Source organism: Arthrobacter sp. TJ-178, from assembly GCF_058269275.1.
The window spans coordinates 284,587-399,929 of sequence record NZ_JBZCNK010000003.1 but is presented as its reverse complement, the minus strand read 5'-3'; the positions used below and the strand labels follow the sequence as shown (position 1 = coordinate 399,929).

Annotated in this window: 91 protein-coding genes and 1 pseudogene (2 of these 92 only partly in view); 53 read left to right on the top strand and 39 right to left on the bottom strand. The window is 65.2% G+C overall.

Annotation, left to right across the window (positions count from 1 at the left end):
- The 3 genes from polA to rpsA form a co-directional block, all read left to right on the top strand.
- Nucleotides 1–1,977 carry the 3' portion of a DNA polymerase I gene (gene polA, locus AC4D2Q_RS11275; protein WP_490946596.1) on the top strand. It extends 657 nt beyond the left edge of the window, so 1,977 of the gene's 2,634 nt are visible here — the last part of the coding sequence; its start codon lies beyond the left edge, outside the window; the stop codon is at nucleotides 1,975–1,977.
- A 4-nt stretch (nucleotides 1,978–1,981) separates the two neighbouring features.
- Nucleotides 1,982–3,310, top strand: coding sequence for a GNAT family N-acetyltransferase (locus AC4D2Q_RS11270; protein WP_490946539.1), 1,329 nt, complete (start codon nucleotides 1,982–1,984; stop codon nucleotides 3,308–3,310).
- 219 nt (nucleotides 3,311–3,529) lie between these two features.
- Nucleotides 3,530–5,002, top strand: coding sequence for a 30S ribosomal protein S1 (gene rpsA, locus AC4D2Q_RS11265; protein ID WP_400928981.1), 1,473 nt, complete (start codon nucleotides 3,530–3,532; stop codon nucleotides 5,000–5,002).
- Between the two features lie 127 nt (nucleotides 5,003–5,129).
- Here rpsA and AC4D2Q_RS11260 read toward each other — a convergent pair whose 3' ends face one another.
- The 6 genes from AC4D2Q_RS11260 to AC4D2Q_RS11235 form a co-directional block, all read right to left on the bottom strand.
- Nucleotides 5,130–6,218, bottom strand: coding sequence for a Gfo/Idh/MocA family protein (locus AC4D2Q_RS11260; RefSeq protein WP_490946538.1), 1,089 nt, complete (start codon nucleotides 6,216–6,218; stop codon nucleotides 5,130–5,132).
- A 14-nt stretch (nucleotides 6,219–6,232) separates the two neighbouring features.
- The gene (locus AC4D2Q_RS11255; protein ID WP_490946595.1) at nucleotides 6,233–7,207 is read right to left on the bottom strand and encodes a LacI family DNA-binding transcriptional regulator; all 975 of its coding nucleotides are present in this window, start codon (nucleotides 7,205–7,207) and stop codon (nucleotides 6,233–6,235) included.
- Between the two features lie 123 nt (nucleotides 7,208–7,330).
- Nucleotides 7,331–8,788: a GH1 family beta-glucosidase gene (locus tag AC4D2Q_RS11250; RefSeq protein WP_490946537.1), complete on the bottom strand. Its 1,458-nt coding sequence runs from the start codon at nucleotides 8,786–8,788 to the stop codon at nucleotides 7,331–7,333.
- A complete protein-coding gene (locus tag AC4D2Q_RS11245; RefSeq protein WP_490946535.1) occupies nucleotides 8,788–9,705 on the bottom strand; it encodes a carbohydrate ABC transporter permease in 918 nt (305 codons plus the stop codon). Before AC4D2Q_RS11245 ends, AC4D2Q_RS11250 begins: the two co-directional genes overlap by 1 nt.
- On the bottom strand, nucleotides 9,702–10,685 hold the full coding sequence (locus AC4D2Q_RS11240; RefSeq protein ID WP_490946534.1) for a carbohydrate ABC transporter permease: 984 nt from the start codon (nucleotides 10,683–10,685) through the stop codon (nucleotides 9,702–9,704). The genes AC4D2Q_RS11245 and AC4D2Q_RS11240 overlap by 4 nt, the downstream gene beginning before the upstream one ends.
- Before the next feature lie 63 nt (nucleotides 10,686–10,748).
- Nucleotides 10,749–12,008: an ABC transporter substrate-binding protein gene (locus tag AC4D2Q_RS11235; RefSeq protein ID WP_490946594.1), complete on the bottom strand. Its 1,260-nt coding sequence runs from the start codon at nucleotides 12,006–12,008 to the stop codon at nucleotides 10,749–10,751.
- Between the two features lie 585 nt (nucleotides 12,009–12,593).
- On the opposite strand from AC4D2Q_RS11235, the gene pulA reads away from it, so the two are divergent.
- Nucleotides 12,594–18,737: a pullulanase-type alpha-1,6-glucosidase gene (gene pulA / locus AC4D2Q_RS11230; RefSeq protein WP_490946593.1), complete on the top strand. Its 6,144-nt coding sequence runs from the start codon at nucleotides 12,594–12,596 to the stop codon at nucleotides 18,735–18,737.
- On the opposite strand, the gene AC4D2Q_RS11225 is transcribed toward pulA, so the two are convergent.
- Both AC4D2Q_RS11225 and AC4D2Q_RS11220 read right to left on the bottom strand, forming a co-directional pair.
- Nucleotides 18,734–19,915 (bottom strand): class I SAM-dependent methyltransferase, encoded by a 1,182-nt coding sequence (locus AC4D2Q_RS11225; RefSeq protein ID WP_490925546.1) that lies wholly within the window; start codon nucleotides 19,913–19,915, stop codon nucleotides 18,734–18,736. The two genes, pulA and AC4D2Q_RS11225, sit on opposite strands and share 4 nt — an antisense overlap.
- Nucleotides 19,900–20,574, bottom strand: coding sequence for an IMPACT family protein (locus AC4D2Q_RS11220; protein ID WP_490946533.1), 675 nt, complete (start codon nucleotides 20,572–20,574; stop codon nucleotides 19,900–19,902). Before AC4D2Q_RS11220 ends, AC4D2Q_RS11225 begins: the two co-directional genes overlap by 16 nt.
- Nucleotides 20,575–20,643: 69 nt before the next feature.
- Between AC4D2Q_RS11220 and coaE the strand changes: the two genes are divergently transcribed.
- The 3 genes from coaE (at nucleotide 20,644) to AC4D2Q_RS11205 (ending at nucleotide 24,808) form a co-directional block, all read left to right on the top strand.
- Complete coding sequence (gene coaE / locus AC4D2Q_RS11215; protein ID WP_490946532.1) at nucleotides 20,644–21,258, top strand: dephospho-CoA kinase; 615 nt, start codon at nucleotides 20,644–20,646, stop codon at nucleotides 21,256–21,258.
- 51 nt (nucleotides 21,259–21,309) lie between these two features.
- Complete coding sequence (uvrB, locus tag AC4D2Q_RS11210; protein ID WP_490925543.1) at nucleotides 21,310–23,400, top strand: excinuclease ABC subunit UvrB; 2,091 nt, start codon at nucleotides 21,310–21,312, stop codon at nucleotides 23,398–23,400.
- Between the two features lie 175 nt (nucleotides 23,401–23,575).
- Nucleotides 23,576–24,808 (top strand): TerC family protein, encoded by a 1,233-nt coding sequence (locus AC4D2Q_RS11205; RefSeq protein WP_490946531.1) that lies wholly within the window; start codon nucleotides 23,576–23,578, stop codon nucleotides 24,806–24,808.
- 97 nt (nucleotides 24,809–24,905) lie between these two features.
- Here AC4D2Q_RS11205 and AC4D2Q_RS11200 read toward each other — a convergent pair whose 3' ends face one another.
- The 3 genes from AC4D2Q_RS11200 to AC4D2Q_RS11190 are packed head-to-tail and all read right to left on the bottom strand — an operon-like array spanning nucleotide 24,906 to nucleotide 29,257.
- On the bottom strand, nucleotides 24,906–26,231 hold the full coding sequence (locus AC4D2Q_RS11200; RefSeq protein ID WP_490946530.1) for an alpha/beta fold hydrolase: 1,326 nt from the start codon (nucleotides 26,229–26,231) through the stop codon (nucleotides 24,906–24,908).
- Entirely contained in the window at nucleotides 26,228–26,707 is a 480-nt protein-coding gene (locus AC4D2Q_RS11195) for a GNAT family N-acetyltransferase (RefSeq protein WP_490925541.1), read from the bottom strand. Before AC4D2Q_RS11195 ends, AC4D2Q_RS11200 begins: the two co-directional genes overlap by 4 nt.
- 9 nt (nucleotides 26,708–26,716) lie before the next feature.
- Entirely contained in the window at nucleotides 26,717–29,257 is a 2,541-nt protein-coding gene (locus AC4D2Q_RS11190) for a DEAD/DEAH box helicase (protein WP_490946529.1), read from the bottom strand.
- A 60-nt stretch (nucleotides 29,258–29,317) separates the two neighbouring features.
- Here AC4D2Q_RS11190 and AC4D2Q_RS11185 point away from each other — a divergent pair, with 60 nt between their 5' ends.
- Both AC4D2Q_RS11185 and AC4D2Q_RS11180 read left to right on the top strand, forming a co-directional pair.
- The gene (locus tag AC4D2Q_RS11185) at nucleotides 29,318–30,094 is read left to right on the top strand and encodes a trans-aconitate 2-methyltransferase (protein ID WP_490946528.1); all 777 of its coding nucleotides are present in this window, start codon (nucleotides 29,318–29,320) and stop codon (nucleotides 30,092–30,094) included.
- 211 nt (nucleotides 30,095–30,305) lie between these two features.
- On the top strand, nucleotides 30,306–31,877 hold the full coding sequence (locus AC4D2Q_RS11180; protein ID WP_490946526.1) for an S-layer homology domain-containing protein: 1,572 nt from the start codon (nucleotides 30,306–30,308) through the stop codon (nucleotides 31,875–31,877).
- A gap of 24 nt (nucleotides 31,878–31,901) precedes the next feature.
- Here AC4D2Q_RS11180 and AC4D2Q_RS11175 read toward each other — a convergent pair whose 3' ends face one another.
- Nucleotides 31,902–32,540, bottom strand: a complete 639-nt coding sequence (locus tag AC4D2Q_RS11175) for an MBL fold metallo-hydrolase (RefSeq protein WP_490946525.1) — start codon at nucleotides 32,538–32,540, stop codon at nucleotides 31,902–31,904.
- A gap of 125 nt (nucleotides 32,541–32,665) precedes the next feature.
- Here AC4D2Q_RS11175 and AC4D2Q_RS11170 point away from each other — a divergent pair, with 125 nt between their 5' ends.
- From AC4D2Q_RS11170 to secG, 15 genes are all read left to right on the top strand, one after another.
- Nucleotides 32,666–34,399 carry an ABC transporter ATP-binding protein gene (locus tag AC4D2Q_RS11170; protein ID WP_490946524.1) on the top strand — a complete coding sequence of 578 codons (1,734 nt, stop codon included), beginning with the start codon at nucleotides 32,666–32,668 and terminating at the stop codon, nucleotides 34,397–34,399.
- Between the two features lie 5 nt (nucleotides 34,400–34,404).
- Nucleotides 34,405–36,378 carry an ABC transporter ATP-binding protein gene (locus AC4D2Q_RS11165; protein WP_490946592.1) on the top strand — a complete coding sequence of 658 codons (1,974 nt, stop codon included), beginning with the start codon at nucleotides 34,405–34,407 and terminating at the stop codon, nucleotides 36,376–36,378.
- 84 nt (nucleotides 36,379–36,462) lie between these two features.
- Nucleotides 36,463–36,840, top strand: a complete 378-nt coding sequence (locus tag AC4D2Q_RS11160; protein ID WP_490925535.1) for a GntR family transcriptional regulator — start codon at nucleotides 36,463–36,465, stop codon at nucleotides 36,838–36,840.
- 75 nt (nucleotides 36,841–36,915) lie between these two features.
- Nucleotides 36,916–39,813, top strand: a complete 2,898-nt coding sequence (gene uvrA, locus AC4D2Q_RS11155; RefSeq protein WP_490946591.1) for an excinuclease ABC subunit UvrA — start codon at nucleotides 36,916–36,918, stop codon at nucleotides 39,811–39,813.
- 90 nt (nucleotides 39,814–39,903) lie between these two features.
- On the top strand, nucleotides 39,904–40,608 hold the full coding sequence (locus AC4D2Q_RS11150; protein WP_490946523.1) for an HAD hydrolase-like protein: 705 nt from the start codon (nucleotides 39,904–39,906) through the stop codon (nucleotides 40,606–40,608).
- Complete coding sequence (locus tag AC4D2Q_RS11145) at nucleotides 40,595–41,263, top strand: lysophospholipid acyltransferase family protein (protein WP_490925533.1); 669 nt, start codon at nucleotides 40,595–40,597, stop codon at nucleotides 41,261–41,263. The genes AC4D2Q_RS11150 and AC4D2Q_RS11145 overlap by 14 nt, the downstream gene beginning before the upstream one ends.
- 84 nt (nucleotides 41,264–41,347) lie before the next feature.
- Entirely contained in the window at nucleotides 41,348–43,354 is a 2,007-nt protein-coding gene (gene uvrC, locus AC4D2Q_RS11140) for an excinuclease ABC subunit UvrC (protein WP_490946522.1), read from the top strand.
- A 68-nt stretch (nucleotides 43,355–43,422) separates the two neighbouring features.
- Nucleotides 43,423–44,322 (top strand): RNase adapter RapZ, encoded by a 900-nt coding sequence (rapZ, locus tag AC4D2Q_RS11135; protein WP_490946521.1) that lies wholly within the window; start codon nucleotides 43,423–43,425, stop codon nucleotides 44,320–44,322.
- Entirely contained in the window at nucleotides 44,323–45,351 is a 1,029-nt protein-coding gene (locus AC4D2Q_RS11130) for a gluconeogenesis factor YvcK family protein (protein ID WP_490946520.1), read from the top strand. It abuts the gene before it with no gap.
- Between the two features lie 10 nt (nucleotides 45,352–45,361).
- Entirely contained in the window at nucleotides 45,362–46,342 is a 981-nt protein-coding gene (gene whiA, locus AC4D2Q_RS11125; protein WP_400929052.1) for a DNA-binding protein WhiA, read from the top strand.
- A 106-nt stretch (nucleotides 46,343–46,448) separates the two neighbouring features.
- A complete protein-coding gene (locus AC4D2Q_RS11120) occupies nucleotides 46,449–47,075 on the top strand; it encodes a superoxide dismutase (protein ID WP_490925529.1) in 627 nt (208 codons plus the stop codon).
- A gap of 210 nt (nucleotides 47,076–47,285) precedes the next feature.
- The gene (gap, locus tag AC4D2Q_RS11115; protein ID WP_490946519.1) at nucleotides 47,286–48,290 is read left to right on the top strand and encodes a type I glyceraldehyde-3-phosphate dehydrogenase; all 1,005 of its coding nucleotides are present in this window, start codon (nucleotides 47,286–47,288) and stop codon (nucleotides 48,288–48,290) included.
- Nucleotides 48,291–48,364: 74 nt separating this feature from the next.
- Nucleotides 48,365–49,591 (top strand): phosphoglycerate kinase, encoded by a 1,227-nt coding sequence (locus AC4D2Q_RS11110; protein ID WP_490946518.1) that lies wholly within the window; start codon nucleotides 48,365–48,367, stop codon nucleotides 49,589–49,591.
- 116 nt (nucleotides 49,592–49,707) lie between these two features.
- On the top strand, nucleotides 49,708–50,523 hold the full coding sequence (gene tpiA, locus AC4D2Q_RS11105) for a triose-phosphate isomerase (RefSeq protein ID WP_490946517.1): 816 nt from the start codon (nucleotides 49,708–49,710) through the stop codon (nucleotides 50,521–50,523).
- 63 nt (nucleotides 50,524–50,586) lie between these two features.
- Nucleotides 50,587–50,838 (top strand): preprotein translocase subunit SecG, encoded by a 252-nt coding sequence (gene secG / locus AC4D2Q_RS11100; protein WP_490925525.1) that lies wholly within the window; start codon nucleotides 50,587–50,589, stop codon nucleotides 50,836–50,838.
- Nucleotides 50,839–50,967: 129 nt separating this feature from the next.
- On the opposite strand, the gene pgl is transcribed toward secG, so the two are convergent.
- Genes pgl through tkt form a run of 6 tightly spaced genes read right to left on the bottom strand, consistent with a single transcriptional unit; the run spans nucleotide 50,968 to nucleotide 59,221 of the window.
- Nucleotides 50,968–51,789 carry a 6-phosphogluconolactonase gene (pgl, locus tag AC4D2Q_RS11095; RefSeq protein ID WP_490946516.1) on the bottom strand — a complete coding sequence of 274 codons (822 nt, stop codon included), beginning with the start codon at nucleotides 51,787–51,789 and terminating at the stop codon, nucleotides 50,968–50,970.
- On the bottom strand, nucleotides 51,786–52,721 hold the full coding sequence (locus AC4D2Q_RS11090) for a glucose-6-phosphate dehydrogenase assembly protein OpcA (protein WP_490925523.1): 936 nt from the start codon (nucleotides 52,719–52,721) through the stop codon (nucleotides 51,786–51,788). Before AC4D2Q_RS11090 ends, pgl begins: the two co-directional genes overlap by 4 nt.
- Nucleotides 52,718–54,262, bottom strand: coding sequence for a glucose-6-phosphate dehydrogenase (zwf, locus tag AC4D2Q_RS11085; protein ID WP_490946514.1), 1,545 nt, complete (start codon nucleotides 54,260–54,262; stop codon nucleotides 52,718–52,720). The genes AC4D2Q_RS11090 and zwf overlap by 4 nt, the downstream gene beginning before the upstream one ends.
- Complete coding sequence (locus tag AC4D2Q_RS11080) at nucleotides 54,263–55,888, bottom strand: phosphoglucose isomerase-related protein (protein WP_490946512.1); 1,626 nt, start codon at nucleotides 55,886–55,888, stop codon at nucleotides 54,263–54,265.
- Between the two features lie 4 nt (nucleotides 55,889–55,892).
- Nucleotides 55,893–57,008: a transaldolase gene (gene tal, locus AC4D2Q_RS11075; protein WP_490946511.1), complete on the bottom strand. Its 1,116-nt coding sequence runs from the start codon at nucleotides 57,006–57,008 to the stop codon at nucleotides 55,893–55,895.
- Between the two features lie 23 nt (nucleotides 57,009–57,031).
- Nucleotides 57,032–59,221: a transketolase gene (gene tkt / locus AC4D2Q_RS11070; RefSeq protein ID WP_490946510.1), complete on the bottom strand. Its 2,190-nt coding sequence runs from the start codon at nucleotides 59,219–59,221 to the stop codon at nucleotides 57,032–57,034.
- A gap of 462 nt (nucleotides 59,222–59,683) precedes the next feature.
- Here tkt and AC4D2Q_RS11065 point away from each other — a divergent pair, with 462 nt between their 5' ends.
- Entirely contained in the window at nucleotides 59,684–60,580 is an 897-nt protein-coding gene (locus tag AC4D2Q_RS11065) for a heme o synthase (protein WP_490926011.1), read from the top strand.
- A gap of 561 nt (nucleotides 60,581–61,141) precedes the next feature.
- On the opposite strand, the gene AC4D2Q_RS11060 is transcribed toward AC4D2Q_RS11065, so the two are convergent.
- The 3 genes from AC4D2Q_RS11060 to AC4D2Q_RS11050 are packed head-to-tail and all read right to left on the bottom strand — an operon-like array spanning nucleotide 61,142 to nucleotide 63,839.
- Nucleotides 61,142–62,134 carry a COX15/CtaA family protein gene (locus AC4D2Q_RS11060; RefSeq protein ID WP_490946509.1) on the bottom strand — a complete coding sequence of 331 codons (993 nt, stop codon included), beginning with the start codon at nucleotides 62,132–62,134 and terminating at the stop codon, nucleotides 61,142–61,144.
- A gap of 5 nt (nucleotides 62,135–62,139) precedes the next feature.
- Nucleotides 62,140–62,883, bottom strand: a complete 744-nt coding sequence (locus tag AC4D2Q_RS11055) for an ABC transporter permease (protein ID WP_490925518.1) — start codon at nucleotides 62,881–62,883, stop codon at nucleotides 62,140–62,142.
- Nucleotides 62,880–63,839 (bottom strand): ABC transporter ATP-binding protein, encoded by a 960-nt coding sequence (locus AC4D2Q_RS11050; protein WP_490946508.1) that lies wholly within the window; start codon nucleotides 63,837–63,839, stop codon nucleotides 62,880–62,882. The genes AC4D2Q_RS11055 and AC4D2Q_RS11050 overlap by 4 nt, the downstream gene beginning before the upstream one ends.
- Nucleotides 63,840–63,955: 116 nt before the next feature.
- Here AC4D2Q_RS11050 and AC4D2Q_RS11045 point away from each other — a divergent pair, with 116 nt between their 5' ends.
- The 7 genes from AC4D2Q_RS11045 to AC4D2Q_RS11015 all read left to right on the top strand — a co-directional run bounded on the left by AC4D2Q_RS11045 (nucleotide 63,956) and on the right by AC4D2Q_RS11015 (nucleotide 69,942).
- Entirely contained in the window at nucleotides 63,956–64,738 is a 783-nt protein-coding gene (locus AC4D2Q_RS11045; protein ID WP_490925516.1) for a helix-turn-helix transcriptional regulator, read from the top strand.
- Nucleotides 64,738–66,213 carry a Fe-S cluster assembly protein SufB gene (sufB, locus tag AC4D2Q_RS11040; protein ID WP_104054204.1) on the top strand — a complete coding sequence of 492 codons (1,476 nt, stop codon included), beginning with the start codon at nucleotides 64,738–64,740 and terminating at the stop codon, nucleotides 66,211–66,213. Before AC4D2Q_RS11045 ends, sufB begins: the two co-directional genes overlap by 1 nt.
- Nucleotides 66,213–67,544 (top strand): Fe-S cluster assembly protein SufD, encoded by a 1,332-nt coding sequence (gene sufD / locus AC4D2Q_RS11035; RefSeq protein WP_490925515.1) that lies wholly within the window; start codon nucleotides 66,213–66,215, stop codon nucleotides 67,542–67,544. Before sufB ends, sufD begins: the two co-directional genes overlap by 1 nt.
- Before the next feature lie 108 nt (nucleotides 67,545–67,652).
- Nucleotides 67,653–68,450, top strand: a complete 798-nt coding sequence (gene sufC, locus AC4D2Q_RS11030; RefSeq protein WP_490946507.1) for a Fe-S cluster assembly ATPase SufC — start codon at nucleotides 67,653–67,655, stop codon at nucleotides 68,448–68,450.
- Between the two features lie 38 nt (nucleotides 68,451–68,488).
- Nucleotides 68,489–68,818, top strand: a complete 330-nt coding sequence (locus tag AC4D2Q_RS11025; protein ID WP_400929099.1) for a metal-sulfur cluster assembly factor — start codon at nucleotides 68,489–68,491, stop codon at nucleotides 68,816–68,818.
- A 117-nt stretch (nucleotides 68,819–68,935) separates the two neighbouring features.
- On the top strand, nucleotides 68,936–69,337 hold the full coding sequence (locus AC4D2Q_RS11020; RefSeq protein WP_490946506.1) for a nuclear transport factor 2 family protein: 402 nt from the start codon (nucleotides 68,936–68,938) through the stop codon (nucleotides 69,335–69,337).
- Nucleotides 69,334–69,942: an HAD family hydrolase gene (locus tag AC4D2Q_RS11015; RefSeq protein ID WP_490946505.1), complete on the top strand. Its 609-nt coding sequence runs from the start codon at nucleotides 69,334–69,336 to the stop codon at nucleotides 69,940–69,942. Before AC4D2Q_RS11020 ends, AC4D2Q_RS11015 begins: the two co-directional genes overlap by 4 nt.
- Here AC4D2Q_RS11015 and AC4D2Q_RS11010 read toward each other — a convergent pair whose 3' ends face one another.
- Genes AC4D2Q_RS11010 through AC4D2Q_RS10990 form a run of 5 tightly spaced genes read right to left on the bottom strand, consistent with a single transcriptional unit; the run spans nucleotide 69,943 to nucleotide 73,376 of the window.
- Nucleotides 69,943–70,341, bottom strand: coding sequence for an ACT domain-containing protein (locus AC4D2Q_RS11010; protein ID WP_490946504.1), 399 nt, complete (start codon nucleotides 70,339–70,341; stop codon nucleotides 69,943–69,945).
- A gap of 40 nt (nucleotides 70,342–70,381) precedes the next feature.
- Nucleotides 70,382–71,284, bottom strand: coding sequence for a KPN_02809 family neutral zinc metallopeptidase (ypfJ, locus tag AC4D2Q_RS11005; protein WP_490946503.1), 903 nt, complete (start codon nucleotides 71,282–71,284; stop codon nucleotides 70,382–70,384).
- Between the two features lie 7 nt (nucleotides 71,285–71,291).
- Nucleotides 71,292–71,954: an energy-coupling factor transporter transmembrane component T family protein gene (locus AC4D2Q_RS11000; RefSeq protein WP_490946502.1), complete on the bottom strand. Its 663-nt coding sequence runs from the start codon at nucleotides 71,952–71,954 to the stop codon at nucleotides 71,292–71,294.
- Between the two features lie 25 nt (nucleotides 71,955–71,979).
- Entirely contained in the window at nucleotides 71,980–72,756 is a 777-nt protein-coding gene (locus AC4D2Q_RS10995) for an energy-coupling factor ABC transporter ATP-binding protein (protein ID WP_490946501.1), read from the bottom strand.
- Complete coding sequence (locus AC4D2Q_RS10990; protein ID WP_490925508.1) at nucleotides 72,756–73,376, bottom strand: biotin transporter BioY; 621 nt, start codon at nucleotides 73,374–73,376, stop codon at nucleotides 72,756–72,758. The genes AC4D2Q_RS10995 and AC4D2Q_RS10990 overlap by 1 nt, the downstream gene beginning before the upstream one ends.
- Nucleotides 73,377–73,606: 230 nt before the next feature.
- On the opposite strand from AC4D2Q_RS10990, the gene AC4D2Q_RS10985 reads away from it, so the two are divergent.
- The 3 genes from AC4D2Q_RS10985 (at nucleotide 73,607) to AC4D2Q_RS10975 (ending at nucleotide 79,159) form a co-directional block, all read left to right on the top strand.
- The gene (locus AC4D2Q_RS10985; RefSeq protein WP_490946500.1) at nucleotides 73,607–75,205 is read left to right on the top strand and encodes an ABC-F family ATP-binding cassette domain-containing protein; all 1,599 of its coding nucleotides are present in this window, start codon (nucleotides 73,607–73,609) and stop codon (nucleotides 75,203–75,205) included.
- Nucleotides 75,206–75,975: 770 nt separating this feature from the next.
- Nucleotides 75,976–77,154, top strand: a complete 1,179-nt coding sequence (locus AC4D2Q_RS10980) for an ATP-binding protein (protein WP_490946499.1) — start codon at nucleotides 75,976–75,978, stop codon at nucleotides 77,152–77,154.
- 382 nt (nucleotides 77,155–77,536) lie between these two features.
- Entirely contained in the window at nucleotides 77,537–79,159 is a 1,623-nt protein-coding gene (locus tag AC4D2Q_RS10975) for a hypothetical protein (RefSeq protein ID WP_490946498.1), read from the top strand.
- Between the two features lie 40 nt (nucleotides 79,160–79,199).
- Here the strand turns inward: AC4D2Q_RS10975 and AC4D2Q_RS10970 are convergent, their stop codons facing one another.
- From AC4D2Q_RS10970 to AC4D2Q_RS10960, 3 genes are read right to left on the bottom strand one after another with little or no spacing between them, the layout of a single operon-like run.
- On the bottom strand, nucleotides 79,200–80,072 hold the full coding sequence (locus tag AC4D2Q_RS10970; RefSeq protein WP_490946497.1) for an SURF1 family cytochrome oxidase biogenesis protein: 873 nt from the start codon (nucleotides 80,070–80,072) through the stop codon (nucleotides 79,200–79,202).
- Nucleotides 80,073–80,375 carry a hypothetical protein gene (locus tag AC4D2Q_RS10965; protein ID WP_490946496.1) on the bottom strand — a complete coding sequence of 101 codons (303 nt, stop codon included), beginning with the start codon at nucleotides 80,373–80,375 and terminating at the stop codon, nucleotides 80,073–80,075.
- Entirely contained in the window at nucleotides 80,372–80,788 is a 417-nt protein-coding gene (locus tag AC4D2Q_RS10960) for a DUF3099 domain-containing protein (RefSeq protein WP_490946495.1), read from the bottom strand. The genes AC4D2Q_RS10965 and AC4D2Q_RS10960 overlap by 4 nt, the downstream gene beginning before the upstream one ends.
- A gap of 112 nt (nucleotides 80,789–80,900) precedes the next feature.
- Between AC4D2Q_RS10960 and AC4D2Q_RS10955 the strand changes: the two genes are divergently transcribed.
- Nucleotides 80,901–81,629: a beta-ketoacyl-ACP reductase gene (locus tag AC4D2Q_RS10955; protein WP_490946494.1), complete on the top strand. Its 729-nt coding sequence runs from the start codon at nucleotides 80,901–80,903 to the stop codon at nucleotides 81,627–81,629.
- 165 nt (nucleotides 81,630–81,794) lie between these two features.
- On the top strand, nucleotides 81,795–82,562 hold the full coding sequence (locus AC4D2Q_RS10950) for an SDR family oxidoreductase (protein ID WP_490946493.1): 768 nt from the start codon (nucleotides 81,795–81,797) through the stop codon (nucleotides 82,560–82,562).
- A gap of 17 nt (nucleotides 82,563–82,579) precedes the next feature.
- Here AC4D2Q_RS10950 and serB read toward each other — a convergent pair whose 3' ends face one another.
- Complete coding sequence (gene serB, locus AC4D2Q_RS10945; protein WP_490946492.1) at nucleotides 82,580–83,545, bottom strand: phosphoserine phosphatase SerB; 966 nt, start codon at nucleotides 83,543–83,545, stop codon at nucleotides 82,580–82,582.
- Nucleotides 83,546–83,619: 74 nt separating this feature from the next.
- Here serB and AC4D2Q_RS10940 point away from each other — a divergent pair, with 74 nt between their 5' ends.
- The 7 genes from AC4D2Q_RS10940 to AC4D2Q_RS10910 all read left to right on the top strand — a co-directional run bounded on the left by AC4D2Q_RS10940 (nucleotide 83,620) and on the right by AC4D2Q_RS10910 (nucleotide 89,113).
- Complete coding sequence (locus AC4D2Q_RS10940; RefSeq protein ID WP_490925497.1) at nucleotides 83,620–84,405, top strand: ABC transporter ATP-binding protein; 786 nt, start codon at nucleotides 83,620–83,622, stop codon at nucleotides 84,403–84,405.
- A gap of 27 nt (nucleotides 84,406–84,432) precedes the next feature.
- Complete coding sequence (locus AC4D2Q_RS10935; RefSeq protein WP_490946491.1) at nucleotides 84,433–85,275, top strand: sulfite exporter TauE/SafE family protein; 843 nt, start codon at nucleotides 84,433–84,435, stop codon at nucleotides 85,273–85,275.
- Nucleotides 85,276–86,088 (top strand): TrmH family RNA methyltransferase, encoded by an 813-nt coding sequence (locus AC4D2Q_RS10930; RefSeq protein WP_490946490.1) that lies wholly within the window; start codon nucleotides 85,276–85,278, stop codon nucleotides 86,086–86,088.
- A gap of 349 nt (nucleotides 86,089–86,437) precedes the next feature.
- Nucleotides 86,438–87,157 carry a hypothetical protein gene (locus tag AC4D2Q_RS10925; protein ID WP_490946489.1) on the top strand — a complete coding sequence of 240 codons (720 nt, stop codon included), beginning with the start codon at nucleotides 86,438–86,440 and terminating at the stop codon, nucleotides 87,155–87,157.
- A gap of 154 nt (nucleotides 87,158–87,311) precedes the next feature.
- Nucleotides 87,312–87,569, top strand: coding sequence for a type B 50S ribosomal protein L31 (locus AC4D2Q_RS10920; RefSeq protein WP_490946487.1), 258 nt, complete (start codon nucleotides 87,312–87,314; stop codon nucleotides 87,567–87,569).
- Nucleotides 87,570–87,670: 101 nt separating this feature from the next.
- Nucleotides 87,671–88,741, top strand: coding sequence for a lipoate-protein ligase LplAB (gene lplAB, locus AC4D2Q_RS10915; RefSeq protein ID WP_490946486.1), 1,071 nt, complete (start codon nucleotides 87,671–87,673; stop codon nucleotides 88,739–88,741).
- A 33-nt stretch (nucleotides 88,742–88,774) separates the two neighbouring features.
- Nucleotides 88,775–89,113 (top strand): cupin domain-containing protein, encoded by a 339-nt coding sequence (locus tag AC4D2Q_RS10910; protein WP_490946485.1) that lies wholly within the window; start codon nucleotides 88,775–88,777, stop codon nucleotides 89,111–89,113.
- A gap of 91 nt (nucleotides 89,114–89,204) precedes the next feature.
- On the opposite strand, the gene pepN is transcribed toward AC4D2Q_RS10910, so the two are convergent.
- Both pepN and AC4D2Q_RS10900 read right to left on the bottom strand, forming a co-directional pair.
- Nucleotides 89,205–91,811, bottom strand: coding sequence for an aminopeptidase N (pepN, locus tag AC4D2Q_RS10905; protein WP_490946484.1), 2,607 nt, complete (start codon nucleotides 91,809–91,811; stop codon nucleotides 89,205–89,207).
- Between the two features lie 34 nt (nucleotides 91,812–91,845).
- Nucleotides 91,846–92,889: a YeiH family protein gene (locus AC4D2Q_RS10900; RefSeq protein WP_490946483.1), complete on the bottom strand. Its 1,044-nt coding sequence runs from the start codon at nucleotides 92,887–92,889 to the stop codon at nucleotides 91,846–91,848.
- Between the two features lie 131 nt (nucleotides 92,890–93,020).
- Between AC4D2Q_RS10900 and AC4D2Q_RS10895 the strand changes: the two genes are divergently transcribed.
- Nucleotides 93,021–95,774, top strand: a complete 2,754-nt coding sequence (locus AC4D2Q_RS10895) for a cation-translocating P-type ATPase (protein WP_490946482.1) — start codon at nucleotides 93,021–93,023, stop codon at nucleotides 95,772–95,774.
- A 7-nt stretch (nucleotides 95,775–95,781) separates the two neighbouring features.
- Here the strand turns inward: AC4D2Q_RS10895 and AC4D2Q_RS10890 are convergent, their stop codons facing one another.
- Nucleotides 95,782–97,221, bottom strand: coding sequence for an SDR family NAD(P)-dependent oxidoreductase (locus tag AC4D2Q_RS10890; RefSeq protein WP_490946481.1), 1,440 nt, complete (start codon nucleotides 97,219–97,221; stop codon nucleotides 95,782–95,784).
- A gap of 187 nt (nucleotides 97,222–97,408) precedes the next feature.
- Nucleotides 97,409–98,656 (bottom strand): annotated as a pseudogene (gene glgC / locus AC4D2Q_RS10885) (glucose-1-phosphate adenylyltransferase); the annotation flags it as partial.
- Nucleotides 98,657–98,793: 137 nt separating this feature from the next.
- Between glgC and glgA the strand changes: the two are divergent.
- The gene (glgA, locus tag AC4D2Q_RS10880; RefSeq protein ID WP_490946480.1) at nucleotides 98,794–99,999 is read left to right on the top strand and encodes a glycogen synthase; all 1,206 of its coding nucleotides are present in this window, start codon (nucleotides 98,794–98,796) and stop codon (nucleotides 99,997–99,999) included.
- A gap of 109 nt (nucleotides 100,000–100,108) precedes the next feature.
- Here the strand turns inward: glgA and AC4D2Q_RS10875 are convergent, their stop codons facing one another.
- Nucleotides 100,109–102,202: an acyl-CoA dehydrogenase family protein gene (locus AC4D2Q_RS10875; RefSeq protein ID WP_490946479.1), complete on the bottom strand. Its 2,094-nt coding sequence runs from the start codon at nucleotides 102,200–102,202 to the stop codon at nucleotides 100,109–100,111.
- Nucleotides 102,203–102,305: 103 nt separating this feature from the next.
- Nucleotides 102,306–102,992 (bottom strand): TetR/AcrR family transcriptional regulator, encoded by a 687-nt coding sequence (locus tag AC4D2Q_RS10870; RefSeq protein ID WP_490946478.1) that lies wholly within the window; start codon nucleotides 102,990–102,992, stop codon nucleotides 102,306–102,308.
- Nucleotides 102,993–103,068: 76 nt separating this feature from the next.
- Between AC4D2Q_RS10870 and AC4D2Q_RS10865 the strand changes: the two genes are divergently transcribed.
- The 7 genes from AC4D2Q_RS10865 to mmsB all read left to right on the top strand — a co-directional run bounded on the left by AC4D2Q_RS10865 (nucleotide 103,069) and on the right by mmsB (nucleotide 112,071).
- The gene (locus AC4D2Q_RS10865) at nucleotides 103,069–104,406 is read left to right on the top strand and encodes an acetyl-CoA C-acetyltransferase (RefSeq protein WP_490946477.1); all 1,338 of its coding nucleotides are present in this window, start codon (nucleotides 103,069–103,071) and stop codon (nucleotides 104,404–104,406) included.
- A gap of 2 nt (nucleotides 104,407–104,408) precedes the next feature.
- Complete coding sequence (locus AC4D2Q_RS10860; RefSeq protein WP_490946476.1) at nucleotides 104,409–105,749, top strand: 3-oxoacyl-ACP reductase; 1,341 nt, start codon at nucleotides 104,409–104,411, stop codon at nucleotides 105,747–105,749.
- Nucleotides 105,746–106,651 carry a MaoC/PaaZ C-terminal domain-containing protein gene (locus AC4D2Q_RS10855; protein ID WP_490946475.1) on the top strand — a complete coding sequence of 302 codons (906 nt, stop codon included), beginning with the start codon at nucleotides 105,746–105,748 and terminating at the stop codon, nucleotides 106,649–106,651. The genes AC4D2Q_RS10860 and AC4D2Q_RS10855 overlap by 4 nt, the downstream gene beginning before the upstream one ends.
- A gap of 9 nt (nucleotides 106,652–106,660) precedes the next feature.
- Nucleotides 106,661–107,881, top strand: coding sequence for a kynureninase (locus tag AC4D2Q_RS10850; RefSeq protein ID WP_490946474.1), 1,221 nt, complete (start codon nucleotides 106,661–106,663; stop codon nucleotides 107,879–107,881).
- Between the two features lie 185 nt (nucleotides 107,882–108,066).
- Nucleotides 108,067–109,194, top strand: a complete 1,128-nt coding sequence (chvE, locus tag AC4D2Q_RS10845) for a multiple monosaccharide ABC transporter substrate-binding protein (RefSeq protein WP_490946473.1) — start codon at nucleotides 108,067–108,069, stop codon at nucleotides 109,192–109,194.
- A gap of 94 nt (nucleotides 109,195–109,288) precedes the next feature.
- Nucleotides 109,289–110,830, top strand: coding sequence for a multiple monosaccharide ABC transporter ATP-binding protein (mmsA, locus tag AC4D2Q_RS10840; RefSeq protein WP_490946590.1), 1,542 nt, complete (start codon nucleotides 109,289–109,291; stop codon nucleotides 110,828–110,830).
- Between the two features lie 59 nt (nucleotides 110,831–110,889).
- Nucleotides 110,890–112,071, top strand: coding sequence for a multiple monosaccharide ABC transporter permease (gene mmsB / locus AC4D2Q_RS10835; protein ID WP_490946589.1), 1,182 nt, complete (start codon nucleotides 110,890–110,892; stop codon nucleotides 112,069–112,071).
- A 107-nt stretch (nucleotides 112,072–112,178) separates the two neighbouring features.
- On the opposite strand, the gene AC4D2Q_RS10830 is transcribed toward mmsB, so the two are convergent.
- The 3 genes from AC4D2Q_RS10830 to AC4D2Q_RS10820 all read right to left on the bottom strand — a co-directional run.
- Complete coding sequence (locus tag AC4D2Q_RS10830) at nucleotides 112,179–112,583, bottom strand: universal stress protein (protein WP_490925476.1); 405 nt, start codon at nucleotides 112,581–112,583, stop codon at nucleotides 112,179–112,181.
- Nucleotides 112,584–112,622: 39 nt separating this feature from the next.
- The gene (locus AC4D2Q_RS10825) at nucleotides 112,623–114,029 is read right to left on the bottom strand and encodes an APC family permease (RefSeq protein ID WP_490946472.1); all 1,407 of its coding nucleotides are present in this window, start codon (nucleotides 114,027–114,029) and stop codon (nucleotides 112,623–112,625) included.
- 167 nt (nucleotides 114,030–114,196) lie between these two features.
- On the bottom strand, nucleotides 114,197–115,343 hold the 3' portion of the coding sequence (locus AC4D2Q_RS10820; protein WP_490946471.1) for a hemolysin family protein. The gene runs 185 nt beyond the window's last position; the window shows 1,147 of its 1,332 coding nt (coding positions 186–1,332); its start codon lies beyond the right edge, outside the window; it ends in the stop codon at nucleotides 114,197–114,199.

Sequence of the window (115,343 nt, the reverse complement as noted above, 5' to 3'; positions counted from 1 at the left end):
CGCGCCAACATCGAGGATGTTAAGCGCAACCGCCGCCTGAACCGCCTGCTGCGGGACCTTGACCTGCCGGTGGATCTGGACGCCATGGCTGCCCGGCGCCCCGACCGTGAAGCCATTGAAGAGCTCTTTGACGCCCTGCAGTTCAACGCGCTGCGCAAGCGTCTGTTCGACGTCTACGGCGAAGAGGAAGCTGCGTCCACCGGGCACGAACTCCTGCCGCCGGAACACGTCACCATCACCGACGCCGCAGCCCTGAAGAACTGGATTGACTCCACCAACCAAGCCAAGACTGCAGTGCAGCTGGTGACGGAAGGTGCGGCGGCAGGGCGCGACGTCGTCGGGCTGGCTCTGGTGACCGCCTCGGCGGCGGCGTATGTTCCGCTGACTGAGATCGACGCCGACACCGAACAGGTGCTCGCGGCCTGGCTGGCGGACCTGGATGCGCCGAAGGTCGTCCATGATTTCAAGGAGGCCTACAAGGCCCTGGCGGCGCGCGGCCTGCATCTGGCCGGCGAAGTTGATGACACTGCCATTTCCGGTTACCTCATTCAGCCGGACCGCCGCAGCTACGATCTCGCGGACCTGAGCCAGCACCACCTGCGGATGTCCCTGACTCCGTCCGCTCCCGGATCCAACCAGCTCCAGCTGCAGCTCGAAGAAGAAGACGTCGCTTCGCCGGCGGTGATGCAGGCTTTCGCGGCACTGCAGCTGAGCGAGCACTTCGCGGGACAGCTGGTGGACCGCGGCGCCAACCAGCTCCTGGGCGGATTGGAACTGCCGCTGTCCGAGGTCCTGGCCGAAATGGAACTGGCCGGCATCGCGGTGTCCACCGAAAAGCTGGACCGGCTGCTGGACGATTTCAGCGCCACCATCGCCCAGGCCAGCAGCGAAGCGTTCAGCATCATCGGCAAGGAAATCAACCTCGGCTCGCCCAAGCAGCTGCAGGTGGTGCTCTTTGACGAACTCGGCCTGCCCAAGACCAAGAAAATCAAGACCGGCTACTCCACGGACGCCGACGCCCTCTCGGACCTGATCATCAAGACCGGCGGACATCCGTTCCTGGCCAATCTGATGGCGTACCGGGACGCGACCAAGCTGCGCCAGACCGTTGAAGGCCTGCGCAAAGCAGTGTCCGACGACGGCCGCGTGCACACCACGTACGTCCAGACGGCGGCAGCCACCGGACGGCTGTCCTCCACCAACCCGAACCTGCAGAACATTCCCATCCGGTCCGAAGAAGGCCGGCGCATCCGGGAAGTGTTCACCGTGGGTGAGGGCTATGAGACCTTGCTGACCGCTGACTACTCCCAGGTGGAAATGCGGATCATGGCGCACCTCTCCGGCGATGAGGGGTTGATTGCTGCGTTCCGGGCGGGGGAGGACCTGCACCGGTTTGTCGGCTCGCACATCTTCGGGGTTCCGCCGGAAGAAGTCACCAGCGCCATGCGCTCCAAGGTCAAGGCCATGTCCTACGGCCTTGTCTACGGATTGAGCTCCTTTGGCCTGTCCAAGCAGCTGGCCATTCCGGTGGATGAGGCACGCACCCTGATGCGCGACTACTTCAGCCGCTTCGGTGCGGTGCGCGATTACCTGCGCGGCGTCGTCGAGCAGGCCCGGAAGGACGGCTTCACCTCCACCATCGAAGGCCGCAGGCGGTATCTGCCTGACCTTTCCAGCGACAACCGGCAGCTGCGCGAAATGGCTGAACGTGCCGCCCTCAACGCGCCGATCCAGGGCTCAGCCGCGGACATCATCAAAAAGGCCATGCTGGGCGTTGACTCGGAAATCAAGGCACAGGGCCTGAAATCCCGCATGCTGCTGCAGGTCCATGATGAACTGGTGCTCGAAGTCGCCCCCGGGGAACGGGATGCGGTGGAGAAGCTGGTCCGCGAACAGATGGGCTCGGCGGCGGACCTGTCCGTTCCGCTGGACGTATCCGTGGGCGTGGGCGTCAGCTGGCACGAGGCCGGGCACTAAGGACATGGCGGGGTCACCGGGAATGGATGAGGTTGCGGGGCTGCGGTTCGACTCGTTCGCGCCGGGGTACGACGACGCCGGCACGGCCGCGGATACCCGCACCGCCAACTGGTTCGAGGCCGTTAAGCTCGGATTCCATGAGCAGCGGGCAGACTCCAAACATTTGCCCGGGCTGGTGGACGGATACCTCCGGGACCGGCGCCTCCTGACGGCTGTCTATGATGACGCAGCGCCGGAGTTCGCCTGGGACGCGGCCGTCCCGGTAGCCACCTACGCCACCATGGTTGACTCCCTGAACGTAGGCGGCGGACGACCCCTTCCGGCGCATTTGGTGACTGCTGTGACGGTGCGCCCCACGCACCGCCGCCGCGGTGTCCTGCGCGCCATGATGACGCGCGACCTGCGCCAGGCCAAGGAAGCAGGGCTGGCGCTGGCCGGGCTGACGGCGTCGGAGGCCACCATCTACGGCCGCTTCGGGTTCGGCGCAGCTACCTCCACCGCGGAAACCAGAGTGGATTCCCGCGGCGGGCTGGAGTTCACGGCCCCTCCCGCCGGGAGCATCGCCGTCGCGGACATCGCCAAGCTCCTGTCGCTCGCACCGGAAATCTACCGCGCCCACCTGCAGAGAACCTTCGGTGCCCTCGGACGGCAGCGCGGCTACTGGATGCGCGCATCCGGAGCATGGAGCGAGGAAACCTCCGAGCCGGACAAAGCCCTCCGCGGCGTGATCCGCTACAACGGGGACGGTATTCCAGACGGCTACGCAACGTACAAATCCCTCGGCTGGCAAACCGATCCGCATACCGTCAAGATCACGGATCTTGTGGCGGCCAGCGGCGAGGCCTACCGCGAACTGTGGCGCTACCTCGGCTCCATCGACCTGGTGGAACGGCTGACCTTCAACGTGGCACCGGTAGCCGACCCGTTGCCGTGGATGCTGGCCGACCGCCGCCGCTACTCCGTTACGTCGGTGGAGGATGTGCTGTGGCTTCGCATCCTGGATCCCAAGGCTGCCCTTGAGGCCCGGCACTACTCCGGGTCCGGCACCCTTGTCCTGACCGTCCGGGATCCGCTGGGGCTGGCCGACGGAGTGTGGCAGTTGGATGCACACGGCGGAACCGGCAATGTCCGCCCGGCGGAGGGAGGGGCCCTTCCCTCAGGCGCAGAGGCAGTCGACATTGACAATGCCGCCCTGGGGTCCCTGTATCTGGGCGGAGTCAGCGCTTCCACCCTGGCTGCAGCGGGCGGAATACGCGGCAGCCGTGCTGCGTTGGACATCACTGATGCACTCTTCACAGCAGGTCCGGCACCCTACTGCAGCACTCATTTCTAGCCGATACAGAACTACTTTCCTGAAAGTAGTCTGGGTGCTTTGACCTGAGTTGCAAGCTGCGGCTAGACTGATCTGGCGCGTAATTGCGCAGTAAGTTACCAATTCTGTCCATCTCCGGACAAACAAGCACTGTCTTGAGGCAGGCCTGAACGGCTGCTCCGAGTTCGGTGGGAGCGCATCCGGAATACAAAACAACTTCCACATCGGAGTCCCAACTACATGACCATCACCACCACCGAGAAGTCCAGTACCCCGCAGGTCGCTATCAACGACATCGGTACTGCCGAGGACTTCCTCGCCGCCATTGACGCAACCATCAAGTACTTCAACGACGGAGATCTCGTCGAAGGTACCGTCGTCAAGGTTGACCGCGACGAGGTCCTGCTCGACATCGGTTACAAGACCGAGGGTGTCATCCCTTCCCGTGAGCTTTCCATCAAGCACGACGTTGATCCCGGAGACGTTGTCTCCGTTGGCGATCAGGTTGAAGCTTTGGTTCTCACCAAGGAAGACAAAGAAGGCCGCCTGATTCTCTCCAAGAAGCGCGCACAGTACGAGCGCGCCTGGGGCGACATCGAGAAGGTCAAGGAAGAAGACGGCGTCGTTACCGGTACCGTCATCGAGGTTGTCAAGGGTGGTCTCATCCTGGACATCGGCCTGCGCGGCTTCCTGCCGGCCTCCCTCGTCGAGATGCGTCGTGTCCGCGACCTGGCTCCGTACATCGGCCAGCAGATCGAAGCCAAGATCATCGAACTGGACAAGAACCGCAACAACGTTGTTCTGTCCCGCCGTGCATGGCTCGAGCAGACGCAGTCCGAGGTTCGCTCCACGTTCCTCAACAAGCTGGAAAAGGGCCAGGTTCGTCCGGGCGTTGTTTCCTCCATCGTCAACTTCGGTGCATTCGTGGACCTTGGCGGCGTAGACGGTCTCGTCCACGTTTCCGAGCTGTCCTGGAAGCACATCGACCACCCCTCCGAGGTCGTTGAAGTTGGCCAGGAAGTCACCGTTGAGGTTCTGGAAGTTGACCTCGACCGCGAGCGTGTCTCCCTGTCGCTGAAGGCTACGCAGGAAGATCCGTGGCAGACCTTCGCCCGCACCCACGCCCTGGGCCAGGTTGTGCCGGGTAAGGTCACCAAGCTGGTTCCGTTCGGTGCGTTCGTTCGCGTCGAAGACGGCATCGAAGGCCTGGTCCACATCTCCGAACTGGCAGTCCGCCACGTAGAGCTGGCCGAGCAGGTTGTTTCCGTTGGAGACGAACTGTTCGTCAAGGTCATCGACATCGACCTCGAGCGTCGCCGCATCAGCCTGTCGCTGAAGCAGGCCAACGAGGGCGTAGACCCCGAAGGCACCGAGTTCGACCCGGCTCTGTACGGCATGGCCGCAGAGTACGACGAAGCCGGCAACTACAAGTACCCGGAGGGCTTCGACCCCGAGTCCAACGAATGGCTCGAAGGCTACGAGACCCAGCGCGCCGCTTGGGAGCAGCAGTACGCTGACGCCCAGGCCCGCTGGGAAGCCCACAAGAAGCAGGTTGCACAGCACGCTTCCGAGGACATCGCAGCTGCTTCGGAGTCTTCCGAATCCGGCACCACGAGCTACTCCTCCGAGCCGGCCGTTGCTGAGACGGGTGCCGGCACGCTGGCTTCCGACGAAGCACTCGCCGCTCTGCGCGAGAAGCTCACGGGCAACTAATTTCCCGGTGTGCTAACTGAGCGGTTGAAATAACCGGTCAGTATGAGCTCCAAAAAAGCGGGCCCCCACTTCGGTGGGGGCCCGCTTTGCGTTGGAACGCATTTCTCCGGTTGCGGTGCGCAGCGCTTTAGCGCGCGTCGTTGGCGTAGCTCAGGCCCAGCTGGGCCCGGACGCCGTCGAGCAGCTCCATGGTGCGCAGAGTCTCCTCCAGCGGCATGGTGGGGCTTTCCGTCAGGCCCTCCTGGATGCAGCGCGTCACCTCGCGCAGCTGGTAGGTGTAGCCGGCACCGGCGTGCTCGAAGGTCTCCACGCGTGCTCCGTTGGGGCCGTGGACGTGCAGCTCGCGCGGGTTCGGGATGTTCCCGCCGCCGGTCCTCAGCCAGCCGTTGCTGCAGGCAATCGTGGCTGCGCCCGGACCCGAGGCCGCGAGGGAGGAGGTGAGCTGGGCGTGGCGGCCGTCGTCGTAACGCAGCGTCAGGGCGTTCTGGATGTCCACGCCGTCCTTATTGAGGATGCCGGAGGCGTCAATGCTGTCCGGGTAACCCAGGGCGCCAAGGGCCCAGGTCAGGGTGTAGACGGACAGATCCAGCAGTGCCCCGCCGCCGGCGGCGGGGTCCCACATCCGGGAGGAGGGATCCTCGGGGGCGGGGAAGCCAAGGTCCGCCTGGACCCAGGAGGGGGTTCCGAGTTCACCGGAGGCGAGGATGTCCCAAGTCCGGTTGGTGCTGGGCAGGAAACGCGTCCACAGGGCTTCCATCAGGAACAGGTTCCGTTCCCGGGCCAGCTGAACCAGTTCTGCTGCTTCCGCAGCGTTGACCGTGAACGGTTTTTCGCAGAGGACGTGCTTGCCGTGCTCAAGCGCGCTCTTGGCCACGGCATAGTGCTGGGCGTGCGGGGTGGCAATGTACACGACGTCGACAGCGGGGTCGGAGAACATCGCCTCAAAGCCGGAGGGTCCGCCGTCGGAGTCGGAATACGAGGTTTCAAAACCGAACCGTTCAGCGAACTCGGCGGCCTTGGTGCCGCTGCGCGAGGAAACCGCATACAGGACCGCGTCCTCGAGCTGGGCGATGTCCGCGGTGACGGTGCCGGCGATGCCGCCGGTGGCCACCACGGCCCAGTTCAGCGGGGCGCCGGTTGCGGCCAGGGGAGAGGGCGCGCCTTCTTCCGCGCAGGGTGGGCGGACAACGCGCCGTGGGGCAGTGCTAAGGGTCATGGAAGAGTCAGCTCCTATGCGGATTCTCGGACAACAAGGGATGTGGGCAGGCGGTGAACGCGTTCAGCGGGCCGCCCTTCGATCAGCTCCACCAGGAGCTCGGCCATTTTCTCACCAAGCGCCGCAATGGGGTGGTGGATGGTGGTCAGGGCCGGGCTCAGGCTGGTGGCGTAGTAGTCGTCATCAAAGCCGACGACGGCGATGTCCTCGGGAATGCGCAGTCCGCGTTCCTTGATGACCGAGTAGGCACCGGCTGCCATCTGGTCATTGGCCACAAAGATACCGTCCAGCGGCTTTTCCCGGTCCAGCAGCCGCCGCATGGCTGCCGCACCGGAGGTGACGGTGAAGTCGCCGGTTTCCACCAGGGCATCATCCAGGCCGGCCTTTCGGAGCGTTGACCGCCAGCCGGCCAGGCGGTCGACGCCGGGAGGCATGTCCTGCGGTCCGGCGATGGTGGCAATGTGGCGCCGTCCGGCTTCCACCAGCCGGGCCGTAGCGGCAGCCGCCCCCTCCTCGTTGTCCACTTCCACGAAGTAGCTGTCATCGGCATTCACGAGCGGGCGGCCGGCGAAGACCAGCGGCAGGGAGCCGTCCAGCCGCGCCCAGGAATCATCACCGGTGTGGTGGGAGACGACGAGGACGCCGTCCACGTTGCCGCCCAGCAGGTACCGCCGGGTCTTCTCCGGATTCGCTTCGGAAGAAGTGACCATGTTCAGCATGTACTCGGTGGTGTTCAGGTACCGGGCGACGCCTTCCACCACTGTGGCGAAAAACGGGTCGGCGAAAACTTTGGACGTGGACTCGGGCACCAGCAGCGTCACGGTGTAGGTCCGCCGGCTGGCCAGGGTTCTGGCCGCGCGGTTCGGGACGTAGTTCAGCGTGCGGACGGCCTTTTCCACGGAGTGGACCAGATCCGGGTCAACGGACGGGGCACCGTTCACCACGCGGGAGACCGTGGCACGGGAAACTCCGGCCAGGGCCGCCACCATTTCCAATGTGGGGGCGGGCCTGGCCTGGCTGGAGTCAGCACTCAATGGTATTTCTCCCTGCACCGATATCTCTCCCTGCACCGTGGAGCCGGGGTCGCGGCTGGGTTCCCATGTTACGGGTACTCACACGACGGGAGCCACGGGCTCGCCGCCCTGGACAACGCGCCCGGCAGCCCGGCTGGCCGCAATGCAGCGGCTGTAGGCATGGCCGCTGTCCTTGACCGTCCGTGCCTGCGTGTCATAGTCGACGCGGACAATGCCGAAGCGCCGGCTGTAGCCCCAGGACCACTCGAAGTTGTCCAGCAGCGACCAGACAAAGTAGCCGCGGACATCTGCACCCGCTTCAATGGCCCGGCCCACCGCCGCAATGTGGTCCAGGATGAACTGCGTGCGCTCGGGGTCGGGCACGCTTCCGTCGGCGCTGACGACGTCGTCGTAGGCTGCGCCGTTTTCGGTGACGTACAGCGGCGGCAGCATGGGGTACTCCTCGCCCAGGCGGACCAGCAGCTTGCGCAGGCCGTCCGGATTGACCTCCCAGTCCATCGCGGTGCGCGGCAGTCCGCGGCTCGGGAAAGTGATGTGCTCCGCACCGATCCACGGTGAGACCGCCGGACGCCCTGATCCGCCCGAGTGGCCGTCAGCCCCGGTGGTGTCTGGATGGCCGCTGATGAGGTCATCGTGATAGTGGTTGACGCCCAGGAAGTCGATCGGAGCACCAATGATGTCCAGATCCCCGTCCTCAATGACGTCGCCCAGGCCAAACTGTTCCAGGTCCTGCAGCGTGTCCTGCGGATAGGCACCCAGCAGGATGGGATCAAGGAAGATCCGGTTCTGCAGGGAGTCAAAGAGCCGGGCGGCCTCCAGGTCCACGGGATCGGAAGGATCCCGGGGGATGGAGTTGCTCAGGTTCAGGGTGATGCCCAGCTGCTGCGCACCGCGCTCACGCAGCTGCGTCACGGCAAGGCCGTGGGCAAGGTGCTGGTGGTGGACGGCGGCAACAGCAGCGCGGGGTTCGTGCCGGCCCGGGGCATGCACGCCGGAGGCATAACCCAGCAGCGAGGAGCAGAAGGGCTCGTTGAAAGTGGTCCAGTGCTGTACCCGGTCGCCGAGCGCCGTGTATACATCATTCGCGTACTCTGCGAACCGGTACGCGGTGTCCCTGTTCGCCCAGCCGCCGGCTTCCTCCAGGGCCTGCGGCAAGTCCCAGTGATAAAGCGTGAGCCAGGGCAGGATGCCGGCTTCGAGGAGCTCGTCCACGAGGCGGGAGTAGAAGTCCAGCCCCTTGGCATTGACGGGTCCGCCGCCGGGACGGACGCGGGCCCAGCTGGTGGAGAACCGGTAAGAGTCCAGCCCCAGTTCCTTCATCAGGGCGACGTCCGCGGGCATGCGGTGATAATGGTCCACGGCCGTTTCGGGAGTGTCCCCGTTCAGCGTGTTTCCCGGTGTGCGGGCAAAGGCATCCCAAATGGAGTCCTGCTTGCCGTCTTCCCAGGCGGCGCCTTCAACCTGGGCTGCAGCTGTTGCCGATCCCCAGATGAAGCCGTCCGGCCAGTTGTTCCACTGGGGGTTTTCGTTGTTCATTAGCCCTTCACTGCTCCCTGCATAATTCCGGATATAAGTTGTTTGCCTGCTGCCACAAAGAGGATCAGCAGGGGGATGGTGGCCAGCACGGCACCGGTCAGCACGATGGAGTAATCCACGTACCGAGCCGACTGCAGCTGGCTGAGTGCGGTCTGCAGCGTGGGATTGTCGGCGCCCAGGACCAGCAGCGGCCACATAAAGTCGGTCCACGCCATCATGAAGGTGAACAGCGACAGGATGGCCATGGCCGGCTTGGCGGCCGGCAGCGCCACGTGGAAGAACGTGCGGATCATGTTGGCTCCGTCCATGCGGGCGGACTCAATCAGTTCATCCGGGATGACGTCCACCAGATACTGGCGCATGAAGAACACCCCGAACGCCGTAACCAGGCTCGGCACGATGACGGCGCCGACCTTGCCGGTCCAGCCCAGTTCCTGCATCACCATGAACAGCGGAATGATGCCGAGCTGGGTGGGAATGGCCATGGTGGCAATAACGGAGACCATCAGGACTCCGCGGCCGCGGAACTTGAGTTTGGCGAAGGCGTAACCGGCGAGGGTGGAGAACACGACGACGGACACAGTGATGGTTCCGGAAATCAGCAGGCTGTTGCCCAGCGCCTTCCAAAACGGCACAGTATTCATGACTTCGCCGACGTTGTGCCAGAAGTTTCCGCCGGGCCACAGCGGGGGCCAGTCCGAGCCGAGGGCCTCGTTGCCGCGGGAACCCACGACAGTTGACCACCACAGCGGATACGCCGATCCGATCAGGAAGGCCAGAAGGATGCCGTAGGTGAGGAATCCGGGTCCCCGGGTGCTGCTGAACAACTGCCGGCGCCATCCGGGACGTGCCGGTTTGCCCGAGCCCGAATCAATTCCGGTACCGGGTACGGCACCGGCCTTTTGAAGGACGCTCATCGCTTGCTCCTAACCCGGCGGGGCTTACTGTCCGCCGTGGCGATTTTCTTGGAGATCAGGAAGTTGACTATGCCCACCAGCACGATGATCAGGAAAAGGATCCAGGCGATGGCGGAGGCCCGGCCAAAGTTTTGCCGCTGGAAAGCCATCTCCCAGAGGTAGAGAACGGTGGTTTGGAACTGGCGCTGGCTGCCGCCGGCCGTCACGGAATCGAAGAGCCGCGGCTCGGCAAAGATCTGCAGGCCGCCGATGGTGGAGGTGATGACGACAAAAATCATGGTGGGGCGGATGCTCGGCAGCGTAATGCTGAAGAAACGCCGGAAGGGGCCGGCGCCGTCGATCGCCGCGGATTCGTAAATATCGCGGGGAACTGCCTGCATGGCTGCCAGCAGGATCAGGGCGTTGTAGCCGGTCCACCGCCAGTTGACCATGGTGGCCAGGGCCAAGTGACTGGGCAGGGTGTCCGTTTTCCAGAGCACCGGGTCAATCCCCAGGTTGCCCAGCATGGTGTTGATGAGTCCGTACTGCTCATCGAACATGTTGGTGAAGATCAGGGCGACCGCCACCGGAGTGACGACGTAGGGCAGCAGGACACTCATTCGCCAGAAGGTTTTGGCGCGGAGATTCTGGTCCAGGACGGCGGCGAGGAACAGTGCCACTGCCAGCTGGGGGATGGCGGAAAGCAGGAAGATGCTGAAGGTGTTGAACAGCGAGTTCCAGAAGAACCGGTCACTCAGCACGCCGGTGAAGTTCGCCAGTCCCACAAATTCGCCCTGGCCCTTGAGCAGGTGCCACTCGTGCAGCGAAACGTAGAACGTGTAAAGGAGCGGGAACAGCCCCACGACGGCAAAGACGATGAAGAAGGGGGAGATGTACAGGTAGGGGGAGGCCTTGAGGTCCCAGAAGCTGAGGCGCTGCCGGAAGGTGGGCTTCGGCTTGGCCGCGTTGTGCGTCTGCGGACGGTTCAGTGTGGTGGTCATGGGGTTTCTCGCACTCCATAGGGGGGCCTCCGGTGGTAGCCGGAGGCCCCGCAGCCGGTGTTGCTAGTTGTTGACAACCAGCTCGTTGAGGAGCTTGAGCGCTTCGGCCCAGGCCTTGTCGGTGTCGCCGCTGCCGTTGTCCAGCATGTCCAGTGCCGGACCAAAGACGTTCTCCTGGATGACGGAGTCGTCCGGGCCCTTGAACTGGGCAACTACGCCTTCGGCGCGGGAAGCGAGGATGGACCCGGTGGGTGCGTCATTGAAGTACGCGTTCGGGGTGGCAGCCGCCGCGAGTTCCTCCTGCGCCTTTACGGTGCTGGGGAAGTTGTTGGCCGCAGTGCTCTGCTTGACCTGCTGCTCCGGATCGGTCAGCCATGCTGCGAGCTTGGCTGCTTCTTCGGGGTGCTTGGAGGTTTCGGGAACCGAGAGGAAGGCTCCGCCCCAGTTCGATGCGCCGCCGGGGAAGACATCGGCGAAGTCCCAGCCGCTGTCAGTTCCGCCGCCTGCGGATTCGATCGATCCCTGAATGGTGCCGAGCATCCATCCCGGGCAGACGAAGGTGGCGAATGATCCGTCCAGGAAGGCCTGGCCCTTGCCCCAGTCCCATTCGGTCTGGTTGCCGGACAGGCCGTCCGAAGTGGCGTCGGCCAGCTGGGAGAACTGCTTCTTCATGGCGTCGTTACCGTCAACGTTCAGCTCGCCGTCAGCGGTGTAATAGCCTTCCTCCATCTGGTTGACCATGGAGTTCCAGACGAATCCTGACTGGTCATACCAGGCCTTGCCGGTCTTTTCGTGGTAAGCGCGGCCCAGTTCGAAGTACTTGTCCCAGCTGGCGTCGTCCCCGCCGAAGAGTTCGGCAACTGCTGCGCGGTCGCTCGGAAGGCCGGCGGCTTCAAACAGCTTTCCGTTGTAGCACAGGCCCTGCGGGCCGATGTCGGTGCCGTAGCCAATGACGCGGCCGTCGGCGTCGGTGCCCTGCTCATACTTCCAGTCGACCCAGTTGTCCTTGATGTCGGCTGCGCCGTACTCATTGAGGTCCACGAACTTGTCGGACACCTCCATGATTGCGCCGAGCCAGCCCTCTTCGATGGCTACCACGTCACTGACGCCGGAACCGGCTCCAAGCTTGGTGAACAGATCCGTGCGGGCGTTGCCGCCGGTGTCGATGTTGGTCGGCTTGATCTCGATGCCGGGATTGGCTTCCATGTACTCGGCGTACAGATCGTCATAGCCGAAGGTTCCGAAGGTGGTAACGCTCAGCTGAATGGGGTTGTCCTCGCTTGCCGCTTCGGTGTCACCGCCGCCGCAGCCAACTGCCAGCATGGCCACGATTGCGGCGCCCGCAACGGCTGCTGCCGGATGTCTGAAATTCTTCACTGTCACTCCTTTGTGTGTGGGTGGTGCAAAAACAATTCCCGAAGCAGGCGGATCTGTCCTTTGGAGGCGGACAGGCGTAATCGACGGAAGCGGGAAGGGATTGGGACTTCGAATGGAGCCATGCGCCCAGGAGGAATTCAAAGATTTCCAGAGAGCGCTCTCTTGACTTGGACCTCACCCTAGGAGTGATAACGATCACTGTCAAGAGAGCGCTCTCTCAGAATTCCGGCGGATCTCTGCTCCGTCGCAGCAAGCGTTTGCATAAAACGGATAATCGGGAAAGTGCAGCTGCGGGCCAGGGCTCCTCAACAGTCGCCGGTAAGAAAAAAATTATCTGAAAGCGTTTACACGCGAGCCACTGCGTTGTTAGTGTTCCTCGCAATGTCGATGGCACTGTGCCGCGTCCAAAAACGGGAGTCAATGATGACTAGGGGTACACGTACGCGCGGCTGGGTCGCCCGGGGGACAACACGGGGGATAACACGGGGGACAGCACGGGGACTTATTGGCGTGCTTGCCGCGGCCGGGCTGATGGCGGTGCCGGTAAGCTCTGCAACCGCCGAAGACCCGCGCACTTTTGCGCTCACGGGCAGCCTCCAGTCCGAACTCGGCTGCGACGCGGACTGGGCCCCCGAGTGCGGCGAGACTGAGCTGGCACCCACCGACGTCCCCGGCGTTTATGCAGCGGAGTTCACCCTGCCCGCCGGGAGTTACGAGTACAAGGTCGCAGTCAATGACGGCTGGGACGAGGCTTACGGGCTGGACGGCGGAGCAGACAACATTCCGCTCGCGATTGCCGGGGACTCCCGCATCCGCTTCGTCTTCGACGACAACACGCACCGGGCCGGCCTCACGCCGCTGGACCTGCGGGATGCCTACTCGGCCGATGACGACGCCCTGGTGGCCCCGCCGGTGCGCCAGGCCGGTGCGGACAATGTCTTCTACTTTGCGATGACCGACCGTTTTGACAACGCCGATCCGTCCAACGACACCGGCGGCCTGGCCGGTGACCGTCTCGCCACCGGCTACGACCCCACCAACACCGGCTTCTACAACGGCGGCGACCTTGCCGGTCTCCGCTCACAGCTGGACTACATCCAGAACCTCGGCACTACGGCCATCTGGTTGACGCCGAGCTTCAAGAACAAGCCCGTGCAGGGTTCCGGGGCGGATGCCTCAGCCGGCTACCACGGTTACTGGATCACCGACTTTACGCAGATCGACCCGCACCTTGGAACCAACGCAGAACTGGAAGCCCTCATTGACGAGGCGCACGCCAAGGGCATGAAGGTGTACTTCGACATCATCACCAATCACACCGCTGATGTGATTTCCTATCAGGGCGGACAGTATTCCTACATCGACCAGGAAACTGCGCCGTACAAGGATGCCGGTGGAACGGCATTTGATCCGGCCGACTACGCGGGAACGGACAACTTCCCGGAGCTGGACCCGGCGACGAGCTTCCCCTACGTTCCGGAGGTTGCGGACCCCGAAAAGGACGTCAAGGTTCCCGGCTGGCTCAACGACCCCGCCATCTACCACAACCGCGGCGACTCGACCTTTGAGGGCGAGTCCACCACGTTTGGGGATTTCTCCGGCCTCGATGACCTGATGACTGAAGACCCTACGGTGGTGGACGGTTTTGCCGACGTTTATAACCAGTGGATTGACCGCGGCATCGACGGGTTCCGCATTGACACGGTCAAACACGTGAATTTCGAATTCTGGGAAAAGTGGACCACCCGGGTTAAGGACTATGCCGCCTCGGTCGGCAAGCCGGATTTCTTTATGTTTGGCGAGGTTTATGACGCCGATCCCAAGAAAACCTCGCCTTATGTGCGCAGCACCGACATGAATTCAGTGCTTGATTTCACCTTCCAGTCACAGGCCGTGGGTTACGCCTCCGGCAATTCGGCACGGGGCCTTTCCAATCTGTTCGCGGGCGACGATTACTACACCACTCCGCACAGCTCAGCGACCGCGCTGCCGACCTTCCTGGGCAACCACGACATGGGCCGCGTCGGCTATTTCCTGCAAAACACCGACGATGCCCTGCAGCGTGATGAACTGGCCCACGAACTCATGTTCCTCACCCGCGGCCAGCCGGTGGTCTACTACGGTGACGAACAGGGCTTCGCCGGGGCCGGCCAGGGCAATGACCGCGCCGCGCGCCAGTCGATGTTTGGCAGTCGGGTGAGCGAGTACACCGACCAGTTGCTCATCACCGGCGAGCAGCTGGGATCCAATGACCGCTTTGACACCGCTGCCCCGCTTTATACGCACATTGCCGGACTCGCGGCCCTCCGCGAGGCGCACCCGGCGCTCTCCTCGGGCGCCCAGATCGAGCGGTATGCCGACGACGGTCCCGGTGTTTACGCCTTCTCCCGCGTGGACCAGGCGGAAAAGACGGAATACCTCGTGGCAGTGAATAACTCCGCGGAGGCCAAAACGGTCAATGTTCCAACGCTGACCAAGCAGGCGGCCTTCGCACCGCTGTACGGAACGGAAGCTGCCCTGGCATCGGATGCCGACGGCGTCGTGTCCGTCACCGTACCGGCCCTGGGATCGGTGGTGTTCAAAGCCGGCACAACCGTGGCGGCCCCCGCGGCCCCGGAAGCCATCACCGTCAGCGCCCCGACCGCCGGCGCCGGCCTCAGCGGTGCCAGCGCCGTGGAAGCCGACATTCCTGACAGCACCTGGCAGCAGACCAGCTTCGCCTGGCGGGAGGTTGGCGGCACCGAGTGGACCGATCTCGGCACGGCCGAGACAACCGCGCCCCGCGTCTTCCACGACGTCGACGCGCTGCCGGCCGGCACCCTGATCGAGTACCGTGCAGTGACGACCGACGCCGCCGGCCGGCACGCGGCGGCCTCCACCTATGCTTCGGTGGGCAACGCAGTCACCACCGTCGTCGTGGATCCGCCCGAGCAGGAACTGAACCTGGTCACCGTTCCGGGCAGCCACAACAGCGAGATGGGCTGCGCCGGTGACTGGACGCCCGCCTGCGAAGCGGCAAAACTCACCAAGCGCGCCGACGGAATCTACGCGGGCACCTTTGATGTGCCGGCCGGGGATTACGAATACAAAGTCGCCATCAACGGTTCCTGGGACCTCAGCTACGGGGCCAACGGGGCCGCGGACGGTCCCAACATTGCCTACACCGCGCCCGGCGGTCCGGTTACGTTCTATTTTGACCCCGCCACCCACCAGGTCCAGAACACTGCACAGGGTCCGGTGATCACGGCCCCCGGAAGTTTCCAGAGCGAGATCGGCTGTTCGAGTGACTGGCAGCCGGACTGCCTGGCCAGCTGGCTGCAGGACGGCGACGGCGACGGCGTCTACGAGTGGTCGAGCGACCGGATCCCCGCAGGCAGCTATGAGGTCAAACCGGCACACGGTCTTTCATGGGATGAGAATTACGGCGTCGGCGGTGTTCCGGGCGGCGCCAACTATGCCTTCACGGCAGCGGAGGGCAAGCTCGTCACCTTCCGCTACACGCTGGCCACCCATGAACTCGAGATTGTGCTCGCTGACCCGCCGGTTGCCGGCACCGGTGAGCTGCGTGCCCACTGGGTCAGTGCAGACACGATCGCCTGGCCGGTCTCCCTGCTGGGGGAAACGGACCCGGCGGCAGCCAGCTGGAGGCTGCACCACTCCGCAGACGCCGGCATCGCACCTGATGCATCAGCGGAATCCGGGATATCCGGCGGTGAGAGCGTGGAACTGACCTACGACCCGGACGGGCTCTCGGCCGATGAGTTGGCAGCCTTTCCGGCGCTTGCCAGCTATGTAGCGCTGCACCCGGAGGGCCTGAACCGTGCTGCGGTGCAGGGCCTCCTGACCGAGCAGCTGCAGGTATCCCAGTCGAGCGGGACCGAATTGGAGGCCCTGACCGGGGTGCAGATCCCCGGCGTGCTGGACGACCTCTACGCAGCCAATCTGGGCTCCGCGACGCTCGGGGTGAGCTGGCGCAATGACGTTCCCACTCTGCGCCTCTGGGCGCCCACCGCACAGGACGTGTCCCTGGAGGTCTTCCCCGGCGGCGAACCGGGGGCACCGAAAGTGCTGCCCGCTGCATGGAACGGCACCGACGGAACGTGGTCGGTGACCGATCCGACCATTTCCGAAGGAGCGGAGTACCGCTGGTCGGTGCGTGTCTACGCCCCGGCAACCGGCGCCGTCGAAACCAACTCGGTAACCGATCCGTATTCCGCGGGTCTCACCCGCAACTCGGAACGCTCGGTTGCGGTCAACCTGGACGCGGACCGCTGGAAGCCGCAGCTCTGGGAGGAGACTGAGGCGCCGGTCATCGACAAGCCCGCCGACCGTTCCATCTACGAACTGCATGTGCGTGACTTCTCGGTGGGGGATCCGGAGGTTCCGGCCGAAGAGCGCGGAACCTACCGCGCCTTCACCCGCGACAGTGCGGGAACCCGGCAGCTGCGCCAGCTGGCGGAGGCCGGCATCAACACGGTGCACCTGCTGCCCACCTTCGACATCGCCTCCATCAACGAGGATCCGCAGGCCCGCCGGGAGCCGGACTGCGACCTCGCCGGCTACGGACCGGCCTCCTCCGAGCAGCAGGCCTGCGTTGCTGCCGCCGCCGACACCGATGCCTTCAACTGGGGCTACGATCCGTTGCACTACTCGGTGCCGGAAGGGTCCTATGCCGTTGACCCGGAAGGCGGTGCGAGGGTTTCCGAGTTCCGGGAAATGGTGGGGGCACTGCATGCCACCGGTTTGCAGGTGGTGCTCGATGAGGTGTTCAACCACACGGCCGAGTCCGGCCAGGGCACCAAGAGCGTGCTTGACCGGCTGGTGCCCGGCTACTACCAGCGCCTGAACGCGGCCGGAAATGTGGAGACCTCCAGCTGCTGCCAGAATGTCGCCACTGAACACTCAGCAGCCGAAAAGCTGATGGTGGACTCCGTGGTGCTCTGGGCCAAGGCCTACAAGGTTGACGGCTTCCGCTTTGACCTGATGGGTCATCACTCCAAGGCCAACATGCTTGCCGTCCGCGCGGCCCTGGACGAGCTGACCCTCGCTGAGGACGGCGTCGACGGAAAGTCTGTGTACCTGTACGGGGAGGGCTGGAACTTCGGCGAAGTCGCCGACAATGCCTTGTTTGAGCAGGCTACGCAGGGAAATCTTGCGGGAACCGGCGTTGGAACCTTCAACGACCGGCTGCGCGATGCCGTGCACGGCGGCAGTCCCGTCGATGCGGGATCGACCTATGCCCAGGGTTACGGCACCGGGCTGGCCACCGACCCGAACGGGGACGCGATCAACGGCACACCCGAGGCCGCAGCCGCGGCTCTGGCGAAGCAGACCGACCTCGTGAAGCTTGGCCTGGCCGGCAACCTGAAAGGCTATTCCTTCGAGACGGCGGACGGAAGCGTGAAGCGCGGGGACGCGATCGACTACAACGGCCAGGCGGCCGGATACTCCGATGAGCCGCAGGAGACCATCAACTATGTGGACGCCCACGACAACGAGACGCTGTACGACCTGGGAGTGTTGAAACTGCCGACGACGACGCCGATGGCGGACCGGGTGCGGATGAACACCCTGTCGCTGGCCACGGTGACGCTCTCGCAGTCGCCGTCGTTCTGGCACGCGGGAACCGAGCTGCTGCGCTCCAAGTCGCTGGACCGCAACAGCTACAACTCGGGCGACTGGTTCAACCGCATTGACTGGACCGGCTCCGAATCAACGTTCGGCTCCGGCCTGCCGCCCGCGGCGGACAACGAGGAAAAGTGGCCTCTCATGGCTCCGCTGCTGGCGGATCCGGCACTGGCTCCGGCTGAATCCGACATCGCCTCGGCTGAGGCTGGAGCATTGGATCTGCTGCGCCTGCGGACAGACGTTGACCTGCTGCGGCTCGGCTCTGCCGATCTCATTGAACAGAAGGTGACCTTTCCCGGCAGCGGGCCGGAGGCAGCCGCCGGCCTCATTGTGATGAGCATCGATGACCTCGCGGGGCCGGATGCCGATCCTGCCCTAGACGGCGCACTGGTGGTCTTCAATACGGCGCCGGCGGCTGCCGTGCAGGCGATCCCGGAACTGGCCGGCCGTGACTATGCGCTTTCCCAGGTGCAGCAGGACGGAACGGATCCTGTGGTGAAGCAGAGCAGCTGGCAGCCGGACACCGGCACGGTGAGTGTCCCCGGCCGCAGTGTTGCGGTGCTCTTGGATCCCCAGAGCGAAGCGCCCGGAGATCCGGGGAATCCGGGTGACCCTGGTAACCCGGGCAATCCCGGTAACCCGGACCCGACCGATCCCGCCGACCCGGACGCCTCGGTGACGCTGAGCGCGGGAACCGTCCGGCCCGGCGACACTGTCACGGTCACCGGTACCGGCTTCGACGCCGGGGAAACAGTGCAGGTCTGGCTCGAGTCCACCCCGAAGCTGCTGACCGCACAGGCAGCAGATGCGGACGGCTCTGTCACGGTGCGGGTAACCATTCCCTCTGACACTGAACTCGGATCGCATGCCGTCCGCGTCAGCGGGCTGGGGTCCTCGGAGGAGGCGCGGGCACCGCTGCAGGTGGTCGGTCCGCTGGCGGACACGGGTGCCAACCTCTGGCTGGTCTGGCTGCTCGGGCTGTCACTGCTCGCCGTCGGTGCCGTTCTGGTGCTGCCGCGGGTGTGGAGGCTGGTGAGGAGGGCTTAGCGGCGGGTGCTGACGGTCACCGTGAATTTGGGATTGCGGGCCACTTCCCGGGTGGGTCCCACCAGCCGGGCCAAAGCGGACTTGTAGGTCAGATGGCTGTTCCACACGGTCCACAGCTCGCCGCCCGGTGCCAGGACCCGCCCGGCGTCCGCGAAGAGTTTCAGTGCTATTCCGGCATGCACACTGGCACCGATATGGAACGGCGGGTTCAGCACGATCAGCTCCGCGGAACGGTCCGGGTGCCCGGCCAGGGCATCGCCGCGGCGAACCTGCACACGGTCCGCAACGCCGTTGGCGGTCATGGTCTCCGTTGCGGACGCGACGGCGGCCGCTGACTGATCGGTGGCGGTGACCTGCAGGGACGGACGGGCCAGTGCCAGATACGCGGCAATGGCTCCGGTTCCGCAGCCAAGGTCCACCGCGGTGTGCGCCTGCCGGGCCCCGGCAAGGTGCGGCAGCAGGAACCGGGTGCCAATGTCCAGTGCTGCTCCGGCAAAGGCCGCACCGTGGGCCCGCAGCTGAAGCGGCACCGCCAGTCCGACGTCGTGCTGCTGGGCCAGCGGAAAACGGTTGGCCGGGCGGGCCGCGGCGGGCAGCGGCCCGGAGACGGTCAGCACCCGGGACTTCTGCCGTGCCAGCCCGGCCTGAACCGAGCCGAACCAGCGCGCCAGGACGTCATTCATGGCTGTGGTCATGTGCTTGAGCCTTCCGCCGGCGTACACCACCACGTCAGGGCCGGCGTGCGCGGCGATCAGCGCGGCAATTTCCTCGAGGGCATCCAGCGAGCGCGGCAGGCGCAGCAGCACGGTATGTGCCCCTGCCAGCAGTTCCGCGTCCAGCGGCAGTGAACGGTAGGTCCCCGCCAGTCCGGCGGCACGGGCGTTGCGCTCCAGGGCCAGCTCGCCCGAGTACGGATCCTGATGTACCCGCAGGTCCCGCACGCCGTGCAGCGCGGCAGCGCCGAGGGTCAGCGCACCATAGGAATCTCCCACCACGACGACGCCGGCAGGATCTTCGCGCAGCCGTTCCGCCGCGGTGTCCAGCAGCAGCCGGTCGGCAGCGTCATGGGCCTGCAGGTTCTCCGCCTCAACGTCCGGCCGGCGGCTCAGGGACTCAAAGGAAAAGTCCGGTGCATCCGGGGAAATCCGGTCGGGGGAGTGCGTCAAAGGTCGATCCATTCTGTTTTCAGCGGTTCGGGGGTGCTGCCGCCTGCGGTGAAAGCGGCCAGGCGGTCGCGGAAGGTGCCGGCACTGCCGGGAGTGTCCGGCAGCGCCACCGTAATGTTCGCCCCGGCCGGGCCGTATTCCGTGCCGGTGACGCTGATGCCGGCGGTGCGGAGGTCATTTTCCAGCCGGCCGGCTTCGGCGTGGCCTGCCGGTATGGAGTAGAGCTGCATCCGGCGGCGGCGGAGCAGGGGAGCGGTGGACAGGGCGGCGGACACGGATTCCGAGTAGGCGCGCACCAGCCCGCCGGCGCCCAGCAGGATGCCGCCGAAATAGCGGACGGTCACAGCGGTGATGTCGCTGAGGTCGGTGGCGCCGTTAAAGGTTTCCCGTTTGGTCAGGGCTTCCAGCATGGGGATGCCGGCCGTGCCGGAGGGTTCGCCGTCGTCGCTGGAACGCTGGACTTCACGCCCGGGGCCCAGCACAAAGGCGCTGCAGTGGTGCCGGGCATCGTGGAATTCGCGCCGCAGATCGGCGACCAGCGCACGGGCCTGTTCTTCGGTTTCGGTGCGCCGCAGCACCGTAATGAAGCGTGAGCGGCGGATCTCGAGTTCGGTGCGGTGTTCCCCGGCAAGGGTGGTGTAGCGCCCCGCCGCCGCGTCGATGTCACTCACCCCTCCAGTCTAGTGGCCGGCGGGGGCGCCTGACGTTGGTGGGTTCCCGGCGGCGGTAGGCTGGGCAGCATGCTCAAAGTTGGACTCACCGGCGGGATCGCCGCCGGAAAATCCGTGGTGGCCCGGACCCTGGTGGACTGCGGCGCGGTGCTTATCGACGCCGATGCCCTGGCCCGCGAAGTGGTGGCCCCCGGCACTGACGGACTTGCCGCCGTCGTCGACGCCTTCGGACCCGGGATCCTGGCTCCGGACGGTTCCCTGGACCGCCCGGCACTGGCGGCGGTGATCTTCGGGGACGAGGACCGCCGGAAGGTGCTCAACGGCATCATTCATCCGCTGGTGCGGGCCCGTGCGGCGCAGCTGGCAGCGGAGGCACCCGCGGACGCCATTTTGGTGCAGGACATTCCCCTGCTGGTGGAAACCGGCCAGGCATCGAACTTTGATTTCGTCCTGGTGGTCGAGGCGCCCGAGGATGTGCGGCTGGACCGGATGGTCCGCGACCGCGGCATGGAGCCCGACGCCGCGCGGGCCCGGATCGCCGCCCAGGCGACGGCCGAGCAGCGTGCCGCGGCAGCCGACGTCGTACTGCACAACACCGGCACCCCCGAGGAGCTGGCGGCCGCCGTGCGCCGGCTGTGGGAAACCCGGCTGGTTCCGCTGAACCGGGGTTCAGCCCTCAGCTAACCGCCAGCGCTGAGGACCGGACCTGACCGCAGTGCGGAGTAGCTTTTAATCATGAGTCTTGCGCAGGACATCAAGAGAGTCGTTGCCCCCTTCGAAGTCATCAGTGATTATTCACCGGCGGGTGACCAGCCCACCGCCATTAAAGAACTCGCCGAACGCATCAAGGCCGGCGAAAAGGACGTGGTCCTCCTCGGTGCCACCGGTACCGGTAAGAGCGCGACGGCGGCCTGGCTGGTGGAGCAGGTCCAGCGGCCCACGCTCGTCATGGTCCAGAACAAGACGCTTGCCGCGCAGCTGGCCAACGAGTTCCGCGAACTGCTGCCCAACAACGCGGTGGAGTACTTCGTCTCCTACTACGACTACTACCAGCCCGAAGCGTATGTGCCGCAGACGGACACCTTCATCGAGAAGGACTCTTCCATCAATGAGGAAGTCGAACGGCTGCGCCACTCCGCCACCAACGCGCTGCTGACCCGCCGCGACGTCATTGTGGTGGCCACTGTGTCCTGCATCTACGGTCTGGGAACGCCCGAAGAGTACATCGAGGCCATGGTCACCCTGCGCAAGGGCCAGCAGATGAACCGTGACGATCTGCTGCGCCGGTTCGTGAACATGCAGTACGCCCGCAATGACATGGACTTCCACCGCGGCACCTTCCGCGTCCGCGGCGACACCGTCGAGATCATTCCGATGTACGAGGAAAACGCGCTCCGGATTGAGTTCTTCGGCGACGAGATCGAGAACATTTACACCCTGCATCCGCTCACGGGGGACGTGATCCGCGAGGAAACGGAAATGTACGTCTTCCCGGCCTCGCACTATGTTGCCGGTGAAGACCGCATGCACCGTGCCATCCGCCAGATTGAGGACGAGCTGCAGGTGCGGCTGGCCGAGCTGGAGTCGCAGAACAAGCTGGTGGAAGCCCAGCGGCTGCGGATGCGCACCACCTATGACCTGGAAATGATGCAGCAGATGGGTTTCTGCAACGGCATCGAGAACTATTCCCGGCACATTGACGGCCGCGGGCCGGGCACCGCCCCGCACTGCCTGCTGGACTACTTCCCCGATGACTTCCTGCTGGTGGTGGATGAGTCCCACGTGACGATTCCCCAGATCGGCGCCATGTACGAGGGGGACATGTCCCGCAAGCGGACCCTGGTGGACCACGGCTTCCGGCTGCCTTCGGCCATGGACAACCGGCCGTTGAAATGGGATGAGTTCCTGGAACGCATCGGCCAGACCGTGTACATGTCCGCGACGCCGGGCAAGTACGAGCTGTCCAAGTCAGACGGTTTCGTGGAGCAGATCATCCGTCCCACCGGGCTGGTGGACCCGCAGGTAATCGTCAAGCCGAGCAAGGGCCAGATCGATGACCTGCTGGGCGAGATCCGCACCCGGACCGAGCGGAACGAGCGCGTGCTGGTCACCACGCTGACCAAGCGCATGGCGGAGGACCTGACGGGCTACCTGATGGAACACGGGGTCAAGGTGGAATACCTGCACTCCGACGTCGACACCCTGCGCCGCGTCGAGCTGCTCCGTGAGCTGCGGATGGGCACCTTCGACGTGCTCGTGGGCATCAACCTGCTCCGTGAAGGTTTGGACCTTCCCGAGGTGTCACTGGTGTCCATTCTCGACGCGGACAAGGAAGGCTTCCTGCGCTCGTCCACTTCGCTGATCCAGACTATCGGCCGTGCCGCCCGCAACGTCTCCGGCGAAGTGCACATGTACGCCGACCGGATTACTGACTCCATGGCCAAGGCCATCGATGAAACCAACCGCCGCCGTGCCATCCAGGTGAAATACAACCTGGACCACGGAGTGGATCCGCAGCCGCTGCGGAAGAAAATTGCGGACATCACCGACTCGCTGGCCCGGGAGGACGCCGATACCAGGGCCCTGCTGGCCGAGGCGGCCGAAAAGAAGAACCGCAAGACCACGGGCAAGGGCAAGGGCGGCGTCCGCAAGGACGGCCTGGCCGCCGCTCCCGCGGAGGACCTGGCCGGACTGATCGCTTCGATGACCGAGCAGATGCACGCTGCGGCAGCGGAACTGCAGTTTGAACTGGCGGCACGGCTCCGCGACGAAGTGGGCGATCTGAAGAAGGAACTGCGGCAGATGCAGAACGCGGGGCACGCGTAAGCCGCCGCTGCTGCGATAGACTTCTAGGCAGCGTAGGGGAGTATCCTTTGTCGCTGCACCCGTCAGCACGCAGGGCGACGTCGTCCCGCCGGGTGCAGCGGGCACCCGTGTGAGATGATCTCCACGGCTGCCGGAGAGACCTGCGCCTCTTGCCGTGCCCGAAAGGTTTATCCCCATGCCCGAGTTACCCGTTGTCTTCGAGGTCGGCACCTTTGTCGCCCTCGGAGCCGTCCTGCTTTTCGACCTGCTGCTTGTCGTCAAGCGCCCCCACGAGCCGTCAATGAAGGAGGCCGGCCTGTGGGTCGCCTTCTACATCGGGCTTGCGCTGGTCTTCGCCGGTGCCATGTTTGTTTTCACCGGCCCGGAGTACGGCAGCCAGTTTGTTGCCGGCTGGGTCACTGAATACAGCCTCAGCGTGGACAACCTCTTTGTCTTCATCATCATCATGGCCCGCTTCTCGGTACCTCGTAAGTACCAGCAGGAAGTGCTGATGTTCGGCATTATCATTGCACTCATCCTGCGCGGCATCTTCATCATCCTGGGCGCCGCAATCATTGAGAACTTCAGCTGGGTCTTCTTCATCTTCGGTGCCTTCCTGCTGTGGACTGCGTACAAGCAGGCCACGGACAACGGCGAGGACGAAGACGAAGGCAGTGACAACAAGCTGATCGGCAAGCTGCGCAACGTCCTGCCGATGACCGACAAGTTTGACCAGGGCAAGATCCGCACGACGGTGGACGGCAAGAAGGTCTTCACCCCGATGCTGATCGTCTTCATCACCATCGGTGTCACCGACCTGATGTTCGCCGTTGACTCCATTCCGGCCATCTTCGGCCTGACCCAGAGCGCCTTCATTGTCTTCACCGCCAACATCTTCGCCCTCATGGGCCTGCGCCAGCTCTACTTCCTGCTGGGCGGCCTGATGGACCGCCTGATCTACCTCAAGCACGGCCTGTCCGTCATCCTGGCCTTCATTGGCGTGAAGCTGATCCTGCACGCACTGCACGTGAATGAGCTGCCGTTCATCAACGGCGGCGAGCACGTTGGCTGGGCTCCGGAAATCCCCACCTTTGTTTCCCTGGCCGTCATCCTGGGCACCATCATCGTCGCCACCGTCGCCTCGCTGCTCAGCCCCAAGGCCAAGGCAGTCCAGGCTGTTGCCTCGCTGGAGAACGCCCTGAAGGTCTACCGGAACCTCGGAGAGGACGCCCCGCACGAAGAACGCGTGGAAGCCTACGAAAAGGTCACCGAAACCTACGGTGCTGCCACCACTGCGGCCAAGGACCGTGACGACGTCGACCTGCCCGAGATCACGGACGAGGCCCGTGCGCACTTCCGCGCCACCGACCCGCGTTCCGGCCGTCCGGGCACCGCCCGGGACGCCTCTGCGGATCAGACCGAAAAGTAACACCCGATACAACAAGCCGGCGCAGCAGTGCACCGGCCGCCGAGCGCCGCTCTTCCCTGGGGGAAGGGCGGCGTTCGTTTTGGGATCCGGGCAAATGTCAGGCGGCGGAGTCCGGATCCGGCTCAGCCCGCACCATGCCCAGAAGCCGGTTAAAAATGCCTTCGCCGTCGTCGGCGATGCCGTCATGGTGGAAATCGGCGCTTTCCCAGACCCGAAGGCCCCGGACCGCTGCCGCTGTTTCCAGCGACAGGCCGCGGTCCACATAAATGTCATCCGTGTAGACAGCGGCGGCAACGGGAACGGTGTTGAGGGACAGCTGCTCCGGATCGTAGAGTGCAGGCCAATCGTCCTTTGCTGCCAGCAGGTCAGCCGTTTCCTTCAGCGGTATCAGCGCCGGATCTTCATCGAAGTACCAGGGATAGACCATCTCGCCCGTGTACAGGGGCTCTTCCGCCTCGGGCCGGAACTGCGGATATTCGGCCAGCACGCGCTCGGCCGCCCAGCGGGTCGCCTCCCCCTGCCCGTAGATGGACTCGTGAACCAGGGCATAAAGCGGGTTCGCGGCACGGCTGACGAGCCCGTGGACGGCCTCCAGGAACGTATCCGAGAGCCGGTCGCCGCCGGGCGTTGGAACAAAGGCCTCCTGGAGCAGCAGGTGCAGGCCGTCGATGCGGGTGTTGCCGCCCAGGAAGGAGCCAACCATCTGGAAGCGCCGGACGGTGAGCCGCTCGCCGGAGGGCAGGTACTCCGGAACGTTCTCCAGATGCCGGGCGATCCGGGTAGTGAGGTCCCGGTCCTGCGGATACTTCGCGAAGTATTCCGCGTTGCGCGCTGCCACACGGGAGAAAGTCGCCCGGTAGACCCGGTCGGCCGGCCCGGTCAGCGGGGCGAGGCCGCCGGTAATCAGGGATTCGCGCAATCCGTGCGGAGCAAAGGACAGATAGGTGAGTGTGCAGAAGCCGCCGTAGCTCTGGCCATAGGTTGTCCAGGGCTCCGAACCCAGGGCCTCACGGATGAGTTCGGCGTCGGCCACGATCGAGTCTGCCCGGAAATGGGTCAGATAGTCCGCCTGGGCGGCGGCGTCGCCGCGCAGGGCAAGGGTCTGCCGGTTCGCGGGGGCGGAAAGGCCGGTACCCCGCTGGTCCAGCATCAGGATGCGGAAGTGCCGGGAGGCAGCCTTGGTCCAACCGCCGAAGGACAGCAGCCGGGAGCCTTTTCCGCCGGGGCCGCCCTGCAGGTAGAGCAGCCAGGGCAGCTGTTCCGTTTCGGCCTGCGGCAGTTCAGCGTCCGAATATTCTCGGGCAAAGACGGTGATGGTTTCGCCGTCAGGCGCCGAATGGTCCAGCGGCACGGTGAAGCGGTGGTCTGTGACGCGCATGCCGCGGACGTCGTACGGTGCGGAGGCGGTGTGCGGAACGCTCATGCGGCAGCACCGCCAAACGCGGTCAGGGCCTCGCCGGTGAGCCGGAACGTGGTCCACTCATCCTGCGGCACCGCGCCGAGGCTCTTGTAGAAACGGATGGAGGGTTCATTCCAGTTCAGCACGCACCATTCCACCCGTGCGTAGCCGCGCTCGACGGCGATTTCGGCCAGGGTGCGCAGCAGCGCCTTGCCGCAGCCCTTGCCCCGCGCCTCGGGCCGGACATACAGGTCCTCCAGATAGATGCCGTGCACGCCCTCCCAGGTGGAGTAGTTCAGGAACCACAGGGCAAAGCCCTGCACAGCTCCGGAATCCACTGCCACGTGGGCAAAGATGGCAGGGTTCTCTCCGAAGAGGTTCTGCTCCAGCGCCTGAACGGTGTTCTTGACGGCGTGCGGCTCTTTTTCATAGATCGCCAGGTCATGGATGAGTTCAAGGATGACCGGGACATCTTCCGGGCGGGCGGGGCGAATCTGCATGCCCCCAGCCTAGTCCAGCCGGCCTGCCGTAATGACCTTGATGACGGGGGAGCCTGCCTCATCCGAGGCCGCCAGATCCACCTCGGCCGTGATCCCCCAGTCCAGGTGGTTGGCCGGGTCCTTGAAGATTTGCCGGACTTCCCATTTGCCGGGCAGTTCCTTGATGATCAGCAGGTTCGGGCCGCGTCCGTCGGGGCCGTCGTCAATGTCCTCATGCTCTTCGAAGTACGCGTCCAGCACGTCCGCCCAGCGGTCGGCATCCCAGCCGGAGCCGCCGTCGAGCTCGCCCAGGGCGCGGTCATCCTCATCCGCGAAGAGCTTCACCCGCTGGAACATCTCGTTGCGGACCATGACGCGGAACGCGCGGACATTGGCGGTGAGCTTATCCGGAACCGGCGGCAGGACCGGTTCGGCGCCGGCCTCGGGGTTGATGCCGTTGGTGAGCTCCTCCCATTCGTCCAGCAGCGAGGAGTCGGTCTGGCGGACCAGTTCGCCGAGCCACTCGATGATGTCTTCCAGATCTTCGCGGAGCCGCTCCGGCGGCACGGTGTGCAGCAGGGCCTTGTAAGTGTCCGAGAGGTAGCGCAGCAGCACGCCTTCGGAGCGGGCCAGGGAGTAGAACTGCACATACTCGCCGAAGCTCATGGCACGTTCGTACATGTCGCGCACAATCGACTTCGGGCTCAGCTCAAACTCGCCCAGCCACGGGGCGCCGGAGCGGTAGACCTCGAAGGACTGCTCCAGCAGCTCGGCCAGCGGCTGCGGATAGGTGACCTCTTCGAGCAGGGCCATCCGCTCGTCGTATTCGATGCCCTGGGACTTCATGGCCGCAATGGCCTCGCCGCGGGCCTTCTTCTCCTGGGCGGAGAGGACCTGGCGCGGTTTCTCCATGATTGCCTCGATCACGGACACCACGTCCAGGGCGTAGGAGGGGCTGTCCGGGTCCAGGATCTCCAGGGAGGCCATGGCAAACGGGGACAGCGGCTGGTTCAGGGCGAAGTTCGGCTGCAGGTGCACCTTCAGGCGGACGGTGCGGCCGTCGGCGTCGGGTTCCGGGAGGACCTCCACAATGCCGGCGGTCTTCAGCTCCCGGTAGATGCTCAGGGCCTTCTTCATCAGCGCCAGCTGCGAGGACCGGGTCTCATGGTTGTGCGTGAGCAGCTTCTTGGCCGCGGCGAAGGGATCCCCCGGGCGCTCCAGCAGGTTCAGCAGCATGGAGTGGGTGATGTTGAAGCTGGAGGTCAGCGGTTCCGGGGTGCCGTCCACGAGCTTCTCGAAGGTGGGCTTGCCCCAGGACACGAAGCCGGCCTGCGGCTTCTTCTTCACCACCTGGCGCAGCTTCTTCTGGTCGTCGCCGAATTTGGCGTGCGCCTTGGCCATGGCCTTCACGTTTTCGATGACGTGCTCCGGTGCCTGCACGACGACGGTGCCGGCGGTGTCATAACCGGCACGTCCGGCGCGGCCGGCGATCTGGTGGAATTCGCGGACCTTCAGCGGACGGGTGCGGGTGCCGTCGTACTTGGACAGTGCCGTGATCAGCACTGTGCGGATCGGCACGTTGATGCCGACGCCGAGAGTGTCGGTGCCGCAGATGACCTTCAGCAGGCCGGCCTGCGCCAGCTGTTCCACCAGGCGGCGGTACTTGGGCAGCATGCCGGCGTGGTGGACGCCGATGCCGTGCCGCACCAGCCGGTTCAGGGTCTTGCCGAAGCCGGGGGCGAAGCGGAAGCCGGCAATCAGCTCGGCGATCTTGTCCTTCTCCTCGCGGGTGCAGACGTTGATGCTCATCAGCGCCTGGGCGCGGTCAATGGCTTCGATCTGGGAGAAGTGCACCACGTAGACCGGCACCTGCTTGGTGGCCAGCAGTTCCTCGAGGGACTCCTGGACCGGGGTTTCCACGTAGTAGTAGTGCAGGGGGATGGGCCGTGACACGGAGGACACGGTAACGGTGTCCCGGTTGGTGAGCTCGCTGAGTTCATTGGCGATCCGGGTCATGTCGCCCAGGGTGGCGGACATCAGCAGGAACTGGGCCTGCGGCAGCTCCAGCAGCGGCACCTGCCAGGCCCAGCCGCGCTGCGGATCGGAATAGAAGTGGAACTCGTCCATGATGACGGTGCCCAGGTCCGCGTCCGGACCCTCGCGCAGGGCAATATTGGCCAGGATTTCCGCGGTGCAGCAGATGATCGGGGCGTCCTTATTCACCGAGGAGTCACCGGTGACCATGCCCACGTTCTCGGCACCGAAGATTTCACACAGGGCGAAGAACTTCTCCGAGACCAGGGCCTTGATGGGAGCCGTGTAATAGCTGCGCTCATCCTGCGCCATCGCATAGAAGTGCGCGGCAATGGCCACCATGGATTTACCGGACCCGGTGGGGGTGGCGAGGATGACGTTGTTGCCGGTCACCAGCTCCATCACCGCTTCGTCCTGCACCGGATACAGCGACATGCCCCGGCTCTCGACCCATTCCAGGAAGGACGTGTAGGTCTCATCGGGGTCGACGGTGGCGGTGGCGGAGGGACCGGAGGGCAGCTGTTCAAGAAGTTTCATGTCACTACCAGAGTATCGGGCGCGGCCGCCGGTTGCCGACGGGAGGGTAGGCTCGGCGGCATGACATGGGATCCCCGGAAATACACACAGTTCTCCTCGCACCGAGACCGGCCCTTCTTCGACCTCACCGCCCGCATTGCAGCCGATGCTCCGCGCCGCGTCGTCGACCTGGGCTGCGGCCCCGGCACCCTGACTGCGGCGCTCGCCGCCCGCTGGCCGGAGGCACAGGTGACCGGCGTCGATTCCTCCGCCGAGATGGTGGCGGAAGCAAGAGCCCTGGAAGGCGCTCCCCCGAACCTGGAATTTGTCCGGGCGGGAATCGAGGACTGGGAGCCCGGCCCGGGAACGGATGTGGTGGTTTCCAACGCCGCGCTGCAGTGGGTTCCGGGTCATCAGGATCTGATGCGCCGCTGGGCCAAACAGCTCGACGCCGGTGCCTGGCTGGCCGTTCAGGTGCCGGGAAACTTCTCGGCCCCCTCCCATGCCCTGATGCGGGAGCTGGCCGCGAGCGCCGCCTGGGCAGACAAGCTGGACGGCGTACTGCGCCATGCGGACGCAGTGGATGAGCCGGAAGACTACCTGGGCCTGCTGACCGAGGCAGGATTTGAGGCGGACGTGTGGGAGACCAGCTATTCGCAGATCCTGCACGGGGAGGACCCGGTGCTGGAATGGGTGCGAGGAACGGCGCTGCGGCCGGTCATCGCCGCGCTCAGCCCCGAGGACTTCGGCCGGTTTGAAACCGAATACGCAGCCCTGCTCCGGGAGGCGTATCCGGCGCGTCCCTGGGGGACCGTCTTCCCCTTCCGCCGCATCTTTATGGCGGGGAAAAAATCCTGACTTTTACCCGGAGACACCGGGGACTCCGTGACATCAATCGGCGCCGCGGATTCATGGCATAATCTGCGCCGGGGGAAGCGAACTGGCAACCGGTCACGAAGCATTGGTCTCCCATGCCTAACGGGGGATTATGCGCAGGATTTCCGGTGCCTTGTGGTCTGTCTTTTCAACGAAGGACAGTTCCGCCCGCACGACGACACACAACAGCTCATTGAAAAGCGGAGGAAGGACTGCCCTCCGGGCAGCGGGAACCGCACTGGCGGCTGCGGCCCTGCTGGGCAGCCAGGCGGTGCTCCCGCCGGCGCCCGCTGCGGCTGCCGCCCCGGGGATGGTGTCCGCGGCGGAAATCTCCTCGGCGCCCGCGTTCAGGGACGTGCCGGAGACAAACCAGTTCTACCGTGAGATCAGCTGGCTGGCAGCCGAGGGGGTGTCCACCGGATACGCGGACGGCACTTTCCGGCCCATCCAGCCGGTGAACCGTGACGCCATGGCGGCGTTCCTCTACCGCCTCGCGGGCTCGCCGGCCTATACGCCGCCCCCGGCCTCACCCTTTTCAGACGTTTCCGTCACGTCCCAGTTTTACAAGGAAATAACGTGGCTCGCCTCCCGGGGAATCACCACCGGGTACGGGGACTCCACCTACCGCCCCCTGCAGCCGGTGAACCGTGACGCGATGGCGGCGTTCCTTTACCGATTTGCCGGCAGCCCCGCCTATACGGCTCCTGCCGGATCTCCCTTCCGCGATATTGGCGGGTCCACCCAGTTCTACGCCGAGATGGCGTGGCTTGCGGACAAGGGTGTTTCAACGGGCTGGGCAGCGGACCGCACCTACCGCCCCCTGCAGTCGGTAAACCGTGACGCGATGGCCGTTTTCATGTACCGGCTCCACACCAATCTCCCGCCCCATACGCAGCCGGCATACGGGTCGACTGCAGCCGGTGTGCTGGCCACACTGCCCATCAAGGGCAGGGCACCCAAGACCGGATATGAACGGGACAAGTATGGACCGGCGTGGTTCGACGTGGACCGGAACGGCTGCGATACGCGAAACGACATCCTGCGCTCGCAGCTGACCTTGCGGACAGAGGATAAATGCGTGGTTTACAGCGGGCGGCTGGCTGACCCGTACACCGGTACATCGATTGATTTCGTCCGCGGGACGTCAACAAGCACAGCTGTACAGATCGACCACGTGGTGGCCCTCTCAGATTCCTGGCAGAAAGGCGCACAAAACCTCAGCTTCGAGCAGCGGCGCGAATTCGCCAACGACCCGCTGAACCTGCTGGCTGCTGACGGTCCCACAAACCAGCAAAAGGGAGACGGGGACGCGGCTACCTGGCTGCCGCCGAATACCGCCTTCCGATGCGACTACGTGGCCCGCCAGATTTCCGTCAAGGCGACCTACGGGCTGTGGGTCACCCAGGCCGAGCACGACGCCATGGCCGGCCTCCTGGCCAACTGTGCGGGCCAGCTCGTTCCGACAAACCAAGCCCCGCCCGTCGCCCTGGCTCCGGCTCCCAAGCCGGCGCCTGTGCCGGCTCCCAAGCCGGCTCCCAAGCCGGCGCCTGTGCCGGCGCCTGTGCCGGCGCCCAAACCTTCTCCGACACCTGCACCCAAACCGACACCGGGCAACCCCGGCGACACGAAGAACTGCTCAAGCTTCAAGACCTGGCGTGAGGCGCAGAACTGGTTTGAGTACTACTACCCCTATTACGGCGACGTAGCCCGTCTGGACGCCAATCACGACGGCATTGCCTGTGAGTCACTGCCCGGCGCTCCCTAGGGCAGGAGAGGCAGGAATGCGGCGCTACCAGCCGCGTTCCTTCCATTCCTGCAGGTGCGGGCGCTCGGCGCCCAGGGTGGTTCCGGCGCCGTGGCCGGGATGGACGATGGTGTCATCCGGCAGGTATTCGAACACACGTTCGACAGTGTCCCGGTAGAGGGACGCGAACCGCTCAGGATCCTGCTGCGTGTTGCCCAGTCCGCCGGGAAAGAGCGAATCCCCCGTGAACAGGTGCGCCGGCCCGTTGGGGTCCCGGTACAGCAGGGCCACGGAGCCGGGGGTGTGGCCGCGGAGCTTGATGGCTTCGAGTTCAAACCCTTCGAAACGTCCGACGTCGCCGTGCTCCAGCGGCACATCAGTGGGTACCTCGATGTCCGGCACATCCTCGCTGCCTGCAGCCGTGCGGGCACCTGTGGCCTGCACTGCGTCGGCGAGCGCCCGGACATGGTCCCAGTGGCTGTGCGTGGTGATAATCAGTGCGACGCGTGCGGGGACCGAAGCGTCGGCGGCCGCTTCGGCGAGCAGCTCCCGGATGGCCGGAAAGTCGTCGGCGGCGTCGATGAGGACCTGTTCCCCGGTGTCTTTTGCGGTGATGACGTAGACGTTGTTGTCCATGCTGCTCACGGACCGGCTGCGGATGGTCACATTCTTCAAATCAAACATGGCGCCAGTCTAGTTCGGCGCTCGCAGGTGCGGACCCCCCCCGCCCGGGGGTCTTGCCTGCCCGGGGTGCCGGGCGTACGTTCAGATGGTGCCGGGCGTGGGATCCGGCCGGTCCTGGAGGAAGCGTGCTCCTAAGGCTTGTCCGGCAGAATCTGGCCCCCTATAAAGGCGCCGTTGCCGCCGTCGTCATTCTGCAGTTCCTGCAAACCGCTGCGACGCTGTTTCTTCCCACCCTGAACGCGGACATCATCGACCGCGGCGTGGTAACAGCGGACACCGGCGTGATCCTGAATCTGGGCGGCTGGATGCTGGCCATCACTGCCGGCCAGGTGGTGTGTGCGGTGGCGGCCACGTTTTTCGCTGCCCGCGTGGCCATGAGCGTGGGCCGGAACATCAGGGATGACCTGTTCACCCGGGTGGAGTCCTTCTCCTCCCGGGAGGTGGGTGTCTTTGGCGCCCCGTCCCTGATTACGCGGACCACCAATGATGTCCAGCAGGTGCAGATGGCCCTGCTGATGACCTTTACCGTGATGGTGTCCGCGCCGATCATGGGCGTGGGCGGGGTGCTGCTGGCCCTGAACCAGGACGTGCCGCTCTCCGGCATCCTCCTGCTCATCCTTCCGGTGCTGTTCGTGGTGATCGGCCTGGTGCTGCGCCGCCTGATCCCGCTGTTCCGTCGGGCGCAGAAGCAGATCGACCGGGTCAATTCGGTGCTCCGCGAGCAGATCATGGGGGTGGCGGTCATCCGGGCCTTTGTGCGTGAGCGTACGGAGGAAGCCCGCTTCGACGCCGCCAACTCCGAGCTCACCGGCACACAGCTGCGGACCGCGCAGTACATGGCGCTGCTGTTTCCGGCAGCCATGCTCGTGGCCAACCTTGCTTCCGTGGCGGTGGTCTGGTTCGGCGCCTACCGGATCGATGCCGGGCAGATGCAGATCGGAGCGCTTACGGCGTTCATCGCCTACATCATGCAGATTCTGATGGCCGTCATGATGTCCATGTTCATGATCATGATGCTGCCGCGTGCCGCCGTCTGCGCGGAGCGGATCTATGAGGTCCTGGATACCGAGAGCACCGTGCATGACAGTGAGGACGCGGTTCCGCTGGTGTACGACGGCGGGACGGTGGCCTTCGAGAACGTGGGCTACACCTATCCCGGGGCGGAGGCTCCCGTGCTTCACGGGGTGAGCTTCACGGCGCAGTCGGGGGAAACCACAGCGATCATCGGATCCACGGGGGCGGGCAAGTCCACCCTGCTCAACCTGGTGCCGCGGCTGCTCGATGCCACGTCCGGAGGAATTTCCATTGACGGGCAGGATATTGAGGCCGTTACCCTCCACTCCCTGCGCAGCGGCATCGGCCTGGTGCCGCAGAAGGCCTATCTGTTTGCCGGGACCATCGCTTCCAACCTCCGCTTCGGCAAGCCCGATGCCACCGACGCGGAAATCTGGGAAGCATTGGAGATTGCCCAGGCAGCGGATTTTGTCCGCGAATCCGAGGGGGCGCTGGAACACCGTGTGGAGCAGGGAGGAGGAAACTTCTCCGGCGGGCAGCGGCAGCGGCTCGCCATTGCCCGGGCGCTGGTGGTCCGCCCCTCGATCTACCTTTTCGATGACAGCTTCTCCGCCCTGGACTTCGCCACGGATGCCAGGCTGCGGGCAGCCCTGAAACAGCGCACCCGATCCTCCACGGTGCTGATTGTGGCCCAGCGCGTGAACACCATTGCCGATGCTTCCCGGATTGTGGTGTTGGAGGAGGGGCGGGTAGCCGGGCAGGGAACCCACGAGGAGCTGCTGTCTTCCTCGCCCACCTACCGGGAGATCGTTGAATCCCAGCTCACGGCGGAGGAAGTGCAGTGAGCGGGATGCGCGGCGGACCACGGCCGGGACCGGCCGCTGCGGGACACGGCCCCGGCGGACGTGTGCCCGCAGCGAAGCCGCTGAACTTCCGCTCCAGTGTCCGGCGCATCCTGTCCCTGATGCGCCCGGACCGGATGCGGGCGGCGCTGGTCATGGTGGCCGCCGTCGTCTCCGTGGCGCTCGCCGTCACCGCTCCCCGCATCCTGGGGGAAGCAACCAACGTGATCTTCAACGGAGTCATCAGCTCACGGCTGCAGCCGGGGATCAGCAAGGCGGACCAGGTGCAGGCCCTGCGCTCCTCCGGGCAGGACCAGCTGGCGGACATGCTGGCCGCCATGGACGTGGTACCGGGAGCCGGCATGGACTTCGGCCGGCTCGCGGCCCTGGTGCTGGGGGTGCTCGCGATCTATGTGGCGGCGTTCTTCTTCGGGTGGCTGCAGGCACGGGTCACCGCACGGGTGGTGCAGAACGCCATGTACCGGCTGCGCCGGCAGGTGGACGCGAAGCTCTTCCGCCTGCCGATGTCCCATTTCCAGCGTGAATCCCGGGGGGATGTGCTGAGCCGCGTCACCAATGACATCGACAACCTGGCACAGACCCTCTCCCAGACGCTGACCCAGATCATCACCTCGGCCCTCACGATCGTGGGGGTGCTGGGCATGATGCTGTGGCTCTCTCCGCTGCTGGCACTGATTGCCGTTATTACGGTGCCGGTTTCCGCCGTCGTCACCGTGCTCATTGCCCGGCGCTCGCAGGTGCAGTTCATGCAGCAGTGGAAATCCACGGGGGAAGTCAACGGCTACATCGAGGAAATGTTCAGCGCGCAGGACGTGGTCAAGGCCTTCGGGCAGCAGGAACGCGTGGTGGAAGGCTTCCGGCCGGCCAATGAAACCCTGTACCGCTCATCTTTCCGGGCCCAGTTCGTTTCCGGCATCATCATGCCCACCATGCAGTTCATCTCCAACCTCAACTATGTGGCGGTGGCCGTGGTGGGCGGCATCCTGGTGGCGAACGGACGTCTTTCCATCGGGGGAGTGCAGGCCTTCATCCAGTACAGCCGGCAGTTCTCCCAGCCGCTGGGGCAGATCGGCTCGCTGATCAACATGCTGCAGTCAGGCGTTGCTTCAGCCGAACGTGTGTTCGAATTGCTCGATGACCGGGAACAGGACCGGGACCCGGCGGATCCGCTCACCATCACCAACGTGCAGGGGCGGGTGGCCTTTGAACATGTGGACTTCAGCTATTCGCCGGAAGCACCGCTGATCAAGGACCTGTCCTTCACGGCGGAGCCCGGACAGACCGTCGCGATTGTGGGTCCCACGGGGGCAGGCAAGACCACCCTGGTCAACCTGCTGATGCGCTTCCATGAGGTGGATGCCGGCAGGATCACCATCGACGGAACCGACATTGCCCGGATGAGGCGCGACGACGTCCGCCGCCTGATCGGCATGGTGCTCCAGGATGCCTGGCTGTTCGAGGGGACCATCCGGGAGAACCTGGCGTACGGAGCACCGGATGCCACGGAAGAGCAGATTGTTGCGGCTGCCCGCGCCACCCATGTGGACCACTTTGTGCGCTCGCTGCCCGAAGGTTATGACACGGTGCTGGGATACGACGGCGGATCGCTGAGCCAGGGACAGCGCCAGCTCATCACCATCGCCCGGGCCTGGCTGGCGGATCCTTCCATCCTGGTCCTGGACGAGGCAACGAGCTCCGTGGACACCCGCACCGAAATCTCCATCCGGCTGGCCATGAGCGCCCTGCGGGAAGCCCGGACCAGCTTTGTGATTGCCCACCGGTTGTCCACCATCCGGGATGCGGACGTCATCCTGGTGGTCCGTCACGGGGAGATCGTGGAACAGGGGACCCATGACGCACTGCTGGCCATGGAGGGCTTCTATGCCGAGCTGTACCGTTCCCAGTTCGCCGAACCCGCGGTTGAGGAGGAGACGGCGGGGGAAGCCGGCACCCCGCTGTGACCTGCCTCGCGGCGCTGCCCGTTCCGGCATGGCAAACTGGAAACAGTGCAAATTGCCGAATCTCTCCAACCTGAAGGCGGTCCCATGAGTGACGACGTCCTGTCCTGGGTCCGCATCGACGCCGCCAGCTCGGTACCTCCCTTCGAGCAGCTGCGCGTCCAGATCCTGGATGCTGCCAATGAAGGGCGCCTCGCCGTCGGAACCCGGCTGCCGCCGGTACGCGCGCTCGCCGCCCGGATGGGACTTGCGGTCAACACCGTGGCGCGGGCCTACCGCGAACTGGAACAGGCCGAAGTGGTGACAACGCGCTCGCGGGCAGGCACCGTGATTGCTGCAGCAGGAGACAACGGCAAACGGCGGGTGGCGGAAGCGGCCCGGGTTTTTGCCGACTCCGTCCGGGCCAACGGCCTGGATCCGAAGGAAGCCCTGACCTACGTCGAGACGGCTCTTCGCCTGCGGTGAACACTGCGGTGTCGAATACATCTTCGAACCAAACGGTGAACTACAGTGGAAAATGTGTCTACAGCTACCTCTTTGATGGCCGACAGTGCCAATGAGCCGCACAGCGGCAATGATCTTTCCCGCCTGATCGTGAAGGGCGCCCGGGAGCACAACCTGCGCAACGTGGACCTGGATCTGCCGCGTGACGCGATGATTGTCTTTACCGGTCTTTCCGGCTCAGGAAAGTCCTCCCTGGCCTTCGACACCATCTTTGCCGAGGGGCAGCGGCGCTACGTGGAATCCCTGTCCTCATACGCCCGCATGTTCCTGGGGCAGGTGGACAAGCCGGACGTCGACTTCATCGAAGGACTTTCCCCGGCGGTCTCCATCGACCAGAAGTCCACCTCCAAGAACCCGCGCTCCACGGTGGGGACCATCACCGAAATTTACGACTACATGCGCCTGCTCTGGGCGCGCGTGGGCACCCCGTTCTGCCCCGTCTGCGGCGAGCCCGTGTCCCGCCAGACCCCGCAGCAGATCGTCGACCAGCTGCTGGAGCTTGAAGAAGGCACCCGGTTCCAGATCCTGGCTCCCGTGGTGCGCGGCCGCAAGGGCGAGTTCGTGGACCTCTTCAAGGAGCTGGCCGCCAAGGGCTACTCCCGCGCCAAGGTTGACGGCGAGCAGATCCAGCTCTCCGATCCGCCCAAGCTGGGCAAGCAGTACAAGCACACCATCGAAGTGGTGGTGGACCGGCTGGTCGCCAAGGACGGTATTCGGCAGCGCCTGACCGACTCGGTGGAAACCGCGCTCGGTTTGGCCGAGGGCCGCGTCCTGGCCGACTTCGTAGACGTGGATGAAAAGAGCGAAGACCGGATCCGCGCTTTCTCCGAACATCTGGCGTGCCCCAATGAGCACCCGCTGGCCATTGACGAAATTGAGCCCCGGTCCTTCTCCTTCAACAACCCCTTCGGCGCCTGCCCGGTCTGCACCGGCATCGGCAGCCGCCTGGAGGTGGACGAGGAACTGGTCATTCCCAACCCGAACCTGAGCCTGGCCGCCGGTGCCGTGGCTCCGTGGGCGCTGGGCAATGCCACCCTGGAGTACTGGAACCGGCTGCTGGCCGGCCTGGCCAAGGAACTGGGCTTCTCCATGGACGTACCGTGGAAGAAACTTCCGGCCAAGGCCCGGGAAGCCATCCTCAACGGCAAGGACCACAAGGTAGTGGTCCAGTACAAGAACCGCTTCGGCCGGGAGCGCAAGTACAGCACCGGCTTTGAAGGGGTCATCCAGTACATCCACCGCAAGCACCTTGAAACCGAATCGGACAGCGCCCGGGACCGGTACGAGGAATACATGCGGGAAATCCCCTGCCCCGAGTGCGGGGGAGCCCGGTTGAACCCGGCATCCCTGTCGGTGCTCATCAACGGCCGCAACATCGCCGAGGCGGGCGCGCTTCCCCTGCGCGAGGCTGCTGAATTCTTCCGCGGGCTCGAGCTGACGGTGCGCGAGGCAAAGATCGGCGACCAGGTCCTGAAGGAAATCCTGGCCCGCCTGACCTTCCTGCTCGACGTCGGACTGGAGTACCTGAGCCTGGACCGGCCCGCCGCCACGCTCTCCGGCGGTGAAGCCCAGCGCATCCGCCTGGCCACCCAGATCGGTTCCGGCCTGGTGGGTGTGCTGTACGTCCTGGACGAGCCGTCCATCGGCCTGCACCAGAAGGACAACCGGCGCCTGATCGAAACCCTGACCCGGCTGCGGAACCTCGGCAACACCCTGATTGTGGTGGAGCACGATGAAGACACCATCTATGAGGCCGACTGGGTGGTGGACATTGGACCGGGCGCCGGTGAGCGCGGCGGTGAAGTGGTCCATTCAGGATCCCTGGAAGGACTGCTGCAGAACAAGCGCTCCCTGACCGGTGACTACCTCTCCGGACGCCGGAAAATCGAGATCCCGGCCAAGCGGCGCAAGGTGGACAGGACCCGCCAGCTGAAGATTGTGGGCGCCCGGGAAAACAACCTGCGCAACATCGACGTCACCATTCCGCTGGGCGTCTTTACCGCAGTGACCGGCGTCAGCGGCTCCGGCAAGTCCACGCTGATCAACGACATCCTCTACAAGACGCTGGCTGCCAAGCTCAACGGTGCCAAGCATGTGGCGGGACGGCACCTGCGCATCGACGGCCTGGAAAACCTGGACAAGGTCATCCACGTGGACCAGAGCCCGATCGGGCGCACTCCGCGGTCCAACCCGGCCACGTATACCGGCGTCTGGGACCACATCCGGAAGCTCTTCGCGGAGACTACGGAGTCCAAGGTCCGCGGCTACCTCCCCGGCCGGTTCTCCTTCAATGTGAAGGGCGGACGCTGCGAGGCCTGCCACGGTGACGGCACCCTGAAGATCGAAATGAACTTCCTGCCGGACGTCTACGTTCCCTGCGAGGTCTGCCACGGCGGACGCTTCAACCGCGAAACCCTCGAGGTGAACTACAAGGGCAAGAACATTGCCGAGGTCCTGGCCATGTCCATTGAGGAGGCTGCGGAGTTCTTCGCCGCGTTCTCGCCGATCTCGCGCCACCTGAACACGCTCGTCGACGTCGGCCTTGGCTACGTCCGGCTGGGTCAGCCCGCCACCACGCTCTCCGGCGGCGAGGCGCAGCGCGTGAAGCTGGCAGCGGAACTGCAGAAGCGTTCCAACGGCCGCAGCGTGTACGTCCTGGATGAACCCACCACCGGCCTGCACTTCGAGGATGTCCGGAAGCTGCTCCTGGTCCTCCAGGGCCTGGTGGACAAAGGCAACACGGTGATCACCATCGAGCACAACCTGGACGTCATCAAGAGCGCCGACTGGATCATCGACATGGGTCCTGAGGGCGGAAACGGCGGCGGACAGGTGATCGCCACCGGAACTCCGGAGAAGGTGGCCGAGTCCGACGTCAGCTACACCGGGCACTTCCTGGCAGAAATGTTCGCCAAGCAGAACCAGCAGGCCTAAGCGCGGCTGACCGGCATATCACGACAAAAGGTATTCCCCTCGGGGAATACCTTTTTCCGTGCCCGGGGAAACGTGTGGGAAACTGTCCCGGTGAAAGAATCCCGGCTCTTAGTGCTCTTCGACCTGGACGGAACCCTCGTGGATCCGGCAGGCAGCATCACCGGCGGCATCAGTGCAGCCCTGGCAGCGTGCGGCCTGCCCATTCCCGCCGAAGCAGACCTGCAGCGCATGGTCGGCCCGGCACTGGTGACCTCCCTGAAGGACATTGCCGGTGTTCCCGAAGACCGCGTTCCCGAGGTCATCGCAAGATACCGTGAGGGCTACCGGGCCGCCGGAATGGCACAGAGCCGCCCCTATCCGGGGATCCGGCAGGTCCTCGAACAGCTGCGCGCAGAAGGTGCCGTGTTGGCCGTAGCCACCCAAAAGCCCGAACCGCTGGCCGCGGAACTGCTCCGTGTCCAGGACCTTATGAACCTGTTTGATTCCGTTCACGGCTCACCCGCCGATGAGCAGGCTGCCGCCGCACTCAACGGCAAGAAGACCATTATCGGAGCTGCTCTCGGGCGCCATGCAGGCAGCTTTTCCCGCGCCGTCATGGTGGGGGACCGCCGGCACGACGTTGAGGGCGCAGCGGACAATGGTCTGGACTGCATCGGCGTTTCCTGGGGCTTCGCAGCGGACGGCGAGCTTGAAGCGGCCGGTGCGTCCGCCGTCGTGCACTCAGCGGAAGAGCTGCTGGTGGAACTGGAGCGCTTCCGGGCGCAGGAGAGGATCGGCGCACATGGGCGTCTATGACCTCACCCGCGCATCCACCCGCGGCCTGATTGCCTCACTCTGCCGGCCCACCGTCATCGGCCTGGAAAATGTTCCGGCAACCGGGGCGTTCATTGTTGCGGCAAACCACCTGTCCTTCCTGGACAGCGTCCTGACTCAGGCACTGATGCCCCGCCCGGTGGCTTTCTTCGCGAAGGCTGAATATTTCACGGGTACCGGAGTCAAGGGTGCCGCCATGCGCACCTTCTTTGAGGGAGTGGGTTCCATTCCCGTGGAGCGCGGCCAGCAGGCCGCCTCTGTTGCTGCGCTGAAGACGCTGCTGGACCGGCTGGAGCAGGGCAGCGGCATAGGCATCTATCCGGAGGGAACCAGGTCACGGGACGGCCTGCTGTACCGCGGACGGACCGGCGTTGGCTGGCTGGCCCTGACCTCCGGCGCACCCGTGGTGCCCGTGGGCCTGATCGGCACCGAAAACCTGCAGCCGGCGGGCAAGAAGTGGATCAAGCCCCAGCACTTCACCATGAAGGTGGGCCGCCCGCTGTACTTCTCCAAAACCGGCCCGGACCACGCCCTGCCTGCCCGCAGGCAGGCCACGGACCGGGTCATGGACGCCATTGCCGAGTTGTCCGGACAGGAACGCGCCGGCAGCTACAACCAGAACAAAGCCGAAGGCTAGGCCCGCGTTCCGCGAGTTCAGCGCGGCGCGAAAAGCGCCCCTCCGGGTCCAAGACCGCCGCCGCGGCAACCGTAGGATGGAACAGTGGCAGATCCAGCAACTTACCGGCCGAAAACAGGGGAAATCCCCACCGCACCCGGTGTATACCGTTTCCGTGATGAGCACCGCCGGGTGATCTACGTGGGCAAGGCGAAGAACCTCCGTTCCCGCCTGAATTCCTACTTCGCCAACCCTGCCGGGCTGCTGCCCAAGACCCGGGCCATGGTCCACACCGCCGCCAGCGTCGAGTGGACAGTGGTGGGGACGGAGCTTGAAGCCCTGCAGCTTGAGTACACCTGGATCAAGGAATTCAATCCCCGGTTCAACATCATGTTCCGGGACGACAAGTCCTACCCCTACCTCGCTGTCACCATGGGGGAGAAGTACCCGCGTGCACAGGTCATGCGCGGAGACCGGCGCAAGGACACCCGCTACTTCGGCCCCTTCTACCCGGCCAAGGCCATCCGGGAAACGCTGGACACCCTGCTGCGGGTCTTCCCCGTGCGCACCTGCAGTTCCGGTGTCTTCAAGCGGGCCGAACGCACCGGACGGCCCTGCCTGCTCGGGTACATCGACAAGTGCTCGGCACCGTGCGTGGGACGCATCAGTCCCGAAGACCACCGGCAGCTGGCCGCCGAGCTGTGCGACTTCATGTCCGGCGAGGGCAAGCGCTTCATCTCCAGCCTGGAAAAGGAAATGCAGGCCGCCGTAGCCGAGCTGGACTACGAGACCGCGGCCCGGCTCCGTGATGACATCTCCGCCCTGCGGAAGGTCTTTGAACGCAACAACGTGGTGCTCAGCGAAGACACCGATGCGGACATCTTCGCTTTGGAAGAGGACGAGCTGGAAGCCTCCGCCCAGGTCTTCCATGTGCGGGGCGGGCGCATCCGCGGCCAGCGCGGATGGGTGGTGGAAAAGGTCGAAGACAACGACACCGCGGATTTGGTGGAACACCTGATCCAGCAGGTCTACGGGGAGTCCGGCGCCGGTGACAGCATTCCGCGCCAGGTCCTGGTGCCCGTCCTGCCGCCCAACGCCGAGGAACTTGCGGAGTGGCTGCACGGCCTGCGGGGAAGCCGGGTGGATCTCCGCGTGCCCATGCGCGGGGACAAGAAGGCCCTGATGGAGACGGTGGCCCGCAACGCGTCGGACGCCCTGCGCCTGCACAAGAGCCGCCGGGCCGGCGACATCACTACGCGGTCCGCCGCGCTGCAGGAACTGCAGGAAGCCCTGGACCTTCCCGTGGCCCTGCTGCGCATCGAATGCTACGACATCTCGCACGTCTCCGGCACCAACGTGGTGGCCTCCATGGTGGTGGCCGAGGACGGGTTGCCCAAGAAGTCGGACTACCGCAAGTTCTCCATCACCGGCGAGGCGGCCCGGGATGACACCTCGGCCATGTACGACGTCATCTCCCGCCGGTTCCGCAACTACCTCGCCGAGAATGCGGATCCCGCAGCGGACCCCGACCAGCCGGCCGGGCTGCCGGACGAACGCACCGACACCGATGTCCAGCCCCTGACCAACACGCTCACCGCCGCGCCGCGGACCAAGTTCGCCTATCCGCCCAACCTGGTGGTGGTCGACGGCGGCCAGCCCCAGGTGGCCGCGGCCTCCCGCGCCCTGGCGGACCTGGGCATCACGGACATCTACGTGGTGGGCCTGGCCAAGCGGCTCGAGGAGGTCTGGCTGCCGGACAGCGACTTCCCGGTCATCCTGCCGCGCGCCTCCGAAGCCCTGTTCCTGCTCCAGCGCATCCGCGACGAAGCGCACCGCTTTGCCATTACGTTCCACCGGCAAAAGCGCGCCAAGTCCATGACGGCCTCGCTGCTGGACGAGATTTCCGGGCTGGGTCCGGCCAAGCGCACTGCCCTGCTCAAGGAATTCGGGTCGGTCAAGAAACTTCGGGCTGCCTCCGTGCAGGATCTGCAGCGCGTGCCCGGAATCGGCCCGGCACTTGCCGCGTCGGTGCATGCGCAGCTCGCATCGCAGTCTTCGGAATCGGTTGCGCCGGCCGTCAACATGACCACCGGCGAAATCCTGGAAACTTAGCTAGGCTGGGTAACCGGCCTATTCCCCGGCACCGGCCGGACGAAACCAGTAAGGACAGGACAACCGAAATGAATGAACAGGACGCGCTGACCCCGGTCAAGCCCGCCGAGTCGGAGCTGCTGGTGGTCACCGGCATGTCCGGCGCCGGACGCAGCACGGCCGCCAACGCGTTGGAGGATCACGGCTGGTACGTGGTGGAGAACCTCCCGCCGCTGATGCTCGGGACCCTGACCGAACTGGTTTCGCGGATGCCGCAGTCGATTCCCAAGCTTGCCGTGGTGGTTGACGTCCGCAGCAAGGAGCTGTTCCAGGACATCCGGGAAGCCCTGAGCGGGCTCCGCGCCGCCGGCGTCACCTACCGCCTCCTGTTCCTCGATGCGGAAGATGACACCCTGGTCCGCCGCTTCGAGCAGGGACGCCGCCCCCATCCGCTGCAGGAGGACGGCAGCATCCTTGACGGGATCGCCGCCGAACGGGACGTACTGAAGGAGCTGCGCGAGGCTTCCGACGTCGTCGTGGATACCTCCAAGCTCAACGTCCATGCCCTGGCCACCACCATCACCGAACTCTTCACCGATTCCGGTCCCATTGTGCTGCGGCTGAACGTGATGAGCTTCGGCTTTAAGTACGGGCTGCCCGTTGACGCCAACTACGTGGCGGACGTCCGCTTCATTCCCAACCCCCACTGGGTGCCGCAGCTGCGCCCCCACACCGGCCTGGACACCGATGTCCGGGAATACGTCCTGGGGGCCAAGGGCACCCGGGACTTCCTGGACCGTTACGTGGACGCCCTGGAACCGGTCATTGACGGTTACCGCCGCGAGAACAAGCACTACGCCACCATCGCCGTCGGCTGCACCGGCGGCAAGCACCGCTCGGTGGCCGTGACGGAGGAGCTGGCCAAGCGCCTGGCCCAGCTGCCGCACGTCACCGTCAGCGCCCACCACCGCGATCTCGGGCGCGAGTAGATGAGCTTTCTGACCGGCTCCCTGCCGGTGCTGCCCCAGAACGGGGCGGACCGGGGCACGGGCGGCTCCGACGGCGCCCTCGCCGTCGTCGCCCTCGGCGGCGGACACGGCCTCTCCGCCTCGCTCTCCGCCCTGCGCCTGCTGACCACGGACCTGACTGCCGTTGTCACAGTGGCCGACGACGGCGGCTCCTCCGGCCGCCTGCGCGACGAGCTGGACGTGCTGCCGCCCGGAGACCTGCGCATGGCCCTGGCCGCCCTGTGCGACGACACCGACTGGGGACGCACCTGGCGGGACGTCATGCAGCACCGCTTCCAGTCCCGGCCCGGCGTTACCGGCTCGCTGGACAACCATGCCCTGGGCAACCTGCTCATCGTGACCCTGTGGGAGCTGCTGGGGGACCCGGTGGCCGGCCTGCAGTGGGCGGGCGCGCTGCTCGGCGCCCGCGGCCAGGTCCTGCCCATGTCCACCCAGCCGCTGACCATCGAAGGTGACGTGCTGCGCCGCACCGAAAACGGCGAGCACCTGGAACTGGTCACCGGACAGGCCCGCCTGGCGGCAGCCGGAACCTCCGGGAAGGTCAGCGAAGTGCGGCTGGAACCCGCCGACGCCCCGGCCTGCCCCGAGGCGCTGGCCGCCATTGAGCGCGCGGACTGGATCATCCTGGGCCCGGGTTCCTGGTACACCTCGGTCATTCCGCACCTGATGCTGCCGGACCTGCGCAGCGCCCTGTGCCGGACCAATGCCAAGGTGTGCCTGACCATGAACCTCAGCAACGAGACCAAGGAAACGGCCGGCATGTCCGCCGTGGACCATCTGGCCCAGATCCGGCGGTATGCCCCCGACCTCAAGGTGGACGCCGTGCTGGCCGATCCCGCCGTCATCGAGGACCCCTCGGCCTTCAGCGACGCCGTCGCCGGCATGGGCGGCAGGGCCGTCTTCGGTAAGGTGGGGGCAGCGACCGGGCGCCCGATCCATGATCCGCTGCGCCTGGCTACGGCCTACCACGACATATTTGGGGAAAATTAGGAGTGTATTTGTGGCGTTGACCGCAGCAGTAAAAGAGGAACTTTCACGGCTCGACGTGAAAAAGTCCTCAGTCCGCAAAGCGGAAGTATCAGCCTTGCTGCGCTTTGCCGGAGGACTGCACATCATCTCCGGACGCATAGTCATTGAAGCTGAAGTTGACCTGGCCTCCACGGCCCGGCGGCTGCGCGCCGCCATCGCCGAAGTGTACGGACACGCGTCCGAGATCATCGTCGTCTCCGGCGGCGGACTGCGCCGCGGCAACCGGTACGTGGTGCGCGTTGTGAAGGACGGCGAATCACTGGCACGCCAGACCGGGCTCCTGGATGCCCGCGGACGCCCGGTCCGGGGACTGCCCTCCGTGGTGGTCAACGGTTCCGCCGCAGACGCAGAAGCGGTGTGGCGCGGGGCATTCCTGGCCCACGGCTCCCTGACCGAGCCGGGCCGTTCGTCCTCGCTTGAGGTCACCTGCCCCGGATCCGAAGCGGCCCTGGCATTGGTCGGCGCTGCCCGCCGGATCGGCATTGCCGCCAAGGCACGCGAAGTGCGGGGGATTGACCGCGTTGTCATCCGCGACGGGGACACCATCGCCGCCCTGCTCACCCGGATGGGAGCCCACGACGCCCTGATGGTCTGGGAAGAGCGCCGGATGCGCAAGGAAGTCCGCGCCACGGCAAACCGGCTGGCGAACTTCGATGACGCCAACCTGCGCCGCTCCGCCCAGGCGGCGGTTGCCGCCGGCGCGCGGGTGGACCGCGCCCTGGACATCCTCGGCGAGGACGTTCCGGAGCACCTCCGCTATGCCGGCGAGCTTCGCGTGGCCCACAAGCAGGCGTCCCTGGACGAACTGGGGCACCTCGCCGAGCCGCCCATGACCAAAGATGCCATTGCCGGGCGCATCCGCCGCCTGCTGGCCATGGCGGACAAGCGCGCCGCTGAGCTGGGCATCCCCGGCACTGAGGCCAATGTGACTCCTGAGATGCTTGACGAGTAGCGTTGAAGCATAAGATGGACTAAGCATGCTGCCTTTGGGCTGCACCTAAGTTTCCGGGTGGAAACGCCGTCCGGATAACCGATCCGACTTTTTACTGGAGGATTTTGTGAACGAATACACACTGCCGGAACTGCCCTACGACTACGCCGCGCTTGAGCCGAACATCTCCGCCCGCATCATGGAGCTGCACCACGACAAGCACCACGCCACGTACGTTGCCGGCGCAAACACGGCTCTGGCCCAGATGGCCGAAGCACGCGAAAAGGGCGACTTCGCCACCATCCCGAAGCTCTCCAAGGACCTGGCCTTCCACGTAGGCGGCCACGTCAACCACAGCATCTTCTGGAACAACCTTTCCCCTGAGGGCGGCGACAAGCCGGTCGGCGAGCTCGCAGCAGCCATTGATGATTTCTTTGGCTCCTTCGATGCCTTCCGCGGCCAGTTCACCGCGGCGGCAACTTCGCTGCAGGGCTCCGGCTGGGCGCTGCTCGCCTACGAGCCCCTCGGCAAGAACCTCGTCATCGAACAGCTCTTTGATCAGCAGGGCAACGTTCCCGTGGGCACCATCCCGCTGCTGATGCTGGACATGTGGGAGCACGCCTTCTACCTGGACTACGTCAACGTGAAGGCCGACTACGTCAAGGCCTTCTGGAACATCGTCAACTGGGCAGATGTAGCCACCCGGTTCGACGCAGCCCGCAACGGCGCGCACAGCCTGGTCCTGCCCGCGTAAATCAGGTCTGCGTAAATCAGGTCTTCGGCCTGCGTTTCTGCGGCCTTACCGGTTCGCCGGAGAGGCCCGGCGCGTAGGATGAGTCCGAGGGTTCCCGCCCCGCCGCAGTGCCCGGCGGGAACCTCTGGCAGCTTCTCCAGCCAGACCAGTGGCCTGCGCACGTACAAGGTCACGCTTCTTCGGTACACCTGCAATCAAGGAGACAGAAAAGTGACTACTCGTGTTGGTATCAACGGCTTCGGACGCATCGGACGCAACTACTTCCGCGCAGCACTGGAGCGGAACGCAGACCTGGAAATCGTCGCAGTCAATGACCTCACCAGCCCCGAAACTCTTGCCCACCTCCTGAAGTACGATTCCGTCACCGGCCGGATCGGCGTCGATGTGGAAGTACGCAACGGCGACCTGGTGGTTGGCGGAAAGAACATCAAGGTCCTCGCTGAACGCGATCCCTCGAACCTGCCCTGGAAGGACCTCGGCGTTGACGTGGTCATTGAATCCACCGGGTTCTTCACCAAGGCGGAGGACGCCAAGAAGCACCTCGACGCCGGTGCCAAGAAGGTCCTGATCTCCGCCCCGGGCAAGGGTGCGGACCGGACCATCGTGATGGGCGTCAATGACAGCGAATACAATCCGGCCACCGACAACATCGTGTCCAACGCCTCCTGCACCACCAACTGCCTGGGCCCGCTGGCCATGGTCCTGCACCAGGCCTTCGGCATTGAACGCGGCCTGATGACCACGGTCCACGCCTACACCGCAGACCAGAACCTTCAGGACGGCCCGCACCGCGACCTCCGCCGTGCCCGTGCCGCAGCCCTGAACATTGTGCCGACCTCCACCGGCGCCGCCAAGGCCATCGGCCTGGTGCTGCCGGAACTGGACGGCAAGCTGGACGGCTTTGCCCTGCGCGTGCCCGTGCCCACCGGCTCGGTCACCGACCTCACCGTCACCGTGGGCCGCGAAGCCAGCGTCGAGGAAATCAACGAGGTCTATAAGACGGCCTCGGACGGACCGCTGAACGGCATCCTCCGCTACACCGATGAGCCGCTGGTGTCCTCGGACATCGTGACGGATCCGGCGTCGTGCATTTTCGACTCGGGGCTGACCCGCGTCATGGGCAACGAGGTCAAGGTGGTCGGCTGGTACGACAACGAATGGGGCTATTCCTGCCGCCTGGTCGATCTGACCACACTGGTTGGCTCCAAGCTGTAGGACCGCCTGCCGGTACTGCAGCCGCAATAAATGCCCCCAAGCCCCCAATGCCCGCAAGGGACGTAAAGGTAGACATGACAGTCAAAACTCTTGAGGAACTGATCGTTGACGGCGTCGATGATCGGTATGTGCTGGTCCGCTCGGACCTGAATGTGCCGTTGGACAACGGCAAGGTGGCCGACGACGGGCGTATCCGTGCGTCAATCCCGACCATTCAGAAACTGGTGGAGCACGGCGCCAAGGTGATCGTCATGGCGCACCTGGGACGGCCCAAGGGCACCCCGGACGAGAAGTACTCGCTGCAGCCCGCCGCTGACCGGCTGGATGAGCTCGCACCGTTCGCGGTGGAGTTCGCCGCCGACGTGGTCGGGGACAGCGCGCATGAGCTGGCGGCCTCGCTTGCCGCCGGCTCCGTCCTGGTGCTGCAGAACATCCGGTTCGACCCGCGTGAGACCTCCAAGAACGACGACGAACGCCTGGGCCTTGCACGGGACCTGGCCGGACTCACCGGGGACAATGGCGCCTATGTGGATGACGCCTTCGGCGCCGTGCACCGCAAGCACGCCAGCGTGTATGACATCGCCGAGATCCTCCCCGCGTACCAGGGCGACCTGGTGCACACCGAGGTCGAGGTGCTCAAGCGGCTCACCGAAAAGCCGGAGCAGCCCTACGTGGTGGTGCTGGGCGGCTCCAAAGTGTCGGACAAGCTGGCCGTCATCGAGAACCTGATGGACCGGGCCGACTACCTGCTGGTGGGCGGTGGCATGGTGTTCACCTTCCTGGCAGCCCAGGGATACAACGTGGGCGCTTCGCTGCTCGAAGCTGACCAGATCGAGAACGTCAAGGGCTACCTCAGCCGGGCGAAGGAAGTGGGCTGCGAATTCGTGCTGCCCACCGACATCGCGGTGGCCGACAAGTTCGCCGCTGACGCTGACTCCGAGGTGGTCCCCGCCGATGCCATGGAGAACAGCCGTTTCGGCGCCTCCGGCATCGGCCTGGACATTGGCCCGGATTCGGCGGCCGCCTTCGCCGAGAAAATCCGCTCGGGCAAGACCATCTTCTGGAACGGCCCGATGGGCGTGTTCGAGTTTGATGCGTTCGCCAACGGTACCCGCACCATTGCCCAGGCGCTGAAGGACTCGGACGGCTTTTCCGTGGTTGGCGGCGGCGACTCCGCTGCCGCCGTTCGGAAGCTTGGCTTCAGCGACAGCGACTTCGGGCACATTTCCACCGGCGGCGGCGCGTCCCTGGAATACCTCGAAGGCAAGAAACTTCCGGGACTGACCGTCCTGGACCAGTAACACCGAAGTGCGGACCCGTTGCCGTCTGGGCGGCGGGTCCGCACTTTCATGTCCGCTCTTTTCCGCCCGGACAAAGCACTATTGAACACAAACCCCATTATGAAACCGGAGCGATGATGACTACCTCGACCAACGGCAAGTTTGATCGGACACCGCTGATTGCGGGCAACTGGAAGATGAACATGGACCATGTCCAGGGCATCACCCTTTTGCAGAAGCTTGCCTGGACCCTCAAGGACGCGCAGCATGACTACAAGCGCGTGGAGGTTGCAATCTTCCCGCCCTTCACCGACCTGCGCAGCGTGCAGACGCTGATCAAGGGCGACAAGCTTGACCTCGAATACGGCGCACAGGACCTTTCGCCGAAGGATTCAGGTGCCTACACCGGAGACATCTCCGGCCAGTTCCTCTCCAAGCTCGGCTGCAAGTACGTCCTGGTGGGCCACAGCGAGCGGCGCACCGTGCACGGTGAAAGCGACGAGCTGCTGAACGAAAAGCTCAAGGCCGCCTACCGCAATGACCTGGTCCCCGTTCTCTGCGTGGGCGAAGGACTGGAAATCCGCAAGTCCGGCCAGCACGTGGCGCACACCCTGGAGCAGGTCCGCAACGACCTCGCCGGCCTGGACGCAGAGCAGGTCTCAGCCCTGGTCATCGCCTACGAGCCCATTTGGGCCATCGGCACCGGAGAGGTTGCCGGCCCCGAAGACGCCCAGGAAATGTGCGAGGCCATCCGCAGCGAAATCGCGAACCTGTACGACGGCTCCGTGGCCGCCAAGACCCGCCTGCTCTACGGCGGCTCCGTCAAGGCGCAGAACGCGGCAAGCATTTTGAAGGAACGCGACGTCGACGGCGTGCTCGTGGGAGGCGCCAGTTTGGATGTCACCGAATTTGCTAATATTGTCAGGTTTGAACATCATCTGGTGACCGACTGATTTGCAGCTGACCTGCACCGCAGCAGAGTCTCCGGTCCGTGAGTCACCCCTGAAAGGCCGTAAGTGGAAATTCTGAAGATTATCCTGTTGGTTCTTCTTGCCATCACCAGCCTGCTGCTGACCATGCTGATTCTGCTCCACAAGGGACGCGGCGGCGGCATGTCGGACATGTTCGGCGGCGGCATGACCAGCAGTATGGGTTCATCCGGAGTTGCCGAGCGCAACCTGAACCGCTTCACCGTGGTCCTCGGACTGTCCTGGGGCTTGGTCATCATTGCCCTGGGCCTGATCCAGCGGTTCTCCGGCGAGGCCTGATTTCCGGCTGCACCCAAGGAAAGCAGACGCAGACGAGTCTGCCGGCTTAAACATCAAGGCCCCGGAGATCCGCAAGGATCCCGGGGCCTCTTTGTGTTGCCGGTTTTTGTGTTTCCGGTCTGTCGGTTCCTAGTCGTCGGACGGGCCGGTGCCCTCCGGGTCCAGCAGACGATCGGGAAGCTGGGAAGCGGCGGCCTGGTCGATGAGCCAGCGGGTCTTCGTGCGTCCCCGGGCTCCGGCGGCGGGAACCTGGACGGAGCCCGCTCCGGCCAGGGCCAGGCCCACCGCGGCAGCCTTGTCTTCGCCGGCAACGGTCAGCCAGACCTCTTCTGCGGTGTTGATGGCTTCCATGGACAGGGACACGCGCTCGGGCGGCGGCTTGGGTGCATTGGTGACGGCCACCACGGTTTGGCCTTCGGTGCGGACACCGGCCATTTCAGGGAACAGGGACGCGATGTGGGCATCGGGACCCACCCCGAGCAGGAGCACATCGAATCGGGGGAGCCGGGGATCGACGGGCGTGAAACCCGGCGCAAGTTCCTCTGCAGCGGCGGCCTCGGCCAGCGCCAGCGCGTAGCCGGCCGCAGCGTCCGCAACCGTGGCAACCTCGTCGGACGCGGGCACCGGATGAATCCTGTCGGGATTGACGGGCAGCCGGGTCAACAGCGCCTCAGCGGCCTGGACGGCGTTGCGGTCGGCGTCTGCGGCAGGCAGGAACCGCTCATCGCCCCACCAGAAATTGACGCGGGACCAGTCAACGGCAACCCGCGCCGGGGCGGTGGCAACGGCGTCGAGCACGGCAATCCCCACGGTTCCTCCGGTGAGCACTACTGTTGCGGTTCCGCGGCGGCTCTGCACGTCCACCAACTTGGTGATGAGCCGGGCGGCGGTGGCTGCAGTCAGGGCAGAGACATCCGGATGGATGCTCACTCCGTTGGGAGAATGCCTCATGCGTTTACCCCTTTCTGCGACAGGCACGATGCCAGTCCTTGAGTCAGCACTTCGCCGTACACTTCGTCCGGGTCCAGGCGGCGCAGTTCCTCGGCCAGGCAATCGCGCAGGTTGCGGCGCGGCAGGGCAATCTGCTGCTCCGGCTGGCCCGGCTGGGTCAGATGCGCCGTGACCTGGTCCGGCCGGTGCAGCTCCACGTTGCCGCCGTCCCGTTCAAAAATAACTTCCCGGATCCCCGTGCCCGGTTCATCCTCGACCAGGGTCACCGGAACCTTCAGGGCGTGGTGGAGCCAGGCGGCAAGCAGGAAGGTGCTGGCCGAGTCTGAAGCCCCGGCCACCGTCACGGCACGGACAGGCTCCGAGTCGGCGCCCTCGAGTACGGCCGCCAGCTGGATCCGCCAATTGGTCAGGCGGGTCCAGCTCAGGTCGGTGTCGCCGTCGGCATAATCGCTGCCCAGGGACAGCAGGGCCTTCTTGGGATCATCTTCGGTGGCAGCGTCGGTGATCCGCCGGTGGGCAATACAGCCAAGGGGAGTGTGCGCGGGGTTCTCCGGCACCCCGTGGGGCCACCAGACCACTATGGGGGCATCCGGCAGCAGCAGCGCCGAGACGAGCGACACGCTTTCCCCGGCGAGTTCGCCGTGCCCGTAGAGGACCACCACTTCGGAGGCTCCGGCGTCGCCGCCCACGCGGATTTCGGCGTCGAGCCGCGTGTCATCCTCCGGCGAACCGTTGGCGAGCACAATGATTCGGCAGGGGTGTTCCCGGCTCGCCTCATTGGCTGCTGCAATGGCTTCCTCGACGAAACCGGGCTGGGTATCCACGACGAGGGTCAGCACACGGCCCAGGGTGACTACGCCGCCCTTTTCCCGCATGGCCACGATTTCCTTGGACACCTTGGACGTTGTTGTGTCCGGCAGTTCTACAATCACGGCCTTCTCCAGGTCCTTCCGTCTTGTGCAAGCAGTTCATCGGCGGAGTCGGGACCCCAGCTGCCGGGGGCGTAGGGATCCGGCTGTCTGTCCAGGGATGCCCAGTACTCTTCGAACGGGTCCACGATCTTCCAGGACAGTTCGACTTCCTGATGCCGGGGGAACAGCGGAGGCTCTCCCAGCAGCACGTCCAGGATCAGCCGTTCATAGGCCTCGGGGCTGGATTCCGTGAAGGAGTGTCCGTAGCCGAAGTCCATGGACACGTCCCGGACCTCCATCTGGGTGCCCGGAACCTTGGAGCCGAAGCGGATGGTGGCGCCCTCATCGGGCTGAACGCGGATGACCACGGCATTCTGGCCGAAGTCGTGGTCATTGTGGTCCCGGAAGAGCAGGTTCGGTGCGCGCTTGAAGACGACGGCGATCTCAGTGACCCGCCGTCCCAGCCGCTTTCCGGCCCGCAGATAGAACGGGACCCCGGCCCAGCGCCGCGTATTGATATCCAGGCGGATCGCGGCAAACGTTTCCGTGGTGGAGTCCGGGTTGAAGCCCTCTTCCTCCAGGAAGCCCGTGACCTTTTCCCCGCCCTGCCAGCCGCCGGTGTACTGTCCGCGGGCGGAGTGCCTGGACAGGTCTTTCGGCAGCCGGACCGCGGCCAGGACCTTTTCCTTTTCAGCACGCAGGTCATCAGCGTTGAAGGAGATGGGCTCCTCCATTGCCGTCAGCGCCAAAAGCTGCAGGAGGTGGTTCTGGATGACGTCGCGGGCAGCACCCACGCCGTCGTAGTATCCGGCGCGGCCGCCGATGCCGATGTCCTCGGCCATGGTGATCTGGACGTGGTCAACATAGTTGGCATTCCAGATCGGTTCAAAGAGCTGGTTGGCAAAGCGCAGCGCCAGGATGTTCTGGACTGTCTCCTTGCCGAGGTAATGGTCAATGCGGAATACGGAATCCGCGGGGAACACGGACTCCACCACGTCGTTGAGCTCGCGGGCGGACTGCAGATCGTGGCCGAAGGGCTTTTCAATGACCACCCGGCGCCACTTGCCCTCCGACGGCGTGGCCAGGCCATGCTTGGAGAGCTGCTGGCAGACCTGTTCAAAGGACTTCGGCGGAACGGACAGATAGAACGCGTGGTTGCCGCGGGTGCCGCGTTCGGTGTCCAGCTCCTCAAGGGTCTCCTTGAGGTGGGCGAATGCTTCGTCGCTGTCGAAGCCGCCTTCCACAAACCGGATCCCCTCGGCAAGCTGCTTCCAGACGTTTTCGTTGAAATCCGTGCGGGCGTGGGCCTGGACCGATTCCTTGACCTGGGCGGCGAATTCCTCTTTGCTCCACGGCCGGCGGCCAAAACCCACCAGCGAGAAGCTGGGCGGCAGCAGGCCGCGGTTGGCGAGGTCATAGACGGCGGGAATGAGCTTCTTCCGCGCAAGGTCCCCGGTGACGCCAAAGATCACCAGGGAGGACGGCCCGGCGATGCGGGAGAGCCTGCGGTCACGCGGGTCCCGCAGCGGGTTGGCCGGCTGCGCCTTCTCATCAGGCGCCATTTATGCGCGACCGCCTTCAGCAAGGCTCCGGACGGCTGCTTCGAGCTCCCGGACGCCCTGTTCCCGGTTCAGCAGGTTCAGGCGCAGAACGGGCCGGCCCTGGTCCGCCAGGACAGAGGCGTCACCGGCTGCCTGCGCGGTGATCAGTTCACCGAAGGAGAAGGGGCGGCCGGGGACGTCCTGGTCCTGCTGCGGAACACCGGTGATCTGAAGGTAGACGCCCTGGGCGGGGCCGCCCTTGTGGAACTGTCCGGTGGAGTGCAGGAAGCGCGGTCCCCAGCCGAAGGTGACCGGACGGCCGGTGGCCGCGGCCAGCTCCGGACGGATGCCGGCGAGCCCTGCCTGCCGGTCCCGGTCCAGGTACGCCTGAATGCTCAGGTAGCCCTCGGATCCAAGCTGTTCCGTGAGAGCCGCCAGCGCTCCGGCCAGGGTATCAACGTTCTCCAGCATTTCGGACGGCCCGCGGACCTCCACGGAGCCGTCGGTGAAGGACGGATCGGTGGGTTCCGGACGTGCGTCCAGCATGCCGCGCGCGGCCTTCTTGGCCGCTTCCACGTCCGGCTGGTCGAAAGGATTGATGGCCAGCAGGCGGCCGGCCACGGCGGTGGCAATTTCCCAAAGCATCATGGAACCGCCCAGTGTGCCTGCCACCACCACCTGATCGCCCTCGGGAGCGGCCTCGGAGTCCACCGCTACGAGGCGTGCGGTCAGTACGTCCGCTGCACCGGAAGTGAGTTCGGGGGCGCCGGGTTCGACGACGACCGGCAACAGTCCGGTGCCGAGCTTGCCGGTGGACTCAGCGATGAGCTGCTCGGCCCAGTCGGGGAAGCCAACCAGTCCGGAGCCTTCGTCCACAATGACAACCTTGTTGCGCAGCGGGTCTGTACCGCCGAGGGCGGCACCGAGCTGCAGGCCGATGTTGTCCGCAGCGTTGTCGCTGAGGATTTCCAGGGCGTCTTCGGCGTCGTCCAGCAGGGCTTCAATGTCAGCGCCGGCCAGGCCGGAGGGAACCAGCCCAAAAGCGGTAAGGGCGGAATAACGGCCGCCAACGTTCGGGTCGGCATTGAAGACGGCGCGGTAACCGGCTTCGCGGGCGGCACCGTCCAGGGGTGAACCCGGATCGGTGACGACGACGATGCGGGACTTGGCGTCAATCCCGGCGTCGGTAAAGGCCTGCTCAAAGACGCGGCGCTGGGAATCGGTTTCCACAGTGGAGCCGGACTTGGAGGAAACCACAATGACGGTCTCCGCCAGCCCGGTTGCCAGGGCGGCGCGGACGACGTCGGGGTCCGTGGAATCCAGGACCGTCAGGTCCACGCCCGCCGTGCGGGTGATGACCTCCGGGGCCAGGGAAGAACCGCCCATGCCGGCGAGGACCACGCGGGTCACTCCCTCGGCGGCCAGTTCTTCCCGAAGCCCGCGGATCTGTCCAACGAGCGGCCGGGAGGCCTGTGAAGGATTCAGCCATCCGAGCCGGATGGAAGCCTCCGCCTCTGCGTCGGGTCCCCACAGTGTGGGGTCCTGGGCGAGGAGGCGGGCGGCGACGTCGTCACGAACCAGTACGGGAACGTTCTTTTCGACGGCGGCCAGCGCAGCTCCGGCTGCTTCGAAGGACAGTGTGGTCATTGTTTTATGCCTCTTTTGCGGTTTCCAGTGCGGTGTTTACGGTCTCGAGGAGTTCTCCCCAGCTGACCACGAACTTGTCCAGGCCTTCAGTTTCGAGCTGCTCCACAACGTCGTTGTAGGAGATGCCGAGACCGTCCAGCGAATCCAGGACGGCACTGGACTCCTCGTAGGTGCCGGTGACGGTGTCGCCGGTGACCTCTCCGTGGTCCGCCGTGGCGTTCAGGGTCTTCTCCGGCATGGTGTTCACCGTGTGCGGTGCCACCAGGCCCGTGACGTAGAGGGTGTCCGGCAGGGCCGGGTCCTTCACGCCGGTGGAGGCCCAGAGCGGGCGCTGGGCGTTTGCTCCGGCTGCTGCCAGGACCTGCCAGCGTTCGGTGGCGAACTGCTCCTCGAAGACCTGGTACGCCAGGCGGGCGTTGGCCAGGCCGGCCTTGCCCTTCAGTGCCTTGGCCTCGTCGCTGCCAATGGCGTCCAGACGCTTGTCGATCTCTGCATCCACGCGGGACACAAAGAAGGAGGCAACAGAGTGGATCTTGGACAGGTCATGTCCGTTTTCCCGAGCCTGTTCAATGCCGGCCATGTAGGCATTGATGACCTCGCGGTAGCGCTCAAGCGAGAAGATCAGGGTGACGTTGACGCTGATGCCCGCGGCCAGCGTGGCAGTGATGGCCGGCAGGCCTTCCCGGGTGGCCGGGATCTTGATCAGCACGTTGTAGCGGCCAACCTTGTCGAACAGCTCCTTGGCTTCCTTGATGGTGCCCTCGGTGTCGCGCGAGAGGCGCGGGTCAACCTCGATGGACACGCGGCCGTCCACGCCGTGCGTGGCTTCGGCCACGGGTGCGAAGACATCGCAGGCCTGGAGAACGTCATCGGTGGTGATTTCGAAGACGGCCTTGTCCACGTCGGCGCCGGAGCGGGCGAGCTGCTGCACCTGGGCGGCATAGGACTCGCCGTTGGCCAGGGCTGCGGCGAAGATGCTCGGGTTCGTGGTGACGCCAACGACGTTCTTGTTCTCGATCAGGTCCTTGAGGGATCCCGACACGATGCGTTCGCGGGACAGGTCGTCCAGCCAGATGGATACGCCGGCTTCGGAAAGCCGTGCGGTGGGTGTGGAAGTCATAAATTGTCTCCTTGTTGCTGGAATTACTTCTGGTCGCCTGTTTCGGTGGACTGCTCGCCCGACGGAGCGGCAGTGGTGCCCGACGGCGGGGTGTCCGTGCCGTTCGCTGCCGCGAGCGAATCGCGTGCGGCCTGGGCGACGGCGTCGGCGGTGATGCCGAACTCGCGGTAGAGGGTCTTGTAGTCCGCGGAGGCACCGAAGTGCTCAAGGGACACGCTGCGTCCGGCGTCTCCCACGAGTTCACGCCAGCCCTGGGCAATTCCGGCTTCCACCGAAACGCGGGCCTTAATGTCCTTGGGAATAACCGACTCGCGGTACTGCGCATCCTGCTTGTTGAACCACTCGATGCTGGGCATGGAAACCACGCGGGCCGCGATTCCCTCGGCTGCGAGGGCTTCACGGGCCTCGACGGCCAGCTGGACCTCGGAACCGGTGCCGATCAGGATGACGTCCGGGGTAACAACGGAGCCGTCGCGGACCGCTTCGGCCAGGACGTAGCCGCCGCGGGACACGCCCTCGGCGGAGCCGAAGGACTCAGCGGTGGCGCCGCCGTCGCCGCGCTCATAGGTGGGAATGTTCTGGCGGGTCAGCACGATGCCGGCCGGGTTTTCCGTGTTTTCCAGGATGGTCTTCCAGGCCACGGCAACCTCGTTGGCGTCGCCGGGACGGACAACGTCCAGGCCCGGAATCGCACGCAGCGAGGCGAGCTGCTCCACCGGCTGGTGGGTGGGGCCGTCTTCGCCCAGACCGATGGAGTCGTGGGTCCACACGTAGATGGAGGGAACGCCCATCAGGGCACCAAGCCGGATGGCCGGACGCTGGTAGTCGCTGAAGATCAGGAACGTACCGGAGAAGGCGCGGGTGTTGCTGTGCATCGTGATGCCGTTGACGATCGACGCCGCAGCGTGTTCACGGATACCGAAGTGCAGCACGCGGCCGTACGGGTTTCCGGACCAGGCGTTGGTCTGCTTGCCGGCCGGGATAAAGGACGGGGAGCCCTCGATGGTGGTGTTGTTGGACTCGGCGAGGTCCGCCGAGCCGCCCCACAGTTCGGGAAGTACGGGGCCGATGGCGGAGAGGACCTTGCCGGAAGCGGCTCGGGTGGACATTTCCTTGCCGGCCTCGAACTCGGGCAGCGACTTTTCCCAGCCTTCGGGAAGCGTGCCGTTGCTGATGCGCTCCAGGAGGGCCGCGCCGTCGGCGTTTGCTTCCTTCCACGCGTCAAAGCCCTTGTTCCACTCGCTGTGCGCTTCGGCACCGCGGGAAACCACCTTGCGGGCGTGCTCCAGGACTTCGGGATCCACGTCGAAGCTCTTCGCCGGGTCAAAGCCCATAACTTCCTTCAGCGCGGCAAGTTCGTCCTTGCCCAGCGCTGAACCGTGGATCTTGCCGGTGTTCTTCTTGTTCGGTGCGGGCCAGCCGATGATGGTGCGCAGCGAAATGATGGACGGCTTGCCGGTTTCGGCCTTGGCCGCCATCAGCGCGTTGTACAGCTCGTGAACGTCCTCGACGTATTCGCCGGTCTTGGTCCAGTCCACGCGCTGGGTGTGCCAGCCGTAGGCTTCGTAGCGCTTCAGGACGTCTTCGGTGAAGGCGATGTCCGTGTCATCTTCGATGGAAATGTGGTTCTCGTCGTAAATGACCACGAGATTGCCCAGCTCCTGGTGGCCGGCCAGCGAGGAAGCCTCGCTGGTGACGCCTTCCTGGAGGTCGCCGTCGGACGCGATGACCCAGATGGTGTGATCGAACGGGCTCTCGCCCTGCGGTGCGTCAGCATCCAGCAGGCCGCGCATGCGGCGCTGGGCGAAGGCGAAGCCCACGGAGGAGGCCAGGCCCTGGCCGAGCGGGCCGGTGGTGATTTCGACGCCGTCGGTGTGGCGGTACTCCGGGTGGCCCGGGGTCTTGGAACCCCACGTGCGCAGTGATTCAAGGTCTTCGAGTTCCAGTCCGTAACCGGAGAGGAAGAGCTGGATGTACAGCGTCAGGGAGGTGTGCCCGGGGGAGAGGACAAACCGGTCCCTTCCGGTCCACTGCGGATCCGACGGATCATGGCGCATCATCTTCTGGAACAGCAGATAAGCGGCCGGTGCCAGGCTCATCGCGGTGCCGGGATGTCCGTTGCCAACCTTCTCGACGGCGTCCGCAGCCAGAACACGGACGGTGTCCACTGCCTTGCGGTCCAGGTCTGTCCAGATCAGTTCTTGCTCTTCCATATGTGGCACGTTTACCGGGCCCCTCTCTACTACAGATGACCGGCGCGACTAGCGCCGGAGACTCTCGGTTGCACTGGTTTCCCCAGTTCAAACCGGTTCATTAACCACAACAACACCCCGATGAGGAGAATCCTTACCGGGAGCTGGCAAATTCTTTGTCCTGCACGGTCCCGGATGGTGCGCTCCGCCGCCAATATTGCAGCCGGAGGACGGGTCCGATCCAACCTTATCCCGTGAGCAAGGTCATTGGGCGTATCGTTTCCTGAACCGGGACTGTCCGCGCCAGGAACCGGACGCGCAGGCGGTGTTCAGGGTCCGCGGGGATGCGGCTGTGCAGGGCTTCGTTTTCTACAGCCGATAGAGGCTATGATGATGGTGGACTTTTCGGCCCAGATTGGATGATGTGATCGCCCCGTGACAACGCAGCAAGCCCCCGCCAACCTTCCGGTGCATACCGGCAAGATGACGGCAGGCCGTAAGCTCCGGGCCTATCTGGCGCTCACCAAGCCCAGGGTTATTGAACTGCTGCTGGTGACGACACTGCCCACCATGATCTTTGCGGAGCGCGGCCTTCCCGGCCTGTGGCTCGTAGTGTTCACCATGGTCGGCGGGGCGCTGGCGGCTGGAAGTGCCGGCGCCTTCAACTGCTACATTGACCGCGACATGGACAAGCTGATGCAGCGGACCAAGAACCGTCCGCTGGTCACCGGCGAAGTTTCTCCCCGCGAGGCCCTCGTATTCGCCTGGGTGCTGGGCATCATTTCCATTGCCCTGCTCTGGTTTGGCGCCAATCCGCTCACCGGCCTCCTGGGCGTGGGCGCCATCCTGCTGTACGTGGTCTTCTACACGCTGATCCTTAAGCGCCGCACCACCCAGAACATCGTCTGGGGCGGCGCAGCCGGCTGCATGCCGGTCCTGATTGCCTGGGCCGCCGTCACCAATAAGGTTGAATGGCCCGCGATTATCCTCTTCATGATCATCTTCCTGTGGACGCCCCCGCACTACTGGCCGCTGTCCATGAAGTACGGCGAGGACTACCGCAACGCCTCCGTGCCGATGCTCGGTGCCGTCGCCGGTGCCAAGCTCGTTTCGGTCCAGGTTGTCCTCTACGCCTACGCCACCGTGGCCTGCTCGCTGCTGCTGATCCCCGTGGGCGGGGCCGGCTGGGTCTACACCCTGGCGGCCGCGCTGTCCGGCGTCTGGTTCCTGGTGGAGACCCACCGCCTGCACAGCCGGGCCCAGGGCGAGAACCTCACCGACAAGACGGCCATGAAGGTCTTCCACGGCTCCATCAGCTACCTGACCATCCTGTTCCTGGCACTGGCCGTGGATCCGTTTGTCGGTTCCGCGCTGTTGTAGGGGCTTTTCAACCGGCGGCAGGGGCTAGTCGACTGGCGAACTGCCGACCTCAAGCGAACTGCTGCACCAGAGAGAACTGCTGAACCACAGGAAGGACCGGAGATTTCCTCCGGTCCTTTTCTTGTTTTCCGGCTGTTTCTTCCCCGGCCCTTTGTTCTGCGGCCCTTTGTTCCCCGCCGAGTGGCGGGATACTGCCGCTTCCGCACGCCCATACCGGCATGATGTCGACTCTCGAACGGATTTTTGTGCCTGACCTCAACACTCGAATGCGCAGCCGGACCAAGCACCTGGCCGGGGGCACCTGCCCCCGAATCTCTGTCCTAAGATGCGCCCCATGGCTGCCTGTCTGGTCCCGGCCCACCGAGTGACGAACTGATGCCGATTGAGGGCGCCTATTCGGGCACGATGTCGACTCTCGAACGGATTTTTGTGCCTGACCTCAACACTCGAATGCGCAGCCGGACCAAGCACCTTCCCCGTGGGTGCCCCGGACAGCACAATGGGCCGGATTCCAAGGAATCCGGCCCATGACGGGTTGGTCATCGCTTCGGCTCTTGCGCCTCAGCGGCGGCGGGCGGCGCCGGCTCCGACCGGAGCTGCAACCGGGTCCTGGCCCGGAACCTGACGGGCAAGTCCGGTGAAGACCACATGGGCGGCGGCTGCGGTGAGCAGTGAAGCGCCCAGCATGTGCAGGCCCACCAGCACCACCGGAAGGTGCATGAAGTGCTGCGTGTAGCCGATGACGGCCTGAAGCAGCACGACGGCGGTCAGCAGCAGCAGCGCATTCCGCATCCGGGTGTCGACGGCGGAATGCCGGTAGACCAGGTAGAGAGAAACGATCAGGGTGAAGACCAGCAGATACACCGGCACCACGTGCAGGCGGGTCACCAAGTCCGGGTCCAGCCCGTTGCGCGCCGCTCCGTGGTCACCGGCGTGCGGGCCGGAGCCGGTCACGATGACGCCGAGCAGGACGGAGAGTGCGGACAGGACACCGAGCGCACCCAGCAGCGGACGCAGCGTGCGCGGAGCCAGCGGACCGTTGACGGAAGCCAGCTGCTGCGGGGACAGCCAGGCCCGGTTCACCAGCACTGTGGCCAGCACAATGAGGACCATCGACACAATGAAGTGTCCGCCCACAATCCAGGGGTTCAGGCCGGTCCATACGGTGATGCCGCCGAGGACGGCCTGCGCCGGGATGCCGGCGAGCAGGGCAATGGAGAGCCTGAACAGGTCGCGGCGCTCCGCCCGGATCTTCCAGATGCTGAACACCATGGCAAATGCGATGGCGGCCAGGACGAAGGTCAGGGTCCGGTTGCCGAACTCGATGATCCCGTGGATGCCCATCTCCGCCGTCGTGGTCAGCGAATCCGGCGTACACAGGGGCCACTCGGGGCAGCCGAGTCCGGAGGCGGTCAGGCGCACGGCGCCGCCGGTGACGACGATGGCGATGTTGGCCGCCAGCGAGGCGACCGCGAAGGTGCGCACCATCTTGCTCACGGCGGGGGAGGAGTCCGCGGCAGTCGGGGCGGCGGGGCCGGGGGAGGTAGGTGACACGGGATTTAGCTCCATTTGAACCAGCGGACAGCGGCAAGGCCGCCCAGGATTGTCCACGCCAGCAGGATCAGCGTGGCGGGAATGTTGAACGCAGACTCGATCAGTGCCGATCGCATGGCTTCACCCAGGGCGGCCGACGGCAGGATCTCCACGAAGGGCTGCATGGTCCCGGGCAGGTTTCCGGCCGGGATGATGATACCGCCGACGGCTGCCAGCAGGATCCATGCAAGGTTGGTGACGGCCAGGGTTGCCTCGGGCCGGGCTGTTCCGGCTACGAGCAGGCCCAGGGCGGTGAAGGCCGCGGCTCCGATCAGCAGGGACAGCAGTGCCAGCGGAATTCCGGACCAGGACGGCTCCCAGCCCAGGAACGCGGCAACAATACTCACCACAACCACCTGGATGGCCAGGACGGCGACGACGGCGATCCCCTTGCCGGCAATGAGTCCGGCCTTGCCCAGCGGAGTGGTGGACAGGAAGCGCAGGACGCCGTAGCGGCGGTCGAAGCCCGTGGCGATCCCCTGCCCGGTGAAGGCGGTGGACATGGCGCAGAGCGCCAGAATGCCCGGGGTGGCCATATTCACGCGCGAAGTGCCGTAGCCGTCCAGGATGGGCGTTACCGACAGCGCAACCAGTGCCATCAGGGGCAGGAAGACGGCCAGGATGAGCTGCTCTCCGTTGCGGAGCATGGTGACTGCCTCGTAGCGTCCCTGATTCAGGATGCGTGAGGGCAGGGAAGCGGGGGCGCTCATCGGATTTCCCTTCCGGACAGGTCAAGGAAGACGTCTTCGAGGGTTCTCGAGGCCATATGGAGCGAGGAGGGAAGGATGTCCAGCCGTGCCCACCACGCCGAAAGTGCGGCAATGTCAGCGGGTGAGATCGGCCCGCGCAGGGTGTAGTGCCCGGCTGCGGATTCCGTCAGGCCCAGATGGGAGAGCCCGACGGCGGCGAGGTCCAGTCCGGGGACGGCGTCGAAAGTCAGCAGCCGCTGCTCGGCGAGCTCGCCGGTCTGGGCCGTCAGCTCGGCCACCGTGCCCTGCGCCACGGTCTTGCCGGCGTCGATGATGTACACATAGTCCGCGAGCTTTTGCGCGTCGTCCATCAAATGGGTGGTCAGGATGATCCCCAGTCCGTCGGCGCGCAGCTCGGAGATCAGGTCAAAGACTATTTGCCGGGACTGCGGGTCCAGCCCGGCGCTGGGTTCATCCAGGAAAAGGACTTCCGGACGGCCGACAAGGGCGGCCGCCATGGCCAGGCGCTGTTTCTGGCCGCCGGAGAGTCGGCGGATGTTGGTGTTGGCAAAGCTGCCGATGCCGAGCCGGGCCACCAGCTCGTCCACGGGGCGCGGGTCCGCATACATGGAGGCGATGTGGCGCAGCAGAGGAACGGGGCGTGCCGACGGCGGCAGGCCGCCGTCCTGGAGCATGACGCCCACCCGGCTGCGCAGCTCGGCTCCGGCTCCGTAGGGGTTCTGCCCCAGCAGCAGCACTTCGCCGCCGTTGATGGGTTGCAGGCCCTGGGCGCACTCCAGCGTGGTGGTCTTGCCGGCACCATTGGCTCCCAGCAGGGCAGTAACCGCGCCGCGGCGGGCGGAAAAATCCACACCGGCCAGAACTCGGATCATTTTGCCGTCGAGACCGGCTACCGGACCGCAGTCCTTTATCAGGCCCTTAATAGTCAGGCAGGGTTCATCGTTAGGCACCGTCATATTCTACGTTAGGTAGTACAGCAGGATGCACCCGCGCCGGACCCCCTTCGGCAGTGGGAAGCCTGACCTTAGTGGCGTGCGGGAACAGATTACGTCATGCTTGTGTTGTGTATTCCATGAGTAACTCTGAGCCGAAGGCCGTGGCCAAACCGGCAGCAGCCCGCGAAGCGGAGGAACGTACCCGGGACCGCGTCCTGGGCGCGGTGCTTGAGCAGGGGCCGGTCAGCGCGGCAGAACTCGGTGAACAGCTGGGGTTTACTCCCGCAGCCGTCCGCCGGCACCTCGATGCGCTTTCCGCCAAAGGACTGATCGAAGTCAAGCGGGTGAGCAACCCGGCCTCCGGTGCCGGACGACCCGCCCGCCGCTATGTCCTGAGCAAGCAGGGCCAGGCGTATCTGGGCAATGACTATCTGGACATCGCCACCGAGGCACTGCGTCAGCTCGGCCTCGCAGCGGGTCCGGAGGCCATTGAACGCTTCGCCGCGGACCGCTTTGACCGGATGGAAGAGCGCTACCGTCCGGCGGTCGAGGCTGCGGGTCCGGCCGTCCAGGACAAGGCGGAGGCGCTGGCCGCTGAGCTGACCAAGGACGGCTTTGTTGGCTCAACCACCATGATCGGCACGGCTAAGCAGCCCAGCACGCTGCTCAGCGTGCAGCTGTGCCAGGGACACTGCCCCATTCAGGGGCTTGCCAGTGCCTACACGGTCTTCTGCGACAAGGAAACCGAAGTTTTTGCCCGCCTGCTGGACGTGGACGTCCGTCGACTGTCCACGCTTTCGCGGGGAGGGCATGTTTGTACGACCCACATACCCGTGGGGCGCACCAGGAACGAGGCGCACGTTACCGTGCCTGCCGAAACCCATCAGTCCACATCCATTCATCAGCAAGAAAGGCCGTGATGACGGATCAAGCAACCCAGAAGTCAACGGCGCCCGCCGCGGTGCCGGATTCTGTGATCTCAGACATCCTGGAGAAGAACCCTGAACTCGAGGGCATCGGTACCTACGAATACGGATGGGCCGACTCCGACGTAGCGGGCTCCAACGCCCGCCGCGGGCTCAGCGAGGAAGTCGTCCGGGACATCTCGGCGAAAAAGAACGAACCCCAGTGGATGCTGGACCTTCGCCTCAAGGGGCTGAAGTACTTTGACCGCAAGCCCATGCCTACCTGGGGTGCAGACCTCTCCGGCATCGACTTCGACAACATCAAGTACTTTGTGCGCTCCACGGAGAAGCAGGCCAACACCTGGGAAGATCTCCCCGAGGACATCCGCAACACGTATGAGAAGCTCGGCATCCCGGAGGCCGAGCGCGGCCGCCTGGTGTCCGGCGTCGCGGCTCAGTACGAGTCCGAGGTTGTCTACCACCAGCTCCGCGAGGACCTGGAACGGCAGGGGGTCATCTTCCTGGACACTGACACCGCGCTGAAGGAACACCCGGAGATGTTCCAGGAGTACTTCGGCACCGTCATTCCGGTCGGCGACAACAAGTTCGGTTCGCTGAACACTGCCGTGTGGTCCGGCGGCTCCTTCGTGTACGTCCCCAAGGGCGTCCACGTGGAAATCCCGCTGCAGGCCTACTTCCGCATCAACACGGAAAACATGGGCCAGTTCGAGCGCACCCTGATCATTGCGGACGAGGATTCCTACGTCCACTACATCGAGGGCTGCACCGCACCGATCTACACCTCGGACTCGCTGCACTCCGCCGTCGTCGAAATCATCGTGAAGAAGGGCGCCCGCGTCCGCTACACGACCATCCAGAACTGGTCCAACAACGTGTACAACCTGGTGACCAAGCGCGCCATTGCACACGAAGGCGCCACCATGGAATGGATCGACGGCAACATCGGCTCCAAGGTCACCATGAAGTACCCGGCTGTCTACCTGGTCGGCGAGCACGCCAAGGGCGAGACCCTGTCCATCGCCTTCGCCGGCGAAGGCCAGCACCAGGACACCGGATCCAAGATGGTCCACATTGCCCCGAACACCAAGAGCTCCATCATCTCCAAGTCCGTAGCCCGCGGCGGCGGCCGTGCTGCGTACCGCGGCCTGGTCCAGGTCCGCGAAGGCGCCAAGCACTCGGCCAACACCGTGCGCTGCGACGCCCTTCTGGTGGACACCATCTCCCGCTCGGACACGTACCCGTACGTGGACATCCGCGAAGATGACGTCACCATGGGCCACGAAGCCACTGTTTCCCGCGTCAGCGAGGAGCAGCTGTTCTACCTCATGTCCCGCGGCCTTCCCGAGGACGAGGCAATGGCCATGATCGTGCGCGGCTTCATTGAGCCGATTGCGCGTGAACTGCCGATGGAATACGCCCTTGAACTCAACCGCCTCATCGAACTCCAGATGGAAGGAGCCGTCGGTTAATGTCGAAGCTTAACGACGTCGTCGAAAACGTGACCGAAAAGGTCAGTAATGCAGTAGAGGAAGTCAAAGCCCGGATTGGCGCGCCCTCAGGGGACAGCCGGGTCCGGATTGACGGATTCACTGAAGAGGGAGAGAACCTCTCCCCGCTCAACGATTCATCCTCGGTTCTGGGCGGCGACAGCAACAAGTCCCACAGCCACGGTGCAGGGGCAGGAATTCCGGACAGCTCACGCGCCGGCCGCCTGACCTCCTACAACCGCGGCGACTTCGGCAAACTGACCGGACGCGAAGAAGATTGGCGGTTCACCCCGCTCAAGCGCCTGCGCGGCCTGCACACCGCCGAGCTCACCGGCACTTCACCGGAGGTGGCCGTGGTGGCCCCCGACGGCGTCGTGGTGGAGAACGTGGCCCGGACCGATGCCCGCATCGGTTCGGCCGGCATCCCCGAGGACCTGGTTGCAGCAGCCGCCTGGGAAGCCTTCACCGAAGCCACCGTTGTCACCATCCCGGCTGAAACCGTGGTGGACGGCAGCGTCACGCTGACCATGACCGGTGCCGGCAAGGATCCCGCCGCGCAGCACATCGTGATCACCGCGGAGAAGTTTTCCAAGGCCGTAGTGGTCCTGGACCACAAGGGCTCGGCCACGCTGGCCCAGAACGTCGAAATCGTCCTCGAAGACGGTGCCGAACTCACCGTCGTGTCCGTCCAGGACTGGGACGACGACGCCGTGCATGCCACCGCGCAGTACGCCAAGATCGGTCGCGACGCGAAGTTCAAGCACGTGGTTGTCAGCCTCGGCGGAGACCTGGTGCGCATCACGCCGTCGTCCCGCTTCACCGCCACCGGCGGCGACGTCCAGATGTTCGGCCTGTACTACGCAGACGCCGGACAGCACCTGGAACAGCGCCTGTTCGTGGACCACGCCGTGCCCAACTGCAAGTCCCGTGTCATGTACAAGGGCGCCCTGCAGGGCCGCGACGCGCACACCGTCTGGGTTGGTGACGTCCTGATCCGCAAGGAAGCAGAAGGCACTGACACGTACGAGGTCAACCGCAACCTGCTGCTCACCGACGGCGGCCGCGCCGACTCCGTGCCGAACCTGGAAATCGAAACCGGACTGATCGAAGGCGCCGGCCATGCCAGCGCCACCGGCCGGTTCGACGACGAGCACCTGTTCTACCTGATGGCCCGCGGCATCCCCGAGGATGTTGCACGCCGCCTGGTGGTCCGCGGGTTCCTCAACGAGATCATCCAGCAGATCAAGGTTCCGGCACTGGAAGAGCGGCTCACCGAGGCCGTCGAGCGCGAGCTCGCAGCAGTCGAGAGCTAGTACCGGTTCCCCGGAGGCCGGACCGGTTTCCGGGGAACCTGTGCTCCACCCACACTTTTTGAAGCTTAAATACGCACCAGAGCGTGCAAAGGAGAAAGCGTAACTCGTATGTCTACTCTTGAGATCAAGGATCTTCACGTCAGCATTTTGACCGAGCAGGATGTCAAAAAGCAGATCCTGAAGGGCGTCAGCCTGACCATCAACACCGGTGAGACGCACGCCATCATGGGCCCCAACGGTTCCGGCAAGTCCACCCTGGCTTCCACCATCGCCGGGCACCCCCGCTACATCGTGGACAGCGGCTCCATCAGCCTCGACGGCGAAGACGTCCTGTCGATGAGCGTTGACCAGCGCGCCCGCGCCGGCCTGTTCCTGGCCATGCAGTACCCGGTGGAGGTTCCCGGTGTCACCATGACCAACTTCCTGCGCACCGCCAAGACTGCGCTCGACGGCGAAGCCCCCTCCCTGCGCCACTGGACCAAGGACGTCAAGGCGGCCATGAGCCAGCTGCGCATCGACGCCGACTTTGCCTCGCGCAACGTCAACGAGGGCTTCTCCGGCGGCGAGAAGAAGCGCGTGGAGATCCTCCAGCTGGAGCTCTTCCGCCCGAAGTTCGCCATCCTGGACGAGACCGACTCCGGCCTGGACGTTGACGCGCTGAAGGTTGTCTCCGAAGGCGTCAACCGCGAGCACTCCAAGGGCGAAATGGGCACCCTGCTCATCACGCACTACACTCGCATCCTGCGCTACATCAAGCCGGACTTCGTACATGTGTTCGTTGACGGCCGGATCGCCGAGCAGGGCGGCCCCGAGCTGGCCGACCGCCTGGAAGAAGAAGGCTACGACCGCTTCACCGGTGCCAACGCCACGGCAGCCACCGCAACCGCCAACGCCCTGAAGGCCTAGGCACCACCCTGACCGATACAACTGCACAGGAGCAGATGATGAGTGAGCCCAACCTGGCCCAGACGTCCCTCGAGGACGTTGAAGAGGCCTTGAAGGACGTCATCGACCCCGAACTGGGCGTGAACGTGGTTGACCTCGGCCTGCTCTACGGGCTGCGGTACGCCGAAGACGGCGCGCTGCTGATCGACATGACGCTGACCACCGCGGCCTGCCCGCTCACCGATGTCATCGAGGAGCAGGTTGGACAGGCACTGGACGGCATTGTGGACGACTGGCGTCTGAGCTGGGTCTGGATGCCGCCGTGGGGTCCGGAAAAGATCACTGACGACGGCCGCGACCAGATGCGCGCGCTGGGCTTCAATATCTAGAGCAGTACGCATAAACGCAGGCAGGGCCGCTTCCCCGGCAACGGGGGAGCGGCCCTGCCTGCGTGCCGGATGCTTTTCTGTGCCCCGGCAGGCAGGCCCGGTGTTACCGTCTCACCCATGGAAGATCTCCACTTTCACGATGACTACCTGGCCGCCTGGAACAACGCCATGGCCGCCGGAGACAGCGCCCCCATTGAGGCGTTCCTGGCCCCGGACTATCACGGCTGGCTGGGACAGGAATCGGCCGCGGCCGAGCCCTTCGACGGCCCGGCGGCCCGGCAGGGTCTCCGGGAGGCCGTTAGCGGCATGCGCGGAAGCACGGTGCATGCCGGCTCCCGGACGGTGGCCCTGCGGGGGCCGGACGAGGCGGTGGTCTGTTACGAAATGACCTATCAAACCGGCGGAAGCGTCAGCGCGCGTGCCCTGCTGATGGAATCCTGGCGGAGAGAGGGTTCGGGCTGGGTGCTCTGCCGGGACTTCACCGAGGTCAACGTCGGCGAGCCGGCAGCGCAGCAGTGACTGCGCTGTCCCGTTCCGGAATCTGGTATCTGTTCGACTACGGCAAAGTTGTTTCCACAGAGCCGGAGCCGGCCGACTGGGCTGCACTGGAGCGGGAAACCGGGTTGCAGCTGGCACCGGCGTCCAGTCCTTACTGGAGGCACCGGGAGGATTTTGACGCCGGAATCGCCACGCCCGCCGAATACTGGGCCCGGGTGCTGGGGCGGTCCTCCGTGGATGCAGAAAAGGTCGAGGTCTTGGAGGACCTGGACGCCGCCCAGTGGTCGCACCTGAACCCGAAGACTATGCAGATCCTGGAAACACTTGAGCGTGAAGGCGCCCGGCTGGCCCTGCTCTCCAATATGCCGGTCGGGATGTCGGAGCGCTATGTCCGGGACGCTCCCTGGGCCGCGTACTTCGCCAGGATGTTCTTCAGCGGACAGCTGGGCATGATCAAGCCGGACGTCCGCATATTTGAACACGTCCTGAACGAGTTGGCTGCTGCGCCCGGGGATGCCGTTTTCATAGACGACAACCTGCCAAACATTGAGGCGGCCCGGTCCCTGGGTTTGCGTACTGTGCATTTCGGCCCGGAAACGGATCTGGAACGGGAGCTGGCGAAATGACTAGGACGGCTCATCGACCAGCAGCGTGACGCTGTGGCCGGCTGCCCGCAGAGCGGCAGCTGCAGCCGCAGCATCCCGTACCAAAAAGTAGTCGGTGTCCACCGTTGCCACTACGAATACACTGAGGCCGGCGGCTGCCAAGGGCGACGCCACTGAGGCGGCAATCCCGGGGATATCCAGGGAAAACTGCTGGTCAATGCCCAGGCAGTCCCACTCGCCGTCGAACTCGACGTCCGCCGGGGCGGCTTGCCGGGGCACGATGAGGGAGAGCTCGCTTCGCGTTCGGGTGATGGAGGAGAAGCTGACGATGCCCGTGGACCATGACGGCAGCTTCTCCCGCGCATCCAGCTGGACCATGACGTAGCGGTCCGGCAACTGGCGCAAGCGCAGTTCTTTCACAGTTGGCCTCTTTCGTCGCAGAGCCGAACGCTTTCCCGGGTTAGGGGTTGTCCAGGTCCGCAGAGCTGAAGGTGTCGCAGCCGCTGATGCTGCCGCCGTCGTAGCCCTGCATGAACCAGGCCTGCCGCTGGTCGCCGGAACCGTGGGTCCAGCTCTCAGGATTGACCTGGCCGGTGGCCATGGACTGGATCCGGTCATCGCCAATGGCAGACGCTGCGGACAGGGCATCCTTTACATCCGCCGCCGTCAGCTCCGCCATGAAGGGCTCGGTGCTGCCGGGAGCCGGGACGGAAGCGGCATTGCCCGCCCAAAGTCCGGCATAGCAGTCCGCCTGGAGTTCGGTGCGGACCGCAGCCGAATCCGCTCCCCGGGGATCGGAAGCCGAGGCGCCGAGCACACCGGTGAGGTTCTGGATATGGTGGCCGAATTCATGGGCCACCACATATTCCTGGGCGAGCGGGCCGCCGGAGGCACCGTACTGGGCCACCAGCTCGTCAAAGAACGCCGTGTCGTAGTACGTCTGCTCGTCCGCGGGGCAGTAGAAGGGGCCCACCGCGCTGGTGGCCGCTCCGCAGCCGGTGTCGGTGCGTCCGCTGAAGAGCGCAACGCCGGGCTCCGTGTAGGTCAGGCCCTCTGCGGCCAGCGCCGGCTCCCAGAAGCTGTCCAGACTCTCGGCGGTGCCGACGATCCGGCAGTCCAGGCGCTCATTCGCATCAGCCCCGTCCAGGCACCCGGAGATGCTTTCCGAGTAGCCAGAGCCGGTCCCCGCGGGGTTCCCGCCGTCGCTCAGGCCCAGGCCGTCCACCACATCCGATCCGAAGATCAGCGACAGGATGAGGATCAGTCCGCCGCCGAGTCCGCCGCCCACGGCAATACCTTTGCCCTTGCCCCGCCGGTCACTGACGCGGGAGGAATCCAGGCGTGCATTTTCGTTAAAACTCATGCCCCAATTATCCCCGACGGTCAGTGTGCTTCTGTTCGGGCGGTTCCGCGCCGCCCGAGGCCTCCCCGATGCCGCGGGCCGCCAGGGCTTCGCCGGTTTGCTGTGCGTAGGCAACTGCCCGGATCACCACGGGAACGGTGAGTGCCCGGGGGTTCCGTTCCAGGCCGCGCGCCATGGCAGAGTGCCGCACATCCTGCGCCGAGCCGAGCAGGAACGGGATACTGCGCATCATCAGGGCCAGGGTCAACCCAAACCGTTCCGGATCCGCCCCAAGGAACCGGAACGGCACCGCCAGGGACACCAGCCCGTCCAACAGCTCCTGCACAGGCGTGGTGAGCGTCAAAAGCCGGGCAGCAGCAACGCAGACCACAATATTGCCGATCACGAGCACCGCGGCGGCCGGCCCGTTGGACCAGACCTGGAAAGCCCCCAGCAGCAGCAGGACGGGCCACATCAGCTTCAGAGGGCGCCAGGATTCGGAGAGCAGGCGCGCCGCGGCGTACGCAAGCACCACCAGGATCAGGCATCCGCCGAGGACGGGCAGGGAGCGCAGGGCCAGGACGGCCAGGGACAGCACGACGACGGCGGCAGCCTTCAGCCCCAGCGGCGCCCGGTGGACGGGGGAGCGCCCCGGCCGATAGGCGCCGAGCAGGTGCGCAGACCCCCTCATCGCCGCCTCCTCACGAGCCGGTTCCTCACGGGCGGTTCCCGTGGGACCGCTGCACCCGACCGCCGTCGAACCCCAGCGCCAGTGTGCGGTAAGCGCTCAGCGCGGCCTCGGGGGCGCCGTCGAACACGATGCGGCCGCCGTCCACCACGAGGATGCGCGAGGCGTCGGCGGCGAAGTCCAGGTCATGGGTGGTGTAAATGATCTGCTGCGGCAATTCGGCGAAGGTCCGCCGGAGCACCGTCGTGTTGCGCAGGTCCAGCAGGGTGCTTGGTTCATCGGCCACGAGGACATCGGGTTCAACGGCCAGCACCGAGGCCAGGGCCATCAGCTGCCGCTCACCGCCGGACAGGTCGTAGATGCTGCGGTCGGCAAGATGGAGCAGGCCCAGGGTGTCCAACCGGGCCTCGGCAGCTGCCCGGCGTTCGGGCCGGCTGCGGATGGTCGAGCGCAGCGAGAGTTCGACGTCGTCGCGCCCCGTGGGCATGACCAGCTGGGAGAGGGGGTCGGTGAAGACGAAACCCACCCGGCGCCGGACGCGGCTGCCGTGGCGCACGGTATCCAGGCCGTCAACGGTTACCGTCCCGGTATCCGGTGCCAACAGACCGTTGAGCAGCTTCAGCAGCGTTGATTTGCCGGATCCGTTGGCCCCCACCACGGCGATCCGCGGCTCCTCCAAGGTCAGGGTCACGGGGTACAGGATCGGTTCCGGGGTGCTGCCGCGGGAGGAGGCTCCGTGGCCGGGCGGGGGAGCCGCCTCGGGGGAGCGCAGCACGGAAACGTCCTGCAGGCGGATGTGCACCATTACCGGCCTGTGCCTGCGAGGCGGGGGAAAGCCGTGAAGACGCTCACGCCCACGGCTGATGCGAGCAGGTTTTTCAGGACGTCTCCGGGCCAAAAGGCGATGTCGGCCGTCAAGGCTGCGGAGAAGTCGAGCTTGGCATTGAGCATCAGCCCGGCGATGCCCATCGGGTGCACAAAGATGAAGCTTGCCGCCATGGCGGAGGCGAACAGGAGGGCAAAGCGTGCCCGGCGGCTGCGCCGAAGAGCCAGCCGGGACAGCAGGCCTACAGCAAAGGCTGCGGGAACAAAGGCGAGAAGATACCCGGCCGACGGAGCGGCCAGCACGCCGAGGCCACCGGTGAAGCCGCTGAAGACAGGCAGCCCCGCCAATCCGGCCGCGAGGAAGAGCGCAACGGCTGCTGCTCCGCGGGTTGGTCCCAGGATGATGCCGGCCAGCATGACCGCCAGGGTCTGGAGCGTTATGGGGACCCCTGATCCCAGCGGCACCCCAGGGAGCAGTGAGAAGGAAGCCACCAGCGCCGCAAACACGGCAATCAGGGAAAGATCCGCAGCCGTCCAGCGGCCGCGCACGGGGTTCCGTCGGCCGGCAGGCGCCGCAGCGGAAGCGGGCGAAGTGTTCATCGGGTCTCATTTCGTAGGACTTCCACAAGGAGATGAGGTTCCGCCGCTACACGCCGGGAAGCAATGCCCTCATTGCGGCGCGGGATTCGGCAGCCATCCCTGTTGACACTAGCGGCGCTGGCCCCTAATTCCTTTGGAGGTTTTCTACAAATCCTCGATCAACGGTAGACTTGAAAGGCTGCCATTGCAGTTCAAGCACTATCCCCTAACCCCCTCGAAAGGTCCACTGAGTGATTTCCGTATCTAATCTCGAGCTCCGTGCCGGCGCACGATTGCTCATGGAAGCGGTTTCATTCCGTGTTGACAAAGGCGACAAAATTGGGCTGGTAGGCCGCAACGGAGCGGGCAAAACCACCCTGACCAAGGTTCTGGCAGGGGAGGCCCTGCCTGCCGCCGGACACGTGAAGCGCGTCGGTGAGATCGGTTACCTGCCGCAGGATCCCCGGACACCGGACATGGAGCAGCTGGGACGGGACCGGATCCTCTCCGCACGCGGCCTGGACAAGGTTTCTGCGCAGCTGAAGAAGTGCCAGGACGAGATGGCCAGCGAGGACCCGAAGATCTCGCAGAAGGCCATGAACCGCTACGACCGCCTGGAGGCAGAGTTCCTGGCCGCCGGCGGTTACGCAGCAGAATCCGAAGCCGCAACCATCACCGCGAACCTGGCTCTGCCGGACCGCCTGCTGAACCAGCCACTGAGCACCCTTTCCGGTGGTCAGCGCCGCCGCGTGGAGCTGGCCCGGATCCTGTATTCGGATGCCGAAACCATGCTTCTCGATGAGCCCACCAACCACCTTGACGCCGACTCGATCGCCTGGCTGCGCGAATTCCTGAAGAACCACACCGGCGGCCTGATCGTGATCAGTCACGATACCGAGCTGCTCGAAGCCACCGTCAACAAGGTCTTCTCCCTGGATGCCAACCGGGCCACCATCGACATCTACAACATGGACTGGAAGCGCTACAAGATCCAGCGCGAGACCGATGAGCGGGCCCGCAAGCGCGAGCGTGCCAACACGGAGAAGAAGGCCGGCGTACTGCTGGCCCAGGCCAACAAGATGAAGGCCCGCGCTTCGGGTGCCTCCGCGGCGCAGAGCATGCTCAAGCGCGTGGACCGCCTCCTTGGCGGCCTTGACGCAGTCCGCGCCACCGACCGCGTTGCCGCCCTGCGTTTCCCGACGCCGGCCCCCTGCGGCAAGACTCCCATGATGGCCGAGGGCCTCAGCAAGAGCTACGGCTCGCTGGAAATCTTCACCGACGTGGACCTTGCCATCGACCGCGGTTCCAAGGTGGTCATCCTGGGCCTGAACGGTGCCGGAAAGACCACCCTGCTGCGGATGCTGGCCGGCGTGGACACCCCGGACACCGGCAAGATCATTCCCGGACACGGACTGAAGGTGGGTTACTACGCCCAGGAGCACGAAACCCTGGACACGGACCGCACCGTTCTCGAAAACATGCGTTCCTCCGCTCCTGACATGGATGATGCCGAAGTTCGCAGCGTCCTGGGCTCCTTCATGTTCAGCGGTGACGACGTCGAGAAGAAAGCCGGAGTTCTCTCCGGTGGTGAGAAGACCCGCCTGGCCCTGGCCACCATCGTGGCGTCCTCCGCCAATGTGCTGCTCCTCGACGAGCCCACCAACAACCTGGACCCCGCTTCCCGTGCGGAGATCCTGGGCGCCCTGAGCAGCTACGAGGGCGCAGTGGTGATGGTCAGCCACGATGAAGGTGCCGTAGCGGCGTTGAATCCGGAGCGCGTTGTCCTGCTGCCCGACGGCGACGAAGACCACTGGAACGAGGGTTACCTGGATCTGGTCACCCTGGCCTAGAGCCACCCGGTGTCCGCGACTGCAGCGGAAGCGGATGCTGTACAGATGATGTGATCTGGAGAAGGCCCCCATGCGCCCGGCGCATGGGGGCCTTTGCTTTGTGCCTGCCCTAGAGCTTGTGGCAGCTGGGAGTCTGTGATGGAGGAGGGCTGGGGCCGGGCACCGGCCGTACCGAGTACCGACGGGGGAGCAGTATCCGAAGGCTGCGTCCGGGGAAGCGCTGCATCGCTCCGACCGTTGGTACATACTCCGGTGCCAGGAGACGTCACTGAAGCAGGCCCGGTCCCCCTTTCATCTATCCATGTTTATACGCTTATATCCAGTTTTCCAGATATGTGCCCGGTACATTATTCGGCTCTGCAGCCATATACCTACCCGCACGGTTCGCTGTGAACAAAAACAGCTTTATGCGGGGGAGTGCCCGCTCAAGTGCCAGGGCGGGCCACCTCGAGAGCGGGGGAGTGCCGTTGGTGGGTGAGTCGGTGGGGATCCGCGGGGGAGGACGGGGGAGGGCAAGAGAAGGCGGCTGTGCCTCCGCATGGTGCCCTGTCGATGGCTGCGGAAGTCTAGGCTCTCCGCGGCTCGCCCCTGACGGCGCCGGTTCGGCGGCGATCATCGCCGCAGCGGCCAGCCGCGGTGTCCGGCCTCCGCAGTCCACTGCCGGACCTGAACCGGAAACGCCGGACGAGCCTATCGGCAAGAACGGCCAACCAAACATTCTGTATAAGTTTTTATATATAAATATAAAATATTCTGGATATACCGCTACGATGGGTGGCATGCACAGTGCCACGAATCCCTACTCACCAGGTGCCGGACGCAGCCCTTTCGGGCTGGCCGGCAGAACAGCCCTGACAAATGATTTTGACCTTTTGATTTCGCGGGCCGCCGCCGGACGCACGGACCGGGGGATAGTGCTGCACGGGTTGCACGGAGTAGGAAAGACCGTGCTGCTCAATGACTTCCGGCGACGCGCGGAGAACGCCGGCTTCCTGGTGGTCTCCTTGGAGGGCAGGGATGCTGACGGCGGGCCCAAGGCTGTGCGGGCCAAGCTGGCCCGCGGGTTGCTGCAGGCCGGCCGCAAGGCCAACTCCCGCGGAAACACTCCGGCCCTTGCCGCGGCCCTGGGAACCATCGCCTCGTTTGCGGCAGGTCTGCAGGTCAGCGGGATTGATGTGGGGGTGGGGGAGCGGCATGGCCGCGGAGACTCCGGTGCCTTCGCCGTGGACCTTGAAGAGACGGTGGAGGACACCGCCGTCGCGCTGGCCGAACGTGGTTCGGCGCTGATCCTGGTGGTGGATGAACTCCAGAATCTGGATGCGGGGCTGCTCGCTGCGCTGCTGGGCGCCCAGCACCAGGCCGGGCAGCGGGACTGGCCTTTCTATCTGGTGGCGGCGGGACTGCCGAACCTCCCGGCCGTCCTGACTGCATCCCAGCGGTATGCCGAAGGACTGTTCACCTACCGGAGCGTGGGTGCACTGGACCGCGAGGATTCTGCCTCTGCCCTGGTTGCCCCTGCCCTGGAGCAGGGCGTCTCCTACGACCCTGAGGCGCTGGACCTGCTGCTGAACGCGGCCGGCGGTTATCCGTACTTCCTGCAGGAGTACGGCTCTGCTGCCTGGGAGTCGGCCCCGGAGAAGCGGATCACGGCCGATGACGCCCGGATCGCCGTCGAAATTGGGCGGGCGCAGCTGGACCAGGGATTCTTTCCACTGAGATGGCGCCGGGCCACCAAGGCGGAGCGGGAGTTCCTGCGGCTCATGGCGATCGACGGCTCCGGGGGATCGAGCACAGCCACGCTGGCTGCCCGGGCCGGCAAGAAGATGACGTCCATGACCATGACCCGCGGTTCCCTGATCCGCAAGGGCATCATCTATGCCCCGGAACTGGGACAGGTGTCCTTCACCGTGCCCGGGATGGCGGACTACGTGCGCAGGGTCACTGCCTAGGCATGTTGCCGGGGCCGGGGTGACTCAGGCACGTGCTTCCGGTACCTTGTGGGCATGGTTTCATCAGCGGGCTGCCGGAAACCATTCATTTTTCACCCCGGATTCGTTCCATCTTTGGCCGTCCCCGCATCCTCTTTTGATGGGCGGCCCACTGTCTCGGTAGGCTGGACCGCTTGGAGCGAACAGGACTGCCCGACGGCGGCCCCGGCTGCTCCCTTCCCGTATCCCCACCACGCGTTGCCCACTACAAAAGGACGTCATCGTTATCTCTTCCGTATTCTCCCCTTCGTTTTCCCGCTGCCTGGCAGCAGGCGCCCTGTCGCTGGGGCTGATCCTCACCGGGTGCTCGGAACCGTCAACTCCTCAGGAGGCGGAAGCTCCGGTGGTTCCGGCGGTCAGTTTGTTGGAGGCCGGCGGTGTCATTGATGTTTTTGACGGTGGAGCCGGCGCAGCGTCGCTGGCTGCCAGCAGTGCCTTCTTCACGTCCAGTCCCGCAGCAGTGGTACTGGCGGCGCCGGACGGCCGCTCAGACGCTTCCGGCCAGGCCGCAGCGGCAGCCGCCGGGCTGGGCATCCCGCTGCTCGTGCTCGAGCCCGGCACGGAGCAGCGCGTCTCGGACGAACTGGACCGGCTGGGGGCACAGTCCGTGGTGCTTTACGGTGCGCCCGCCGGGGATTGGTCGGCATCAGTGGGGGAGCGGACGCAGGTGCCAGGCCCCGCCGACGCCGACGGGTTCCGGTCCGTGCTGAACCTGGACACGGCGCCCGCCGCAGCGGGCCCGCTGATTGCGCAGATCGCCGCCATGGACCGCGGTACCACGCTGTCCGTTCCGGTTCCGGAAGCCGCCGCGGCGAACACGGAAGCGGCGGCAACAGGCGAGGCAGCATCGGACGCGGCACCATCGGACGCGGAAACATCACAGGCGGACACACCGTCCGCTGCGGACCGGCTCCCTGAATTCCAGGCGGACGAGGATCGGACCGACGCCGTCGTCCTGGCGACTGAGGACCCGGCGTCGGCCGCGGTGGTTGCTACGGCACGCGCCGCCGGCGCCGAGGTGAAGATGGTGGAAACCGCGGATCCCCGGGCTGACTCCGACGTGATCCGGGTTCTGCGCAGTCACCGCGCAGGCGGAATCTATGCCGCCGGAAATGCTTTTGGCGGGGATGAGTTCTTCCGGGCACAGGCAGGGGTTGCCCTGAACGCTCCGGAGCTGCCCGGCGGCGGACAGACGGTCTTCCCGGGCCGGCGCATGGTGGCACTGTACGGCCATCCCAGCGGGGGAAGCCTCGGCGTCCTCGGCGAACAGGGTATGGCCGAGTCCATCCAGCTCGCCAAGGAAACGGCGGCGCAGTACCAGCCCTACAGCACGGAACCGGTGGTTCCTGCCCTGGAAATCATCACCACAGTTGCCAGTGCAGGCCCCGGTGCCGACGGCGACTATTCCGAGGAAACAGCACCGGAAGATCTGCTCCCCTGGATTGAGGCTGCACAGGATGCCGGGGTCTATGTGGTGCTGGACCTGCAGCCGGGGCTGAGCACGTTCCTGGACCAGGCGCTCCGCTACGAGCAGCTGCTGAAGTACCCGCACGTGGGGCTGGCCCTGGACTCGGAGTGGCGGCTCGCACCGGGGCAGCACCATCTGGAACAAATCGGTTCGGTGGACGCCGCGGAGGTCAATGAGGTGTCAGAGTGGCTCGCCGGCCTGACGCGGGACAACGTCCTGCCGCAGAAGGTCTTCATGCTGCACCAGTTCAATCTGTCCATGATCCGCAACCGGGACCAGCTGAACGTCAGCCATACTGAGCTGGCCGTGAGCCTGCACGCGGACGGACACGGAACGCCGGGGCAGAAGCAGGAAACGTGGAGCGTGATGCGCAACGGCCTGCAGCCGGAAATCTGGCCCGGGTGGAAAAACTTCTATGACGAAGACACTCCCATGCTGACTCCGGAGCAGACCTTCACGCAGATCGATCCCAAGCCCTGGTTCATCTCTTACCAGTAACCCCGGGGGAGGCGGTGCGCCGCCTCCCCGATGCCCGCAGCTAGTAGCCCTGGGCGTCCAGCAGTGCGTCCTCTTCGTCCTCCTGGGTGCTGCCGCGCTGCTTGCGCGGGCGGCGGGGACGGCTCGGGCCCGGATAGGCGGAGATCATTTCGTCCTCGTCGTCCTCCCAGTCGTCCTCATCGCCGTAGCGGAGGTTCAGCGCCTCCTGGCGGGCGGCGTAGCCCAGACCCACAAACAGCATGATGCCGAACGCGAACCACTGCATGGCGTAGGACAGGTGGGGTCCCTCGTCCACTGACGGCTTGGGAGCCGCTTCCGGGACCACCGCGGGACGGGGGTCCTCGCTGGCCATGAGGCCGTAGGCCGCCTGCTGGAGCTCGTACCCCACCTCGTCCTGGTACTGGGCCAGGTCGATGGACGCCAGCTGCCCCTCGGGAGCTCCGCGCCGCACTTCGGGTTCAGCAGGCTTGATGCGCGCGACGACGGTGACCTCGCCGGCCGGGGCCGCGGGAACGGCGTCGGGCTTGCCGGCTTCGTCATTGCCGATCGGCAGCCAGCCCCGGTTAATCACCACGGCGGTTCCGTCGGAGAGTTTCAGCGGCACCACAACTTCGTACCCGGCACGTCCGTTGAGGGGGCGGTTGCGGACAATGCGCTGGTTCTCGGTGTCGTAGACGCCGGTCATCGAAACCGGCAGCCATTCCTTCCCGGGGTTGTAGTCCTCGAAGAGGCCGGCCGCGTCCTCGAAGGCGACCGGAGCGGCGTCGTAATTGAGGACAACGTTGCCAATATCGTCGCGGACCGCATTCCTGCGGTCCATCTGCCACATGCCCAGGGAACAGCAAACCACGGAGAGCAGGCAGACAAGGGCAAACCAGCCCAGCCAGCGGCCGGAAAGGAGGAACCGGTACATCTAGGCAGTCCCGCTTTCGGTGTCCGCAGCGGCTGGAGAACCTGAGAGGGGCAGCGTCTGCTTCCAGAGGTCCCGTGTTTCCAAGTAATCCTGCAGCCAGGCGCGGTGCTCATCGCACGCCAGCCAGATTTTGCGGCGCTCCGGGGTGTGGATGCGCGGATTGTTCCACAGCAGCTGCCAGGAAGCGGTCAGGCGGCAGCTCTTGCGGGAGCATACGGCCGGTTCGCCGGACTGCGGGCCTGCCGGTTCCGCGCCGGGCCGGGGGGCGCCGGTGGTCCGGGCCAGTTGGTCAAGAAGGTTCATGCGTGAGGTGGTGCCTTATCGTCGTGGCCGTCGTCAGCGGGATCGTCATTAATGATCTCACCGTGCAGCAGTGCAGTTTCCGGGGATTCGCGGGTCTTGCCCGGCTCCGGCGCCCTGGGTGCCTCAATGGCGGCGGCCGGAAGGGAGTCGATCAGGGATTCCGACGCCGTCATGTTCCGGGTATCGGAACCGGCGTTGGCAATGATCACGGCGAAGTACGGAAGGACGACGGCGCCGGCAATCACCACCCAGAGCAGCCATCCGTGCACGACGAACAGCAGGCCGAGGCAGACAATGCGGATGCCCATGGACACCGAATACTTAATCATGCGTGCGCGCATCTCATCGGTGTGCGCCGTGCGGGCGTCGGTGATCCGGGGGATCGGGACACCGCGGCTGGATTCCTTGTTCATCACTCTCCCAAACAGAGTCTCCATTGTCGCACCGGAACCTGTGATGGTGAAGTCGGATCCGGCCCGGCTAGGATCGAATCCGTTCACCCCCACTCTCAGCGAAGGAAAATTTGTGCAGAACAACCTCCAGCCGTCCACCGGCCGCAGCGTCCTGGTTACCGGCGGAAACCGTGGAATCGGCCTGGCCATTGCCCAGGCGTTCGTCGAAAACGGCGACAAGGTTGCCATCACCTACCGCAGCGGGGAGGTGCCTGAGGGCATGCTCGGCGTGAAGGCCGACGTCACCGATATGGCTTCCGTGGATGCCGCGTTTACCGAGGTCGAAGCTGAGCACGGGCCGGTGGAGGTGCTGGTGGCCAACGCCGGGATCACCCGCGATACCCTGCTGCTGCGGATGAGCGAGGACGACTTCACTGACGTCGTGGACACCAACCTCACCGGAGCCTTCCGCGTCATCAAGCGGGCCTCCAAGGGAATGATCAAACTGCGCCGCGGACGGGTTGTCCTGATCTCTTCCGTGGTCGGCCTGTACGGTTCTCCCGGCCAGATCAACTACGCAGCGTCCAAGTCCGGGCTCATTGGAATTGCCCGGTCGCTGACCCGTGAGCTGGGATCCCGGAACATCACCGCAAATGTGGTGGCACCGGGATTCATCAACACGGACATGACCAAGGAACTGCCCGAAGACACCCAGAAGAACTATCTCTCCTCCATCCCGGCCAACCGCTTCGCCGAGCCCGAAGAAGTTGCCGCCGTGGTGCGCTGGATCGCCGGACCCGAGGCTTCGTACATCTCCGGCGCGGTCATTCCCGTTGACGGCGGACTGGGCATGGGCCACTAGCCGCAGCCGTCCCGCCGCGCAGCCCGGGCATTCCCCTGCGCCAAGGCCCCCGGGGGAATCGTTGGAGGATTCCACCACTTCACGAAACGTCCGGGGCTGGCAGGATGGGGGAAGTTGGATAAAAATTTGGACCTTTTCCACAAGAACCCTCACAAAGGAGCACCCATGGGCCTGTTGGACGGCAAAGCCGCCATTGTTACCGGATCATCGCGCGGCATCGGCGCCGAAGTGGCCAAGTACCTGGCCGCCGAAGGAGCCGGCGTGGTGGTCAACTACCGGCAGAAGGCGCCGCGCGCCAACAAGGTGGTCACCGGTATTGAGAACGACGGCGGGCGGGCTGTCGCGGTGGGTGCGGACCTGACCTCACCGGTTGGCCCCGCAGCTCTGGTTTCCGCCGCAGTGGAGAACTTCGGCGGCCTGGATGTACTGGTCCTCAACGCCTCCGGCGGCATGGAGACCGGCGTGGAGGAGGACTACGCGCTGAAGCTGAACCGCGATGCGCAGGTCAACATGCTCACTGCGGCCCTTGAGGTGATGCGGGCGGGATCGCGTGTGGTTTTTGTCACCAGCCACCAGGCGCACTTCATCGCCAGCGTTCCCACCATGCCCGAATACGAGCCGGTGGCCCGCAGCAAGCGTGCCGGCGAAGACGCGCTCCGGGATCTGCTTCCGCAGCTCGAGGAAAAGGGCATCACACTGGTGGTGGTCTCCGGTGACATGATCGAGGGCACCGTTACTGCCACGCTCCTGGACCGTGCCAACCCCGGCGCCATCGAGGCACGCCGCGTTGAAGCCGGAAAGCTCTACTCGGTGCAGGAATTCGGCGCCGAGGTGGCCCGGATGGCAACGGCGGATGTCCCCTCCGGCCACACTGAATACGTGGGCGGAGCGGACTACCTGGGCGCTGCCGGCCACGCGTCCGCCCAGAACTAGGGGCCCGGAACCAGCGCCTACAGCTTCACAAAGTGCTGCACCACGTCCAGCCGGGGCAGGTTCAGCACGGCATCCGCGGCGGCCTGCACTGCCGGTTTGGCGTTGAACGCCACGCCCAGTGCGGCCGCCGCCAGCATGTCCAGATCATTGGCGCCGTCACCCACGGCAATGGTGTGCTGCTCCGCGATGCCCAGTCCGGCGGCCCATTCCCGCAGGGACCGGGCCTTGACGGCGCGGTCCACCACGGGGCCGTCCACGGTGCCGGTCAGCACGCCGTCCCTGATGCCCAGCAGGTTAGCCTTTGCATGCGTCAGCTGCAGCCGGGCAGCCAGGGGATCAAGGACCTGGCTGAATCCGCCCGAGACCACGGCCACCGCGTGGCCGGCGGACAGGAATTCCTTCACCAGGGATTCGGCGCCGTCCGAGAGCTCGATGCGGCTGCCTACTTCCGCGATGACCGATTCGGGCAGCCCCGCCAGTGCCTTGACCCGCTGGTGCAGGCTCTGCGTGAAGTCCAGTTCGCCGCGCATGGCTGCTTCCGTGACTGCTGCCACCTCTGCTTCCCGTCCGGCGTGGGCGGCCAGCAGCTCTATGACTTCCTGCTTAATCAGGGTGGAGTCCACATCCATGACCAACAGCTTCCGTGCCGGTTCCAGGAGCGTTGAGGGAACGACGGCGGTGGCGGCTCCCTCCGCTGCGTCGCCCAGGGCGGCCGCGGCCGCAGCGACGGCCAAACGCAGCGTCCGGAGCCCGCCGTCGTACTCCACCATCAGCTTGGTGACGGTGTAACCGTCTCCCTCGGCGTTCTCAAGTTCCGTAATCCGTCCGCCCGCCGCACTCACTGCCTGCTGGACAGCCGCGAGATAGGCGTCCGGGAGTTCCCGCCCGTAGCTGACCACTGCGCAGTCCGGCCTGCCGGAGGACAGCGAGGACGCAATGTCCTTGAGCCGGGCGAGATCTTCGGGGCGTTTGGAATCGGGCATTGCGTATCCGTTTCTGGAGGCGGAGCGGGCCGCGTTTAGCCATCGGCCCTTTCTTTAGCCTAATGTCTAGTGCTATGAGTGATGTTCTTGAATTTGCTGCCGTAAGTGTCGTTCGCGGCGGCAAGACCCTGTTGGACGCAGTTGACTGGCAGGTCAAGGAGGGGGAGCGCTGGGTCATCATGGGCCCCAACGGCGCCGGAAAAACCACTTTGCTGCAGATCGCAGGCGGCCGCATGCACCCCACCCGCGGCGTAGCTGGAATCCTTGAGGAAGTCCTCGGAACGGTTGATGTCTTTGAGCTTCGCCCGCGGATCGGCCTGGCCTCCGCAGCCTTGGCCAATCAGATCCCGGAACATGAAACCGTCCTGAACGTGGTGCTCACCGCCTCCTACGGCATGACGGGCCGGTGGCGGGAAAAGTACGAGAAGCTTGACGAGCGCCGCGCCTTCCGCCTCCTGCACGACTGGGGCATGTCCACTTTCATGAACCGCACGTTCTCCTCCCTGAGCGAGGGTGAACGCAAGCGCGTGCAGATTGCCCGCGCCCTGATGACGGACCCGGAGCTGCTGCTCCTGGACGAGCCGGCTGCAGGCCTGGACCTTGCAGGCCGCGAGGACCTGGTGGCCCGCCTGTCCGAGCTGGCCCGCGACGAGGAAGCTCCTGCCATGGTTCTGGTCACCCACCATCTCGAAGAGGTTCCCCCGGGCTTCACCCACGCCCTGCTGCTGCGCGAGGGCGGCGTGGTGGCCTCCGGCCCCGTAGAAGACGTCTTTACCGAGGAGAACCTCAGCACGGCTTTTGACCTGCCGCTGAAGGTGCAGCACGACGGCGGCCGCTGGTCCGCCACCGCCCGCCGCTAACCGCACGGCCCGCATTTTCTCGATCAAGTGGACCTTGTTCAGGACGCCATTGTCTTTTTCGCCGGCCTGTGGGCGGGGACGATCAACGCAGTGGTCGGGTCCGGAACACTGGTCACGTTTCCGGTGCTGGTTGCCCTGGGCTTCGCACCGGTGGCAGCCACCATTTCCAACGCGATGGGACTCATCGCCGGCAATATTGCCGGGTCGTGGGGCTACCGCCGGGAACTCGCGGGGCTGAAGTCCACTCTCTTATTGCTTTTACCCGCCTCAGTGCTGGGCGGCGTCACAGGTGCCGCGCTGTTGCTGCACCTGCCGGAGAGCGTCTTCGGCACCGTGGCGCCCTACCTGATTGTGGTGGCGCTGCTGTTCGTCATTTTCCAGCCGAAACTGCAGTCCTGGGTCCGGCGCCGCGCCGATGCCGCAGCGGCTCAGGCCTCGACGGCTGACGCATCGGCGCGCGTCCCGGGAGCGCAGGCCACCGCCGTCGACCTTGTCCCCGCCAAGCTGCCCCGGCGCCAGGGTGTGATTCTGGTCATCCTGATTTACCTCGCCGGCGTTTACGGCGGTTACTTCGTGGCAGCACAGGGAATCCTGCTGGTGGGCATCCTGGGGGTGTTCCTGCGGGGCACCATCCACAACGCCAACGCAATGAAAAACATCCTGGTCCTGGGAGTGAACATTGTTGCCGCCGTTTCCTACCTCGTTTTCGCCTTCGACCGGATCATCTGGCCGGTGGTCGGGCTCATTGCGGCCGGTTCCCTGATCGGTGGATTCCTGGGCGCCGCCGTCGGCCGACGGCTCTCCCCGGTGGTCCTGCGCACGGTGATTGTGCTGCTGGGACTGGTGGCACTGTGGAATATGGTGTTCTAAGTGACCCTTTACTCGCTTGAGTCTGCCGCGGATCCGCGCGTTGCCGACTACACCTCACTGACCGACACCGCCCTGCGCCGCCGCCGGGAGCCGATGGAAGGCATGTACATTGCCGAGTCTTCCAAGGTCCTTCGCCGGGCCCTTGATGCGGGGCACCGCCCACGGTCCTTCTTCCTGGCAGAAAAATGGATTGACGGCCTCCAGGACGTGCTGGACCGGTATCCGGAGGTGCCCGCCTACGTGGGAACGGCCGCCATCTTGGAGGAAATCACCGGATTCCACCTGCACCGCGGGGCGCTGGCGGCCATGGAGCGGCCCGCACCTCTGGAGCTGAAGACCCTGTTGGCCTCCGCGCGCCGGGTGGCAGTGCTCGAGGACATCGTGGACCACACCAACATCGGAGCCATTTTCCGCTCCGCTGCCGCCCTCGGGGTGGACGCGGTCCTCGTGAGCCCGCGCTGCGCCGACCCGTTGTACCGGCGGGCCATCAGGGTCAGCATGGGTACGGTCTTCCAGGTGCCCTGGGTGCGGCTGGAAGAATGGCCGCAGCAGCTGCAGACTCTCCGGGACGCCGGTTTCGTTACTGCCGCACTGGCGCTGGCCGAGGACTCGCTGACCCTGGACGAGCTCAGTGCCCGCGCGGACGAGCGGCTTGCCCTGGTCCTGGGCACCGAGGGGGACGGCCTCGCTGCGGGAACTCTCTCCGCCGTGGACCTGACAGTCCGGATCCCCATGAGCGGCGGAGTGGATTCCCTGAATGTTGCTGCCGCCAGCGCCGTCGCCTTCTGGGAGTGCCGTCCGCAGGCAAGCTGATCCCCGGGTGCCGGTATCCCGGAGGTTCGCTTACCCTCAGACGGCTTTGGTGCAAGACTTACGGCACTGATCACTCGCCGCACTTCCATCCGGGGTCCACATGAACACTGCTCCGCGCCGGGCGCCCCAGCTCCGGTGTCCTCCTCGCGTTTCCTGCGCGCCCACCGGGGCAGCCAGGTCCGGGAACACGCCCGTCCGGGGACGCCGCGGGCCGCTCCGCGGGCTGCTGGTCACCGTGCTGTGCGTCTTTCCGCTCGGCCTGACTCTGGCCGCGTGCGGGCCCACGGCGGAACAGAGTGCAGCACGGCAGCTGGCTTCCGCGTCGCCGGCGCCCGTACCTTCCGTGCCGGTGCGCGAAGCTTCCGCTCCTGCGCTTCCGGCTCCCTTGCCGGCGCCGGCACCCACGCCCACGCCCACCCCCGAGCCGCTGAAGGTTGGCGTTACCGGGAACCAGGAGGGGATGCCCCAGCCGGTCCAGGACGCCTGCCAGTTCCTGCTGCGCCGGGATACTGCATCTTTTCCGGCAGCCGAAGCGGGGGATTGCCTGCGTGCGGCGATGATCGCCGGCGCCGGGGCAACACAAACGCTGACCACGGCGTCGAGCTGGATTCCGCAGGGAACCCATACGATGCGGTTCACCACCGCTCCCGAGTTCTCCCTCAGCCTCGAGGACAGCGACCTCGGGCTGAAAATTACGGCGGGAGCAGGCGGCAGCAGCGTGGACACCGGGGGCGGCAGGGTCAGCGCCAATACATCCGGAACACCCGAAGAGGAGTACGCTGCAGTGCTGACCCGGGCTGCTGAGCTGACCGCCAATCCGGACCGCGTGGCAGAACTGCTTCAGGATTCCGACTCCCTGACCGTGGACTACGGCGCAGTCCTGGACGGGGCGGCGCGGACCAAGATCAGCGGCCACCGGCCGGCGGACGCCGAAGCGGGGGACATGATGCCCACCTCCGTCACCCTGTGGCTGGACGACTTCTACCGGCCGGTCCGGTTTGAGCTTTCCGCCCAGACCCGCGGAATCACGTCCAGCATCACCGCTGACAACACCGGCTGGGGATCCTGACACTGCGGCCGTCCCGGCTTTAACCTGCTGCCCGGTTTGCGGTATGCTGAATTGCTGATCCCCGCAGATGCGCTTCGCTGCGCAGCACGGGGACATTCCAAGCTTTCAACCACCAGTGCCTGGCAAAATCCAGGCACCAAAAGAAGGTAATACATTGAAGTCTGATATCCATCCGAAGTACGGCCCGGTTGTCTTCCGCGATCTCGCGTCCGACACCTCGTTCCTGACCAACTCCACGGCAACTTCCGCCAAGACGGTTGAGTGGGAAGACGGCAACACCTACCCCCTCATCGAGGTGGAAATCTCCTCCGCGTCGCACCCGTTCTACACGGGCAAGCAGCGCATCATGGACTCCGCCGGCCGTGTCGAGCGCTTCAACGCCCGCTTCAAGGGCTTCGGTTCCAAGAAGTAATTCGTTTGTAACGAACATTGCAGGTTCTAGACTAAGAAGGCCCGCCCGGTATTTTCCGAGCGGGCCTTTTTATATGCGCAGAAGGAAGTTGAAGGAGCATCATGCAACAGGACGGTAGCCGCCTGCACGGAGAGTTCAAGGTGGTCGGCGGAAAACTCGTAGTGGTGGACCTGGACGTCCGCGGCGGGAAACTGGCGGATGTCTCGCTCAGCGGAGACTTCTTCCTGGAGCCCGATGACGCCCTCGCCGACATCAACGCGGCCCTGGAAGGACTCCCGGCAGAGACAGCGGGAGCCGACATCGCCGCGGCGGTGCGGGCCAACCTGCCCTCCGATGCCGTCCTTTTCGGTTTCTCGCCGGAGGCCATAGCCACCGCCGTCCGCCGGGCCCTGGCCAAGGCGACCGGCTGGACGGATCACAAGTGGGAGATCATCGGCCCCACACCCCTCTCAACGGCCATGCACGTGGCCATGGACGAAGTGCTGGCTGAAGAAGTCGGTGCCGGCAAACGCAACCCCACCCTGCGGTTCTGGGAATGGGAAACACCGTCAGTGGTGATCGGCAGTTTCCAGTCGCTGCGCAACGAAGTGGATCCCCAGGGCGCGCAGAAGCACGGGGTGACGGTGGTCCGGCGCATCAGCGGCGGCGGAGCCATGTTCATGGAGCACGGCAACGCCATCACGTACTCGATCTATGTTCCGCAGTCCCTGGTGGACGGCCTGAGCTTCGCCGAGTCCTATCCCTTCCTCGACGCCTGGGTGATGGAATCGCTGGAAAAACTGGGCATTAAGGCCTGGTACCAGCCGCTCAACGACATAGCGACTGATCAGGGCAAAATTGGCGGAGCGGCCCAGAAGCGCTTCAGCAACGGCGGCATGCTGCACCACGTGACGATGTCCTACGACATTGACGCTGACAAGATGCTTGAAGTCCTGCGGATCGGCAAGGAGAAGCTCTCCGACAAGGGCACCACCAGCGCCAAAAAGCGGGTGGATCCGCTGCGCCGCCAGACCGGCCTCACGCGGGAAGAGATCATCCGGACCATGATGGAAACCTTCGCGGCGCGTTACGGTGCCGTGGAGGCCGGCCTTACGGATGAGGAACTGGCCCTGGCGGAGGCGAAGGTGGCGGACAAGTTCGGCACCGCTGAATGGCTGAACCGGGTTCCCTAGGGATCTGAGTCCTCCTGCCATAGACTGCCGAGCATGGAAAAAAAGTCTCTGACCGCATTGGTGCGGACCCAGCTGCAGATCGCCGGCGAAGCCTCGAGCGGCCGCAGCGCCCAGACGGTCTACGGCGGCCACGAGCACGTTCTCCGGCAGACGGTGATTGCCCTGAATGCCGGATTCATTCTGGATGAACATGAGAATCCGGGCGAAGCCACCGTCTATGTCCTCAAGGGCCGGGTCCGGCTGGTAGCGGAGGAGCACACATGGGAAGGTTCCGCGGGTGACCTGCTGATTGTGCCGCAGGCCCGGCACTCGGTGGAGGCTGTGGAAGATTCCGCGGTCCTGCTGACGGTAGCCAAGCGGAACCACCCCTGAGGCCCGCAGGACAGCGGTTCAGCGGATCACAGGGCACCTGACGGGGGTTCCCGGGGCATGATGCCCCGGGAGCCCCCGCCGTCTTCAGGACCTACCTGCCGGCAGCCTGCACCCGCAGTGCCCGCAGCAGCTGGTCCTGCTGCTCCAGGATGATCCGGCGCAGGGCGGCGGGGGCCTGAGGATTGGCTTCGAGCCAGTCCATGCTGGCCACCAGGACCGGATGGTCCGCGGCAACCATGTGTTTGGGCAGGTCCTGTGCACCGGGGAAGAGTCCCGTCACCACGCGGCTGGCCTGCCCAATGCTGCGTGAGCTCCAGACCAGGGTCAGGGACGCAAAGTAGTCGGCCTGGAAGACGGACAGCAGGTCCGTGCTGCCGATCGTGATGCCTTCAATGGTTGCGGAGAGCAGCTGGTTGGACAGCTCATCCGAATGCACCGCATCCTGCCAGGCAGCCGCCTTGACGGCCGGCTCGGGGAACGCTGCGGCGGCCGTAGTGAAGCCCACCCGTCCCGAGGCTGTGGGGTCCTGGGCCAGTTCGGCCTCCAGTTCGGCGCGGGTGGCGTTGCCCGTGGCGGCCAGCGCCTGCCAGAGCGACCAGCGCAGGTCGGAGTCCACGGTGAGGCCCGGAATAGTGGCGGTTCCCTGCAGGAGACCGCGCAGCAGCTCGGTATGGGAGGTGCTGCGCCGTCCCAGGGCGGCGGCGTTCCGTGCCCAGATCAGCTGGCGGTCGCTGCCGGGTTCGGCCTGCTGAAGCTGGTCAATCACCAGTGAGTACAGGACTTCGCGCAGGTCGGCACGGTCCTCCGCGGGGGTGTACCGCTCCACGGCAAACCGGGAGTTGTCCAGCAGGACCTGCAGTACGCCGGCACCCGTCTCGGCCGGAGCGGCGTGCACAATGAGCCGGATGTAGTCGCGGGCGCTGATCATGCCGTCCCGGACACCGTTCCACAGCGCGGAGAAGCACACCGCCCGGGCCAGCGGATCGGGGATCCGGCCCAGGTTCTGCATCAGGGCCTGCAGCGAATCAGAGTCGAAACGGATTTTGGCGTAGGTCAGGTCCTCGTCGTTGAGCAGCAGCACGGCAGGGCGCTTCATGCCCGTGAGCTCAGGGACCGTGGTGCGGGGACCGACGACGTCGATTTCCACGCTGCCGGTACGGACCAGCGCACCCGCGGCGTCCGGGTTGTACAGTCCGATCCGCAGCCGGTGCGGGCGGGGAACCTGTTCCCCGCTGACGGGATCGGGGGCGTTCTGGACGATCGTGACCGAGGTGATGACGCCGTCGTCGTCCGTTTCCACCTCGGTGGTCAGCGTCGGAACGCCCGCTGTCTGCAGCCACAGCCGCGACCAGGCGCCCATGTCCCGGCCCGAGGCCTCGCTGAGGGCGCTGAGCAGGTCCGCGAGGGTGGTGTTGCCGTAGGCATGGTCGCGGAAGTAGCCCCGCGCCGCATCAATAAAGGCATCAAAGCCCACGTAGGCCACCAGCTGCTTGAGCACGGAGGCGCCCTTGGCGTAGGTGATGCCGTCGAAATTCTGCTTGGCCGCTTCCAAATCGGTAATGTCCGCCACGATTGGATGCGTGGTGGGCAGCTGGTCCTGGGTGTAGGCCCAGGCCTTGCGGCGGTTGGCAAAGCTGACCCAGGAATTCGTGAAAGCGGTGGCCTGATCCACGGCCAGGGCGCCCATATAATCCGCGAAGGACTCCTTCAGCCACAGGTCATCCCACCACTTCATGGTCACCAGGTCGCCGAACCACATGTGCGCCATCTCGTGCAGGATGGTGTTGGCCCGCGCCTCGTACTGCGCCTCGGTGGCCTTGGAGCGGAACACGTAAGCCTCGGTGAAGGTCACCAGGCCGGGGTTCTCCATGGCGCCGAGGTTGTATTCGGGCACAAAGGCCTGATCGTACTTGCCGAACGGGTAGGGGTAGGCAAACAGCTCGTGGAAGTAGTCCAGTCCCTGTTTGGTGATCTCGAAGATGTTCTGCGGATCAAAATGCTCGGCGAGCGAGGAGCGGCAGTAGGCGCCCAGGGGAATGTCCAGGACGGTGCCGTCCGGCAGAGCGGCGGACCAGGCGTCCTCGGCCTTGAAGTACGGTCCGGCCAGCACAGAGGTGATGTAGGTGGAGATGCGCTGTGTGGGGGCAAAGTCCCAGCGGCTGACGCCGCCGTCGAGCACTGTGCGGTTGGTTTCCGCGCCGTTGGAGGCAACTTCCCAGTCCGAGGGTGCGGTCACGTGGAATGTGAAGGCGGCCTTGAGGTCCGGCTGCTCAAAGTTGGCGAACACCCGCCGGGCGTCGGCCGGTTCGTACTGGGTGTAGAGGTAGGTGCGGGAATCCGCCGGATCAGTGAACCGGTGCATGCCCTCGCCGCTGCGGCTGTACAGGGCGGTACCGTCCACCGTGACCACATTGACGTAGTCCAGGCCCGTCAGGTGGATGCGGGCGCCGTCGACGGCGGTTTCCAGGGGGAGGGTGCGCCCGTTCAGGACCACCTTGGCCACGCCACCGTGGATGAAGTCCAGGAACGTCTCCGCTCCGGCCTCGGTGCAGGTGAAGGCAATGGTGCTGCGGGAACGGAAACCGGTGGCCGAGGGATCCTCGGCGCTGCTTAGGTCAAGATCAACATCATAGGCATCAACGGATATGAGGGCGGAGCGGGCGGCGGCTTCATCACGGCGCAGATTCTGGTTCGACACATGTTCATTGAATCACTTTCGCCGGGGACACGGGCTACGGGGCGAGCAGCAGGGCCAGACCGAGGCCCAGGGCTCCGATCAGGAACCAGGACACCAGCGCCGCTGAAAGCGCCCGGACCCCCGAGGCAAAAAGGGCGCGGAAGCGCACCGCGGTACCCAGTGCAAACAGGGCCGCGGCAAAGAGGATTTCCTGCGCCAGTGCTGCCGTCTCCAGCACCCCGGCCGGCAGAACCCCGGTGGTGCGCACCAGGATCAGGGCCAGGAAGCCGGCCACAAACAGGGGAACCAGGGGTGGACGCTTCCCCGGTGTCCCGTCCCCGCTGACGGCCGCGTTCGCGCCGGCTGCGGCCTGGCGGCGTCCCATTATTCCCGCTGCCGCAGTCATGGGGGCCAGCAGGACCACGCGCGCCAGCTTGACGACGACGGCGGCCGCGAGCGCTGCCGTACCGGCGGTCTGGGCGGTAGCCACCACCTGTCCAACGTCATGCACCGAGGCTCCTGCCCATATCCCGAAGGTCTCCCCGGGAAGGCGCAGCAGGGAGTCCAGCAGCGGGAGCACGCCTATGGCCAGCGTGCCGCACAGCGTGACCAGTGCTATGGGCACCACGGTGTCTTCCTGCCGCACCCGGCGGGCAGCGGCCATCGCTCCGATGGCCGACACCCCGCAGATGGAAAACCCCGAGGCAATAAGCAGCGGTTCCTCACCGGGCAGGCGAAAGGCCCGGCAGATCGCATAGGTGCCCGCGAAGGCTGTTCCCACCAGCGCCACGATCAAAAGCAGGGCTCCCCACCCCAGCCCGGCAATATCCACCAGTGAGACCTTCAATCCCAGCAGGACAATCCCCAGACGCATCAGTTTCCGGGCGGTGAGGGACAGTCCCGGCTTCAGCGGCCCGGATACCGCTGTGGAGATCCCCGGCAGGTTGGCCGCCAGGAGCCCCAGGATGACCGCCGCGGTCAGGACCGGCAGCCCGGGAAGGACGAGATGCAGCAGATAGGCAGGGATGACCGCCGCAGCGGCAATCAACAGCCCGGGAAGCGTTGACGCGCTGCGTGCGGGAGAAGAAGTGGTGTTCACGGTTCCACCCTGCCGCAGAAGAGGATGCCGGCCAAACAGCGCCGCTGGAGCCGTGTACCGCAGCGGAGGGATTTGCGCGCGTGTGGCCTTTGTTACAGTGAGGAACACCCCCTAGTTTTTAGAGGCACCACATGGCTGACCAGCTGCAGATCCCGGAGTACCCCTGGACCCGTTCCCCCGTACAGGCCGCAGCACAAATGGATGTCTCGCCGGCAGAGGGCCTCAGTGCGGATCAGGCCCGGCAGCGTCTGGCGCGGTACGGACCGAATGAGCTGGATGCCGGCCGGAAGATTCCCGGCTGGCAGAAAATTCTCCGGCTCCTGTCGGACCGGCTGATCCTGGTACTGATTGCGGCAGCCGTGATCAGCGCCGTCGTCTCCCGCGAGTGGGAAACCCCGCTGGTTATCCTGGTGGTGATCGCGCTGAACACCACCCTGAACTACGTCCAGGAACAGCGGGCGGAGAACAGCCTGGAGGCCCTGCGCAGCAGCGCGGTGTCCGTAGCGACTGTCCGGCGCAACGGCGCCTCCGTGGATGTTCCGCGCACCGAGGTGGTGCCGGGGGACGTGGTCCTCCTGGAGGCCGGGGATACCGTCCCCGCTGACGGCCGGCTCCTGGAAGCAGTCCGGCTGCAGGTGGCCGAAGCCGCCCTGACCGGGGAATCACAGCCGGTCAACAAGACAACGGGCGCACTAACCGACCCGGAACTGCCGGTGGCGGACCGCACGAACATGCTGTACATGGACACCGACGTCAGCCGGGGGAGGGCCGTCCTGCTGGTCACCGGTACCGGCATGGATACCCAGATCGGCCGGATCGCCCATCTGCTCGGCTCCACTGCGGAGGAAAAGACCACGCTGCAGCGCAGCATCGACCAGCTGGCTCGGCTGCTCACCTATGTGGCGCTGATTGTCGTGGCCGTGGTGTTTATCCTGGGCCTGCTGCGCGGTGACAGCTGGGAGGACCTGTTCCTCACTGCCGTCTCCCTGGCGGTGGCCACCATCCCGGAGGGGCTGACCGCCGTCGTCGCGTTCACCCTGGCGATGGGAGCCTCCCGGCTGGCCGCACGCGGTGCCATCATCAAACAGCTGTCCGCCGTGGAAACGCTGGGCAGCACCTCCCAGATCTGCACCGACAAAACCGGCACGCTGACCCTTAACGAAATGACCGTGCGGCGCCTCTACACCGCCTCCGGCCGGGTTTTTCGGGTCTCGGGCTCCGGCTACTCCACGGAGGGTGCGGTACTCAGCGCCGACGGGCGGCCGGCGCCGGCACTGTCGGTGGCCTTCCTGGGCTTCGCGCTGTGCAACGATGCCTCGGTGCGCGACGGCGTACTCACCGGCGATCCCACCGAGGGGGCGCTGGTGGTCCTCGCGGAGAAGGGCGGCATCGACGCCGAGGGTGCCCGCGCGTCGCATCCGCGCATCGCCGAGGTGCCCTTTGATTCGGACTACAAGTTCATGGCCACGTTCAACCGGCGTCCTGACGACGAGGAATCTCGGCAGGGCCCGGGACCCGGACACGAAGTGTTCTGCTATGCCAAGGGGGCGCCCGGAGTGCTCCTGGAGCGGTCGCAGTTCATCGCCACCGCCGAGGGCCGCCGGCCGCTGACTTCCCAGGACCGCCAGCGCATCAGCGGCGAAGTCACCGCGTTCGCCGAGCGCGGGCTGCGCACCATGGCCGTGGCGGGCCGCCCGGTGGAGGAACCGCTGCCGGCAGACCCGGACGAGCTGCCGGACAGCGTGTCGGGCCTGACCATCTACGCCGTGGTGGGCATCATGGATCCTCCCCGAAGCGAGGCGGCAGAGGCCATTGCCCGCGCCCGCGAAGCGGGGATCAGCGTGCACATGATCACCGGGGACCATCTCATCACCGCCTCGGCCATCGCGCGGGATCTGGGAATCGGCGGGGAAGCTGTCTCCGGCACGGCTCTGGAGAACCTGAATGACGAAGAGCTGCAGCGGCGCGCCCCCGGCTACGGGGTGCTGGCCCGGGTCTCGCCCGAACATAAGATCCGGATGGTGCGTGCGCTGCAGGCCGACGGCGCGGTGGTTGCCATGACCGGTGACGGCGTCAATGACGCCCCGGCGCTGAAACGCGCGGATATCGGCATTGCCATGGGGATCACCGGCACCGACGTCTCCAAGGGCGCGGCGAAGATGATCCTGACGGACGACAACTTCGCCACCATCGTCGACGCGGTCCAGGAAGGCCGGGGGATCTACGCCAACATCATCAAGTTTGTCCGGTTCCAGCTCACCACGGCGTGGGGTTTCGTCCTGATTTTCCTGGCGGCCGCGGCCTTTTCGCTGGCCGGGGGAGCGCCCTTCACAGCCCTGCAGATCCTCTGGGTCAATATCATCATGGACGGGCCGCCCGCCCTGGCCCTGGGCGTGGACCCGGCCGATCCGGACCTGATGAAACAGCGTCCGCGGCCGGCCCGGGAACCGCTGCTGACCGGCCGGCGGATTATGCAGATCCTGACCATGGGAGTGGTGATGGCCGCAGGAACGTGCACCGTCCTGTACCTGGCACCGCAGATGTATCCCGAAAGCGCCGGGGATCCGCTGTTCGCCACCACGCTGGCCTTCACCACGTTCGTGTTCTACCAGGCGTTCAACCTGCTCAACGTGCGCTCGGCGAACGGCAGTGTCTTCGCCTGGCAGACGTTCACCAACCGGGCCATCTGGGTGTCGCTGGCCGCCGTCGTCATCCTGCAGGTCCTGGTGGTGCAGCTGGGGGCGCTGCAGGGGCTCTTTGACACCACGGACCTCACCTCGGGGCAGTGGTTCCTGGCCCTGGGCGTGGGTTCAACCGTGCTGTGGGTGTCGGAGATCCGCAAGGCGGTCTCCCGCTTCCGCGATCGGGAGACCCTTCCGGCTTAGTGCCGGCTTACCAGGGCGAGGGCTTGTAGTCCTTCAGGAAGACCCCGTACTGGTCCTCTCCGGCTTCGCCCATGACAATCGGGTCATACACGCGGGCAGCACCGTCCACCAGGTCCAGGGGAGCATGGAAGCCCTCCTCGGCCAGGCGCACCTTGGTGGGGTGCGGACGCTCGTCGGTGATCCAGCCGGTGTCCACGGCAGTCATCAGGATCCCGTCCGTTTCCAGCATTTCCCCGGCGCTGGTGCGGGTGAGCATGTTCAGCGAAGCCTTGGCCATGTTGGTGTGCGGATGGCCCGGGCCCTTGTAACGGCGGCTGAACTGCCCTTCCATGGCGGAGACGTTCACGATGTACTTCCGGCGGGCCGAAGAGGCCGCCATGGCCGGACGCAGCCGGTTGACCAGCAGGAACGGCGCGGTGACGTTGCACAGCTGCACTTCGAGCATTTCCAGGGGCTCCACCTGGTCCACCACCTGGGTCCAGCTGTTGATCGGAGCGGTGTCCGGCACCAGCCCGCCGGCATCGATGGCGGTGCCCGCGTTCAGCTTCTCCAGCGAGGAGGAACCGGCGGTCAGGGCCAGGGAGGTGACCGCGTCGCCGGCCAGCACCGGATGCTCGGCGATCGAGCTGGCCAGCGCCGTCGGGTGGGCGTTGTAGGTGTGGCCGAAGGTCACCAGCTCCGGCATGGCGGCGGACGCCGGCAGTGCCTCGAGTTCGGCGTCCACCAGCGGCTGGTAGGCGTTGGAGGTCCGGCGCACGGTCTGGGCGGCGTTGTTGATCAGGATGTCCAGGGGCCCGGCGGCGGCCACTGATTCAGTGAGGGAAATGACCTGGGCCGGGTCACGCAGGTCGATGCCCACAATCTTCAGCCGGTGCAGCCAGTCCGCGGAGTCCTCCATGGCGGCAAAGCGCCGGGCCGCGTCCTTGGGGAAACGGGTGGTGATGGTGGTGTGCGCGCCGTCGCGCAACAGCCGCAGGGCAATGTACATGCCGATCTTGGCGCGGCCGCCGGTCAGCAGCGCGCGTTTGCCGGTGAGGTCCGTCCGGGCATCGCGCTTGGCGTGGCTGAAGGCCGCGCACTCCGGGCACAGCTGGTGATAGAAGGCGTCCACCACGGTGTACGGCTGCTTGCAGATGTAGCAGTTGCGCGGCTTGAGCAGCGTGCCGGCCGAGGGGCCGTGGGCCGAGGTCCGCAGCTGCGCACCGCGGGTTTCGTCGTCGATGCGGTCGGAGGCGCCGGTGGCCGTCAGAGCCACGACGGCGCGGTCCGCCTCGGCGACGGCGCTGCGCTTCTCATTCTTCTTGTGCTTCTTCACGGACTTGAACATCTTGGCGGTGGCCCGCCGGACGGCAACGTAGTCCGGATCTTCCTCGTCCAGGACATGGATGGAGGACAGGACCCGCAGGCAGGCGGCAAGGTCTTCGGGGCTCAGGTCGGGGGTGCTCATGAAAATCGTTTCTGCTGTGAATCGGCGCCGGCGGTGGACACGGCGAAGGCAATTTTGGTGCCATCCGACCTTACAACGAAACACCGCGGCGCCCCGTATTGCGGGCGCCGCGGCGGTCGAAGATCACAGGCCGCTGCGAACGGCGGCCTGCGCAGGAGCTTGCGCCTGCCTAGGCGGGCGTGCCTTCGGGTTCCGGAAGGGTGACCTTCTGGCCCTTGCTCAGTACGGTCAGGCCCGAGGGCGTCACGGTAAAGCCCCGTGCCAGGTCGAGGTCACGGTCCACACCGATGGTGGCTCCCGGCGGAATCTGTACGTTCTTGTCGATGATCGCCCGGCGGACCACAGCGCCGGCACCCACATGGATGCCGTCCATCAGCACGGAATCGGTGACCTCTGCGCCGGCGTCCACATACACATCCGGCGCCACTACCGACCGGGTCACGGTGCCGCCGGAAATCACGACGCCGTTGGAGACGATCGAGTCAAACGCCGTACCGGCCTGATCCGCAGCACTGCGGACAAACTTTGCCGGCGGGGAAATGCTCTGGCGCGTGTAGATGGGCCACTGGAGGTTGTACAGGTTGAACGCCGGCAGCGGGGAAATCAGGTCCATCGTGGCGTCATAGTACGAGTCGAGGGTACCGACGTCGCGCCAGTACTGGTGGTCGCTGCCGGTGGCCCCGGGAATGACGTTGTGGGAAAAGTCATAGACCGCGGCATCGTTGCGCTCCACAAAGTACGGAATGATGTCTCCGCCCATGTCGTGCTTGGTAATAAGCCGTTCCGCATCCACATTCAATGCTTCCACCAGTGCGTCGGTGTTGAAAACGTAATTACCCATGGAGGCCAGGAACATGTTCGGATCATCCGGGAGCCCTGGCGTGGTGGCGGGTTTTTCGATGAATGCACCAATACGTCCGGGGTTTTCCGGATCCGTTTCGATGACACCGAATTGATCGGCCAGGTGCAGCGGCTGACGGACCGCGGCAACGCTGACCGATGCTCCGGACGCGATGTGCGCCTCCACCATCTGGGAGAAGTCCATCCGGTAGACGTGGTCTGCTCCGATCACCACCACAATGTCCGGCCGGGCATCGTCAATGAGGTTCATGGACTGGTAGATCGCGTTTGCGCTGCCCAGGAACCAGCTCTTGCCCATGCGCTGCTGGGCCGGCACTGATGCCACGTAATTCTGCAGCTGGGTGGACATCCGCCACGTTTCGGAGATGTGGCGGTCCAGGCTGTGGGATTTGTACTGAGTCAAAACCACAATCTGCAGGTATCCCGAGTTCACCAGGTTGGATAAGGCGAAGTCGATGAGACGGTACCGTCCCGCGAACGGAACGGCGGGTTTTGCACGGTCCGCTGTCAGGGGCATCAGGCGTTTGCCTTCCCCGCCTGCCAGGACAACGGCCAGGACCTTCTTTGGCGCCATTTTGTACTTCCCATGCTTGTAGCTTCATGTCTAACTGGTGTTCTTTCGACATATTCGACGACGCTGTCAAGCACGTTAAATAAGTCTGCTGTTCTTCAGACTAGATCACTGCGGCGCCGGTGCACTACGTTGGTTTAGTGCGAGTAGATATTGTGTCCAAGGAATTCCCGCCCGAAATCTATGGCGGAGCAGGTGTCCATGTTGCCGAGCTGAGCCGTGTGCTGGCCGAGTACGTGGACCTTCAGGTCCACTGTTTTGGTGCTCCCCGGGAGGCTGATTACCACGGTGCCTCGGTGAAGGCATACAGCGTCCCGGCGGAGCTTGATGCTGCCAACCCGGCCGTGCAGACGCTGGGAACCGATCTGGAAATACTGCAGGGCCTGGAGGGGGCGGACCTGGTCCACTCCCACACCTGGTACGCCAATATGGCCGGCCACCTTGGCTCGCTGCTGTACGGGATTCCCCATGTCCTCAGCGCCCACAGCCTGGAGCCCCTGCGGCCCTGGAAAGCGGAACAGCTGGGCGGCGGCTATGCGCTGTCCTCCTGGGTGGAGAAAACTGCCTACGATGCCGCTGCCGCCATCATTGCGGTCTCCGAGGGCATGCGCCAGGACATCCTGCGCAGCTATCCGGAGGTGGACCCCGCCAAGGTGCGGGTGGTCCACAACGGCATCGACGTTGACCTGTGGCAGCCGGACACGGACCCGGAGGGAATCGAGGCACTGGGAATCGATCCCGCCCGCCCCAGCGTGGTGTTTGTGGGACGCAACACGCGCCAGAAGGGCCTGCCGTACCTGCTGCGCGCAGCGGCGCTGCTGCCCCCTGAAGTGCAGCTCGTGCTGTGCCTGGGTGCTGCTGACACTCCCGAGCTGGCAGCGGAAACAGCTGTTTTGATCGAGGATCTCCGGGAAAAGCGAAGCGGCATCGTCGTCATCGAGCGGATGCTCCCGCGTGCCGAGCTCATCAAGGTGCTCAGCTCCGCCACCGTGTTTGCCTGCCCGTCCATTTACGAACCGCTCGGCATCGTTAACCTGGAGGCCATGGCCTGCGGAACCGCCGTCGTGGCCTCCGCAACGGGCGGCATTCCGGAGGTGGTGGATCCCGGAGTCACCGGACTGCTGGTGCCGATCGACCAGGTCACTGACGGAACCGGCACCCCGCTTGACCCTGAAACCTTTGTCCGTGATTTCGCCGCTGCCCTGACTGAAGTGGTTGCGGATCCGGAACGCGCCCGCCGGATGGGCGAGGAAGGCCGGCGCCGCGCCACCGAGCACTTCTCGTGGGCATCCATCGCCCAGACCACCCTTGAGGTCTACCGTTCGGTGCTGCCGGCCGCCAACTAGCGGCCTCCAGGCACCGGAGCGTCACCAACGCAAAAAGGTCCGGACTGCACATTGCAGTCCGGACCTTTTTGCATACGCAGGGCAGGTCAGCTCAGCTGCCCGCTGTTGCTCACCGCTTGGACTTGGCGGCCTGCTTCTTCCGCTGGATCAGGATCTTCTCGTCCACGGGAGCGGCCCCGCTGGCGCGCAGCATGCGCTGGTAGTCCATGGCTTCGTCCTGGCGCTTCTTCTCTGCTCCGGACGCAACGGCGGCGCGCAGATGCTCGGGGCCGTAGCCAAAAGCATCCACCAGATCCAGCGCGTGCGGGCGGATCTTGGCGAGCAGCCGGTTGATGTACGGGCCGAGGGTGCGTGCGCGCTGGGTGGAGAGGCGTCCGTGCATCAGGTACCAGGACAGGTTCTTTTCGATCAGGCACAGCCCGAACAGATCGCGCATCCAGGTCATCACCTGGCGGGTGCCTTCATCCTCGATGGTGTCCAGGGCCCTCGTGAACGCCTCCCACTGCAGCAGCTCGGCGTGGGCACGTGCAGCCTCGATCAGGGCATGCTGGTTGTCATTGAAGACGGCCGCTCCCTTTTCCTTGGGCAGCTTGCGGGCCCCGCGCAGGGCGCCGGCAACTTCGGCCACCATGGTGCCCACCCGGTCCGTCAGCAGATCGTGCTGCGTCTTGGGGTCGCGCAGGGCAATAGCGGACTTCTTTTCCGAGCCCGTGTCAGCGAACGCCTGGACAATCTGCCGCAGTCCGGTGCGGTGCACCGTCCGGCCGGTGGCCTGGCCCACGGCGTACCGGGCCAGGACGCCGAAGTCGGCTCCCACGAATTCCTTGGCGTAGTCAGCGAGCAGCCGCTTGGCGACCAGCTGGAGCAGGACGGTGTTGTCGCCCTCGAACGTAGCGTAGACGTCCAGGTCCGCGCGCAGGGATGTCAGCCGGTTTTCGGCCAGGAAGCCGGCGCCGCCGGTGGCCTCGCGCGCTTCCTGCAGCGTGTCCAGGGCATGCCAGGTGGACAGCGACTTCAAACCGGCGGCCAGGGTTTCCAGGTCTTGGCGGTCTTCGTCAGTGTCATGCGCGCCGGAGAAGACGTCGTCGAACTTATGCAGCAGTTCCTCGTGCGCAAAGGCGGCCGCGTACGTGGTGGCCAGGCGCGGCAGGAGCCGGCGCTGGTGCTGCTGGTAGTCCATCAGGACTTCTTCGACAATGTCCGAGGCACCGTTGAACTGGCGGCGTTCGGTGGCGTACTGGACGGCCGTCTTCAGGGCCAGCTTGCTGGCGGCCACTGCCGCGCCGTCCAGGGACACGCGGCCCTGAACCAGGGTGCCGATCATGGTGAAGAAACGGCGGCCCGGGCTTTCAATCGGCGAGGTGTACGTGCCGTCGGCCTCCACATTGCCGTAGCGGTTGAGCAGGTTGGTGCGGGGAACACGGACGTTGGAGAAATGCAGCCGGCCGTTGTCGATTCCGTTCAGTCCGCCCTTGACGCCGTCGTCCTCGCCGCCGATGCCGGGCAGGAAGCCGTTGTCGTCCCGCAGTTCAACGTAGAACGCGTGCACTCCGTGGTCCACGCCCTTGGTGATCAGATGGGCGAAGACCACTGCAGCCTTGCCGTGGACTGCGGCGTTGCCGATGTAATCCTTCCAAGCGGCGCGGAAGGGGGTGTTGATAATGAATTCTTCGGTGCCGGCGTCGTATTCGGCGGTGGTGGCAATGCTGGCCACATCGGAACCGTGTCCGGTTTCGGTCATGGCGAAGCAGCCGGGGATTTCCAGGCTCATGATGCCGGGCAGCCACTTTTCATGGTGTTCCTTGGTGCCCAGGTGCATGACGGCGCCGCCGAACAGGCCCCACTGCACGCCGGCCTTGATCTGCAGCGACGGGTCTGCCACCACCAGTTCGCCGAAGCCGGCAACGTTGCCGCCGTGGTTGTCCTCGCCGCCGACGGATACGGGGAAAGCGCGGTGCACTGCCCCGGAGTCCGCGAGCACCTTCAGCTGGGTCATGACCCGTTCGCGGTGCTCGGTGTGGGAGAGGCCCGCGGGCGTGTGCAGCTCCTCGCGTCCTGCGAGCGCGCGCGCCTGGACGCGGATGTCCGCCCATTTGCCCAGCAGAACCCGGCTCAGGGCGTCCACGTCGACGACGGCGTTGTCATCGTCGCGCACGGCAGCGGCGGGGATCTGGCGTTCCGGCTTGGAGACTGTTTGCGTCATTGCGTGTCCTTCTTGTTGTTGTTGTGCCTGTGAATGCTAAGGGCGATGGCGCCCGGTGCCCCTGCAGGGCGGAAGGAAAGCTGTGGTGGGAGCAGCAAACGGTTCATGCAGGCTCCTGCTCGTAGCCGATGCCGTCAAAGAGCCAGGCGGTGAGCTGCCTGGTCATCTCCTCCTCAGTGGGTTTGTCCGGTCCCGGTTCTGTGGCCAGCCAGCGCTCTCCGGCGGCGCGGACCATGCCCAGTGCCGCCGTCGGCCAGAATCCTGCTGCGACGCCGAACTTGGGTGCGGCTGAACCGCTGTCCAGATAGGCGCGCAGGGCGCGCTCCATCATGGCCGCGATGGATTCGAAGAACGAGGAGAGGCTCTTGGCGAACCCCGGTTCCGTGGTCCCCGGTGCCTGACCGGCGGGCAGGCCGGTGACAAAGCCGTACACGTTGGGGGAGGTCTGGGCCATCTGGAGATATGCGGACACCATGGCCTGCAGGCCCGCCCGGGGTGATTCCGCAGTGCGGCCGGCGGCCAGGATCTTGTCCTGCATCTGGGACAGGACCACTTCGCCCATTGCCTGCTGCAGGCCGGCCTTGTCGCCGAAGTAACGGTAGTAGACGGACTTCGACGTCCCCGATGCTGCCGCAATTTCCTCCATGGAGGCTCCGGCGCCCAGGGAATGGACCGCCCGCCGTGCGGCTTTGATCAAGGCGCGACGGCGCTCGGCCCGGTGCGTTTCCCATCTCAGGGAACGCCCGTCGGACGGCGCGGGGGCGGAAGGATCTTCTACGGCAGTGTTCACGATACTCAGCGTATCAGGTACGCTGGGTTGCAGTAACTCCCCTCACACTTGCAGCATCTTCCTAGGAGACAACACCATGGCTGTCCAGCCCAAGGCCGAGCCCGCCGCCACCGGCGGCAACACCGCAACACCCGCAGTCCGCAAAGCAGTCGTCATTGGCGGCAACCGCATTCCCTTTGCCCGTTCCGGCGGCAAGTACACCTACAGTTCCAACCAGGACATGCTCACCGCAGCCCTTGACGGCCTTGTGGCCCGGTTCGGCCTGCAGGGAGAACGCATCGGCGAAGTGGCCGGCGGCGCTGTCCTGAAGCACTCCCGTGACTTCAATCTGACCCGCGAAGCGGTACTGGGTTCGGCGCTGTCGCCGGAAACCCCCGCCTACGACGTTCAGCAGGCCTGCGCCACCGGCCTGGAAACGGTCATCAGCCTGGCCAACAAGATCAAGCTGGGCCAGCTGGACTCCGCGATTGCCGGGGGAGTGGACTCCGCCTCCGATGCGCCCATCGCCGTTAGCGAGGGCCTGCGCCGTGCCCTGCTGGATCTTTCCCGTGCCAAGACCGCCAAGCAGAAGCTGACCGCTGTGGCGAAGATCCGCCCCAAGGACCTGTCCCCGGATGCGCCGTCCACCGGCGAGCCGCGCACCGGATTGTCCATGGGCGAGCACCAGGCCCTGACCACCGCTCAGTGGAAGATCACCCGCGAGGCCCAGGATGAGCTGGCTTTCAACAGCCACCGCAACATGGCCGCCGCCTATGACCGGGGATTCTTCGATGACCTCGTGACGCCGTACCGCGGCCTGGCCAAGGACGCCAACCTGCGTCCGGACACCTCCATGGAGAAGCTCGCCAAGCTGAAGCCCGCCTTCGGACGCAGCCTGGGTGATGAAGCCACCATGACCGCCGGAAACTCCACCCCGCTGACCGACGGGGCGTCCGTGGTCCTGTTGGGTTCCGAGGACTTCGCCCGGGAACACGACCTGCCCATGCTGGCCAACATTGTTGACGCCGAGGCCGGTGCCGTGGACTTTGTGCACGGTAAGGACGGCCTGCTGATGGCTCCGGCCTTCGCGGTACCCCGCCTGCTGGCCCGCAACGGCCTCACCCTTGACGACTTTGACTTCTTTGAGATCCACGAAGCCTTCGCCGGCACCGTGCTCTCCACCCTGGCTGCCTGGGAGGACGACGAGTTCTGCCGCACCCGGCTGGGCCTGGAAGGACCGCTGGGAACGGTGGACCGCAGCAAGCTCAACGTCAACGGTTCTTCGCTGGCGGCCGGCCACCCGTTCGCAGCCACCGGCGGACGCATTGTCGCCTCGCTGGCAAAAATGCTGCATGAAAAGGGCTCCGGACGCGGCCTGATTTCCATCTGTGCCGCCGGCGGCCAGGGCCTCGTAGCGATCCTCGAGGCACGCTGATCATGACTGATACCTATTTGAACCTCGTTAACAACGGCATCACCAAGGAACTGGCCAAAAAGCTGGGGCTTCCCCGCCCGAGCGTCCTGCGCCGCTTCGATCCCAGCAAGCCGCTGGTCCCCGGACCGGTTCTGGTCCTGGGCAAGGGCGAGGCAGCCGATGAGCTCGCGCAGCTGCTGCTGGGCTGGAACCTGGATGTGCGCCGCCATGCCACGCCCAAGGAAAAGCTGGGAGCAATCCTGCTGGTGCTGGACACCGCAGCCGCCCCCGAAGACCTGGGCGACGCAACCCTGGCTGCCGGTGCGGCACTGCGCGACCTGGCTGCCGGCGGACGCGTGGTCACCGTGTCCCGTCCCGCCTCCGAGGCGCAGGAACCCGAGGCGGCCGCCGCCCGCCAGGGCGTTGACGGACTGCTGCGCTCCATTGCCCATGAGCTGCGCGGCGGTGCCACCGCCAACGGCATCGTCCTGGCCAACGGGGTGCCCGCCTCGGCCCCCGGCACCGCAGCAGCCCTGCGGTTCCTGCTGTCCGGCCGCAGCGCCTACGTCAGCGGCCAGTTCATCACCGTCGGTTCCGACGCGGGCACGCTGCCCGCGGATTGGAACGCCCCGCTGGCCGGCAAGGTCGCCGTCGTAACCGGCGCAGCGCGCGGCATCGGTGCGGCAATTGCCCGCACCCTGCACCGCGACGGCGCCACGGTCATTGTGGTGGACGTCCCGGCCGCCGGGGAGCAGCTGGCCAAGGTTGCCAACGACATCTCCGGCACCGCACTGCAGGTGGACATCACCCGCGACGACGCCGGCGAGCGCATTCTGGCCCACGCCGCCGAGCGCTACGGACGCCTGGACATTGTCATCCACAACGCCGGCATCACGCGCGACAAGCTGCTGGCCAACATGGATGAATCCCGCTGGCAGTCGGTCATTGCCGTCAACATTGCCTCACAGCTGAAGATGAACCGCACCCTGCTGGCTTCGGACACCTTCAGCCATGCCGGCCGCATTGTGTCGCTGGCGTCCACCAGCGGCATTGCCGGCAACCGCGGCCAGACCAATTACGCCGCCTCCAAGGGCGGCGTGATCGGCATGGTGCGGGCTACGGCGCCGCTGCTGGCCCCCCGCGGAGGATCCATTAACGCCGTCGCGCCCGGTTTCATCGAGACGGACATGACCGCGGCCATCCCGGCCCTTACCCGGCAGGTGGCCCGCCGCCTCAGCAGCCTGCAGCAGGGCGGCCTGCCGATCGACGTGGCGGAAACCATTGCCTTCCTGGCATCGGATGCCGCTGCCGGAGTCAACGGCCAGGTTGTCCGGGTCTGCGGCCAGAACATGGTGGGCGCATGACCGACACCGAGCTCAGCGAGATCCCGGCCCTGGGAAAGCTCTACGTCGGCGCGGTGGGCTCCGCTGCCAGGGCGCGGCTGTCCTCGTCTGCCGCTCCGCAGACGCTTCCCGACGACCGGCACACCGTCCGGAGCGCACGCGTGGAGCTGGAGCGGCTGGCGGACTTCCAGCGTCTGGTACTGCACAGCGCCTCCGACTACCTGCCGTCAGGCTATGTGCACACCTTCGCGTTCCCGGTCGCCATGAGCCTGATGGCCCGGGAGGACTTCCCGCTGCCGCTGCTGGGCATGGTCCATCTCAGCAACAGCGTCCGGCACCTGCGGCCGATCCATTACACCGAGCCGCTCACGGTCACCGCCTGGGCCGAAAACCTGAGGGGACACCGTACCGGGACACAGGTGGACCTGATCGCCGAGGTCCAGTCCGCGACCTCCGGGGAAGTCGTGTGGCACGGACGATCCACCTACCTGGCCAAGGGTGTGTTCCTGCCCCGGTTCGACCGTCCGAATCCGAATGGGGCCCGGCCGGACTTTGTTCCGCCCCAGCCCACGGCCCAATGGCGGCTCGGTGCGGACGCCGGACGCAGCTATGCGGCTGTCTCCGGTGATTTCAACCCGATCCACCTCAGCCGCCTTTCGGCAAAGGCGTTGGGCATGAAGAAGTCGCTGGCCCACGGCATGTATCTGGCCTCGCGGGTGGTGGGGGACATCGTGGCAAGCCGCCCGGAGCCGTACGAATGGAGCATCGACTTTGACTCCCCGGTGTTCCTCCCGGCAACGGTCTCCCTGTCGATCTCGGATACGGAGACGCCGGACGGGTATGCCGGCTCCACCTTTGTGGGTTGGAACGGCCGCTCCCGCCGCCGGCACTTTGCCGGTACGGTGCAGCCCCTGGCCTGCTAGTGTGCCCTCATGACTGAACCGGAGCTGCTCGTTGCCGCCAAGGACCTGGATGCGGCGGATCCGCTGGCGGACTTCCAGGACCTTTTTCTGGAAGCCGACGGCGTGTTGTCCTACCTGGACGGCAACTCGCTGGGGCGGCCGCTGCGGGCCACTGCGGAACATCTTCAGGAATTTGTCCGGGAGCAGTGGGGCAGCCGCCTCATCCGCGGCTGGGACGAATCCTGGCTGGACCTGCCCCAGCGCATCGGCGATGCGCTGGGCGCCGCAGCACTGGGCGCCGCGGCGGGCCAGTGCACCGTGGCCGACTCCACCACCGTCCTGCTCTACAAGCTCGCCCGCGCCGCCGTTGCCGCACGGCCGGGGCGGACGGAGATCGTCCTGGACGCGGACAACTTCCCCACGGACCGGTATGTCATGGAAGGCATCGCGCAGGAGTGCGGGCTCACCCTGCGCTGGGTTCCCACGGAGTACGACGGCGGTGTCACGGCTGAGGTGGTAGCCGACGCCGTGGGGCCCCAGACAGCCCTGGCGGTCTTCAGCCACGTCGCTTACCGTTCCGGGTATCTTGCGGACGCGGAAGCCGTGACAAGGGTGGTCCACGCCGCCGGCGGGCTGGTCCTGTGGGACCTGTGCCATTCGGCGGGGGCGGTCCCCGCGCAGCTGGATGCCTGGAACGTGGACTACGCCGTGGGCTGCAGCTACAAATACCTCAACGGCGGTCCGGGCGCTCCGGCGTGGGCCTATGTGGCATCCCGGCACCAACATGAGTTCGCCCAGCCCATTCAGGGCTGGCTCGGCAGTGCGGACCCGTTTGGCATGGCACAGGGCTACACCCCGGCCGCCGGCATCCGCCGGGTGGTCTCCGGCACCCCTCCGGTGCTGGGCATGCTGCCCATGCAGGACATGATCACCCTGATCGCCGAGGCGGGAATCGATGCCGTGCGGGCAAAATCGGTGGCTCTGACGGAGTACGCGCTTACCGCCGTGGACGCCCTGCTGGCGCCGTACGGCGTCGTCGTTGCCTCTCCGAGGGACCCGGCCCGGCGCGGCAGCCACATCACCATTGACCACCCGTCCTTCAGGGCGGTCACGGCGGCCCTGTGGGAGCAGGGCATCATTCCCGATTACCGCAATCCCTCGGGAATCCGGCTGGGCCTTTCTCCTCTGTCCACGTCGTTTGAAGAAACGTTCAAGGGAATCGACGCCATACTGGTGCAGCTCCGGAGCTAGGTTTTCCGCCCCCCGGGGACCCAAATTGACAATGGTGCCCCGCCGGGAGCCATAATGTTAGCGCTCACACACATTTGTGATCCACTTCTCATTCGGCCAGATGGGTCCGCAGAGAGAAGCTATTGCCGCTTCGAAGATCCGGCAACTCCCCGTTAGACAGAGACGTCCATCGAAAGGGCTCCCTCGTGAAAATCCGTAAACTCCTCCTCAGCCTGACGGCAGGAATCCTCGCCGTCTCAGTAGCAGGCTGCGGCGGTTCCGGCCGTGGCGGCGCTGATGCCGGCTCCGACGAATCCGGCGACAACGCCGGATCCCTCGTGGGCATCGCCATGCCCACCAAGACTTCCGAACGCTGGATCAAGGACGGCGACGCCATCAAGGCTTCGCTCGAAGACCTCGGCTATGAAACGACGCTGGAATACGCCGACGACGACATCCCCACCCAGGTGCAGCAGGTTTCCAACATGATCACCAAGGGCGCCAAGGTCCTGGTGGTTGCTGCCATCGACGGCACCGCACTCAGCGACCAGCTCGACAACGCAGCTGCCGCAGGCATCAAGGTCATCGCCTACGACCGCCTGATCACGGGCAACGAAAACGTGGACTACTACACCACGTTCGACAACTACACCGTGGGCGTCCAGCAGGCCACCTCGCTGCTGACCGGCCTGGGAATCCTCGACGCCGAGGGCAAGGACACCGGCGCAGCGGAGCCGAAGAACATTGAACTGTTCGCCGGCAGCCCCGATGACAACAACGCCAACTTCTTCTACGACGGCGCCATGGACACCCTGAAGCCCTACATCGACAAGGGCACCCTGGTGGTCAAGAGCGGCCAGACCGAATTCACCCAGATTGCGACCCTGCGCTGGGATCCTGCCACCGCCCAGAAGCGCATGCAGAACCTCATTGCCAGCACCTACTCCGGCGGCGAAAAAGTTGACGGCGTGCTGTCCCCGTACGACGGCATCTCGCTGGGCATCATTTCGGCCCTGACCGGATCCGGCTACGCGGCGGATGCCCTGCCCGTCATCACCGGCCAGGATGCCGAAGCAGCCTCGGTGAAGTCGATCATGGGCAGCCAGCAGTACTCCACCATCTTCAAGGACACCCGCAAGCTCGGCGAGCAGGCCGTTGCCATGGTCGATGACATCCTCAATGACAAAGATCCCGAGGTCAACGACACGGAAACCTATGACAACAAGGTCAAGATTGTTCCGACCTACCTGCTGGATCCGGTAGTCGTCACCAAGGACAACTACGAGGACGTCCTCGTCGAAAGCGGCTACTACGAAGCCTCAGACCTGAAGTAATTCCGACCACCGCGGTGTTCCGGGGCGGCAGCCAGTGCTGCCGCCCCGGAACCCCGCCGGCAAGGACACGAACGTGAACGAAAATATTCTTTCCATGCGGGGAATCACCAAGACATTCCCCGGGGTCAAGGCGCTTCAGGATGTCTCGCTGGACGTGCGGCAGGGGCATGTGCATGCCATCTGCGGTGAAAACGGGGCCGGCAAATCAACGCTCATGAAGGTCCTCTCCGGGGTCTACCCCGCAGGGACCTACGAGGGCGAAATCCTGCTGGAGGGTGAGCTGCAGGAATACCGGGACATCAAGGACTCCGAAGCGGCCGGCGTGGTGATCATTCACCAGGAACTGGCGCTGAGCCCTTTCCTGTCCATCGCGGAGAACATCTACCTGGGCAACGAACAGTCCAGGGGCGGTTTCATCGACTGGCACCGCACCAACCTGGAAGCCGCCAAGCTCCTGGAACGGGTGGGTCTTTCCGAGAACCCCGCCACCCGGATCCAGGACATCGGAGTGGGCAAGCAGCAGCTGGTGGAGATCGCCAAGGCCCTCTCCAAGCGGGTTAAGCTCCTGATTCTGGATGAGCCCACCGCCGCGCTGAATGACGAGGATTCCGAGCACCTGCTGGGCCTGATCAAGGACCTGCGCCGGGACGGCATCACCTGCATCATCATCAGCCACAAGCTCAACGAGATCAAAGCCATCGCCGACGCCGTCACCATCATCCGGGACGGCCGCACGATTGAAACGCTCGACATGCACGCGGACGACGTGTCCGAAGAGCGCATCATCCGCGGCATGGTGGGCCGGGATCTGGACAGCAGGTACCCCGAGCACACGTCCGTTATCGGCGAGGAAGTCCTTCGCATTGAGGACTGGACCGTGCACCACCCGCTGGACCGTTCCCGCCGGGTCGTCTCAGAGGCCAATCTCTATGTCCGGGCCGGGGAGATTGTTGGCATCGCCGGGCTGATGGGCGCCGGCCGCACCGAGCTGGCCATGAGCGTCTTTGGCCACAGCTACGGCCACAACATCAGCGGACGGGTGTACAAGAACGGCCGCGAAGTCACCATGAACAACGTGGGCCAGGCCATCCAGCACGGATTGGCCTATGCCACGGAGGACCGCAAGCGGTACGGGCTGAACCTCATTGAGGACATCAAGCGCAACATTTCAATGTCCGGACTCGGCAAGCTGTCCGTGCGCGGCTGGGTGGACCCCTACCGGGAGCATCTGACAGCGGAGAAGTACCGCAGCAGCATGAACATCAAGGCACCTTCGGTGGCCGCGCTGACCGGGAAGCTCTCCGGCGGAAACCAGCAAAAGGTGGTGCTGTCCAAATGGATCCACACCAATCCGGATGTCCTGATCCTCGATGAACCCACGCGCGGCATTGACGTAGGCGCCAAGTACGAGATTTACACCATCATCAACGAGCTGGCAGACCAGGGTAAGGCCGTCATCGTCATTTCCTCGGAACTGCCGGAACTGCTGGGAATCTGCGACCGCATCTACACCCTCGCCGAGGGACGCATCACTGCCGATGTCCCGCGCGAAAAGGCGAGCGCCGAATACCTCATGCAGTACATGACCCGCGACGCCAGGACTCCTGCCTCCGCGACAGACAAGGAAAGCCAATGAGCACTCTCACTGATCAGGGATCGTCCACGGGCGCGCCCCCCTCGAACCGCCCGCAAGGGATGCTGGGCTCGGCCCTGAACTACCTGACCGGGCAGCTTCGCCAGGTGGGGCTGTTCATCGCGCTCATCGCGATCATCATCTTCTTCCAGATCACCACCAACGGGATCACGCTGGCCCCGATCAACGTATCCAACCTGATCATCCAGAACAGCTACATCCTGATCCTCGCGGTGGGCATGGTGCTCGTCATTATTGCCGGGCACATTGATCTCTCCGTCGGCTCGGTGGTCGCTTTCACCGGTGCCGCCGCCGGCGTCATGATTACCCAGTGGGGCCTGCCCTGGTGGCTGGCAGCGATCCTGTGCCTGGTTCTCGGAGCCGTCGTGGGTGCCTGGCAGGGCTTCTGGGTCGCGTATTTCGGCATTCCGGCGTTTATCGTGACGCTGGCCGGCATGCTGACCTTCCGCGGACTGACGCAGATAGTCCTGCAGAACAAGCAGATCTCGCCCTTCCCCGACCAGTTCCGTGACCTCGGCAGCGGATTCCTGCCCGACCTGGGCGGCGGAACAAGTTTCCTGGAACCACTGACCGTCATCATCGGTGTCCTCTCGGCCGCCGCACTGGTGGGCTCGGGCATCCGCCAGCGGATGATCCGCCGGCGCCACCAGCTGGTCGATGAGCCGATGCCCTGGTTCGCGGCCAAGCTGGTCCTCACCGCCGCACTGGTCCTGTACATCACGTACCTGCTGGCCAGCTACCGCGGAATGCCCATTGTGCTTGTCATCCTGGGCCTGCTGACGGTCGGCTACTCTGCGGTCATGAACCGCAGCGTATGGGGCCGGCACATCTACGCCATGGGCGGTAACCTTCACGCCGCTGAGCTCTCCGGCATCAACACCAAGCGGACCACGTTCACCGTGTTCATCAACATGGGTGTGCTCGCCGCACTGGCCGGCCTGGTCTTCACCGCCCAGCTGAACCTTGCCAGCCCCAAGGCCGGCGACGGGTTCGAACTGGATGCCATCGCCGCCGTCTTCATCGGCGGTGCGGCTGTCACCGGCGGTATCGGCCGAGTCACCGGCGCCATTATCGGCGGTCTGATCATCGGCATCCTGAACAACGGCATGTCGATCATGGGTGTTGGTACCGAGTACCAGCAGCTCATCAAGGGCCTGGTGCTTTTGGCGGCCGTCGCCTTTGACGTCTTCAACAAGCGCCGCGGATCCACTTCCATTACGTAAGCGCGGCTCGCTCCTGACATGCCTGTGGCCGGCACCCGAAGCATCGGGTGCCGGCCACAGGCATTTAATGTGCCGGCGGGATTAAAGTCCGCGCGGGGTGGCGAAAGCTAGGAGTTGGCCTTCACTGCCAGGACCGGGCAGTCTGCCTGCAGCAGCACCCGCTGAGCGGTGCTGCCCAGGAGCATTTTGCCCACGGGGGTGCGGCGGCGCAGTCCAAGGACAATCAGCTGGACCTGCGGGTCCTGCGAGGCGGTGAGAATCTCCTCGGCGGGATCGTAATCACCCTCGGGGTGGACCAGCCGGTAATCCGTTCCGGATGCCTGCAGCTCCAGTTCAAGGGCCTGCAGGGCGGCGTTGTTTGCCTCCTCCTGCTCCTGGTGGTGCAGCCCGTGGTGCGTGGCGGCCACATTGACGATTACCAGTGAAGTGGACAGTACTGCTGCCTCCCGGCGTGCGGCCGACAGAGCGGCGCTGCCCTCCGGGGTGGGCAGAAAACCGACGACGATGCTCATGATGCTCCTGACATGGGAAAGGGAAACGGGAGGAAGGGACTAGCCCCGGAGCTCTTCAGCATCCGAGAACCGGGTCCGCTTGGCGCGGACGGCACGGTTCCAGAACCAGGTCAGGGCCCACAGCAGCAGGCCGAGGACCAGGAGCAGGCCGGCAATCTGGTATTCGATCGGGTCCTGCGCCCAGGGTCCCAGAAGGAAAGCACAGCTGAACACGCCAACGTAGGGAAGGAATCCGGGCGACCGGAAGTACTTGCCCTCGTGCGGAGTGCGGCGGAGGACCAGGCAGGCAATGTTCACCACGGTAAACACGGCCAGCAGCAGCAGGGCAGTGGTGCCGCCAAGCGCCGTGACGGTTTCCTTGCCCATGAAGTTGGTGACGAGGGTAATCAGTCCCAGTGCAATCACGGTGGTGAACAGAATGGAGGCCCACGGCGTGCGGCGGCCGGGAAGCACCTTGGACAGGGAGCGGGGGAGGACATCCTGCTTTGCCATGCCATAGAGAAGGCGGCTGGCCATCAGCATGTTGATGAGCGCCGTGTTGGCCACGGCAAAGATCGAGAGGAACGGATAGATGACATCCACCGGGAGGTTGGGCGCGCCGGCGCGGACAACCTCCAGCAGCGGTGTGGCACTTTCGGACAGCTGGCCCACCGGGACAATGGCCACGGCGGCGATTGAGACCAGCAGGTACACGACCAGTGTGATGCTCAGCCCCGTCAGCATGACCTTGGGGAAAATCTTTGCCGGATCCCGTGTCTCCTCCGCCATATTGACGGAATCTTCGAATCCGACCATGGAAAAGAATGCCAGGGACGTGGTTGCGGTCAGCGCCAGGAAGATACTCTTGTTGCCCTCGGTCTCAAAGACCATCACGCGGGAGAAATCAACGTTCCCCTGGCCCATGGCCCAGAAACCGATCAGGATAACGATCAAAAGACCGGTGAGCTCGATAATCGTCAGCACCACGTTGAACTTGATGCTTTCCCCCACGCCGCGAAGATTGATCAGGGCGAGGATGAGCATGAAGATCACAGCCACCCAGGTAACCCCGGTCTGGCCCCACTCCAGGTCGAACCCGACAATGAAGTTCTCGGCGAGGAACTTGGCAGCCGTTGACGCGGACGTAATGCCCGAACACAGCACGGCAAAGGTCACAAGGAAGGTGACGAAGTGGATTCCAAACGCCTTATGGGCATAAAGGGCGGCGCCGGCCGCCTGCGGAAACTTCGTGACCAGTTCCAAGTAGGACAGCGCAGTGATGGTGGCGACGACGAACGCCAGGAGGATGGGCGCCCAGGCGGCGCCGCCTATCTCGCCGGCCACCTGACCGGTCAGGGCATAGACGCCGGTTCCCAGAATGTCGCCGACAATGAAAAGCAACAGGAGCTTGGTCCCCATCACCCGCTTGAGTTCTGGCTCTTCCGAGCTGGTCTTCGTCTCGCTCATGGCGGCTTTCCTGCTTTCTGGTATCCACAAAGGCGGCATGGTCCGGGTTCCCTGAACAATGGTTCCGCTCCGTGCCCGGTATTGTCTTCTCTGCCCAACGGCAAATCAATGTTACGGGATCTGCGGGTTTGACGGTCCTGCGGTCGCCGCCAACGTCTTCGGCCGGCTCAGTATTGTTCCTCGGTTCCATGCTGTTCCTCGGTTCCGCGTATTACCCGTACCGAAACAATGCGGCGGCGCTGAAGGGTGAGTACCTCCAGCCGGCATCCCGGAGCCTGGACAATATCCCCGGGCCGGGCAATCCGGCCCAGCCTTTCCATAATGTAGCCGCCCACGGTTTCGTATTGTCCTTCCGGCAGGACAATGCCGGTCAACCGCGCAAACTCCTGCAGGATCAGTGCCCCGTCAACCACCAGATCTCCGCTCACCCGGCGGTGCCGGTCTTCGGGGTCCCTGGAGATGTCGTACTCGTCGTAAATCTCTCCGACCAGTTCCTCCACCAGGTCCTCCAAAGTGACTATGCCGTCCGTTCCGCCGTATTCATCGGCAACCACCGCAATGTGGCTGCCGTCCCGGCGCATGCGGGACAGCGAGGGAACCACCGCAGCCGTGCCCGGAAGAAAGAGGATGGGGCGGGCAATGTCGCCGAGCGTTCGCGACCGGCCGCCGCGGCCGCCGTCGTCATCCCGCTCCCGCAGCAGGTCCCGGACATGGACGAAGCCGACGACGTCGTCGGGGGAGTCTCCGATCACCGGATACCGGGAGTACGGCAGCAGGTGCACGGCTGCCCGGGCCTGTTCCACGGTCAGGTCCGCAGCGAGGAACTGCACCTCCGGACGCGGGCGCATCACCTCCTGCAGCAGGCGGCTGCCCGCACCGAAGACATCGGAAAGGATCCGGCGGCTGTCTTCGGCCAGGACCGGACTTGCCGCCACCATGTCCCAGAGCTCCTGTGAAGTCACCGGCGGCGTTTTGACGGACGGGTCTCCGCCCAGCAGCCGCACCACCGCATCCGTGGAGACGGACAGCAGCTTGATCACCGGTCGCATGACGACGGCGAAGGCGTTCAGGGGCGGCGCGAGGAGGCGGGTAAAGCGTTCGGCATTCTGCATGGCCAGCCGCTTGGGCACCAGCTCGCCCAAAACAAGGGAAAGGTAGGCCACGGCAAGGGTCAGGAGGATAAACGCCGTCGCATCAGCGGCGGCTGCGGACAGGCCAAGGCCGCGCAGCAGGGGAGCCGCTGCGGGCGCCAGTGCGGAGGCGCCGTACGCGGCGGAGAAAAACCCCGAAAGCGTCACCCCTATTTGAATGGAT

Excerpts from the sequence above, each read along its gene's own strand:
- AC4D2Q_RS11050 (WP_490946508.1), bottom strand. The coding sequence starts at position 63,839 with ATGACGGTGCCTAACGATGAACCCTGCCTGACTATTAAGGGCCTGATA.
- AC4D2Q_RS10875 (WP_490946479.1), bottom strand. The coding sequence starts at position 102,202 with ATGACGCAAACAGTCTCCAAGCCGGAACGCCAGATCCCCGCCGCTGCC.
- AC4D2Q_RS10860 (WP_490946476.1), top strand. The coding sequence starts at position 104,409 with ATGACTGATACCTATTTGAACCTCGTTAACAACGGCATCACCAAGGAA.
- tkt (WP_490946510.1), bottom strand. The coding sequence starts at position 59,221 with ATGGAAGAGCAAGAACTGATCTGGACAGACCTGGACCGCAAGGCAGTG.
- AC4D2Q_RS11080 (WP_490946512.1), bottom strand. The coding sequence starts at position 55,888 with ATGACCACACTGTCCTTCGAAGCAGCCGGAGCTGCGCTGGCCGCCGTC.
- AC4D2Q_RS11235 (WP_490946594.1), bottom strand. The coding sequence starts at position 12,008 with ATGCTGGCAGTTGGCTGCGGCGGCGGTGACACCGAAGCGGCAAGCGAG.
- AC4D2Q_RS10855 (WP_490946475.1), top strand. The coding sequence starts at position 105,746 with ATGACCGACACCGAGCTCAGCGAGATCCCGGCCCTGGGAAAGCTCTAC.
- uvrB (WP_490925543.1), top strand. The coding sequence starts at position 21,310 with ATGAGTCTTGCGCAGGACATCAAGAGAGTCGTTGCCCCCTTCGAAGTC.
- AC4D2Q_RS11225 (WP_490925546.1), bottom strand. The coding sequence starts at position 19,915 with ATGGATCGACCTTTGACGCACTCCCCCGACCGGATTTCCCCGGATGCA.
- AC4D2Q_RS11020 (WP_490946506.1), top strand. The coding sequence starts at position 68,936 with ATGGAAGATCTCCACTTTCACGATGACTACCTGGCCGCCTGGAACAAC.
- mmsB (WP_490946589.1), top strand. The coding sequence starts at position 110,890 with ATGCTGGGCTCGGCCCTGAACTACCTGACCGGGCAGCTTCGCCAGGTG.
- AC4D2Q_RS11130 (WP_490946520.1), top strand. The coding sequence starts at position 44,323 with ATGAGCTTTCTGACCGGCTCCCTGCCGGTGCTGCCCCAGAACGGGGCG.
- AC4D2Q_RS11260 (WP_490946538.1), bottom strand. The coding sequence starts at position 6,218 with ATGACCCTTAGCACTGCCCCACGGCGCGTTGTCCGCCCACCCTGCGCG.
- tal (WP_490946511.1), bottom strand. The coding sequence starts at position 57,008 with ATGACTTCCACACCCACCGCACGGCTTTCCGAAGCCGGCGTATCCATC.
- AC4D2Q_RS11110 (WP_490946518.1), top strand. The coding sequence starts at position 48,365 with ATGACAGTCAAAACTCTTGAGGAACTGATCGTTGACGGCGTCGATGAT.
- AC4D2Q_RS11000 (WP_490946502.1), bottom strand. The coding sequence starts at position 71,954 with ATGAGGGGGTCTGCGCACCTGCTCGGCGCCTATCGGCCGGGGCGCTCC.
- pulA (WP_490946593.1), top strand. The coding sequence starts at position 12,594 with ATGGCGGTGCCGGTAAGCTCTGCAACCGCCGAAGACCCGCGCACTTTT.
- AC4D2Q_RS10970 (WP_490946497.1), bottom strand. The coding sequence starts at position 80,072 with ATGTACCGGTTCCTCCTTTCCGGCCGCTGGCTGGGCTGGTTTGCCCTT.
- AC4D2Q_RS10895 (WP_490946482.1), top strand. The coding sequence starts at position 93,021 with ATGGCTGACCAGCTGCAGATCCCGGAGTACCCCTGGACCCGTTCCCCC.
- AC4D2Q_RS11245 (WP_490946535.1), bottom strand. The coding sequence starts at position 9,705 with ATGAGCGTCCTTCAAAAGGCCGGTGCCGTACCCGGTACCGGAATTGAT.
- AC4D2Q_RS11045 (WP_490925516.1), top strand. The coding sequence starts at position 63,956 with ATGAGTAACTCTGAGCCGAAGGCCGTGGCCAAACCGGCAGCAGCCCGC.
- AC4D2Q_RS11145 (WP_490925533.1), top strand. The coding sequence starts at position 40,595 with ATGGGCGTCTATGACCTCACCCGCGCATCCACCCGCGGCCTGATTGCC.
- rapZ (WP_490946521.1), top strand. The coding sequence starts at position 43,423 with ATGAATGAACAGGACGCGCTGACCCCGGTCAAGCCCGCCGAGTCGGAG.
- AC4D2Q_RS10990 (WP_490925508.1), bottom strand. The coding sequence starts at position 73,376 with ATGAACACTTCGCCCGCTTCCGCTGCGGCGCCTGCCGGCCGACGGAAC.
- AC4D2Q_RS11175 (WP_490946525.1), bottom strand. The coding sequence starts at position 32,540 with ATGTTTGATTTGAAGAATGTGACCATCCGCAGCCGGTCCGTGAGCAGC.
- AC4D2Q_RS11255 (WP_490946595.1), bottom strand. The coding sequence starts at position 7,207 with ATGGTGGCGGCCCTGGCCGGAGTTTCCCGTGCCACGGTCTCCCGCGTG.
- pgl (WP_490946516.1), bottom strand. The coding sequence starts at position 51,789 with ATGAGGCATTCTCCCAACGGAGTGAGCATCCATCCGGATGTCTCTGCC.
- AC4D2Q_RS11065 (WP_490926011.1), top strand. The coding sequence starts at position 59,684 with ATGACGGCAGGCCGTAAGCTCCGGGCCTATCTGGCGCTCACCAAGCCC.
- AC4D2Q_RS11190 (WP_490946529.1), bottom strand. The coding sequence starts at position 29,257 with ATGAAACTTCTTGAACAGCTGCCCTCCGGTCCCTCCGCCACCGCCACC.
- sufB (WP_104054204.1), top strand. The coding sequence starts at position 64,738 with ATGACGGATCAAGCAACCCAGAAGTCAACGGCGCCCGCCGCGGTGCCG.
- AC4D2Q_RS11250 (WP_490946537.1), bottom strand. The coding sequence starts at position 8,788 with ATGAACAACGAAAACCCCCAGTGGAACAACTGGCCGGACGGCTTCATC.
- AC4D2Q_RS10910 (WP_490946485.1), top strand. The coding sequence starts at position 88,775 with ATGGAAAAAAAGTCTCTGACCGCATTGGTGCGGACCCAGCTGCAGATC.
- AC4D2Q_RS11160 (WP_490925535.1), top strand. The coding sequence starts at position 36,463 with ATGAGTGACGACGTCCTGTCCTGGGTCCGCATCGACGCCGCCAGCTCG.
- ypfJ (WP_490946503.1), bottom strand. The coding sequence starts at position 71,284 with ATGAGTTTTAACGAAAATGCACGCCTGGATTCCTCCCGCGTCAGTGAC.
- serB (WP_490946492.1), bottom strand. The coding sequence starts at position 83,545 with ATGCCCGATTCCAAACGCCCCGAAGATCTCGCCCGGCTCAAGGACATT.
- AC4D2Q_RS11055 (WP_490925518.1), bottom strand. The coding sequence starts at position 62,883 with ATGAGCGCCCCCGCTTCCCTGCCCTCACGCATCCTGAATCAGGGACGC.
- AC4D2Q_RS11165 (WP_490946592.1), top strand. The coding sequence starts at position 34,405 with ATGCGCGGCGGACCACGGCCGGGACCGGCCGCTGCGGGACACGGCCCC.
- rpsA (WP_400928981.1), top strand. The coding sequence starts at position 3,530 with ATGACCATCACCACCACCGAGAAGTCCAGTACCCCGCAGGTCGCTATC.
- AC4D2Q_RS10995 (WP_490946501.1), bottom strand. The coding sequence starts at position 72,756 with ATGGTGCACATCCGCCTGCAGGACGTTTCCGTGCTGCGCTCCCCCGAG.
- mmsA (WP_490946590.1), top strand. The coding sequence starts at position 109,289 with ATGCGGGGAATCACCAAGACATTCCCCGGGGTCAAGGCGCTTCAGGAT.
- AC4D2Q_RS10950 (WP_490946493.1), top strand. The coding sequence starts at position 81,795 with ATGGGCCTGTTGGACGGCAAAGCCGCCATTGTTACCGGATCATCGCGC.
- uvrA (WP_490946591.1), top strand. The coding sequence starts at position 36,916 with ATGGCCGACAGTGCCAATGAGCCGCACAGCGGCAATGATCTTTCCCGC.
- AC4D2Q_RS10825 (WP_490946472.1), bottom strand. The coding sequence starts at position 114,029 with ATGAGCGAGACGAAGACCAGCTCGGAAGAGCCAGAACTCAAGCGGGTG.
- AC4D2Q_RS10965 (WP_490946496.1), bottom strand. The coding sequence starts at position 80,375 with ATGAACCTTCTTGACCAACTGGCCCGGACCACCGGCGCCCCCCGGCCC.
- AC4D2Q_RS11185 (WP_490946528.1), top strand. The coding sequence starts at position 29,318 with ATGACATGGGATCCCCGGAAATACACACAGTTCTCCTCGCACCGAGAC.
- AC4D2Q_RS10850 (WP_490946474.1), top strand. The coding sequence starts at position 106,661 with ATGACTGAACCGGAGCTGCTCGTTGCCGCCAAGGACCTGGATGCGGCG.
- sufC (WP_490946507.1), top strand. The coding sequence starts at position 67,653 with ATGTCTACTCTTGAGATCAAGGATCTTCACGTCAGCATTTTGACCGAG.
- AC4D2Q_RS11195 (WP_490925541.1), bottom strand. The coding sequence starts at position 26,707 with ATGCAGATTCGCCCCGCCCGCCCGGAAGATGTCCCGGTCATCCTTGAA.
- tpiA (WP_490946517.1), top strand. The coding sequence starts at position 49,708 with ATGACTACCTCGACCAACGGCAAGTTTGATCGGACACCGCTGATTGCG.
- AC4D2Q_RS11205 (WP_490946531.1), top strand. The coding sequence starts at position 23,576 with ATGCCCGAGTTACCCGTTGTCTTCGAGGTCGGCACCTTTGTCGCCCTC.
- sufD (WP_490925515.1), top strand. The coding sequence starts at position 66,213 with ATGTCGAAGCTTAACGACGTCGTCGAAAACGTGACCGAAAAGGTCAGT.
- AC4D2Q_RS10830 (WP_490925476.1), bottom strand. The coding sequence starts at position 112,583 with ATGAGCATCGTCGTCGGTTTTCTGCCCACCCCGGAGGGCAGCGCCGCT.
- AC4D2Q_RS11270 (WP_490946539.1), top strand. The coding sequence starts at position 1,982 with ATGGCGGGGTCACCGGGAATGGATGAGGTTGCGGGGCTGCGGTTCGAC.
- lplAB (WP_490946486.1), top strand. The coding sequence starts at position 87,671 with ATGCAACAGGACGGTAGCCGCCTGCACGGAGAGTTCAAGGTGGTCGGC.
- AC4D2Q_RS10890 (WP_490946481.1), bottom strand. The coding sequence starts at position 97,221 with ATGAGCACCCCCGACCTGAGCCCCGAAGACCTTGCCGCCTGCCTGCGG.
- zwf (WP_490946514.1), bottom strand. The coding sequence starts at position 54,262 with ATGGCGCCTGATGAGAAGGCGCAGCCGGCCAACCCGCTGCGGGACCCG.
- coaE (WP_490946532.1), top strand. The coding sequence starts at position 20,644 with ATGCTCAAAGTTGGACTCACCGGCGGGATCGCCGCCGGAAAATCCGTG.
- AC4D2Q_RS11240 (WP_490946534.1), bottom strand. The coding sequence starts at position 10,685 with ATGACCACCACACTGAACCGTCCGCAGACGCACAACGCGGCCAAGCCG.
- AC4D2Q_RS11200 (WP_490946530.1), bottom strand. The coding sequence starts at position 26,231 with ATGAGCGTTCCGCACACCGCCTCCGCACCGTACGACGTCCGCGGCATG.
- AC4D2Q_RS10940 (WP_490925497.1), top strand. The coding sequence starts at position 83,620 with ATGAGTGATGTTCTTGAATTTGCTGCCGTAAGTGTCGTTCGCGGCGGC.
- AC4D2Q_RS10980 (WP_490946499.1), top strand. The coding sequence starts at position 75,976 with ATGGGTGGCATGCACAGTGCCACGAATCCCTACTCACCAGGTGCCGGA.
- AC4D2Q_RS10865 (WP_490946477.1), top strand. The coding sequence starts at position 103,069 with ATGGCTGTCCAGCCCAAGGCCGAGCCCGCCGCCACCGGCGGCAACACC.
- AC4D2Q_RS10960 (WP_490946495.1), bottom strand. The coding sequence starts at position 80,788 with ATGAACAAGGAATCCAGCCGCGGTGTCCCGATCCCCCGGATCACCGAC.
- AC4D2Q_RS11025 (WP_400929099.1), top strand. The coding sequence starts at position 68,489 with ATGAGTGAGCCCAACCTGGCCCAGACGTCCCTCGAGGACGTTGAAGAG.